Below are 111,472 nucleotides of genomic sequence, written 5' to 3'. Positions count from 1 at the left end.
CGCGCCGCGGCGAGGGCGGCGGGGATCAGCGCCTCGGGCCGGGTCACGCGGTCGAAGTACTTCGAGACGGGCCGCAGGCAGTCGTTGACCGACACGTCGCCCGCGTAGGGCACTTCGAGCTGCTGGAGCACGGGGTCGGCGGGCCGGGCGGCGAAGGTGTCGCCGGGCAGCAGGAGGACCGGCAGCCGGTTGACGGTGGCGAGCGCGGCGCCGGTGACGAGATTGGTGGCGCCGGGCCCGATGGACGTGGTGACCGCGTGGGTGGCCAGGCGGCCGCACTGGCGGGCGTACCCGACGGCCGCGTGCACCATGGCCTGTTCATTGCGCCCCTGGTGGAAGGGCATCTCGTCGGCGTATTCCACGAGCGCCTGCCCGATGCCCGCGACATTGCCGTGCCCGAAGATGCCCCAGGTCGCGCCGATCAGCCGCTGCCGGTGGCCGTCCCGTTCGGTGTACTGCCGGGACAGGAAGCGCACGAGCGCCTGCGCGGTGGTGAGCCGCACGGTGCCCGCGGGGGTCCGCGTCATCGGTATCCCTCCGTGTGGTCGGGGTGGAAGCAGATCCGCCACTCCCGCTCCTCGCCGGGCCCCGCCATCACGTTCAGGTAGTACATGGCGTGGCCCGGCTGGGCGACGGACGGGCCGTGCCAGCCGTCGGGCACGAGCACGGCGTCCCCGGTGCGGACCTCGGCCAGGACATCGGTACCGCCCTCGCGGGAGGGGAACACCCGCTGATAGCCGAATCCTTCGTGGCCCCCGGGAGCCGCGATCTCGAAGTAGTAGATCTCCTCCAGCTCGGCCTCGACACCCGGGCGGTGCTCGTCGTGCTTGTGCGGCGGATACGAGGACCAGTTGCCGCCGGGCGTGATGACCTCGACGGCGATGAGGCGGTCGCAGTCGAAGGCGTCCGCGGCGGCGAAGTTGCGGACCTCGCGGGAGCAGGTGCCGCTGCCGCGGCTCTCGACGGGAACCTCCGGCGCGGGGCCGTAGCGGGCGGGGAGTCGACGCTCGCACTTCGCTCCTGCCAGGGCGAAGCGGCCTCCCGCGCCGGAGGCGATCTGGACGTGGGCGTCACGGGGCACGTAAGCGAAGTCGGTGACTCCGCCGAACACGCTCTCCCGGCCCAGGAGTTCGATGGTTCCGCCCTCCGTGTGCACCGTACAGCCGCCGCTCAGCGGGAGCACGATCCATTCACTCCCGCCGGTGGCGAACACGTGGCTGCCCCCGGCCTCGATCTCGACCACGCGCAGCGAGCAGTAGGCCCAGCCCGCCCGTTCCGGATCGATGTCGAGGGCGTACGGCCCCGTGGCCGCACCGCCTTTCGGTACGTGTGTCATGTGCGCCTCCTTGAGCCCGTACCCACTAGAGCAGCCCCACGGCGGTGTCGACCGCCGCCGCCACGTCCCCGTCGGGCGGATAGAGCAGGGCCCTGCCGACGACCAGGCCCCGCACGGTGGGCAGCCGCAGGGCGCCGCGCCACTTCTCGTACGCGGCGTCCTGATCGTCCCCGATGTCACCGCCGAGCAGCACGGCCGGCAGGGTGGACGTCTCCATGACGCGGGCCATGTCGTCGGGGTCCTCGGTGACGGGGACCTTCAGCCAGGTGTACGCGGACGTCCCGCCGAGCCCCGAGGCGATGGCGATGGACGTGATGACGGCCGCGGCGCCCAGGTCGTTGCGGGGCGGGCCGGTGCCGTCGGGTCCGTGCCTGCGGGTCAGGAACGGCTCGACGAAGACGGGCAGTCCACGCGCGGCCATGGCGTCGACGGCGCGCGCGGCGGAGTGCAGCGTGTTCAGTGAGCCAGGGTCGTCGTAGTCGACGCGGAGCAGCAGCTTGCCCGCGTCGAAGCGGAGCCGCCCGAGGTCCTCGGGCCGGTACCCGGTGAACCGGTCGTCCAGCTCGAAGGCGGCCCCGGCGAGCCCCCCGCGGTTCATCGACCCCATCACCACCTTGCCGTCCAGGGCGCCGAGGAGCAGCAGGTCCTCCAGGATGTCGGCGGTCGCGAGCACCCCGTCGACGCCGGGCCGCGACAGCGCGAGGCACAGTCGCGCCAGCAGGTCCCCGCGCCGCGCCATGGCGAACGGCTCGCCCCCGACCCCGAGGGCCCCCCGGGCCGGGTGGTCGGCGGCGACGATCAACAACCGCCCCCGTTCCCCGAGAAGGGCCCGCCGCTCACGCCGTGCGGCGGCTTCCGCGATGGCTTCGGGGTGGTACGCGCGGATCCGGCTGAGGTCGGCCACGGTCAGCCCTTCCGACGCCGGAAAATCCAGCCCCTCCGGCGTTTGCGGAGCGGGGTTCGGGGCGGAGCCCCGTGGCAGGGGCTCCCGGGCGCTCACGAAACGACCCCGGCGTCGACCGCCGAGGCGACCTCGCCAGGAAACGGCATGGCGGAGGAACACTCCAGCCGCGAGGCGACGATCGCCCCCGCCGCGTTCGCGTACCGCATGATCCGCTCCAGGTCCCAGCCCGCGAGCAGGCCGTGGCACAACGCCCCGCCGAACGCGTCGCCGGCGCCGAGCCCGTTGAGGACCTCGACCGGCAGGGGCGGCACTTCGGCGCTCTCTCCCGCGCGGTTCATCGCGAGGACTCCCGCGGGTCCCTGCTTGACGACGGCCAGTTCGACCCCGGCGGCCAGCAACGCCCGCGCCGCCGCGCGGGGTTCGCGCTCCCCCGTGGCGATCTCGACCTCGTCGAGGTTGCCGACGGCGACGGTGGCGTGCGCCAGGGCGGCGGCGTAGTGGGGTCGTGCCGCCGCCGGATCGCTCCAGAACATCGGCCGCCAGTCCAGATCGAAAACCGTGGTCCCGGCCGACCGGCAGGCCAGCGCGGCCAGCGTCGCCGACCGGCTCGGCTCCTCGCACAGCCCCGTGCCCGTCATCCAGAAGATCCGCGCCGCCGCGATCGCGTCGAGGTCGAGTTCACTCTCGTACATCTGGAGGTCGGGGGCCTTGGGCTGCCGGTAGAAGTACAGCGGGAAGTCGTCCGGCGGGAAGACCTCGCAGAACGTCAACGGCGTGGGCAGCCCGGCGACCGCGCGCACGAAGCGGTCGTCGACCCCGAACTCCCGCAGCGCCCGGCGCAGGTACGTCCCGAAGGGGTCCTCGCCCGTGCGCGTGACGACGGCGACGCGGCGCCCGAGGCGGGCGGCGGCGACCGCGACGTTGCTGGGCGAACCGCCGAGGAACTTCCCGAACGCGGTGACGTCGGCGAGGGACACCCCGCTCTGCAGCGGGTAGAGGTCGACCCCGATCCGGCCCATGGTGATGACGTCGTACGGATCCGTCACCCTGCACTCCCTCTCGGCTCCCTCGCGGCGGCGCTGCCCCAGGTCTAATGCCGTTCCGGGAACCCTGTCAACATTTTGTCCTTACATTCGGACCACTCCTTGACACCTTTCCGGGGCGGACCGAGGCTGGCGGCCATGACGACGCTGTCTCGCATCCGGATCGGTTCGGCGCCCGACTCGTGGGGGGTGTGGTTCCCCGAGGACCCGGCCCAGGTGCCCTGGCGCCGCTTCCTCGACGAGGTCGCCGCCAGCGGGTACGAGTGGATCGAGCTGGGCCCGTACGGCTATCTGCCCACCGATCCGGTCGAACTGGCGGACGAGACGGCCCGGCGCGGCCTGCGGGTCTCCGCGGGCACGGTCTTCACCGGCCTGCACCACGGCCCCGCCGTCTGGGAGAAGACCTGGGCGCACGTCGCCGACATCGCCGCGCTCACCCGCGCCATGGGCGCCGAGCACCTCGTCGTCATCCCGTCGTTCTGGCGCGACGACAAGACGGGCGTGGTCCTCGAGGAGCGGGTCCTGACGCCCGCGCAATGGCGCGATCTGGCCGCCCAGACCGAGCGCCTGGCCCATGAGGTCCGCGAGCGGTACGGCCTCCGGGTCGTCGTGCACCCGCACGCCGACACGCACATCGACACCGAGGAGAACGTCACCCGCTTCCTCGACGCCACCGACCCGGACCTCATCGCGCTCTGTCTGGACACCGGGCACTACGCCTACTGCGGCGGCGACAGCCTCAAGCTCATCGAGACCTACGGCGAGCGCATCGGCTATCTGCACCTCAAGCAGGTCGACCCGGAGATCCTCGCCGGGGTGCGCGCGGACGAGGCGCCGTTCGGGCCCGCGGTGGCGCGCGGCGTGATGTGCGAGCCGCCCGCCGGGGTGCCGGCCCTGGAGCCGGTCCTCGCCGCGGCGCAGCGGCTCGGCGTCGACCTCTTCGCCATCGTGGAGCAGGACATGTACCCGTGCCCCCCGGACAAGCCGCTGCCGATCGCGCGGCGCACGCGCGCCTTCCTCCGGTCGTGCGGCGCGTAGCTCCCGACGAGGGAGTACCCCCGGCCGTCCGGCGGCCGGCGCGGCCCGTCAAGACGCCACCCCGGCCCGTCAAGACGCCACCCCGGCGCGGCGAGATCACATCCATGCGCCGCTTTCGTCACAAACACCCGCTTCCTGTCACACATGTCTCGTATACGCGGGACTCCTGTCACAGCGGAACCACAAACACTCTGCACTGGTCACTGTGCGTCGTTCACCGGGCACAGGCTGAGTGATCGCCGAGCGCGCCCAGCTCCCCCGTCGACCTCTCCGGCCGACCTGGGCACGCGCAGGGAGGTGCACCCATGACCGACCGCAGGCTCTGGTCGTACAAGGAGATCGCCGCGCACATCCGGGTCCAGCCCGACACCGTGCGCTCCTACCGCAAGCACGGGCTGCTGCCCGCGCCCGACCACGTGGAGGGGGGCAAGCCGTACTGGTACGCCGACACGGTGCGCGCCTGGGTGGCGGCCCGCCCGGGGAACCGCGGGCGCAGAAGCTAAGGGGTGGCGGCCATGCCGCGTTGCTGAATACCCCCTAGGGGTATAGTGTGAGGTGTGTCGAGGGGGTCCTGGGCATTCCGGGACCCTCACGCACGTTACGACGCATATCCGTACATCCGTGCCCCACGCCCCGAGGAGAACGACATGAGCGCCCAGACCGAGCTCCCGCAGGCCGCGTCCGAGACGACCGGCTCCTGCTGCACCCCCAGCGGTTCCTGCCACTCCGGTGGCGCCGCCGAGACCCCGCAGGGCGCCGTCACCACCGTGTACGAGGTGACGGGCATGACCTGCGGCCACTGCGAGGGCGCCGTCTCCGCCGAGATCTCCGGGCTCGCGGGCGTCCGCTCCGTCCAGGCGGTGGCCGCCACCGGCCAGGTCACCGTGGTCTCCGAGGCCCCGCTGGACGAGGCCGCGGTGCGCGCCGCGGTGGACGAGGCGGGCTACGAACTGGCCGGCGTCAAGGCCTGAGACCCCGGCGACCCCCGGGCCCCGTGATGCCGACACCGGCACCACGGGGCCCGCCGCCGTGCCACCGGCCCACAAGGAGTACGAAGGAGTCATGACCGAAGTCTCCGAAGTCGAACTCGCCGTCGGCGGAATGACCTGCGCCTCCTGCTCGTCCCGCATCGAGAAGAAGCTGAACCGCCTGGAGGGCGTGACCGCGACGGTCAACCTCGCCACGGAGAAGGCGAAGGTCTCCTACGCCGACGGGGTCGAGGTCGCCCAGCTGATCGCCCTGGTCGAGAAGCTGGGATACACGGCACGGGAGATCGTCCCGCCCCCGCCGGAGCCAGTCGCGGACCCCGCCCCCGACCCGGGCACCGCCGACGTCACCGCACCCGACACCCTGCGGCAGCGCCTGGTCGTCTGCGCCCTGCTGTCCCTGCCCGTCGTGCTCCTGGCGATGGTCCCCGCCCTCCAGTTCGACAACTGGCAGTGGCTCTCCCTCACCCTCGCCGCGCCCGTCGTCGTCTGGGGCGGCCTGCCCTTCCACCGGGCGGCGCTCACCAACCTGCGGCACGGCGCCGCGACCATGGACACCCTCGTCTCGGTCGGCACGCTCGCCGCCTTCGGCTGGTCGCTGTGGGCGCTGTTCCTCGGGGACGCCGGGATGCCCGGGATGCGGCACGGCTTCGACCTGACGGCCTCGCCCGGCGACGGGGCCGCGACGATCTACCTGGAGGTCGCCTCCGGGGTCGTCACCTTCATCCTGCTGGGCCGCTGGCTGGAGGCCCGCTCCAAGCGGCGGGCCGGCTCGGCCCTGCGCGCCTTGCTCGAACTGGGCGCCAAGGACGTCGCCGTGCTGCGCGACGACAGGACGGAGGAGCGGATCCCGGTCGGCCGGCTGACCGTCGGGGACCGTTTCGTCGTACGGCCCGGGGAGCGGGTCGCCACCGACGGCACCGTCGTCGAAGGGGCCTCCGCGGTGGACGCCTCGACGCTGACCGGCGAGTCCGTGCCCGTCGACGTGGGGGTGGGCGACGCCGTCACCGGGGCGACCGTGAACACCTCGGGGCGCCTGGTCGTACGGGCCACCCGCGTCGGCTCCGACACCCAGCTGGCCCGCATGGCGCGGCTGGTGGAGGACGCCCAGACCGGCAAGGCCCAGGTGCAGCGCCTCGCCGACCGCGTCGCCGCGGTCTTCGTACCCGTGGTGCTGCTCATCGCGGCGGCCACCCTCGGCGGCTGGCTCGGCGCCACGGGCGACGCGACCGCCGCGTTCACCGCCGCCGTCGCCGTGCTGATCATCGCCTGCCCGTGCGCGCTGGGCCTCGCCACGCCGACCGCCCTGATGGTGGGCACCGGACGGGGCGCCCAGCTCGGCATCCTCATCAAGGGCCCCGAGGTCCTGGAGTCCACGCGCCGCGTCGACACCGTCGTCCTGGACAAGACGGGCACGGTGACCACGGGCCGCATGGAGATGGTGGACGCGCACGCCGTCGGCGACACGGACGAGAAGCAGTTGCTGCGCCTGGCGGGCGCCCTGGAGCACGCCTCCGAGCACCCGGTCGCCCGGGCCGTGGCGGCGGGCGCCGCCGACCGGCTCGACGTGCGCGGCGGTGAACTGCCCACGCCGGAGCGCTTCGAGGGCGTCGCCGGGGCCGGAGTGCGCGGGACGGTGGACGGGCACGACGTCCTGGCCGGGCGCGAGCGGCTCCTCGCGGACGCGGGCGTCACCGGCCTGGACGCGCTGACCGCGCCGAGGCAGGAGGCGGAGGCGTCGGGCCGTACGGCCGTGCTGGTCGCCTGGGACGGTGTCGCACGCGGGGTGCTCACGGTCGCCGACGCCATCAAGGGGACCAGCGCCGAGGCGGTGCGCGAGCTGCGGGCGCTCGGCCTGACGCCGGTGCTGCTGACCGGCGACAACAAGGCCGTCGCCCACGCGGTCGCGGACGCGGTGGGCATCCCCGCCGACGCCGTGTACGCGGAGGTCATGCCGCAGGACAAGGCCGACGTCGTGGCGAGGCTGCGCGCCGAGGGCCGGGTCGTGGCGATGGTCGGGGACGGGGTGAACGACGCGGCGGCGCTCGCCACCGCCGATCTCGGCCTCGCGATGGGCACCGGCACGGACGCGGCGATCGAGGCGAGCGACCTGACGCTGACGCGCGGGGACCTGCGGGTCGCGGCCGACGCCATCAGGCTCTCCCGCAAGACGCTCGCCACCATCAAGGGCAACCTCTGCTGGGCCTTCGGCTACAACGTCGCCGCGCTGCCGCTCGCCGCGGCCGGGCTCCTGAACCCGATGATCGCCGGCGCCGCGATGGCGTTCTCGTCGGTCTTCGTGGTCACCAACAGCCTCCGGCTGCGGACGTTCTCATAACCCCTTCACAGGACCGTTTCAGCATCCTCACGGACCTCGCGAGATCCCCATATCGGGGCCCTTGCGCAGGTACGGGACATATGCAGGAGACGCAGATCACAGAGATGTGGACGTAACCATCTGGGGGGGTCGCGAGTCTAATGGGACGATGCCAGAAGACGTCTTGGGGGACGTCATCTGCCATCAGGGGACATCTTGGGGGATGCTCCCTGGAACTGCGTTGCCGGGGCACGTGCACCGGGGAGCTTGAGCGGCCCTCCCGTGCGTACGCGTCCCGGCACGGCGCAGGGCGACCACAGACCCCCGGCCGGATCCCGTGGGGGGAATCCGTACCGGGAAAAAGGGAAGCGCCCCGACCGTCGACCCGTGGGGGGATCGACGGCGGGGCGCTTTCCGCTGTGCGGGGAGGGTCAGCGACCCTCGACCGGGACGAAGTCCCGCAGCACCTCGCCGGTGTAGATCTGGCGCGGGCGGCCGATGCGCGAACCCGGCTCCTTGATCATCTCGTGCCACTGGGCGATCCAGCCCGGCAGGCGTCCGAGCGCGAACAGCACGGTGAACATCTCGGTCGGGAAGCCCATGGCCCGGTAGATCAGACCGGTGTAGAAGTCCACGTTGGGGTAGAGCTTGCGCTCGACGAAGTAGTCGTCGGCCAGCGCGTGCTCCTCCAGCTTCAGCGCGATGTCGAGCAGCTCGTCGGACTTGCCGAGCGCCGAGAGGACGTCGTGCGCCGCCGCCTTGATGATCTTCGCCCGGGGGTCGAAGTTCTTGTAGACGCGGTGCCCGAAGCCCATGAGCTTCACGCCGTCTTCCTTGTTCTTCACCTTGCGGATGAAGGTGTCGACGTCGCCGCCGGAGGCCTGGATGCCTTCCAGCATCTCCAGGACCGACTGGTTGGCGCCGCCGTGCAGCGGGCCCCACAGGGCCGAGATGCCGGCCGAGATCGAGGCGAACATGTTCGCCTGCGAGGAGCCGACCAGACGCACGGTGGAGGTCGAACAGTTCTGCTCGTGGTCCGCGTGCAGGATCAGGAGCTTGTCGAGCGCGGCGACCACGACCGGGTCCAGCTCGTACTCGGCGGCGGGCACCGAGAAGGTCATGCGCAGGAAGTTCTCGACGTAGCCGAGGTCGTTGCGCGGGTAGACCACCGGGTGGCCCTGCGACTTCTTGTAGGCGTACGCGGCGATCGTCGGCAGCTTGGCGAGCAGGCGGATCGTCGAGAGGTGACGCTGCTTCTCGTCGAAGGGGTTGTGGCTGTCCTGGTAGAACGTGGACAGCGCGCTCACCACGGACGACAGCATGGCCATCGGGTGGGCGTCGCGCGGGAAGCCGTCGTAGAACCGCTTGACGTCCTCGTGCAGCAGGGTGTGCTGCGTGATCTCGTTCTTGAAGCTCGCCAGCTCGTCGACCTTCGGCAGCTCGCCGTTGATCAGCAGGTACGCCACCTCGGTGAAGGTGGAGCGCTCGGCCAGCTGCTCGATCGGGTAGCCGCGGTACCGGAGGATGCCCTGCTCGCCGTCGAGATAGGTGATGGCGGATTTATAGGCGGCGGTATTGCCATAGCCGCTGTCCAGGGTCACCAGACCGGTCTGGGCGCGGAGCTTGCCGATGTCGAAGCCCTTGTCACCGACGGTCGAATCGATCACCGGGTAGGTGTACTCGCCATCGCCGTACCGCAGTACTACAGCGTTGTTACCGTTCTCGCTCACGTCATCCCTCACCGACGTTGTGCCTCTTCTTCGAGGTGCCCTGACTGTCTCTACCATCCCCCATTTGGCCCTGGAGAGTGCACTCGGGGTCGACCATTGGGCCTATTGGCGGCACTCAGTGCCGCCAACCTGCTCATCCTGCCCCCTTCGCCCGGGTTGTGGAAGTGCTGTGTGACGTTTCCGACTCGTTTGATCGATCAAAACGCCGATCGGGCCTCTCCACGGCGTCCCGCGAGCCGGAAATCCAGCGCTGTGCAGCGCCTGCCCGCGGAGACCGTGCGGACAGCCTGCCCCAGAGCCTTGCGCGATCCGACGAGGACCACCAGCTTCTTGGCGCGTGTCACCGCCGTGTAGAGGAGGTTGCGCTGCAGCATCATCCAGGCGCCGGTGGTGACCGGGATCACGACGGCCGGATACTCGCTGCCCTGGGAGCGGTGGATCGTCACGGCGTACGCGTGGGCCAGCTCGTCCAGTTCGTCGAAGTCGTACGGGATCTCCTCGTCCTCGTCGGTGAGGACCGTCAGCCGCTGCTCGTCGGCGTCCAGGGCGGTGACGACGCCGACCGTGCCGTTGAAGACGCCGTTCTTCCCCTTCTCGTAGTTGTTGCGGATCTGGGTGACCTTGTCGCCGACGCGGAAGACCCGCCCGCCGAACCGCTTCTCGGGCAGGTCGGGGCGGGCGGGCGTGATGGCCTGCTGGAGGAGGCCGTTGAGGTTGCCCGCGCCCGCGGGGCCGCGGTGCATGGGCGCGAGGACCTGCACGTCGCGGCGCGGGTCGAGGCCGAACTTGCGGGGGATGCGGTGGGCGGCGACGTCCACCGTGACGCGGCCCGCGTCCTCGGTCTCCTCCTCCACGAAGAGGAAGAAGTCCTTCATGCCCTGGGTGAGGGGCGGCACGCCGGAGTTGATGCGGTGGGCGTTGGTGACCACGCCCGACTCCTGGGCCTGCCGGAAGATGCGGGTGAGGCGGACGGCGGGGATCGGGCTGTCCTCGCTGAGCATGTCCCGCAGCACTTCGCCCGCGCCGACGCTCGGCAACTGGTCCACGTCGCCCACGAACAGCAGATGGGCGCCCGGGGGTACGGCCTTGACCAGTTTGTTGGCGAGCAGCAGGTCGAGCATGGAGGCCTCGTCCACCACGACCAGGTCGGCGTCGAGCGGCCGCTCCCTGTCGTACGCCGCGTCGCCCCCCGGCTTCAGTTCGAGCAGGCGGTGGACCGTTGAGGCCTCCGCGCCCGTGAGTTCGGCGAGGCGCTTGGCGGCGCGGCCGGTGGGGGCGGCGAGGACCACCTTGGCCTTCTTCGCGCGGGCCAGCTCGACGATGGAGCGGACCGTGAAGGACTTGCCGCAGCCGGGGCCGCCGGTCAGGACGGCGACCTTGCGGGTCAGCGCGAGCCGGACCGCCTCCTCCTGCTCGGGCGCGAGCCGGGCCCCCGTGCGGTCCACGAGCCAGGCGAGGGCCTTGTCCCAGGCGACGTCCCGGAAGGCGGGCATCCGGTCCTCGGGGGTGGTCAGGAGCCGGGACAGCTGGGCGGCCAGGGACAGTTCGGCCCGGTGGAAGGGGACGAGGTAGACGGCGGTGATGTCGTCGCCGCCGGCCGGGTCGGGCAGGGTCTCGCGGACGACGCCCTCCTCCTCCCCCGCCAGCTCGGCGAGGCAGTCGATGACCAGGCCCGTGTCGACCTGGAGCAGCTTCACCGCGTCGGCGATGAGCCGCTCCTGGGGCAGGTAGCAGTTGCCCTGGTCGGTGGATTGCGAAAGGGCGTACTGGAGTCCGGCCTTGACGCGCTCGGGACTGTCGTGCGGGATGCCGACGGCCTGGGCGATGCGGTCGGCGGTGAGGAAGCCGATGCCCCACACGTCGGCGGCGAGGCGGTACGGCTCGTTCTTCACCACGGAGATCGACGCGTCGGCGTACTTCTTGTAGATGCGCACGGCGATGGAGGTGGAGACGCCGACTCCCTGGAGGAAGACCATGACCTCCTTGATGGCCTTCTGCTCCTCCCAGGCGGCGGCGATCATCTTCGTCCGCTTGGGGCCGAGGCCGGGCACCTCCACGAGCCGCTTCGGCTCGGTCTCGATGACGTCGAGGGTGTCCACGCCGAAGTGGGTGGTGATCCGGTCGGCCATCACGGGGCCGATGCCCTTGATGAGGCCGGAGCCGAGATAGCGGCGGATGCCCTGGATGGTGGCGGGCAGCACCGTCGTGTAGTTCTCGACCGTGAACTGCTTGCCGTACTGCGGGTGGGAGCCCCAGCGGCCCTGCATGCGCAGGCTCTCGCCGACCTGCGCGCCGAGCAGGGAACCGACGACGGTGAGCAGGTCGCCGGCGCCGCGGCCGGTGTCGACGCGCGCGACCGTGTAACCGGTCTCCTCATTGGCGTACGTGATGCGTTCGAGGACGCCTTCTAGCACCGCCGTCGCCGCGGCTGGACTCGACATGCTCCGACGCTACCGTCCGCCACTGACACCGGGATGCCTCGAAGGGGCCCGATCCCATGGACCGGGCCCCTTCGGCTCTCCCCCCGCCAGAACTCCGTGATCCCCCCGAATCCCCCGGATCCCCCCAGATCCTGGTCCCCCTTCAGAGCCCTGACGCCATGTACGACACACGTCGTGGCCGAAGGGTTGCACGGCGTTGCCGAGGAATTTTTCGCCGGGGCCCCCGGGTGCCGACGGAGCGGGGCGGACGTAGCGTGTGGGTGACGCATGACCGATGATTTCCCGGCGTACGGCTCCTTGGAGGGATGATGTTCGGCGTCCTCGCGAAGATGAGCAGGCCGATGGCCAGGGCGGTCGCCAAGAAGACCGGCATTCCGGAGAAGACCGTCACCCGCGGCATCGAGGTGCTCGTCCCCGTGGTGCTGACGATGGTCTCCAAGCGGGCCCGCAAGAAGAAGTGACCGGGCCGGGGCGCGCGGCACGCGTGCGTGCGGAGGCCGTGTCGGCACGCGTGCATGGGTGCGTGCAGAAGCGAACCGGCACCGTCACGCGCGCGTGCGGACGCGTGACGGCACGGCTCACGCGTGCGTGCGGAAGCGCTCCGCCGTTTCCCGCAGCACCTCTCCCCCGTCCCGCGCCCACAGGGCCTCGTTGAAGATCTCGACCTCGACGGGGCCCTCGTACCCGGCGGCCTCCACGAGCGCGCGCAGGGCGCGGAAGTCGACGCTGCCCTCGCCCAGTTGGCCGCGCCCGAGCAGGACGCCCGCCGGCAACGGCGTGATCCAGTCAGCCAGTTGGAAGCAGTGCAGCCGGCCGCCCGCCCCGGCCCGGGCGATCTGTGCGGGCGCCTGGTCGTCCCACCAGACGTGGTACGTGTCCACGACCACGCCCACCTGGTGCGCGGGGAAGCGTTCCGCGAGGTCGAGGGCCTGCCCCAGGGTGGAGACCACGCAGCGGTCGGCGGCGAACATCGGGTGCAGCGGCTCGACGGCCAGTCGGACACCCCGCTCCTCGGCCCAGGGGCCGAGGACGGCGAGGGCGTCGGCGACGCGCTCCCGGGCGCCCGCGAGGTCGCGGCTGCCGGGTGGCAGGCCGCCCGAGACCAGGACCAGCGTGTCGGTGCCGAGCGTCGCCGCCTCTTCGATCGCCGCGCGGTTGTCGTCCAGGGCACGCGCGCGTGCCGTCCGGTCGGGGTCCGTGAGGAAGCCGCCCCGGCACAGGCTGGTGACCGTCAGGCCGGACTCGCGCAGGAGCCGGGCGGCGCGCTCCACCCCGTACTCCTGGACCGGGGCACGCCACAGGCCGACGGCCCCGATGCCCTCCTTGACGCAGCCCTCGGCGAGTTCGGGCAGGGAGAGCTGTCGGACGGTCTCCTGGTTGACGCTCAGCCGCGAGAGCGGCAGGGGCAACGGCAGGGGTGACACGGGCGGCGGGGTGCTCATTGCGGTACTCCATGGACGGTCAGCAGCGAGCGCATCCGGGACGCCGCAAGGGACGGGTCGGGGAACAGGCCGAGCCCGTCGGCCAGTTCGTACGCGCGTGCCAGGTGCGGGAGCGAACGGGCCGACTGGAGGCCGCCCACCATCGTGAAGTGTGTCTGGTGTCCGGCCAGCCAGGCGAGGAACACCACGCCGGTCTTGTAGTAGCGGGTGGGGGCCCGGAACAGGTGGCGGGACAGCTCGACGGTGGGGTCGAGGAGCGCGCGGAAGGCTTTCACGTCGCCGGTGTCCAGGGCGCGCACGGCCTCGGCGGCGAGCGGCCCGAGCGGGTCGAGGACGCCGAGCAGCGCGTGGCTGAAGCCGTGGTCGTCGCCCGCGATCAACTCGGGGTAGTGGAAGTCGTCACCGGTGTAGCAGCGCACGCCGCGCGGCAGGCGGCGGCGCAGGGCGACCTCGCGGTCCGCGTCAAGGAGCGAGACCTTGATGCCGTCCACCTTGTCGGGGTGGGCGGCGACGACCTCCAGGAAGGTGTCGGTCGCCGCGTCCAGGTCGGCCGAGCCCCAGTAGCCCTCCAGAGCGGGGTCGAACACGGGGCCGAGCCAGTGCAGGATCACCGGTTCGCCCGCCTGCCGCAGCAGGTGGCCGTACGTCTCCAGATAGTCGTCCGGCGAGGTGGCCGCGGCGGCCAGCGCGCGCGAGGCCATCAGGATCGCCTGGGCGCCCGCCTCCTCGACGACGGCGAGCTGCTCCTCGTAGGCCTCCCTGACCCGCGTGAGGTTCGCGGGGAGGGTCAGCTGGTCGGTGCCGACGCCGCACGCGACGCGGCCGCCGACGGCCTTCGCCTCCACGGCCGAGCGGCGGATGAGTTCGGCGGCGCCCGTCCAGTCCAGGCCCATGCCGCGCTGGGCGGTGTCCATGGCCTCGGCGACGCCCAGGCCGTGCGACCACAGGTGCCGGCGGAAGGCGAGCGTGGCGTCCCAGTCGACGGCGGCGGGGCCGTCCGGGGAGACGTCCGCGCGAGGGTCGGCGACGACGTGCGCGGCGGCGAAGACGGTGCGCGAGGTGAACGGGGGCCCGCCGGCCCGTGTCCGGAGGGGCTCGGCGCGCGGACGGTACCCGCGCGTGCCGCCGCCCTCGGCGGGGAGCAGGACGGTGCCCGCCGTGCGGGAGCCGCTCACAGCTCGATCTCCGGTACGTCGAGACGGCGGCCCTGCGCGCAGGACCTCAGGCCCAGTTCGGCGAGCTGGACGCCGCGCGCGCCGGCCAGCAGGTCCCAGCGGTAGGGCGCGTCGGCGTACACGTGCTTGAGGAACAGCTCCCACTGGGCCTTGAAGCCGTTGTCGAACTCGTCGTTGTCGGGCACTTCCTGCCACTGGTCGCGGAAGGAGTGCCCGGCGGGCAGGTCGGGGTTCCACACCGGCTTCGGCGTCGTGGCACGGTGCTGTGTGCGGCAGTCGCGCAGGCCCGCGACGGCCGAGCCCTCGGTGCCGTCCACCTGGAACTCCACCAGCTCGTCGCGGTTGACCCGCACCGCCCAGGAGGAGTTGATCTGCGCGACGACGCCGCCCTCCAGCTCGAAGACGCCGTACGCGGCGTCGTCGGCGGTGGCGTCGTAGGGCTTGCCGTGCTCGTCCCAGCGCTGCGGGAGGTGCGTGGCGGTCAGCGCCTGGACGGTGCGTACGCGGCCGAACAGCTCGTGCAGGACGTACTCCCAGTGCGGGAACATGTCGACGACGATGCCGCCGCCGTCCTCGGCGCGGTAGTTCCACGAGGGGCGCTGGGCCGCCTGCCAGTCGCCCTCGAAGACCCAGTAGCCGAACTCGCCGCGCACGGACAGGACGCGGCCGAAGAAGCCGCCGTCGACGAGCCGCTTCAGCTTGCGCAGCCCCGGCAGGAAGAGCTTGTCCTGGACGACGCCGTGCTTCACGCCGGCGTCCCTGGCCAGCCGCGCGAGCGCGAGGGCGGCGTCCAGGCCGGTGGCGGTCGGCTTCTCGGTGTAGATGTGCTTCTTGGCGGCGATGGCCTTCTTGAGGGCGTCCTCGCGGGCGGAGGTGACCTGCGCGTCGAAGTAGATGTCGACGGTGGGGTCGGCGAGGACCGCGTCGAGGTCGGCCGTGAAGTGCTCCAGGCCGTGCCGCTCGGCGAGTGCGCGCAGCGCGTGCTCCCTGCGGCCCACCAGGACGGGCTCGGGCCACAGCACGGTGCCGTCGCCGAGGTCGAGGCCGCCCTGTTCGCGCAGGGCCAGGATCGAGCGGACGAGGTGCTGGCGGTGGCCCATGCGTCCGGTGACGCCGTTCATGGCGATACGCACCGTCTTGCGTGTCACGAAAGTTCCTCCGTAAACGGGCGGCAAGCGCTCTCCGACCTCCGTAGCAAGCGCTTTCTATCGGATAAGAAGCTAGCCTGCCGCACAAGGTTCGGACAAGGGCGCCGGACCAGGGCAGTGACCGGAGGACGACGAGATGACCGTGACCCTGGCGGACGTGGCGGCACGCGCGCAGGTCTCCCCCGCCACCGTCTCCCGCGTACTGAACGGCAATTACCCCGTGGCGGCCGCCACTCGCGAGCGCGTCCTGCGCGCCGTGAACGACCTCGACTACGTCCTGAACGGCCCCGCCAGCTCCCTCGCGGCGGCCACCTCGGACCTGGTCGGCATCCTCGTCCACGACATCGCCGACCCCTTCTTCGGGATCATCGCGAGCGCCGTGCAGTCGGAGATCGGCGGGCCCGGCGGGCGGGCGGGCGGCGAGCGGATGGCCGTGGTCTGCAACACCGGCGGCTCCCCGGAGCGCGAACTGACCTATCTCACGCTGCTCCAGCGCCAGCGCGCCGCCGCGGTGGTGCTCACCGGCGGCGCGGTCGAGGACCCCGAGCACATGGCCGCGACGGCCGGGAAGCTGCGGCGGCTCACGGAGGCGGGCACGCGGGTCGTGCTCTGTGGGCGGCCGCCGGTGCCGGGGGCGGACGCGGTGGCGCTCACCTTCGACAACCGCGGGGGCGGCCGGCAGCTCACCGAGCACCTGCTCGGGCTCGGGCACCGGCGGGTCGGCTACATCGCGGGCCCGCCGGAGCGCACCACCACCCGGCACCGGCTGGAAGGGCACCGGGCGGCGCTCGCCGCGTACGGCGTCGCCGACGATCCCGCGCTGACCGTGCACGGCCCCTACGACCGCCGCTCCGGTTACGACGCCACCGCCGAACTTTTGCGGCGCGCCCCCGAGTTGACCGCCGTGGTGGCCGCCAACGACACCGTGGCGCTCGGCGCCTGCGCGGCGCTGCGGGACAAGGGGCTGCGCATTCCCGACGACGTCTCGGTGGCGGGCTTCGACGACCTGCCGTTCAGCGTCGACGCGGTGCCCGCCCTGACGACGGTGCGGCTGCCGCTGCACGAGGCGGGGGCGCGGGCGGGCCGCGTCGCGATGGGCAAGGAGGCGGCGCCGCCGGGAGGCGTGGCGACGGTGCACGGGGAGCTGATGGTGCGGGGGTCGACGGCGGCTCCCGCTCGGGGGTAGGGGCGGGGCCGCCCTACCGGTCCCTCGCTTCGACGTCCGTACGAGGGGGCTTCTGGGGTCCGGGTTCACGCCTGTGCCGGTGGGCCGTGCGCGCCTGGGCCGGTGGGCCGTGCGCGCCTGGGCCGGTGGGCCCGCGCGCGCCTGTGCCGGTGGGCCGTGTGTGCCTGGGCCGGTGGGCCGTGCGTGCCTGGGCCGGTGGGCCGTGCGTGCCTGGGCCGGTGGGCCGTGTGTGCCTGGGCCGGTGGGCCCGTGCGTGCCTGTGCCGTGCACGTGCCCGGTGCTCAGCCCGTACCCATGCCCGCGCTCATGCGCCCGCGCCCGCGCCCGTCAGTCTGCCCAGCGTCCGCACGCCCTCGGTGATGTGGGGCGGGGGGCTGGCCGCGTAGCCGAGGACCAGGCCCGGGGGGTGCGGGAGCTGGGTGTGCCAGGACAGGGGGTGGGTCTTGACGCCGTGGGCGAGGGCGGCGGCGGCCAGGGCGGTGTCGGGACCGGCGTACGTCTTCTCGTCCAGGGTGATCATCAGGTGCAGCCCCGCCGCGGCGCCGTGCACGACCGCTCCCGGCAGGTGCGCGCGGATCGCCGCGATCATGGCGTCCCTGCGCCTGCGGTGGTGCCTGCGGATGAGCCGCAGATGGCGTTCCAGGTCGCCGGACTCCATGAGGTGGGCGAGGACGAGCTGCGGCAGGGCCGCGTTGCCGAGGTCGGTCAGGCGCTTGGCGTCCACCAGTGCCGCCCGGTACGCGGGCGGGGCCAGCAGCCAGCCCAGGCGCAGGGCGGGGGCGAGGAGTTTGGAGACGCTGCCCGCGTAGCAGACGTGCTCGGGGAGCAGTGCGCGCAGGGCGGGGACGGCGGGGCGGTCGTAGCGGTGTTCGGCGTCGTAGTCGTCCTCGATGACGAGGCCGCCGTCGCGGGCCCAGTCCATCAGCTCGCGCCTGCGCCCACCGCCGAGGATGACCCCGGTGGGGAACTGGTGCGCGGGCGTGAGCAGCACGGCGGGGGCGCCGGTGGCGCGCAGCGCGTCGACGCGGACGCCGTGGGCGTCGACCGGGACGGGCGGGGTGGCGAGCGGGCGCAGGTGCTGGCGGACGCCGAGGGACCCGGGCTCCTCGACCGCGACCTCGCGGATGCCCGCGGCGCCCAGTACGTCGACGAGCAGCCGCAGTGCCTGGGCCGTGCCGTTGACGATCAGCACGTCGTCCGGGTCGGCCCTGATGCCGCGGTTGAGGGAGAGCCAGCGGGCGACGGCGGTGCGCAGCGCCGGGGTGCCGCGCGGGTCCCCGTACCCGAAGTCCGAGGGGGTCAGGCCCGCGAGCACGGAGCGCTCGGCGCGCAGCCAGGCCGCGCGCGGGAAGGCGGCGAGGTCGGGAAGGCCGGGTGACAGGTCGATGCGGGCGGGCGCGGTGCGGATGGCGTCGAAGACGCCGAGGTCGGGCGGCGCGGCGAAGAGGCCCTCGGGCCGCGCCGGCCGCCGCGTGCCATGTGCGGGCCGCGGGGCCGGGCGGGAGGGCGGGGGCACGGCGACGACGACGGTGCCGGCGCGGCCCCGCCCGGCGACGTGCCCGTCCTCGGTGAGCCGCCGGTAGGCGTCGGTGACGACGCCGCGGGAGACGCCGAGTTCGTCGGCGAGGGTGCGGGTGGCGGGGAGCCGGCTGCCGGTGGTGAGGCGACCGTCGGCGATGGCCGCCCGGATCTGCCGCGCCAGCCAGTCGCCGAGGCCGCCTCTGGGGGCGTCGCGGGGGTCCAGCTGGAGGAAGTCGGACGTGGGGCGGGCGATGGGGCCTTCGCCGGGGGCGGGGCGGGGCGGGTCTGAGGGGGTGGTGTCCTCGTCCGGCGTTGAGGTGCCGGCGTCCGGCTTTGAGGTGTCGGCACCCGGCGTTGAGGTGTCGGCGCCCGACCTGGAGGTGTCGGCGCCCGACCTGGAGGTGTCGGCGCCCGACCTGGAGGTGTCGGCGTCCGACCTTGACGTGCCGGCGTCCGGCCCTGCCGTGTCGTCATCCCGGTTTATGGACCGGTCGGGAGGCGATCCATTGGACCTGTTCATGAATCCATTGTGGCGACAGGGTCGAGGCATGGAATTTCTGCTGACCTCACTCGTCGTCTGTGTCACGCCCGGCACCGGCGCGCTGTTCACGATCGCGGCGGGCCTGTCCCGGGGCACGCGGGCCGCGGTGATCGCGGCCGTCGGCTGCACGCTGGGCGTCGTCCCGCACATGGTGGCGGCGATCACCGGCCTCGCGGCGCTCCTGAACGCCAGCGCGGTCGCCTTCCAGACGCTCAAGTACCTGGGCGTGGCCTACCTGCTGTACATGGCGTGGAGCACCCTGCGGGACAAGAGCGACCTCACCGCCGAGCGGGAGGCCGAGCCGCGCTCGGCGGGCCGCACGATCCTCACGGGCGTGCTGATCAACATCCTCAACCCCAAGCTGACCCTGTTTTTCTTCGCGTTCCTGCCGCAGTTCGTGGACCCCGACGAGCCGTACGCCTTCGTGCGCATGGCCGAGCTGAGCGCGTACTTCATGCTGATCACGTTCGTGGTCTTCGTGGCGTACGGGCGTTTCGCGGCGGCGATGCGCAGTCACGTCATCTCGCGTCCGCGCGTGGTGAGCTGGATGCGCCGCACCTTCGCGGTGACGTTCGCGGCGCTGGGGGCGCGGCTGGCGTTCCTCTGACCCCCGGAGCGCCCGACCCGGCCCGCCCCGCCGTGTCCGGGACGGCCCGATGCAGTTGGACCCTCCGGGAAAAGGAGGCTCATATGGCGGGCACTGTCATGGACGCACCCAGCGCCTGGGACGTCCTGGACGGCGTCACCCTCCCCCGCGGTTACCGCGTCGAGATCACCGACGGGAAGATCATCATGACGCCGCAGGGTGAGTACCGGTGGAAAGTCATCCTTGAGGCGGCCCCGCAGATCAAGCCGCAGCTCGCCGCCCACGGCGACATCCTGTCCGACGTCATGATCGACTTCCCGAGCAGCCAGTACGGCTACGCGCCGGACCTGGCGATCATCGCGCCGGGAGCCGAGCGCAATGGCCGCGGCCGCTTCGAGTGGCACAGCCTTGAGGCGGTCCTGGAGGTCGTCTCGAAGAGCAGCCGGGACAACGACTTCGCGAAGAAGTTCCGCCTGTACGCGGAGTGCGGCATCCCCGTGTATGCGGGGGTCCCGGGTCCGACGGCGAGGCCGGCGCCCGGGGCGCGGACGGCCCGGCTGGTCCGCCGGGACCGCAGGGCGAGCCGGGCCCAGTTGGCCCCGCCGGCGAGCGGGGTCCCGCCGGGGAGCGCCGCCCGGCCGGGCCGTCGTGCCCCGACGGCTGGAGCCTCCAGGTGCCAGCCGATGGCTCTGACGCGCTCGCGTGCCGCCGCGACGGCGCCCCGACCCAGAGCCCGAGGACACACCGACTCCGCAGGCCGCCCTCGATCCCGCACACCGCCAATACCCGGGACATGCCCTTCTCGCCCTCGGGCGAGAGGGGCCTTGCCGCGCCTGGAGCTACCCGAGGTATGGGGCTGACCGCCTCTCCAGGAAGTGCTGGATGCGCAGACGCTGTGTGTGGTGCATGGGCAGCGACTCCAGGTCGGCCGGATCGACGAACCGAAGCTCGGTGGACTCGTTCGAGATCTCCAGCTCACCCCCGACTCGGCGAGCCGTGAAGCACACGTTGAACTGCCGACGTACTTCACCGTCGGTATAGGCGATGACGTGACGTGGGTCGGTGTACGTGCCGACGAGGCCGGTGATCTCCACGTCCAGGCCAGTTTCTTCCTTGACCTCGCGGACCGCTGCGCCCGGCAGAGAGTCGGTCATGTCCATGCCGCCACCAGGCAGGGCCCATAGGTCGTTGTCACGGCGCCGCTGCATCAAGATCCGTCCATCCTCGTCGGTGACGACAGCCGAGGCGGCCACGACGAGGCTGTTCGGCTTGGGGGCGTTGGGATCGTCGAAGTACTCGGTACGCGCCATCTGCTACTCCTCCACCGGTTGAGCTGTGTCCCACACGGCGTCGAAGCTGGCCGTGTAGGTGTCGAACATCCCGCCGTCCTCATTGCGTCGGAGGTGCCAAACAGGAGCCGCGTAGGCGTTAACGCCCCACACATGGCCGTTGACGAGCATCTGATCATCTGTCCTGTAGAGGGAGTTGTAGAGCGTCGTGCCGTGTGTGCGCAGCTGCACGCCAGGCGTTCCCAGCAGAGGCCGGTAGTGCATGAGTGCCAGGTCGCACCGGGACTCGATGCCGTGGCCGTAGCGCTCCTCCTGGCCCCGCTGGTGCACGCTTGAGCCGCCGGCATCCCCGAGCAGAATGCGGATCTCGCAGCCTCCCGCAGCTTGTGCGGCCAGCACGTCGTTCAGCTTGGGATAGGCCTCGTGCAAGAACACGGCAGCGTAGACGAGGACGTCGATGTGCCGCTGCGCCTGCCGGAACAAGTCAATGTACGTAGCCACGGGGAGGTCGGCGCGCTGCGGGTACAGGGCGACGAGTTCAGGACTGACGCTGCGGACATTGCGCGGCTGGCGTAGGGCCGGCCAGAGCGCGTGTATGTCCTCGCCCAGCGCCTCGGCCGCACGCACGGCGGTTCCCCGTCGCGGCACGCGCCCCTGGTTCACCCACCGTTCCACCGACTTGGGGTCCACGCTCATCTTCTCGGCCAGGGAATCGTAGGTCCATCCCCCTGCCGTCATGACCGCTCTCAGCCGCTCGTTGCGCATGCCGTCCCCCGTCGGAGGTCGAAGTTCCAGGGACGTTTTACCCCTTCTAGGACGTCCCGAAGTGCCGAAGTGTGGCGGTTCCTACGTCCCGAGCGGCGCTGGACGATCGCAGAACACGAAAGACCCCGGCGACCGTGCGACCGGACCCGGGGCGAGGCCGACCAACGAGGAGTCGACATGAGCGAGAGTACGGACACAGAGCCCAGCACGGGAAGCGGCACATCCCCCACGCCCGCATGCGCCGCCGCTGACTTCTTGGCGCGCTCTCAGCAGACCCCCGAGCAGGCCCGACGTGAATGGGCTGACACCGGTGTCGCGCTGCTTCCGCTCGGCCCTCGCTTCGAGGCGGCAAGGCTCCCCGCGCGGCTCGTGCTCGCCACGGTGTGCACGACCGACCCACAGCAGACCGCCGTGCTCCTCGGTCGCGCCCTCAACGGTCCGGTCATCTTCGACGGCCGGCTCATGGGCGGCACGTACTACGCCCTCATGCGGCCCAGCGCCGGACAACCGTGGAAGAACCAGGACGTCGCCCCGCGCCTGGGAGGCGGTAACTATCTCGGCGTACCGAGGATCGGCCGCACCGAGCCGCCCGGCACGCACTGGGTAGTGCCCCCACGGTTCCCGGGCGACCTGTGTGAGCCCGCCACCGTCGAGGCCCTCATCGGCTTCGGACTCAGCATCACCCAGGAGGCCGAGCTGTGAGCGCGCCAACGAGTAGTCGGGTCACCTGGATCTACGGTCCGGAAGCGGCCGCGCACCTGCTGGAGGGGCGCATTCGCGCCCACGAGGCCGAATGTTCCGGCTGCGGCCCCGGGACGTGCGAGGAACGCGCCCGTCTTTGCCGCGCCCTCCGAGGCGTCCCGTCGGTGCTGAAGCGCTACGAACCCAGCGAAGAGGACTGCCGATGAGCGAGGGCGTCCGGTACTGCTGGCGCTGCGACACACCCATCACCAAGGAGCATCCCGGCACGTCCGCCGTGAAGGTGTCCATCTCGGCCGGCGGCGCCACCGTCTGGCTCCACACCAAGTGCCCGCGACTGCCCACCTTCATGCGGCGCGCGCCCCGGTAGGTCCCACCGTTCCCCGCCAGAAGAGCAGACGGCGGGAAAAGGGGCGGCGATTCGCTCCACGCACGCCAATCCATCGGCGAGCGCCCCGGAGACTCTTCGGCCAACTACCGCCTGAAGCCACTCTCTTCAGCATGAGAGAAGGTCCGCCCCCTGCCCACTCGCAAGCCCCTAACATCATTCCTGGGCAGCGCTCTGGGGCTCGCAGTAACAAGAGTTCCTCTCCTGGGCCGTAAAACCGGAAGGCAGGTGCCCGAAATGTCGCTTCATGCGCTAGTAAGCAAAGTTGCCTCCCCCAGCCCATGAACACGCAGGTCGCGCCCTGTGGTCCCCGCGCATGCGGGGGTGGTTCCACCACCGTCACCGACATCCAGTAGTGCCCCCGGTGGCCCCTGCGTACGTGGTGATCGACCCCGAGGCCGGGGGCTGTGTCGTTCACCGGCATCCCACCCGGGCGGGGACGTATGCCGACGCGGTGGAGGTGCCGTTCGGTGTGGATTTGTTGCTGACGGTCGCCGGGCGGGAGATCGTCGTCAGGACGGGTGGGTTTTCGGAGGCCGGCGAGTTGGGCTGAGAGGGGGGCGGGGTTGACCGGGCCTCTGTGGGGCAGGGTCGGAGTCATGAAATTCGCGTTTTCCACCCTCGGTGTCCCCGGTCTGCCCCTTCCCGACGTACTGCGGCTCGCCACCGCCAACGGCTATCACGGGGTCGAGTTGCGCGCGCACCCCGACGAGCCGGTCCATCCTGGGCTCGGGGCGCTCGAACGGGCCGACGTGGCCGCCGCGTTCAAGACCGCCGGGGTCGAGATCCTCGGTGTCGCCGGGTACGTGCGCGTGGCGGAGCCCGGCGAGGACGGGCCCGTCCTCGCCGAACTGGCCTCCCTCGTCGCCCTCGCCCGCGACCTGGGCGCGCCCTTCGTCCGCGTCTTCCCGGGCGGCGGCACCGAGCAGAGCGCGGACGACGCCGACGAGATCGCCGCGAGGCGCCTGGGCACCGCGGCGCGCGGCGCCGCCGACGCCGGCGTGCGCATCCTCGTGGAGACCCACGACTCCCACCCCACCGGCGCCGACGTCACCCGCGTCGTCGGCACGGTCGGCCACCGCCAGGTCGGCGCCCTGTGGGACGTGCTGCACACCTGGCTCGGCGGCGAGTCCCCCGCCGACACGTTCGCCGCGCTCTCCCCCTACCTCGGCTACGTCCAGGTGAAGGACGTCGCCTCGGCGGACGACACCACGCCCCTGGCCCTTGGCGCCGGTGCCCTGCCGCTCGCCGAGTGCCTGGAGGTGCTCAGCTCGGAGGGCTGGGAGGGGTGGCTGTGCTGGGAGTACGAGAAGCGGTGGTACGAGGACGCGGCGCCGCTGGCCCCGGCGCTCGAACCGGGCCGCGAGTATCTGACGCGGCTGTTGAGCCGGTCCGGCTGACGCGGGGGTCCTGGGCGACGGGGGTGGCATGGCTGACGGAGGTGGCCCGGCCGGCACCCCCGCCCCAGGCGGTACCGCCGTATGAGCGAGATCGACCCGCATCTGTCCATCGACCTGGTCGCCAAGGGCGCGGTCGACGTGGCCGTCGTCCACGACTGGGACATCGCGCATCCTCGGAGACCGTACGGGGGTTGCGGCGGCACTGGGTCTGATCGCTCGGTTCCTGTTTGCTCCGCAAGGAGCTTTCCCACCCACCCGTTACCCCGCGTCCAGCCCTGAACGCGGAGCCCGCCCGCCCCTTCGTCCTTGACCGGCGGGAGACCTCGGGATATCCGTGGCTCCTGGAAGTTTCCGCCGGCCCGCAGGAGCGCCCGTGTCCCACCCCCACGACGACCGACTCCGCGAGCTCATCGCCGGGATGACCCTGGAGGAGAAGGTCGGCCAGCTCTTCGTGATGCACGTCCACGGGCACACCGCCACCGACCCCGACCCGGACGACGTCGCCACCAACACCGAGGAACTCGGCGTGCGCGACGCCGCCGAGCTGGTCGCCCGTTACCACCTCGGCGGTGTCATCTACTTCGGCTGGGCCCACAACACCCGCGACCCGCACCAGATCGCCGCCCTCTCCGCCGGCATCCAGCGGGCGGCGGCCGCGGCCCTCCCGTCGGGCGTCCCCGTGCTGATCTCCGTGGACCAGGAGCACGGCATCGTCGCCCGCGTCGGCGCCCCCGCGACCCTGCTGCCCGGCGCGATGGCCCTCGGCGCCGCCGGTTCGCCCGGGCACGCCCGCGAGGCGGCCCGCATCGCCGGCACCGAGCTGCGCGCCCTCGGCATCCGCCAGGACCACGCCCCGGACGCCGACGTGAACAGCAACCCCGGCAACCCGGTCATCGGCGTACGCTCCTTCGGCGCCGACCCCGAGACGGTCGCGGGCCTCGTGGCCGCGCAGATCGAGGGCTACCGGAGCGCGGGTGTCGCCACCGCGGCCAAGCACTTCCCCGGCCACGGCGACACGACGGACGACAGCCACACCGAGCTGCCGCACATCCAGCACACCCGCGAGGAGTGGGAGCGCCACGACGCCCCGCCCTTCCGGGCGGCGATCGCCGCGGGCGTCGACTCCGTGATGACCGCCCACATCGTGGTGCCCGCCCTGGACCCGTCGGGCGACCCGGCGACCCTCTCCCGGCCGATCCTGACGGGCATCCTGCGCGAGGAACTCGGCTTCGACGGCGTGATCGTCACGGACTCGCTGGCGATGCGCGGGGTCCGCACGAAGTACGGGGACGACCGCGTGGCCGTGCTCGCGCTGAAGGCGGGCGTGGACCAGCTCCTCAACCCGCCGCGCCCCCGCGTCGCCTGGGAGGCGGTGCTTCAGGCCGTCCGGGACGGCGAGCTGACGGAGGCCCGCATAGAGGAGTCCGTCCTGCGCGTGCTGCGCATGAAGGCCGACGTGGGCCTCCTGGACGCCGAGGGGAACCCGCCCGCCGGCCTCGCGCCTTCCGCGGACACCGTGGCCGCCGCCGTCGGCACCGCCGCCCATCTCGCCGCCGCCGACCACATCGCGGAGGCCACGACGACCCTGCTGCGCGACGACGCCGGTCTCCTGCCGCTCTCCCCGGACACGCACCGCGACCTCCTGATCGTCGGCGCCGACCCGCGTTCGCCGTCCGGTACGACGGGCCCCCCGACGTCGGTCCTCGCCGACGCCCTGACCGGCCTCGGTTTCCGTGCCGCCGCGCTGTCGACGGGCACGGACCCCGACGCCACGGCCGTCGAGAAGGCGGTGGCGGCGGCGCGGGGCACGGCCGCGGTCCTCGTGACGACGTACAACGTCTCGACGCACGCGGCCACCGCGCGGGACCACACCCAGGCCGCCAACGCCGCCCTGGACGAGGCCGCCGCCCCCGACCCGGCGACGGTTGCGGCGACGGCCGAGGACGGCCAACGGGCCCTGGTGGCAGCCCTCAAGGCCACCGGCGTCCCCGTCGTCACCCTCGCGATCCGCAACCCGTACGACATCGCCCACCTGCCCTCGGTCGACGCCGCGCTCGCCACGTACTCCTGGACGGACGTCGAGCTGCGCGCCGCGGCACGGGTGATCGCGGGCCGCGCCGCGCCCCAAGGGCGCCTCCCGGTGCCGGTGCGGCGGGCCGACGATCCGGCCCGGGTGCTGTACCCGATCGGCCACGGACTGACGTGGTGACGCGGTGACGTACTGAGGCGTGCGCGCTCCTCGGGTGCCCGAGGAGCCGCCGTCACGGCCTCAGCGTCTGCTCCCCCCGCACGCCGCGCCGGTCCAGCTTCGCGTCGTACGCGGCCAGCGGCCTGCCCGACGCCGACGGGACCCCGGCCCAGCGCTGGATGCGCTCCGTGGCCTTCGCCTTCTCGTCCGGGACGAGCTGCGAGACGGTCGCCCCGTGGTTGGCGCGGGGCGCCGTGAAGACGTACGAGTCGTGCCCGGCGCCCCGCGCGGGGCGGAACTTCTCGGCACCGTACGGGTCGTACTCGCCGTACACGTACATCATCCGGTGGGCGTGGTGGCGTACCCAGGTGTCGATGTCCCGCATGACGTGCGGCCTGAATTTCATGGGGATCTCGCGCGGCACGAAGTTGCGGGGCGGCTGGTATCCGTAGCGGCTCAGGGTGCCGAGCCAGGGCTGGCGGATGGTGGGCGCGCCCAGTTCGGTGCCCGCCTGGTAGTAGTACGGCGTGTAGGGCGCGAGGCCCTGGTCGGTGTAGGACGACCAGCCGCCCACCGAGTCCACGAAGTCGAAGAGGGCCTGGTCGCTCATGGTGGCCGCGTCGGGGACCTCGGCGCAGGCGGTGCCGGCGGGCTGGTACTGCCAAAAGCCCCACACGAGGTCCATCACGACGGCCTCGAAGGCCTTGTCGAGCGTGCCGACGGTCCGGAAGGTCTCGCCTTGGTCCGCGGCGTACGCGGCGAGCATCTTCGACAGGGGCTCCCTGCGCACCAGCGCCTCGCGCTGCACGGCCTGGACGCGCTCGCGGCACTCCTTGGTGCCGACGGAGGCGAGGAACTCGTCGTACGCCGAGTCCTCCTTGTCCACGACGTCGTTGGGCGCCACGTAGGAGACGACGCCGGCCATGTCGCGCGGGTAGAAGCGCTCGTAGTACGTGGCGGTCATGCCGCCCTTGGAGACGCCGGTGGCCAGCCACTTCTCACCGTAGACCGCCTTGAGCGCGCGGTAGAGGCGGTGCTGGTCGGTGGCGGCCTGCCAGATGTCGAGCTTGGTCCAGTCGGCGGGGTCGGGGCGGGAGGGGGTGAAGAAGCGGTACTCCATGGAGATCTGGTTGCCGTCGACGATCTGCGTGGGCTCTCGTCGGCTGGGGTTCGTGGAGACGCTGTAGCCGCTGGTGTAGAAGACCGTGGGGCGGTCGGTGTCCTTGTGCAGCACCGTCAGGCGCTGCTTGAAGGTGCCCTTGGCGGGGTGCCGGTGGTCCACCGGCTGCGTGTAGGCGAGGACGAAGAAGCGGTAGCCGGGATAGGGCTTCTCCTCGACGAGGCTCATGCCGGGAATGGCGAGCAGCCTGTCCTTGATGTCGGTGCTGCCGGTCCTTTTCTCCGTCCCCGCGGCGGCGGCCGTCCCGGCCGTCGCCCCGGCCGTGCCCACCGCGCCCATGAGCACCACGAGCGCCAACAGCCATCTGAGCGCCTTGCGCATGCACCCTCCCCTGCCGAACAACAGTGCTCCGGAACCTAACGGAGCAACTGGGTCCGCACCAGAGGGTGTTACGAGACGCCCGCGGGTGTCAGCAGAGGATCCAGCCCGTGCTGACCCCGTGCCCGCCGACCTTCCCCGACACGCGCACGCAGCGGTGGCCGGCGTGCACCACGACCGGGCCGGCGCGGCGGGTGTAGCGCCCCTTGTCCCGCGCGGCGCGGCTGCCGCGCGCCTGGACGCTGACGGACATGGCCTTGCGGGCGCCGGGGCGCTTGGCGGTCGTGATCGCGCAGACGAAGCCGCGGGTCTTGAAGACGTCGACCCGGCCGGTGCCGAAGGACAGGGTGCGGACCTTGTGCCCGGCGCACGGTCCGGCGGCGGCGTGGGCGATGCCCGCGCCGGGGCCCGCGAGGGCGAGCAGCAGAGCGGCGACGAGTCCGGCGGCACCGAGCATCAGCCGCTGTCGTATGCGACCACGGCCGCCACCCCTGCTCACGCCTGTCTCTCCCGCCTCTGTGCCATCAGCGTACTGGTGTACGGACGCGGCTCACCGCCCGCACGGTTGCGTGCGGTCCCCGGCTTTTGCGTTCCGGGCGCTTTCGTACCCCGGGCCGGTGCGGGCGATCCCCCTCGGGCTCGGCGGGCTCGGGCGGGCTCAGGCGGTCTCCACCGGCTCCCCCACGAAGGTCCGCCACAGCCGCGCGTACCGCCCCTCCCGGGCCAGCAGCTCCTCGTGCGTGCCGTCCTCGGCGACGCGCCCGTGGTCCATCACGACGACGCGGTCCGCGCGGGCGGCCGTGGTGAGGCGGTGGGCGACCACCAGCGTGGTGCGCTTGCCCGCGATGCGGTCGGTGGCCTGGTTGACCTGTGCCTCCGTGGCGAGGTCGAGGGCGGCGGTGGCCTCGTCGAGGAGCAGGATGTCGGGGTCGACCAGCTCGGCGCGGGCCAGCGCGATCAGCTGGCGCTGCCCGGCGGAGAGGTTGCGGCCCCGCTCGGTGACCTCGTGGAGGTAGCCGCCGTCGAGGGTGGCGATCATGTCGTGCGCGCCGACCGCGCGGGCGGCGGCCTCGACCTGGGCGTCGGTGGCGTCGGGGCGGCCGTAGGCGATGGCGTCCCTGACCGTGCCCGCGAAGAGGTAGGCCTCCTGCGGGACGACGCCGAGGCGGTGGCGGTAGGCGGTGAGGTCCAGGGAGCGCAGGTCGGTGCCGTCCACCGTCACCCGGCCGCTCGTCGGGTCGTAGAAGCGGGCGACGAGCTTCACGAGCGTCGACTTGCCCGCGCCGGTCTCGCCGACGAAGGCGACGGTCTGCCCGGCGGGTATCCGCAGCCGCACGTCGGTGAGGGCCGCCTCCTCGCCGTTGTAGGCGAACCGCACGTCCTCGAAGGCGATCTCGCCGCGCAGCGAGAGGACGTCCAGCGGCTCGTCGGCGGCCTTGGTCGAGGTCGGCTCCTGGAGCAGCTCCTGGATGCGGCCGAGCGAGACGGTGGCCTGCTGGTAGCCGTCGAAGACCTGGGAGAGCTGCTGCACGGGCGCGAAGAACAGGTCGATGTAGAGCAGGTAGGCGACCAGCGCGCCGGTGGTCAGGGTGCCCGCCTGGACCCGGCCCGCGCCCACGATCAGCACGGCGACGACGGCGACGGAGGAGAGGAACTGCACGAACGGGAAGTACACGGAGATCAGCCACTGGCCGCGGATGCGGGCCTGGCGGTAGCTGTCGCTGTTGCGGGCGAACCGCTCGGCGCCCGAGCGCTCGCGCCCGAAGGCCTGCACGATGCGCAGCCCGGCGACGGACTCCTGGAGGTCGGCGTTGACGGCGGAGACGCGCTCGCGGGCCAGTTCGTAGGCCTTCACGCTGGACTTGCGGAAGAAGTACGTGCCGACGACCAGCAGCGGCAGCGTCGCGAAGACGACCAGGGCGAGCTGTACGTCGATGACGAGCAGGGCGGCCATGATGCCGAAGAAGGTGACGACGGAGACGAAGGCGGTGACCAGGCCCGTCTGGAGGAACGAGGACAGGGCGTCCACGTCCGTGGTCATCCGGGTCATGATCCGCCCGGTCAGCTCCCGCTCGTAGTAGTCGAGCCCGAGCCGCTGGAGCTGCGCGAAGATCTTCAGCCGCAGCGAGTACAGGACCCGCTCGCCGGTGCGGCCCGTCATCCGCAGCTCGCCGGTCTGCGCCACCCACTGCACGGCGACGGCGGCGAGGGCCAGCCCCGAGGCCGCCCAGACGGCGCCGAGCGCGAGCTGGTTGACGCCCTCGTCGATGCCGTGCCGGATCAGGACGGGCAGCAGCAGGCCCATGCCCGCGTCGACGGCGACGAGCAGCAGGCTCACCAGCAGCGGCAGCCCGAACCCGGCGAGCAGCCTGCGCAGGTTGTACGACTCCTCGGGGGTGACGGCCCGCGCCTCGTCGATGCCGGGCCGGTCGTCGGCCGGGGGCAGCGCGTCGACCTGGGCGAGCAGCTCGGGCGTGGACGGCATCCCGGACAGCGCGGTGTCCTTGGGCTCGCGGTCGCCGGTCCACAGGGCGGGCGTGATGCCGCGCTCCGCGTCGAACTCGGCGTCCAGCTCGGCGCGTACGGAGGTGTCCTCGGGCAGGTCGGCGGGGAGCGCGTGGCCGGGCGAGACGCCGCCCAGCTCGTCGGGGTCGGTGAGCAGGCGCCGGTAGAGGGGCGAGCGCTCCTCCAGCTCCTCGTGGGTACCGACGTCGGCGAGGCGGCCGCCGTCCAGGACCGCGATGCGGTCGGCGAGGTTCAGGGTGGAGCGGCGGTGGGCGATGAGCAGCGTCGTGCGGCCCGCCATGACGGCCCGCAGCGCCTCGTGGATCTCGTGCTCCACGCGCGCGTCCACCGCCGAGGTCGCGTCGTCCAGGACGAGCAGGCGGGGGTCGGTGAGGATGGCGCGGGCGAGCGCGATGCGCTGGCGCTGGCCGCCGGAGAGGGTGAGGCCGTGCTCGCCGACGGTGGTGTCGTAGCCGTCGGGCAGCTCGGATATGAACCCGTGGGCCTGGGCGGCGCGCGCGGCGGCCTCGATCTGCTCCTGGCCGGCCTCGGGATGGCCGTACGCGATGTTCGCGCGGACCGTGTCGGAGAAGAGGAAGGAGTCCTCGGGCACGAGGCCGATGGCGGAGCGCAGGGAGTCGAGCGTCAGCTCGCGCACGTCGTGCCCGCCGATCAGGACGGCGCCGTGCGTCACGTCGTAGAAGCGGGGCAGCAGCAGCGAGACGGTCGACTTGCCGCTGCCGGAGGAGCCGACGACGGCGAGGGTCTCGCCGGGGGCGATCTGGAAGGACAGTCCGTCCAGGACGGGGCGGTCGTCCTCGTAGGCGAAGGCGACGTCGTCGAACTCGACGGTGGCGGGGGCGTCGGCGGGCAGTTCCTTGGTGCCGTCGCTCATGCTCGGCTCGGTGTCGATCAATTCGAGCACACGTTCGACACCGGCGCGGGCCTGCTGTCCGACGGTGAGGACCATGGCGAGCATCCGCACCGGACCGACGAGCTGCGCGAGGTAGGTGGAGAAGGCGACGAACGTGCCCAGGGTGATCTCGCCGCGCACGGCCAGCCAGCCGCCGAGGGCCAGCATGGCGACCTGCCCCAGCATGGGGACGGCCTGGAGGGCGGGGGTGTAGCGGGAGTTGAGGCGGATGGTCCGCATCCGCCCGGCGAACAGCTTGCGCCCGACCTCGCGGAGCTTGCCGGTCTCCTGGTCCTCCTGCCCGAAGCCCTTCACCACGCGTACGCCGCTGACGGCGCCGTCCACCACACCGGCGACGGCGGCGGCCTGGGCCTGCGCGTACCAGGTCGCGGGGTGCAGCCGGGAGCGGGAGCGGCGGGCGATGAACCACAGGGCGGGGGCGACGGCGAGCGCGACGAGGGTCAGCGGCAGGGAGAGCCACGCCATGATCACCAGGGAGATCACGAAGAGCAGGATGTTGCCGATGGTCATCGGCAGCATGAAGAGCAGGCCCTGGATGAGCTGGAGGTCGCTGGTGGCGCGGCCGACGACCTGGCCGGTGGACAGCTCGTCCTGGCGCCGCCCGTCGAGCCGGGTGATCGTCCCGTACATCTCGGTGCGCAGGTCGTGCTGGACGTCCAGGGCGAGCCGGCCGCCGTAGTAGCGGCGGATGTAGGTGAAGACGTAGACGAGGACGGCCGCGCCGATCAGCGCACCCGCCCAGGGGCCCATGGACCGGCCGCCGCCCTGCCCGTCCTCCCCGATGACGTCGTCGATGATCACCTTGGTGATCAGCGGCACGAGGGCCATCACGGCCATGCCGGCGAGCGAGGAGCCGAGCGCGAGCACGACGTCCTTCGGGTACCGCCACGCGTATCCGGTGAGCCGCTTGGCCCAGCCGGACTCCTGCCGCCCGGACCCGCCCCGTTCGTCCGCCACCAGTTGCCTCCCGTCGACCTGACCTGCCGAGAGGCCCAACGCGGCGGGACGCGGATTTCATCCCGCCGCAACGAACCGCGCCCCCGAGGGGCGCCGGGACTCAGCTGCCGGGCACCGCCACGAACGCCTCGCGCGGGGTGTCCGTGGGGGTGTAGCGGCCGGCCGCCGAGGCGCGGGGCGCCAGGTCCTTGTGGATGGCCTTGGCCACGCCCTGGATGGTGGCGACCCCGTAGTTCATGCTGCTGTTGCCGTGGGTGAGCACGGAGATCGTGTAGTCGTGGCCGCCGCCCTTGAAGGCGCCGATGCTGTGCACCCGCCAGCCGTGCGTCGAACGCTGGAGCCAGCCGTTCTTGACGTGGATCTCGACGCCGGCGGGCGCGCCCGCCGGGGTGCCCCAGCGCTGCGAGGAGATGACCTTGCCCATCAGCTTGAGCATGTAGGCGCGCGCGTTGTCGCTCAGGACGTCGTTCTTGGCGGTGATCAGCGCGAGGAGCTTCTGCTCGTCGGCCGCGTTGATCCGGGTCAGGCCCCAGTAGCCGCCGGAGCCCGGCACGGTGTTCGTCATCTTGGCGGCCTTCAGGAAAGCGTTGATCTTTCCCGTGCCGAGTTGGCGCCAGAGGGTGCTGGTGGCCGCGTTGTCCGAGCTGGTGATCATGGCGTACGCGAGGTCCGACTCACGCTCCGTGAGCTTTCGCTCGGTCTTCTTCGCGTCCCACAGGAGCGTCGCGAGGACGGTCGCCTTGACGACGCTCGCCGAGTCGAAGGAGGTGCCCGCGCGCAGGGTGCAGGTGGTGTTCGTGGTGCGGTCGCGAAGGCCGACCGCGATGGTGCCCTTGCGGTCCTTCAGGGCTGCGGTGATGTCCTTGGTGAGCTTGGCGGCGAGGCCGGCCTGCGCGGAGGTGCAGCTGACCGTCGGCGCGGGCGCGGCGACGGCGGGCGTGGCGGTCGCGGACACGGCGAGCGGCGCGAGCACCCCGGCGGTGAGGCCCGCCGCGAGCGTGCGGGCGCGCCGGGACATCCCGGGTACCGGGTGAGTCATGGAGTCTTTCCCCCTTGGGTCCGTACAGAACCCCCCGTGGGCCCGTACAAGCGGGCACTCGGCCACGCTCACCCACATGACTCGCCGGCACCCGGGATGGTTGTACGAAAAATCCCGCTGATCAGCCAAGACGGTCAGCCCGACGGGCAGTTTTCCTCTCCCTCCCCCTCCCCTTCCTCGGGGCCGTCGTCGTACGCGCCTGCGGGGAGCCGGGCCCCGCGGCTGCGGGCGACCCGGATCACGTCCCGCAGGGACTCGACCATGCGGGCCGCGAGGAAACGGAGCTGCGGTGCCGTGGCCTTCGGGTCGCCGGTCAGATCGACGGCGTGCCGGAGAAGCTCGTCGGCCATGCCGAGCCGGACGGCCTCGATGTTGTCGGCGACACGGGACACGTGGCCGGTGCCGGAGTGGCTGAAGGCCCAGCGGGAAGCGGCCGGCCTCACCCAGCAGGAACTGGCGGACGCGGCGATCATGACGCGGTCGCACATCGCGCACATCGAGGCGGGGCGGCGGACCCCGCCCAAGGAGCATGTGTTGCCGCTGGCCCTGGGTTTTCATCCCCTGCTGGAGAGCATGCTGACGCTGATGTGGTTCGAGGACCAACCGCCCGTGGCGTACAGCGAGGGGGTGTGCATGGGCAGGGTGCACGACGCCCCCGCCATGGTCCACCAACTGCAATCTCGTTACGGTCACGCCCTGAGCGACGCGCTGCCGCTGAAGGAATCACTCGCCCTGTTGCAGGCAACAGCGAAGGACGACGAGCATCGTGACTAGCCACATCACCCCCGACGCTGCCGCGCCGAACGGCTGGCGCAAGTCGTCGTACAGCGGGAGCGAAGGAGGAAGCTGCGTCGAGGTATTGGACGGCTACCCCACCGGAATACCGGTCCGCGACTCCAAGGCCCCCCAGGGACCCGCCCTGCTCATCTCCCCGACCGGCTGGTCCACGTTCGTCTCCGCCGTCAAGGCCGGACAGTTCACCGGCTGAGTGTGACGGTCGTCCCGTCACACTCTGCGGGCCAGATCGGCCAGTCGTTCCGCGTCCGAGGTGCCGGGTTCGGCCGACCAGAGCACGAGTTGCTGTTCCGGCGCACCGGCGTAGCGGAAGGTGTCCCAGTCGAGGGAGAGTTCGCCGACGAGGGAGTGGGTGATGCGTTTGCTGCCGAAGTCCTGGTGCGCGACGCGGTGTTCGGCCCACCAGACCCGGAACTGCTGGTCGGCGACGGCCAGCTCGCCCACCAGAGCGGTGAGGGCGGGGTCGGTCGGATGCGTGCCGGCCTCCATCCGCAGGACTTCGACGCATGTGCGGGCCACGTCTTCCCACTCCGGGTAGATCTCGCGCATCACCGGGTCGGTGAAGACCATGCGGACGTAGTTGCGCTCGGACTCCGGCACGGCCGCGAAGTCGCACAGCAGCTGTGCCGCCAGTGGGTTCCACGCGAGGATGTCGAGGCGTGGGCCGAAGACGATGGCGGGTGTGCCGGTGAGCTGGCCGAGCAGCCGGGTCAGGTGCGGGTGCACTTTGGGGCGAAGGGACCGACGCGGCGTTCTGCGGTGTCCGGCCCGCGCGGCCTGGTCGACCAGCCCTTCCACGTACGCCCTCTGGTCGCCGTCCAGCCGCAGCTCCCGCGAGAGGGCATCGAGCACCGGCGGTGACGGTGCCAGCCGGCCCTGCTCGATGCGTACGTAGTAGTCGGTACTGATCGCGGCGAGCTCGGCCACTTCCTCGCGGCGCAGCCCCCGCACCCGGCGCCGGCTGTGCGTGCGCTCGGGAAGCCCCACCCGCGCCGGTGTGAGTTCGCCGCGGCGCTGCCTGAAGAACTCACCGAGCTCGCGAAGATGTGCGGAACCAGTCACTCCGCCAGCATGGCACCCGAGGAAAAGCCCTGCCTGGGAGAGATCGTTCCTAGGAAGCAGCGCGACCTTCCTGCGCCCGCGCGTCGGACGGACAGTGGACACGGGCCCGCACCTCGCCGGCCCCCCACGCAGCCCCCGCAGGAGCAGAAGATGAAGATTGACGTCCGCTTCCCGACCAACGGCCTGCAGCTCGCCGGCCACCTCTACCTTCCCGACGGCGTCAACGGCCCGCTCGCCGCAGTCGTCGTCGGCCACCCCACGACCGGCGTCAAGGAGCAGGCGCCGGTCGCGTACGCGACGCGCCTGGTCGAGGAAGGATTCGCGGTCCTGACCTTCGACGCCGCCTTCCAGGGCGAGTCCGAGGGCCTGCCCCGCGGTCTGGAGGACCCCTTCCAGCGCGCGGAGGACTTCCGTGCGGCGGTCTCCTACCTCACCACCCGCCCCGAGGTCGACCCCGACCGCATCGGCGTGATGGGCGTGTGCGGCTCGGGCGCCTACGTGCCCTACGCCGCCCAGACCGACCACCGCATGAAGGCCGTGGCAGGCGTCTCCGGGACCGACGTTCCCAGCTTCTTCCGCGACGCCGACCCCGAGGGCTGGCAGCAGATGGTGGCGAACTCCGGGAACCTGCGCAGCGCCGAGGCCGCCGGCGAGCCCGCGGCGACGTTCGCCGTGCTGCCGGAGCAGGCCGATGCCGACACCCCCGCCCCGACGGCCGAGTTCGTCGACTACTACAAGACGCCCCGCGGCAGGCACCCGCGCTCCACCGGGGACATGGTCGTGCGCAGCGCGGATCTCCTCGACCAGTTCGATTCCTTCGCCGACGTCGCCAAGATCGCGCCTCGCCCGCTGCTCATGATCGCCGGCACCGAGGCGGTGACCCGCGGGTTCTCCGAGAAGGCCGTCGCCGACAGCCCCGGCAACGCCGAGCTGTTCCTCATCGAGGGTGCCACCCACGTGGATCTGTACGACCGCGACGAGTACGTGGTTCCTGCCGTCGCCAAACTGGTCGAGTTCTTCGGCAAGCACCTCGCCTGAGGATGCCCCCGGCGACGGTCAGGCCAGATGCGTCGGCGCGAACATCCTCAGCACCGCCGGGAGCACCACCACCGAAGGCCCCGGCCGGCCCAGCGCCTTCGACAGGTCGGCGTGGAGGGTCTCCGGGGTGGTACGGACCCCGGGGACGCCGAAGGACTCCGCGAGGGCCACGAAGTCGGGGTGGGCCAGCTCCGTCGCGGTCGCCTCGCCGAAGGCGTCGGACATGTACTCGCGCAGGATGCCGTAGCCACCGTCGTCGACGATCAGCCAGGTCACCGGCAGGTCGTACTGCCGGGCCGTCGCCAGCTCGGCGATCGAGTACATCGCGCCGCCGTCGCCGGAGACAGCGAGGACCGGCTGGGACGGGTCGGCGACCGCCGCGCCCAGCGCCGCCGGGAAGCCGTAGCCGAGGCCGCCCGCGCCCTGCGCCGAGTGCATGGTGTTGGGGCGCCTGGCGTCGAACGCCGACCAGGCCCAGTACGCGAGGATCGTCATGTCCCAGAAGGACGGCGCCGCGTCCGGCAGCGCCTCGCGCACGGACGCCAGCACCCGCTGCTCCAGCGTGAGGTCCTGGGCCGCGATCCGCTCGCGGACCCTGCCCAGGAGAGCCGCCACCCGCTCGGGGGCCCCGGGGTCCTCGCGGGGCGCGTCGATCGTCTCCAGGAGGGCCGACAGCGCGAGCCGCGCGTCCGCGTGGATGCCGAGCCCGGGGTGGTTGGACTCCAGCTTCCCGGCGTCGGCCTCGATCTGGACGACCCGGCCGCGCGGCCGGAACGTGTGGTAATTCGAGGACAGTTCGCCGAGCCCCGAGCCGACCACGAGCAGGACGTCCGCGTCCTCCAGGAAGTCGGTGGTGTGGCGGTCCTCCAGCCACGACTGGAGGGAGAGCGGGTGCTCCCAGGGGAAGGCGCCCTTGCCGCCGAAGGTCGTGACCACGGGGGCGTTCACCAGCTCCGCCAGGGCAAGGAGCTTGCCCGAGGCGTCCGCACGTACGACACCGCCGCCCGCGATGATCGCCGGCCGCTCGGCCCGCGCGAGCAGATCGGCGGCGACGGCCGTCAGCTCGGGGCGCGGGACGACCTCGTCCGGGGTCGCGTCCATCGCCGTGACGACCGGCAGCGTCGTCTCGGCGAGGAGCACGTCCTGCGGGATCTCCACCCAGACCGGGCCGTGCGGCGCGGTCAGCGCGGACTGCCAGGCCGCGGTGATCGCCGAGGGGATCTGGGAGGCCGTACGCACCGTGTGGACGGACTTCACGAGGTCGCGGAAGGACGCCTGCTGGTCGCGCAGCTCGTGCAGATAGCCGTGGCGCCCGCCGCCGAGGCCCGCCACCGGCACCTGGCCGGCGATCGCGAGGACCGGCGAGGAGCCCGCCGCCGCCTCCTGGAGCGCGGCGAGCGAGGTCAGCGCGCCGGGCCCGGCGGACAGCAGCAGCGGGGCCACCTCACCGGTGATGCGGCCGTACGCGTCCGCCGCGAACCCGGTGTTGTTCTCGACGCGCAGACCCACGTACGTCAGGCAGGAGCGCCGCAGCGCGTCGAACACGCCCAGCACGTGCTGGCCCGGCAGCCCGAAGACGGTGGTCGCGCCGAGCCCGGCGAGGGTCTCGACGACCAGGTCGCCGCCGGTGCGCCCGGCGGGCGGGTTCAGCGCGGCCTCCGTCTGGCGCGGCGTGGGGCGCAGCACCAGGTCGTGGTCGTGGGTCATGCGGCGTCTTCTCCTTCTCGCCGGGGCGCGGACCCGGCGGGCGTCGGGCCGGGCACTCGGACCGCCGGGCCGCGCGCGGCCCGGCGTGTCCCGGTGATCGACGGCCTCGCGGCCATCGTCACTTCGCCTGCTGCTCCCCGCCGTCGGCGCGGGCGGCGGCGATCTGCCTGCTCATGATCGTCGTGAGTTCGTAGGCCGTGTGGGAGGCGGCGACGGCGGTGATCTCCGCGTGGTCGTAGGCCGGGGCGACCTCCACGACGTCCGCCGACACGAGGTTGCAGGAGGACAGGCCGCGCAGGATCTCGAGCAGCTCGCGGGAGGTCATGCCGCCCGCCTCGGGGGTGCCGGTGCCGGGGGCGTGGGCCGGGTCGAGGCAGTCGATGTCGATGGAGATGTACAGCGGGCGGTCGCCGATGCGCTGGCGCAGCTGGTCGGCGACCTCGTCGGCGCCGCGGCGGTAGACGTCCGCCGAGGTGACGATGCCGAAGCCCATCTTCTCGTCGTCGGTGAGGTCCTGCTTGCCGTAGAGCGGGCCGCGCGTGCCGACGTGGGAGAGCGCCTCGGTGTCGAGGATGCCCTCCTCGACGGCCCGGCGGAACGGCGTGCCGTGCGTGTACTCGGCGCCGAAGTAGGTGTCCCAGGTGTCCAGGTGGGCGTCGAAGTGCAGCAGGGCGACCGGGCCGTGCTTCTTGGCGACGGAGCGCAGCAGCGGCAGGGCGATGGTGTGGTCGCCGCCGAGGGTCATCATGCGGGCGCCGGTGCCGAGCAGGTCGTCGGCGGCGGCCTCGATGGTCTCCACCGCCTCGTTGATGTTGAACGGGTTCGCGGCGATGTCGCCGGCGTCCGCGACCTGGGCGAGCGCGAAGGGCGAGGCGTCCTGCGCCGGGTTGTAGGGGCGCAGGAGGCGGGAGGCCTCACGGATGGCGTTGCCGCCGAAGCGGGCGCCGGGGCGGTAGGAGACGCCCGAGTCGAAGGGCACGCCGACCACGGCGACGTCCGTCTTCCCGCCGACCTCGTCCAGGCGGGGCAGGCGCGCGTACGTCGCCGGGCCCGCGTACCGGGGGATGCGGGAGGAGTCGACGGGGCCACGGGGGGTCGTCGGGTTCTCGGCGCTGCTCATGGTCGGTGTGCCTCCTGCTGATGCGAGTACTGCGGTACAAGTGTCGCGCGCCCCACCGACAACGGGCCGCGCGCAAGCGGGACGGCCACCGGAGCGCCCGGTTCCGGCTCTCTGGCGCCGCGACCGGCGCGGCGTCCGACAGCCATGGGGAGCCTCCTGGGCGCACCTCGGTGGCGTGTCGTGCCGATGGAGGTGCTGACCGGCAGCCCCGGGGACATCCGCCCGTCCCCACGGCATGCGGTCGGCACGACCCTAAGTGGCCGATAAGCCGCGCTGAAGTGTACGTTTCCTCCACACCGCACGACCGATACGGATGGAACGTCCACCATGGCCGACCCCACCGGCCCGCCGGGCCCGACGGCACCCCCCACCGAGCCCGTCCCGCTCGCCGCGCTGCTGGCCCGCGCCGACCTCGGCCTGCGGCAGATCGCGGGCCCGGACACCGCGGACACGGCCGTCCAGTGGGTGCACACCTCGGAGATGGCCGACCCCTACCCGTACCTCCTGGGCGGCGAGCTGCTCCTGACGGCGGGCGTGCACATCACCGACCCCGCAGGCGCCGACAACCACCTCGACGCCTATGTGGCCCGCATCGTCGCGGCGGGCGGCGCGGCCCTCGGCTTCGGTGTCGCCCCCGTGCACGACACGGTGCCGCCCGCCCTGGTGGCGGCCTGCGACCGCCGCGGACTGCCCCTCCTGGAGGTACCGCCGCGCACCACCTTCAGCGGCGTCGCCCGCGCGGTGTGGCGGCTGATGGCCGAGGCCCGGCACCGGGAGCTGCGCCGGGTGGCCGAGGCGCAGCAGGCCCTCGCGACGGCCGCGGCACGGCCCGACCCCGTCCCCGCCGTCCTGCGCCGGCTGGCGGCGCGGCTCGGCGGGCTCGCGGCGCTCTACGGCCCCGACGGCACCGAACTGCAGGCCGAGGGGCAGGCGCGGGAGGCGGCGCGGGCGGGCCTGCGGGAGCTGACCGGCGTCGTTCGGCGTGCCGCGCCCGCCGCCCCGGCCTCCGCCACCGACACGGCCGGCACCACGCATCTGGCCGCGTACGCGCTCGGCGGGGGCCGCGGCTTCGCGCTCGGCGTCGCCACGGAACGCCGCGAGAGCGGCGACCACACCATCGCGGGAGCGGCGGTCGTCCTGCTCTCCCTGCTCACCGGCGAACATCAGGGCGCCTCCGAAGCGGCCCGCTCGGCGGCGCTCGTGCGCCTGCTCATCGGGGCGCCCCCGGAGGAGACCGGGCCCCTTCTGGGGAGCGGGACGTGGAGCGTGGTCCACGCGCGCGGGGAGCGCACCCCGCTGGCCGCCGCCGCGCTCGCCGCGGCGCTCGGCACCGCCCTGGTCGACCCGCGCGAGGACGTCGTACGCCTGCTCGTCCCCGCCGGCCGCGAGGTCGCCCCCGCGCACGGCTGGACCCTCGGCGTCGCCGCGGCCGCCGCCCCCGGCGACCTCGCGGCAGCGGACGCCCAGGCCGCCCGCGCCCTGCGCCGCGCGGAGGCCACCCGGCGGCCCCTCGTACGCCACCACGCCAACGGCCTCGCCGCGCTGGTCGACCCCGAGGAGGCCGACGCCCACGCGCGCGTGCTGCTCGCCCCGCTCGCCGGGAACGAGGCGCTGACGGTGACCCTGCGGACCTGGCTGTCCCTGCACGGCAGCTGGGACCGCACGGCGGTCGCGCTCACGGTCCACCGCAACACCGTGCACCAGCGGATCGCGCGCTGTGCCGCACTCCTGGGAACGGACGTGGACGACCCGGACGTACGGATGGAGCTGTGGTTCGCGCTGAACAGGGAGCGGCCCGGTGTCCGTGCTGCACAGAGCGCTCGTCCCGCACAATAGGAGCCATGCCGATACCCACCCGTGCCGCGCTCGTCGACCACCTCGTCCGCACCCGCATCGCGGGCGATGTCGCCACCCCCCGCGAGAACAACCTCAGCCACTACAGGAAGCTCGCGAACGGCGACCGTCACTACTGGCTCGGCCTGGAGCTCGGCGACCGCTGGAGCGACGAGCAGGACGTCCTCGCGGTGATGGCCGAGCGCTGTGGCGTCATCGACGACCCCGGGCACCGGCAGGGCCAGGACACCATCGACCCGGAGCTGACGGTCGACGCCCTGGAGCGCATGGCGGGCCGTCTGCGCAAGGCCGCCGCCGGCAAGGAGAGCGTCCTGTTCGCCACCGGGCACCCCGGAGGGCTGCTCGACGTGCACCGCGCGACGGCCGCCGCCCTGCGCGCGGCGGGCTGCGAGATCGTGGTCATCCCCGAAGGCCTGATGGCCGACGAGGGCATGGTCTTCCAGTTCGCGGACGTGGCGGTCCTGGAGCGCGGCGCGACGCTGTGGCACACGCACTCCCCCGAGCCGATGAACGCCGTCCTGGACGGCCTGGAGCGCGCCGGCCGCCCCCGGCCCGACCTGGTGGTCGCCGACCACGGCTGGGCCGGGCGCGCGGGCCAGCGCGGCCTGGACTCGGTGGGCTACGCGGACTGCAACGACCCGGCGCTGTTCATCGGCGAGGCGGAGGGCACGGTGCAGGTGACCGTCCCCCTGGACGACCACGTCACGAGCCCCCGCCACTACGACCCGATGACCGCCTACCTGCTGGACGCGGCGGGGCTGACCCCTCAGTCCTGACCCGGGCCCCCGGCCGGCTCCTGCCCCGTGCCCGGTGTCGGGTCCAGGTACACGCGCCTGATCGAGGGGAAGCGCTCCTGGAGGCGGCGCGCCATGCGGTCGCAGGCCCGCTCGATGTCCGCGGCGCTCGACATGTCCCGGAAGTCGACCTTCGCGGCGACCAGCGCCTCCTTGGGGCCCTGGAGCAGCGTGGTCAGTTCCAGTACGGCCACCACGTGCGGGTCGGCGAGCAGCTCGGCCCGCACCGTGTCCCGCATCTCGCGCGGCAGCGGGCGGCCGATCAGCAGCTCGGCGTTGGCGTGCCCGAGGACCCAGGCGACGTACACGAGCAGCACGCCGATGCACAGCGAGGCGACGCCGTCCCAGACGCCGGAGCCGGTGAGCTGCCCGCCCAGCAGTCCGGCCGCGGCGAGCAGCAGGCCCGCGAGCGCCGCCGAGTCCTCCATGACGACGGCCTTGACCGCCGTGTCGGGGGTGTGCCGCAGATAGCGCTTGAGGCGCACTCCGTAGCGGTCGGCCTCGCCACGTGCCTGTTTGAGGCCGGTCCGCAGGGAGTAGCCCTCCAGGAGGAAGGCGACGCCGAGCACGATGTACGAGATGAGCGGGTCGCCCGGCGCCTCGCCGTGGGTGAGGGTGTGGACGCCGTCGTAGATCGCGAAGATGCCGCCGCCGACGAAGGTGGCGACGGAGGCGAGCAGCGCCCAGATGTACCGGGCCCCTCCGTAGCCGAGCGGATGCTCCTCGTCGGCGGGTTTCTCGCCGGCCTTGAGGGAGACGAGCAGCATCAGCTCGGTGACGGTGTCCGCCACGGAGTGCGCCGCTTCGGAGAGCATCGCGCTGGAGCCGCTGATGACACCGGCGACGGCCTTGGCCAGGGCGATCCCGAGGTTGGCCACGGCGGCGACGACGACCGTGGCCGTGCTCTCGCCGCCGCCCTGCGATTTCTCTGACGGTTGCTCACTCATGTACCGGACGGTATGTCCGATCAGCGGGGAACGCGAACCCCGGCCCGGGCTCAGCGCGGGACGCGCACGACGCCTTCCTGGATGACGGTCACCGCGAGGCGCCCGTCGCGCGTCCAGATCCGGGCCTGGCCGAGACCGCGGCCGCCCGAGGCGGACGGCGACTCCTGGTCGTAGAGCAGCCACTCGTCCGCGCGGAAGGGCCGGTGGAACCACATGGCGTGGTCCAGGGAGGCCCCGACGACGTCGCCGACGGCCCAGCCGCCCCGGCCGTGTGCGAGCAGCACCGAGTCGAGCAGGGTCATGTCCGAGACGTACGTGGCGAGGCAGACGTGCAGCAGGGAGCCGCAGGCGTCGTCGGCGAGTTTGCCGTTGGTCCGGAACCACACCTGGGAGCGCGGCTCGCGGGGCTGCCCGACGGTGCCCCAGGGCGGCACGTCGACGTAGCGCAGGTCGACCGCCGCGCGCGCCTCGACGAGCCGCCGGGCGACCGGCGCGGGCAGCTGGCGGGGCAGCGTCTCGGCGGCCGTGGGCAGTGTCTCGGGGTCGGGCGCGGCCGGCATCGTCGCCTGGTGCTCCAGGCCCTCCTCGTACGTCTGGAAGGACGCGGAGAGGTGGAAGATCGGCTGCCCGTGCTGGACGGCGACGACGCGCCGCGTGGTGAAGGAGCGGCCGTCGCGGATGCGGTCGACGGTGTAGACGATCGGCGCGCCCGGGTCGCCCGGCCGCAGGAAGTACGCGTGCAGGGAGTGGGCGGGCCGGTCGCCGGGGACGGTGCGCCCGGCGGCGACGAGGGCCTGCGCGGCGACCTGGCCGCCGAAGACGCGGGGCACGAGCGCCGAACGGCTCACGCCCCGGAAGATGTCCTCCTCGATCTGCTCCAGGTCGAGCAGGTCGAGGAGGGCGTCAAGTGCCTGGTTCATGGGGGTAGTTCTACCGGGCGGTTCGGGCAGCGGCTCTCAGAGGCCCATGTTCTTCGCGATGATCATCTTCATGACCTCGCTGGTGCCGCCGTAGATGCGGTTGACGCGGTTGTCCGCGTACAGGCGCGCGATGGGGTACTCGTTCATGAAGCCGTAGCCGCCGTGCAGCTGGAGGCACCGGTCGATGACCCGGTGCGCGACCTCGGTGCAGAACAGCTTGGCGGAGGCGGCCTCGGCGGCGGTCAGCTCGCCCGCGTCCAGGGCCTCCAGGGCGCGGTCGGCGACGGCCTCGGCGGCGTCCACCTCGGCCTGGCAGGCGGCCAGTTCGAACTTGGTGTTCTGGAAGGACGCGACCGGCTTGCCGAAGACCGTGCGGTCCTGGACGTACTCCTTGGCGAACCGGACGGCGGCCTTGGCCTGCGCGTACGCCCCGAAGGCGATGCCCCAGCGCTCGGAGGGGAGGTTGCTGCCGAGGTAGGAGAAGCCCTTGTTCTCCTCGCCGAGGAGGTCCTCCACGGGGACCTTGACGTCGACGAACGCCAGCTCGGCGGTGTCGGAGGTCTTCAGGCCGAGCTTGTCCAGCTTGCGGCCGACGGAGTAGCCCTCGGACTTGGTGTCGACGGCGAACAGGGAGATGCCGAAGCGGCGGTCCTCGGCGGTGGGCGCGGAGGTGCGGGCGCAGACGATCACGCGGTCGGCGTGCACGCCGCCGGTGATGAAGGTCTTGGCGCCGTTGAGGACGTAGTGCGTGCCGTCCGCGGAGAGCTTGGCGGTGGTCTTCATGCCCGCGACGTCGGAGCCGGTGCCCGGCTCGGTCATCGCGAGGGCCCACATCTCCTCGGCGGAGACGAACTTCTCCAGGTAGCGCTTCTTCTGCTCGTCGGTGGCGAGCATCTTGATGTAGGGCAGGGCGAGCAGGACGTGCACGCCGGAGCCGCCGAAGGTGACGCCCGCGCGGGCCGTCTCCTCGTACTGGATGGCCTCGAACTTGTGCGTGTCCAGGCCGGCGCCGCCGAACTCCTCGGGGACGTTGATCCCGAACAGGCCCAGCTCGGCGAGCTTGGAGTAGAACTCGCGCGGCACCTGGCCGGCGGCGAACCACTCGTCGTACACCGGGACGACCTCGGCCTCGATGAAGGCGCGCAGGGTCTGCCGGAATGCCTCGTGGTCCTCATCGAAAACGGTACGGCGCACGGAGTACTCCCTCTGCCCACATCGACTAAGCGCTTGCTCAGAGGAAGGTTACCCGGCGGTCACCAGAGCGTCCAGAGACGCAGGTCACTCCGCGGCCGCCGCCGCGAACGCCCCCCGCGCCAGGCGGTGCAGCAGCCGCGCCATGGCCGCCCGGCTGGGCAGCGCGTCGCGGCGGCTCAGGTGCGGCGTGGAGTTCAGCAGCCCGAAGACGGCGTGCACCGACACCCGCGCCGCGTTCTCGGCGAGACCGGGGTAGACCTTGCGCACCACCTCGACCCAGATCTCCACGTACTGCCGCTGGAGCTGGCGGACCAGCTTGCGGTCGCTGTCGCGCAAGCGGTCCAGCTCGCGGTCGTGCAGGGTGATCAGGGAGCGGTCGTCGAGGGCGAAGTCGATGTGCCCCTCGATGAGCGAGTCGAGGACCCGCTCCGGCGAGCCGTCCGTCTCGCCCACGCGCCGCTTGCCGCCCGTCAGGAGCTGCCCGCTGATGCCGACGAGCAGCTCAGCGAGCATCGCGTCCTTGCCCGCGAAGTGCCGGTACAGACCGGGGCCGCTGATGCCGACGGCGGCACCTATCTCGTCCACGCCGACGCCGTGGAAGCCGCGCTCGGCGAAGAGCCGGGCGGCCTCCTTGAGGATCTGCTCGCGGCGGGTGGGGGCGTCGGTTCTGGTGGCCATGGAATCAATTCTAGACAGGCCGGTTAGCGGTCGTTAACCTAAGGGAAACACGTTAACGCTCATTAACCGATCCGGGCGTGACGGGTGGACCGAGCAAGGGGGCTCGACTGATGCGGCAGGCACCAGTGCTGACGAGCGCGGCAGATCCCGCGTCCGAGGCATGGCGGGAGAACGAGGCGGCGCACACCGCCCTCGTGGACGAGCTGCGGGCCAGGCTCGCCGCGGCCAGGCTGGGCGGCGGGGAGCGGGCGCGGGCCCGCCATGTGGCGCGCGGCAAGCTGCTGCCCCGGGACCGCGTGGACACGCTCCTGGACCCGGGCTCGCCCTTCCTGGAGCTGGCCCCCCTCGCGGCCGAGGGGCTGTACGGCGGGCAGGCGCCGGCGGCCGGCGTCATCGCCGGGATCGGCCGGGTCTCGGGACGCGAGTGCGTCGTCGTGGCCAATGACGCCACCGTCAAGGGCGGCACCTACTACCCCATGACGGTGAAGAAGCACCTGCGCGCCCAGGAGGTGGCCCTGGAGAACCGCCTCCCGTGCCTGTACCTGGTCGACTCGGGCGGCGCGTTCCTGCCGATGCAGGACGAGGTCTTCCCCGACCGCGAGCACTTCGGGCGGATCTTCTACAACCAGGCGCGGATGTCGGGCGCCGGCATCCCCCAGATCGCGGCGGTCCTCGGCTCCTGCACGGCCGGCGGGGCGTACGTCCCCGCGATGAGCGACGAGGCGGTGATCGTGCGGAACCAGGGCACGATCTTCCTCGGCGGCCCGCCCCTGGTGAAGGCGGCGACCGGCGAGGTCGTCACGGCCGAGGAACTGGGCGGCGGCGAGGTCCACTCGCGGATCTCCGGGGTGACCGACCACCTCGCCGAGGACGACGCGCACGCCCTGCGCATCGTGCGGACCATCGTCTCCACCCTCCCCGCGCGCACCGCCCCGCCCTGGCCCGTCCAGCCCGTGGCGGAGCCCAAGGTCGACCCCCTCGGGCTGTACGGCGCGGTGCCGACGGACTCCCGCACCCCCTATGACGTACGGGAAGTCATCGCGCGCGTGGTCGACGGCTCCCGCTTCGCCGAGTTCAAGGCGGAGTACGGCACCACGCTGGTGACGGGCTTCGCCCACCTCCACGGCCACCCGGTCGGGATCGTCGCGAACAACGGCATCCTGTTCGCCGAATCCGCCCAGAAGGGCGCCCACTTCATCGAGCTGTGCGACCAGCGCGGCATCCCCCTGGTCTTCCTGCAGAACATCTCCGGCTTCATGGTCGGGCGCACCTACGAGGCGGGCGGCATCGCCAAGCACGGCGCGAAGATGGTCACGGCCGTGGCGTGCACGCGCGTGCCCAAGCTGACGGTCGTGATCGGCGGTTCGTACGGCGCGGGCAACTACTCCATGTGCGGCCGGGCCTACAGCCCCCGCTTCCTGTGGATGTGGCCGAATGCCAAGATCTCCGTGATGGGCGGCGAGCAGGCCGCCTCCGTCCTCGCCACGGTCAAGCGCGACCAGGTAGAGGCGCGCGGCGAGCAGTGGGCCCCCGAGGACGAGGAGGCCTTCAAGGACCCCATCCGCGCGCAGTACGAACAGCAGGGCAACGCCTACTACGCCACGGCCCGCCTCTGGGACGACGGCGTCATCGACCCCTTGGAGACCCGGCAGGTCCTCGGCCTCGCCCTGACCGCGTGCGCCGGGGCACCGCTGGGCGAGCCCGGCTTCGGCGTCTTCCGGATGTGAGGAACGAATGACGATGTTCGACACGGTCCTGGTCGCCAACCGGGGCGAGATCGCGGTCCGCGTCATCCGCACGCTGCGCGCGCTGGGCATCCGCTCGGTCGCGGTGTTCAGCGACGCGGACGCGGACGCCCGCCATGTGCGCGAGGCCGACACCGCCGTACGGATCGGTCCGCCGCCGGCCGCCGAGAGCTATCTGTCCGTGGAGCGGATCCTCGGGGCGGCGGCCACCTCCGGCGCCCAAGCGGTCCACCCCGGCTATGGATTCCTCGCGGAGAACGCCGCGTTCGCGCAGGCCTGCGCCGACGCCGGCCTCACCTTCATCGGACCCCCCGCCCCCGCGATCGACCTGATGGGCGACAAGATCCGCGCCAAGGAGACCGTGCGGGCGGCCGGCGTCCCGGTCGTCCCCGGCTCCTCCGGAAGCGGCCTGAGCGACGCCGAACTGGCCGCCGCGGCAAGCGAGATCGGCACGCCGATCCTCCTCAAGCCGAGCGCGGGCGGCGGCGGCAAGGGCATGCGCCTGGTGCGGGACGAGGCCCTCCTCGCCGAGGAGATCGCGGCGGCCCGCCGCGAGGCCCGCGCCTCCTTCGGTGACGACACCCTCCTCGTCGAGCGGTGGGTCGACCGCCCCCGGCACATCGAGATCCAGGTCCTCGCGGACGGCCACGGGAACGTGGTCCACCTCGGCGAGCGCGAATGCTCTCTCCAGCGCCGCCACCAGAAGCTCATCGAGGAGGCGCCCAGCGTCCTGCTGGACGAGGCCACCCGCGCCGCGATGGGCGAGGCGGCGGTCCAGGCGGCCCGCTCCTGCGGATACACCGGCGCGGGCACCGTGGAGTTCATCGTCCCCGGCAAGGACCCCTCCTCGTACTACTTCATGGAGATGAACACCCGCCTCCAGGTGGAGCACCCCGTCACGGAGCTGGTCGTCTCCCTCGGGCAGGCCGGCACCGGGCGCGGTCTCGACCTGGTCGAGTGGCAGCTGCGGGTGGCCGCTGGGGAGCCCCTGCCCTTCACCCAGGACGACATCACCCTGACCGGGCACGCGGTGGAGGCCCGGATCTGCGCCGAGACCGTGTCCGTCAAGGCCGGCGCGCGCGGATTCCTGCCCTCTGGCGGCACGGTCCTCTCCCTGCGCGAGCCGCAGGGCGACGGCGTGCGCACCGACTCGGGCCTCAGCGAGGGCACGGAGGTCGGCAGCCTCTACGACCCGATGCTCTCCAAGGTCATCGCCTACGGCCCCGACCGGGCCACGGCCCTGCGCAGGCTGCGGGCCGCCCTCGCCGAGACGGTCACCCTGGGCGTGCCGACCAACGCGGGCTTCCTGCGCCGGCTCCTCGCCCACCCTGCGGTGATGGCGGGCGACCTCGACACCGGCCTCGTGGAGCGCGAGGTGGACACCCTGGTCCCGGACGGCGTGCCCGACGAGGTGTACGAGGCGGCGGCAGCGGTGCGCGAAGCCGCCCTCGCCCCCGCGCCGGACGGCTGGACGGACCCCTTCTCCGTGCCGAGCGGCTGGCGGCTCGGCGGCACCCCGGCGCCCGTGACGCACTGGCTCCAGGCCGCGGGACTTGAACCCGTCACGCACCGGCTGCGCGGCAGTGGCCACACCGTCACCCCGGACCGGGTGCACGTCACGGTGGACGGCGTCCGGCACACCTTCCACCGCGCGGGCGACTGGCTGGGCCGCGACGGCGACGCCTGGCACGTGCGGGACCACGACCCGGTGGAGGCGAGCCTGACGGGCGCCTCGCACGCCGGGGCCGACGCGCTCACCGCCCCCATGCCGGGCACCGTCACGGTCGTGAAGGTCTCCCCCGGGGACCAGGTGAGCGCCGGTCAGAGCCTGCTCGTGGTCGAGGCGATGAAGATGGAGCACGTCATCTCCGCCCCGCACGCCGGTACGGTCACCGAGCTGGACGTCACCCCGGGCTCGACGGTCGCCATGGACCAACTGCTCGCCGTGGTGACCCCGGCCGACGAAACGACCGAGGAGGACCGGGGATGACCACCGCGAGCGCACCCGGCGGGCTGCCCATGACGGTGCCGGGCGAGGGCCTGCCCGCCCGCGTCCGCATCCACGAGGTCGGCGCCCGCGACGGCCTCCAGAACGAGAAGTCGGTGGTGCCCACCGAGATCAAGGCGGAGTTCGTCCACCGCCTGGCCGACGCGGGCCTGACCACCATCGAGGCGACCAGCTTCGTACACCCCAAGTGGGTGCCCCAACTGGCTGACGCCGAGCGGCTCTTCCCGCTCCTCGGCGACCTGCGGGGCGTGCATCTGCCGGTCCTCGTGCCGAACGAACGCGGCCTGGACCGCGCCCTCGCGCTCGGCGCCCACCGCGTCGCCGTCTTCGCCAGCGCCACCGAGTCCTTCGCCAAGGCCAACCTCAACCGCACGGTGGACGAGGCCCTCGCCATGTTCGACCCGGTGGTCTCCCGCGCGCGGGAGCAGCGGATGCACGTGCGCGGCTACCTGTCGATGTGCTTCGGCGACCCCTGGGAGGGCCCGGTGCCCGTCGACCAGGTCGTGCGCGTCTGCCGCGCCCTGCTCGACATGGGGTGCGACGAGCTGAGCCTCGGCGACACCATCGGCGTGGCCACGCCCGGCCATGTGGGCGCCCTGCTCACCGCGTTGGGCGAGGCGGGCGTGCCGGTCGAGCGCGTCGGCGTGCACTTCCACGACACGTACGGCCAGGCGCTCGCCAACACCCTGGCCGCCCTCCAGCAGGGCGTGACGACGGTGGACGCCTCCGCGGGCGGCCTCGGCGGCTGCCCGTACGCCAAGAGCGCCACCGGGAACCTCGCCACCGAGGACCTCGTGTGGATGCTGCACGGCCTCGGCATCGACACCGGCGTCGACCTCGGCCGCCTCAGCGCCACCAGCGCCTGGATGGCCGGCCACCTCGGCCGGCCCAGCCCGTCCCGCACCGTCCGCGCCCTGACCCACCAGGAGCAGTGAGAATACGATGGACCACCGCCTGAGCCCCGAGCACGAGGAACTGCGCCGCACCGTCGAGGCGTTCGCGCACGACGTCGTCGCCCCGAAGATCGGCGACTTCTACGAACGCCACGAGTTCCCCTACGAGATCGTCCGCGAGATGGGCCGCATGGGCCTGTTCGGCCTGCCCTTCCCGGAGGAGTACGGCGGGATGGGCGGCGACTACTTCGCGCTCGGCATCGCCCTGGAGGAGCTGGCCCGCGTCGACTCCTCGGTGGCGATCACCCTGGAGGCGGGTGTCTCGCTCGGCGCGATGCCGCTGCACCTGTTCGGCACCGAGGAGCAGAAGCGGCAGTGGCTGCCCCGGCTGTGCGCCGGTGAGGTGCTCGGCGCGTTCGGGCTGACCGAGCCGGACGGCGGTTCGGACGCGGGCGGCACCCGCACCACGGCGGTGCGGGACGGCGACGAGTGGGTGATCAACGGCTCGAAGTGCTTCATCACCAACTCCGGTACGGACATCACCGGTCTGGTCACGGTCACCGCCGTCACCGGTCGCAAGCCGGACGGCCGGCCGCTGATCTCCTCGATCATCGTGCCCTCGGGCACCCCGGGCTTCACGGTCGCGGCGCCGTACTCGAAGGTCGGCTGGAACGCCTCGGACACCCGCGAGCTGTCCTTCTCCGACGTCCGCGTGCCGCTCGCCAACCTCCTGGGCGAGGAGGGCCGCGGGTACGCGCAGTTCCTGCGCATCCTGGACGAGGGCCGGGTGGCGATCTCCGCGCTGGCCACCGGGCTCGCCCAGGGCTGCGTGGACGAGTCGGTGAAGTACGCCAAGGAGCGGCACGCGTTCGGCAGGCCGATCGGGGCGAACCAGGCCATCCAGTTCAAGCTCGCCGACATGGAGACGCGGGCGCACATGGCCCGGGTCGGCTGGCGGGACGCGGCCTCGCGCCTGGTGGCCGGGGAGCCGTTCAAGAAGGAGGCGGCCATCGCCAAGCTGTACTCCTCCACGGTCGCCGTGGACAACGCCCGCGAGGCCACCCAGATCCACGGCGGGTACGGCTTCATGAACGAGTACCCGGTGGCCCGCATGTGGCGGGACTCCAAGATCCTGGAGATCGGCGAGGGCACCAGCGAGGTACAGCGCATGCTCATCGCGCGGGAGCTGGGTTTCGCGGGCTGACCACCGGCGCCCTCGGGGCGGTGCGGCGCGGAGGGGACCCCTGGACTCGAAGTCAGCTTAGGCTAGCCTAAGCTCTACTTCCGGCCAGTGGCCCCGAGCCGCCGCACCGTCACGAAAGCAGAGAACCCACATGTCCCAGCCCCGTCCGACCCAGCTCTCCCGCCGCGGCATCCTCGCCGCCGGCGGCGCCCTCGGCCTCACCGCCGTCCTGGCGGCCTGCGGCAACGACAAAAAGGACGGGGACACCAAGGCCGACGGCGGCGCGGCCAAGTCCGGCCCCTGGAGCTTCAAGGACGACCGCGGCAAGACCGCCGAGCGCGACAAGACGCCGAAGAACATCGTCGCCTTCACCGGCGTCGCCGCCGCCCTCTTCGACTACGGCATCGAGTGCAAGGGCGTCTTCGGCCCGACGAAGACCGGGGACGGCAAGCCCGATGTCCAGGCCGGCGACATGGACATCAGCAAGCTGACGATCATCGGCAACGAATGGGGCCAGTTCAGCGTCGAGAAGTACGCCTCCCTCGCACCCGACGTGCTGATCTCCACCATGTTCGACGCCAAGGGCACCCTCTGGTACGTGCCGGAGGAGAACGCGGGCAAGGTGGACAAGCTCGCCCCCAGCGTCGGCATCAGCGTCTACGACCGCCAGATGACCCAGCCCCTCCAGCGCATTCTCGCGCTCGCGGAGTCGCTCGGTGCGGACGTGAAGGCGGACAAGGTCGCCAAGGCGAAGAAGCGTTTCGAGGACGCCTCCGAGCGGCTGCGCAAGGTGGCCAAGGCCCACAAGGACATCAAGGTGCTCGTGGGCTCCGCGAGCCAGGAGCTGTTCTACGTCTCCGGTTCGGACCTCTCGGCGGACCTGGAGTACTTCAAGGCGCTCGGCGTGAACCTCGTCGAGCCGCCGGAGAAGGCCAAGAAGGCCTCCGGTGGTTGGTTCGAGAACCTGAGCTGGGAGAACGTCGACCAGTACCACGCGGACATCATCATGATGGACAACCGCACCTCCGCCATCCAGCCGGACGTCCTGGACAAGTCCAAGCCGACCTGGAAGAAGCTGCCCGCCGTCAAGGCCGGACAGGTCATCCCGCGCGTCACGGAGCCGATCTTCTCGTACGACAAGTGCGCCCCGATCCTGGAGGACCTCGCGGACGCGATCGAGAAGGCGAAGAAGCTCAAGAAGACCGCCTGAGCCGGCCGGGCGCCTGCCCCGACCCCCGCGTCACCAGCCGCCCTTTCCGACTTCGGAGGGGGCGGCTCCGCTTTTGTGACGCATGGGGACCCCCGGGGTTCAAGGGGTAACCAACTTAGGTTAGGCTACCCTTAGTTCCACGCCGCGTCCTCGCTCCCCACGCTCCTGTCCCCGAGGGCCCGGCCAAGTCCCCTCACCTGGAGGACAGTTCATGCGCTCGCACCTGCTCAATGACACCACCGCGGAGCGGTACCGCAGCTCCGTGACCGAAGGGGTCGAGCGGGTGGCGGCCCGACTCGCCACCACCTCCCGTCCGTTCAGCGGCATCTCCGTCGACGAACTCGCCCCCCGCGTGGCGGCCGTCGACCTGGACGAGCCCCTGCACGACACCATCGCCGCGCTCGACGAACTCGAAGAGCTGTACCTGCGCGACGCGGTCTACTTCCACCACCCCCGCTACCTCGCCCACCTCAACTGCCCGGTCGTCATCCCCGCCCTCCTGGGCGAGGCGGTGCTCTCCGCCGTCAACTCCTCGCTCGACACCTGGGACCAGTCCGCGGGCGGCACCCTCATCGAGCGCCGCCTGATCGACTGGACCTGCGAGCGCATCGGCCTCGGCCCGGCCGCCGACGGGGTGTTCACCAGCGGCGGCACCCAGTCCAACCTCCACGCGCTGCTGCTCGCCCGCGAGGAGACCAAGGAGCGGGACCCCGCCCGCATCCGCATCCTCGCCTCCGAGGTCGGCCACTTCAGCGTCCAGAAGGCGGCCCGGCTGCTCGGCCTCGGCGAGGACGCCGTCGTGGTGATCCCCACCGACCGGACCAAGCGCATGCGGACCGTGGCGCTCGCCCGCGAGCTGGAGCGCTGCCGGCGCGACGGCCTCTCCCCCATGGCCGTCGTCGCCACCGCGGGCACCACCGACTTCGGCTCCATCGACCCGCTGCCCGAGATCGCCGAGCTGTGCGCCCAGTACGGCACCTGGCTGCACGTGGACGCGGCGTACGGCTGCGGGCTGCTCGCCTCCCGCAAGAACCGGCACCTCCTCGACGGCATCGAGCACGCCGACTCCGTCACCGTGGACTACCACAAGTCCTTCTTCCAGCCGGTGAGTTCCTCGGCGGTGCTGGTGCGCGACCGGGCGACGCTGTCCCACGCGACGTACCACGCGGAGTACCTCAACCCGCGCCGCATGGTGCAGGAGCGCATCCCCAACCAGGTCGACAAATCCCTCCAGACGACCCGCCGCTTCGACGCCCTGAAGCTGTGGATGACGCTGCGCGTGATGGGCGCCGACGGCATCGGCGACCTCTTCGACGAAGTCTGCGACCTGGCCACCGAGGGCTGGAAGCTGCTCGCCGCCGACCCCCGCTTCGACGTCGTGGTCGAGCCGCAGCTCTCCACCCTCGTCTTCCGCTACATCCCCGCCGCGATCTGCGACCCCGCCGCGATCGACCGCGCCAACCTCTACGCCCGCAAGGCGCTGTTCGCCTCCGGTGACGCGGTCGTCGCGGGCACCAAGGTGGGCGACCGCCAGTACCTGAAGTTCACCCTGCTCAACCCCGAGACCACCACCACCGACATCACGGCTGTCCTCGATCTCATCGCCGGCCACGCCGAGCAGTACCTGGGAGAGAACCTTGACCGCGCCTGCTGACCCCCACCAGCCGCCCGCGACGCACGACTTCATCGGCATCGGCCTCGGCCCCTTCAACCTCGGCCTCGCCTGCCTGACCGAACCGCTGGACGAGCTGAACGGCCTGTTCCTGGAGTCCAAGCCGGACTTCGAGTGGCACTCCGGGATGTTCCTGGAGGGCGCCCACCTCCAGACGCCGTTCATGTCGGACCTGGTCACCCTGGCCGACCCGACATCGCCGTACTCCTTCCTGAACTACCTGAAGGAATCGGGGCGGCTGTACTCCTTCTACATCCGCGAGAACTTCTACCCGCTGCGCACCGAGTACAACGACTACTGCCGCTGGGCCGCGGCCCGGCTCTCCTCGATCCGCTTCAGCACGACGGTCGAGGAGGTCACCCACGAGGACGGGCTGTACGTCGTACGGACCACCGCCGGTGACCTGTTCCGTGCCCGTCGCCTCGTCCTCGGCACCGGCACGCCGCCGCACCTGCCCGAGGCCTGCGACGGCCTGGGCGGCGACGCCATCCACAACTCGCGCTACCTCCAGAGCAAGGCGGAGCTGCAGAAGAAGGAGTCGATCACGCTCGTCGGCAGCGGCCAGTCCGCCGCCGAGATCTACCACGACCTGCTGAGCGAGATCGACGTCCACGGCTACCGGCTGAACTGGGTCACCCGCTCGCCCCGCTTCTTCCCCCTCGAATACACCAAGCTGACGCTGGAGATGACCTCTCCGGAGTACATCGACTACTTCCACGCGCTGCCCGAGGCGACCCGCTACCGCCTGGAGACCCAGCACAAGGGCCTGTTCAAGGGCATCGACGGCGAGCTGATCGACGCCATCTTCGACCTGCTCTACCAGAAGAGCCTCACCGGGCCCGTCCCGACCCGACTGCTGACCAACACCGCGCTGACCGAGGCTAGTTACGACAGCACGGACCGCACGTACACGCTGGGGCTGCGCCAGGAGGAGCAGGACAAGGAGTTCCGGCTGCGCACCCAGGGCCTGATCCTCGCCACCGGCTACCGCTACCAGGTGCCCGACTTCCTCGCGCCGGTCCACGACCGCATCCGCTGGGACGGCCGAGGCCGCTACGACGTGGCGCGCAACTACAGCATCGACACCACCGGGCACGGCATCTTCCTGCAGAACGCCGCCGTCCACACCCACTCGATCACCAGCCCCGACCTCGGCATGGGCGCCTACCGCAACGCGTCCATCATCCGCGAGCTGACCGGCCGCGAGGTGTACCCGGTCGAGAAGTCCATCGCGTTCCAGGAGTTCGCGGCACCCGAGGGAGTCCTGATATGACCGCCGAGCGCCACGCGAGCGGCGACTTCACGTTCCGCCCGCTCGACCCCCTGTCCGACGCCGAGCTGCTGCACGGCTGGGTCACGCACCCCAAGGCCTCGTTCTGGATGATGCAGGACGCGTCCCTGCCCGACGTCGAGCGCGAGTACATGGCCATTGCCGCCGCCGAGCACCACGACGCCTTCCTCGGCCTGCACAAGGGGGTGCCGTCGTTCCTGATGGAGCGCTACGACCCCCGGTACGTCGAACTCGTCGGCCTCTACGAGCCGTTGCCCGGCGACGTGGGCATGCACTTCCTCACCGCGCCCTCCGACGTCCGCATCCCCGGCTTCACCCGCGGCGTGATCACCGCCGTGCTGCGGGAGCTGTTCGCCGACCCGGCGACGCGGCGGATCGTGGTCGAACCGGACGTACGCAACACGGCCGTGCACGCCCTCAACGAAACCGTCGGGTTCCGGCCCGAGGCGGTCATCCAGAAGCCGGAGAAGGAAGCCCTGCTGAGCTTCTGCACCCGCGAGCAGTTCGAAGCAGCAGTACGTGAAAGGGAACTGGCGATATGACCCTGTCCGACGCCGTGGCGCACCTGACCCCGGAGCGCTGGGCCACAGCCAACCGCCTGCTCGTGCGCAAGGCGCTCGCCGAGTTCGCCCACGAACGCCTGCTCACCCCCGAGCCGCTGGGCGCGGGCGCGTACGTGGTCCGCTCCGACGACGGCCTGACCCACTACCGCTTCACCGCCCGGGTGTTGCGCCTGGACCACTGGCAGATCGACGCCGAGTCGATCACCCGTCACCGCGACGGCACCGAACTCCCGCTGGACATGCTGGAGTTCTGCACCGAACTGCGAGGCGCGCTCGGCCTGAGCGACGCCATCCTGCCGGTCTACCTGGAGGAGATCTCCTCCACCCTCTCCGGCACCTGCTACAAGCTCACCAAGCCCGCCCTCCCCGCCGCCGAGCTGTCCCGCGCCGGCTTCCAGGAGATCGAGACGGGCATGACCGAGGGCCACCCCTGCTTCGTCGCGAACAACGGACGGCTCGGCTTCGGTGTGCACGAGTACCTCTCGTACGCTCCCGAGACCGCGAGCCCCGTACGCCTGATCTGGCTGGCGGCGCGCAAGGACCGGGCGGCGTTCACGGCGGGCGCCGGCCTCGACCACGAGTCGTTCTTCCGCGCCGAGCTGGGCGAGGAGACCCTGGCCCGCTTCGGACGTGTCCTCACCGACCAGGGGCTCGCCCCCGAGGAGTACCTGCTCATCCCCGTCCACCCCTGGCAGTGGTGGAACAAGCTGTCGGTGACCTTCGCCGCCGAGGTGGCCCAGCAGCGCCTCGTCTGCCTCGGCGAGGGCGACGACGAGTACCTCGCGCAGCAGTCGATCCGCACCTTCTTCAACCGGACCTCCCCCGAGAAGCACTACGTGAAGACGGCCCTGTCCGTCATCAACATGGGCTTCATGCGCGGCCTCTCGGCGGCGTACATGGAGGCGACCCCGGCGATCAACGACTGGCTCGCGCAGCTCGTCGAGACCGACGAGACGCTGCGCGGGACGGGCCTGACGATCATCCGCGAGCGCGCCGCCGTCGGCTACCGCCACCTGGAGTACGAGGCCGCCACCGACCGCTACTCCCCCTACCGCAAGATGCTCGCCGCGCTGTGGCGCGAGAGCCCGGTGGCGTCCCTCGGCGAGGGCGAGCAGCTGGCCACGATGGCCTCCCTGCTGCACGTCGACCGCGACGGCGCGAGCTTCGCCGGGGCGCTCGTCGCACGCTCGGGCCTCGCCCCGACCGAGTGGCTGCGCCGCTACCTGCACGCCTACCTCACACCGCTGCTGCACAGCTTCTACGCCTACGACCTGGTCTTCATGCCGCACGGCGAGAACGTGATCCTGGTCCTGAAGGACGGCGTCGTCCAGCGCGCGATCTTCAAGGACATCGCCGAGGAGATCGCGGTGATGGACCCGGACGCGGTCCTTCCGCCGGTCGTGGAGCGCATCCGCGTGGAGGTCCCCGAGGACAAGAAGCTCCTGTCGATCTTCACGGACGTCTTCGACTGCTTCTTCCGCTTCCTGTCGGCGAACCTCGTCACCGAGGGCCTCGTCGACGAGGACACGTTCTGGGCAACCGTCGCGGAGTGCGTCACCGCCTACCAGGAGGCGACGCCGCACCTGGCGGACAAGTTCCGGCGGTACGACCTGTTCGCCCCGGAGTTCGCGCTGTCCTGCCTGAACCGCCTCCAGCTGCGCAACAACGAGCAGATGGTGGACCTCGCGGACCCCTCGGGCGCCCTCCAGCTGATCGGGACGCTGAAGAACCCGATCGCCTGACCCGGGCGGGGTCGCCGGGACGGTCCCCGGCGACCCCGCCCGCTCTCCTAGCGGGCGGGCCAGGGCACCTGCGGCGACTTGTAGTAGCCGATGCCGAGCGCGTCCCAGCGCGGGGCCTGTGCGGCGAGCCGCGTCCGGTACGTGTCCCAGTCGTGCGTGGCCGCGGGCGACCAGCCGAGTTCGGCGATCCCGGGCAGGCGCGGGAAGGCCATGTGCTCCAGGTGCGCGGAGGTCGAGAGGGTCTCCGTCCACAGCGGCGCCTCGACGCCCATGACCGCGTCGGCGGGCACGCCCGGCAGGTAGGTCGCCGGGTCCCAGTCGTAGGACCGCCGCACTTCCACGAACCCCGCCCAGTCCAGGCCGAGCGGGGTGTCCTTGGTGTACTTCATGTCGAGGTAGGAGCGGTCGGCGGGCGAGAGGACCAGCCGGGTGCCGTTCTTCGCGGCGTGCACGACCCGCTCGCGCTCGGCGGCGCCCGTCCTGTCGTAGCCCCAGTACTGCGCGACGGCCCCCTCGGCGGGTTTGGCGCCCGTGAGCTGGTGCCAGCCCAGCACCGTCTTGCCGTACTCGGCGACCACCGGCTGCACCTTGGCCATGAAGGCCGTGAAGTCCTCGTGGCTGGTGGAGTGCGCCTCGTCGCCGCCGATGTGGAGGTACTCGCCGGGCGTCATCGCGGCCAGTTCGCGGATCACGTCGTCCACGAAGTCGTACGTGACGTCCTTCTTCACGCACAGCGAGCTGAAGCCGACGGCGGTGCCCGTGTAGAGCGGCGGGGCGACGCCGTCGCAGTTCAGTTCGGCGTACGAGGCGAGGGCCGCGTTGGTGTGCCCCGGCATGTCGATCTCGGGGACGACCTCCATGTGCCGCGCGGCGGCGTACGCGACGATCTCCTTGTACTGCGCCTTCGTGTAGTGGCCGCCCGCGCCGCCGCCCACCTGCGTGGAGCCGCCGTACGTGGCCAGCCGCGGCCAGGAGTCGACGGCGATGCGCCAGCCCTGGTCGTCGCTCAGATGCAGGTGCAGCTTGTTCATCTTGTACAGCGCGGCCTGGTCGATGTAGCGCTTGACCTGGTCGACGGGGAAGAAGTGCCGGGCGACGTCGAGCATCGTGGAGCGGTAGCCGTAGCGCGGCATGTCGGTGATGGTGCCGCCCGCGATCCGCCACGGGCCGCGCTGCCCCGTCCTCTTCTCGACGGCGGCGGGCAGCTGCTGGCGCAGCGTCTGCACGCCGTGGAAGAGCCCGGCGCCCGTCCAGGAGGTGATCGTGAGGGAGCCGCGCGTGGACAGGACCCGGTAGCCCTCGGCGCCCAGGGCCTTGTTCTGCGGTGCGGCGCTGATGCGCAGCCGGATGCCGTCGCCGCCCGCCCGGCCGGTGAGCGGGAGCCGGTAGCCGGTGGAGGGGCGCAGCACCTTCGCCAGGTACTCGCCGGCGCGCCGCTCCTCGGGGGTGCCGGCGCGGATGCGGGTCCGGGCGGTGATCTCGTACCCCTCGCCGCCCGCCTCGACCCGCATCGGCGCGGGGACGATCCGGCCGAGCGGGGTGACGGGCGGCTCCGCCCGGCCCGAGGGGGCGGGGGCCGCGGCGAAGGAGGAGACGCCGGCGGCCGCCACCAGCAGCAGCGAGCCGAGCAGGCGCGAGGTCCGGTTCGTTCCGGGGTGCGTTCTCACGAGCGGGTCCCTTCGACGGGGGCGCAGCTGTGGTCCATACCGTTCGAACGGTTCCCATTGGTAACCCCGCCCCCACAAGGGGTCAAGGGGAGGGGAGGAGCTGTTCCGGGAGTCCGCGTCCGCCGGGATAGTCCACCCGAACCCCATTCCGGCGCACCTCTGCCCGATTCCGGGCAGGATTCTTGCGAAAGGGGCGAAGATCCCCCAGGATCATCGAATGCACGACGACCTGGTGGACCACCTCACCCGCAGCACCCCGCTCCAGCGGGGCGAAGCGCTGCGGGTCGTCCAGGACGTGCTCGCCTACTTCGACGAGACGACCGAGGAGTTCGTCCGTCGCCGCCACCGCGAGCTGCAGGGTCAGGGCCTGCTGAACGCGGCGATCTTCGAACAGATCTCGGCGGATCTCGCATACCGCGCGGTCGCGCCGCCGGAGCTGAGCCTCCGGCAGCTGCGCCGCATCATCTACGGCTAGGACACCCTCTATGTGCGGAATCGTCGGTTACATCGGCAAGCGTGACGTCGCCCCCCTGCTCCTCGAAGGCCTCCAGCGCCTGGAGTACCGCGGCTACGACTCGGCGGGCATCGCCGTCACCGGCCCCAAGGCCACCGGCCTGAAGACGGTCAAGGCCAAGGGGCGCGTACGCGACCTGGAGGCCAAGGTGCCCGCCCGCTTCAAGGGCACCACCGGCATCGCCCACACCCGCTGGGCCACCCACGGCGCCCCGTCCGACGAGAACGCCCACCCGCACCTCTCGCAGGACGAGAAGGTCGCCGTCGTCCACAACGGCATCATTGACAACGCCTCGGAGCTGCGCGCCAAGCTCACCGCCGACGGCGTAGAGTTCCTCTCCGAGACGGACACCGAGGTCCTGACCCACCTCATCGCCCGCTCCCAGGCGGACACCCTGGAGGAGAAGGTCCGCGAGGCCCTGCGCCACATCGAGGGCACGTACGGCATCGCCGTCCTGCACGCCGACTTCAACGACCGCATCGTCGTCGCCCGCAACGGCTCCCCGGTGGTCCTCGGCATCGGCGAGAAGGAGATGTTCGTCGCCTCGGACGTCGCCGCGCTCGTCTCGCACACCCGCCAGGTCGTCACCCTCGACGACGGCGAGATGGCCACCATCAAGGCCGACGACTACCGCACCTACACCACCGAGGGCTCCCGCACGACCGCCTCGCCGACCACCGTGGAGTGGGAGGCCGAGTCGTACGACATGGGCGGCCACGACACGTACATGCACAAGGAGATCTTCGAGCAGCCCGACGCGGTGGACCGCGTCCTGCGCGGCCGCATCGACGACCGCTTCTCCACCGTGCACCTCGGCGGCCTCAACCTCGACGCGCACGACGCCCGCAAGGTGCGCCGCGTCAAGATCCTCGGCTGCGGCACCTCGTACCACGCGGGCATGATCGGCGCCCAGATGATCGAGGAGCTGGCCCGCATCCCCGCCGACGCGGAGCCGGCGTCCGAGTTCCGCTACCGCAACCCGGTCGTGGACCCCGACACCCTCTACATCGCGGTCTCCCAGTCCGGCGAGACGTACGACGTGCTCGCCGCCGTCCAGGAGCTGAAGCGCAAGGGCGCCCGCGTCCTCGGCGTGGTCAACGTCGTCGGCTCGGCGATCGCCCGGGAGGCCGACGCGGGCGTGTACGTCCACGCGGGTCCCGAGGTCTGCGTCGTCTCCACCAAGTGCTTCACGAACACCACGGTGGCCTTCGGCCTGCTCGCCCTGCACCTGGGCCGCATCCGCGACCTGTCGGTCTCCGACGGCAAGCGGATCATCGAGGGCCTGCGCAAGCTGCCCGGCCAGATCTCGGAGATCCTCAAGCAGGAGGACGAGATCAAGAAGATCGCCAAGAGCTACGCGGACGCCCGCTCGATGCTCTTCATCGGCCGGGTCCGGGGCTACCCCGTCGCCCGTGAGGCCTCCCTCAAGCTCAAGGAGGTCTCCTACATCCACGCCGAGGCCTACCCCGCCTCCGAGCTGAAGCACGGCCCGCTCGCCCTCATCGAGCCCGCGCTCCCCACGGTCGCGATCGTCCCGAACGACGACCTCCTGGAGAAGAACCGCGCCGCCCTGGAGGAGATCAAGGCCCGCAGCGGCAAGATCCTCGCGGTCGCGCACCAGGAGCAGGAGAAGGCCGACCAGACGATCATCGTCCCGAAGAACGAGAACGAGCTGGACCCGATCCTGATGGGCATCCCGCTCCAACTCCTCGCCTACCACACGGCGTTGGCGCTCGGCCGGGACATCGACAAGCCGCGCAACCTGGCGAAGTCCGTGACCGTCGAATAGCCGGACCCGGCGGGTCGAACAGTCCGACCCGGCAGGAGAAGTGAAACGGCTCCCCGTGCGTGCCACCAGCACACACGGGGAGCCGCTCCCTCAAGAGCCGGGGCCGACCGGTTGACGATGCGTCACGGAATGACGATGACGGGCCGCTGCGCCCGGCGCGCCAACCGCCCGGCGACGGAGCCGAAGATGCGCCCGACGATGCCGTGCGTGGAGCCGACGACGATCGCGTCCGCGCTGTACTCGCGGCCGACCTCCTCCAGCTCGTGGCAGATGTCGCCGCCGCGCTCGACGAGGATCCAGGGCACCTCGGCGAGATAGTCCGCACAGGCCAGTTCGAGGCCGAGCACCTCGGTGCGGTGGTCCGGGACGTCGACGAAGACCGGCGGCTCGCACCCCGCCCACACCGTGGTGGGCAGCCGGTTGGCGACATGCACGATGATCAGGCCCGAGCCGGAGCGGTGGGCCATGCCGATGGCATAGGCGAGGGCGCGCTCACTGGAGGTCGAGCCGTCGAAGCCGACGACGACACCGTGCCGGAAGGCCGGATCGCAGGCATGACGTGGTTCTTCCGCCGCTCGGGGGGTCGCTGTCGGATCGGCGACCTGCCGCTTGCGGTCCGCGGGTTCGAAGAATTCGTGACCGGCCATGGGTGTCTCGGCGAAGGAGTCCTCTGTGGGAGGGTCTGCTGTTCGGATGCTGCGGCAGTTCAAGGACCTGGAGGTAGTCCGGGAATCATCTTCCCAACCCCATACCCCCAAGGGTACGGCGACACTCCTCTCCTGCCCAGAGCCTGCGAAGAGCCCGCACGGGCCCGCGCCGGACCGCGCACAGGGCCTCCCGGCGTTCACCGGAGCATGCATGAGCCTCGCCCGGATGGCAATGGTTGCTGCCACGTACAGGCGGTTTGCGCACCCGTCCGGAGCCCGGTGGTCGCCGCACCAGTGACCGCCCGCGCGGCCGTGCGTTGAACCCCGTACGCCACCGCCGAGGGAGCACGCCGTGCCTGGAACCTCTACCGCGCCCCCGACCGCCCCCAAGGACCGCCCCGACCCCGCCCCGCGCCCCGGGGCGCCGCGGCGCGGCCCCGGACAGGACCCGGCGGGCGACGTCGTCCGCTGGGCGGCGTTCAGCTGCGTACTGGTCCCCGTCGTCCTGGTGGGGTACGGGATCTCGCTGGCCGGAGCCGGCGGCGCGGCCCTCGGTCTGGCGGCCGTCACCGGGGTCTGCCGGGTGCTGCTGCGACAGGCCGAGCGGGGCGCCGCGCGCCAGCTCGCGGAGCAGCGCTGCGGGCACCGCGGACGGCACGGCAGAACGGGTACGGGAGGACACCGGGGAACCCGGCACAGCCCGGGCGGTGCGCCGGTCGACTGACCGATTCGCACACACGCTCCCGTAGCTTTTCAGCCAAGTTCCCCGGGTGCCGATCTCCCCGGCCGAACGGGCCCTCCAGCCTCGTCCGGCCTGGGCTGAAAGGGGCCCAGAAGGCAGGCGCACCCTACGGGGACCGGCCACGGAGCGAAGGCGCACTTCCCTGTGCGGCCCACGAGTGCAACGCTTCGTGATCGAATGCTTCACGCCAAGTTGCCATGTCGACAATCTGCCGGGTGCTGAACTGGTCACCCCGGCAGCACGGGACACAGTAGATTCGATCTTGACTGTATTACGGCGGGGGACTGGTGGAGGACCGAGGGGAAACGTGCAGGAGCGACAAGCCAGGCAAGCGCGTCAAGCACGTCGAGCACGTCAAGAACAGGGAGCCGCTACGACCGAGGGGGGTTTAGCGCCATGACTCACGACTCCATCGCAGCGCCGGAGACCACGGCTCGGAAGCTCTCCGGGCGCCGACGCCGGGAGATCGTATCGGTGCTGCTCTTCAGTGGTGGTCCCATCTTCGAGAGTTCCATACCGCTCTCCGTGTTCGGCATCGACCGGCAGGACGCGGGAGTGCCCCGATACCGGCTGCTCGTGTGCGCCGGCGAAGAGGGCCCGCTGCGGACCACCGGCGGACTGGAACTCACCGCACCACACGGCCTGGAGGCCATCGGCAGGGCGGGCACGGTCGTCGTACCGGCCTGGCGGTCGATCACCTCTCCGCCGCCGCCGGAGGCACTCGACGCGCTGCGCCGCGCGCACGAGGAGGGTGCCCGCATCGTCGGGCTCTGCACCGGCGCGTTCGTGCTCGCCGCCGCCGGACTGCTCGACGGCCGGCCCGCGACCACCCACTGGATGTACGCGCCGACGCTCGCGAAGCGCTACCCGTCCGTGCACGTGGACCCGCGCGAGCTGTTCGTCGACGACGGGGACGTCCTGACGAGCGCCGGCACCGCGGCCGGAATCGATCTCTGTCTGCACATCGTGCGCACGGACCACGGCAACGAGGCGGCGGGCGCGCTCGCCCGCAGGCTCGTGGTGCCGCCGCGCCGGGCCGGCGGCCAGGAGCGCTACCTCGACAGGTCTTTACCCGAGGAGATCGGCGCCGACCCGCTCGCCGAGGTCGTCGCCTGGGCCCTGGAGCACCTCCACGAGCAGTTCGACGTGGAGACGCTGGCCGCGCGCGCGTACATGAGCAGGCGGACCTTCGACCGCAGGTTCCGCTCGCTCACCGGGAGCGCTCCCCTGCAGTGGCTGATCACCCAGCGGGTGCTCCAGGCGCAGCGGCTCCTGGAGACCTCCGACTACTCCGTCGACGAGGTCGCGGGCCGCTGCGGCTTCCGCTCGCCGGTCGCCCTGCGGGGCCACTTCCGGCGCCAGCTGGGCTCCTCGCCCGCCGCCTACCGGGCCGCCTACCGCGCCCGCAGGCCGCAGGGCGAGCGCGTGCTGGAGTCCGTTCCGACGGCCTCGCAGGCCATGCCCGCGCTGGTGGAAGCGGGTCCGGTGCCGACCCAGACCCGGCGCACCGCGGCCGCGAGCGCGCTCGGGGCGACGGCCTCCATGCCCGCCGAGCCCGGCAAGCCGCACTCGGACGCGTACGCGTCGGGCCGCACTCCCCTGCCCGGCCAGAGGAGTGCGCCGTAGGGTAAGACGCATGAACGATCGCATGGTGTGGATCGACTGCGAGATGACCGGGCTCTCGTTGACGGATGACGCACTTATCGAGGTGGCCGCACTGGTCACCGACTCGGAACTGAACGTGCTCGGCGAAGGTGTGGACATCGTGATCCGCCCGCCGGACGCGGCGCTGGAGACCATGCCCGAGGTGGTGCGCGCGATGCACACCGCCTCGGGGCTCCTCGACGAGCTGGCCGGCGGCACCACGCTGGCGGACGCCGAGGAGCAGGTCCTGGCGTACGTACGTGAGCACGTCAAGGAGCCGCGGAAGGCTCCGCTGTGCGGAAACTCGGTCGGCACCGACCGCGGCTTCCTGCTGCGGGACATGGCGACGCTGGAGGAGTACCTCCACTACCGGATCGTCGACGTGTCCTCCATCAAGGAGCTGGCCCGGCGCTGGTACCCCCGGGCGTACTTCAACAGCCCGGACAAGAGCGGCAACCACCGGGCGCTCGCCGACATTCGCGAGTCCATCGCCGAGCTGCGCTACTACCGCGAGGCGATCTTCGTCCCGCAGCCCGGCCCGGACTCGGACACCGCGAAGACGATCGCGGCCAAGCACGTCCTGCCCTCGCGCTGACCCCGCGAGGCCCCCGTGTACGGGGTCCGGAAAAAGGCGTGCGCGAGCACCCCTTCGGACCCTGTACACTTTTTCTCGGCCGGTCGGAAGGAAACGAAGACCGGACATGGTGGGTGTAGCTCAGTTGGTAGAGCACCTGGTTGTGGTCCAGGTGGCCGCGGGTTCAAGTCCCGTCACTCACCCTGAAGGATCAAGGGCTGACCCGTGAAAACGGGTCAGCCCTTTTTCGTGCGTCCATCCGTGGGAACGCCATGGGAACAATCCGGGGCGGCACAACGGCCCCCAGGCCTCGCTCGGTCCGGCTGGGGGCCTTCGTCATGTGGCGGGGTCAGCCCTTCTCGCCCATGGCGGCACGCAGCCACTCCAGGGGAGACTGCTTGAGCAGTTCATCGGCCAACCGCTGCCCGGACTCCGTGACGATGCGTGCTCGGCTGTTGTCGATCCACCGTTGGGCTTCGGCGTACCCCTGGGACCTGTACTCCAGGCCCTGAAGCATGCACTCCAGCTTGTCGGCGTCCCGTGCGCAGATGGCCTCGGGAGATTCCTTGGCCTCGTATTCGGCGACCAGGGCGCGTACGGCGGTGCGCAGGACCTCGGGCATGCCGGCCGTCTGGTCGGCGGTCACCGCCTCGGGGTCACCGGGCGCGGCGTACTTCTTGCCCAGGTGGTTGACGTCGCCCGTGCGGATCTCCTGGGAGTCGTGCCACACCGCCAGGTGCGCGGCGCGAGCGGCGTCGGCGCCCTCCAGCGTGGCGATGACCGAGGCGATCACGGAGGTGCGCCATGCGTGTTCCGCCACGCTCTCCGGGTCCGGACTCCCGCCAGCCACCAGCCGGTTCGGCGCGCGGCCTTCAGTGTGCCCGCCTCCCACAGGAAGTGGGCCACCTCTGTGAGTTCCTGATCAGCCACGGTGTCCCCTTTCACGCCTCGGCGAGGCGGATTGCGTACCGAATGCCCTCCAGCTCCCGTCTGGCCTGCGCGGAGAGCTCCACGTCATCCAACATCACGGACCGAATGGATCGACCCGCGATACGCCCAGCTGGTGTCGGCGTGGAAGCGCACACAGCAGCCCGCGTCATGTGAGTCGACGGTGGGGCTCTGCCGGCCCTGCCCGATGCGTTCGGGCGCCGACCGCCCGGCGGTGGGTGAGGACACAGGCGGGCGGAGCTGACAGCACCCGGGGCACGTTCGCCAGGACCTGGAGTTTGAGGGCATTTTGGCCGGCCCGCAAGCTAGGGTCGCCGGATGATTCCCACCATCGCATTCGACGTGGGCGAGACCCTCATCCGTGATGACCGCTATTGGGCGTCGTGGGCCGACTGGCTCCGCGTGCCACGCCACACCGTGTCAGCTCTTGTCGGTGCCGTGGTCGCCCAGGGCAGGGACAACGCCGACGCGCTCCGCCTTCTCCAGCCCGGCCTCGACGTCGCGTCGGCGTATCGAGCACGTGAGAAAGCGGGACGAGGCGAGCACCTGGATGAAAGCGATGTGTACGAGGACGTGCGCCCCGCGCTCAACGCACTGCGCGAGCAGGGAGTCCACGTCATCGTCGCGGGCAACCAGACCGTAAGGGCAGGTGAGTTGCTGCGTACTCTGGAACTGCCCGCCGACCTGATCGCCACGTCCGGGGACTGGGGCGTCGCGAAGCCCTCATCCGCCTTCTTCGAGCGCCTGATCGCGGAGGCCGGCGTCCCGGCCGGGGAGATCCTGTACGTGGGTGACCACCCGCAGAACGATGTCTTCCCCGCGCATTCAGCCGGGCTGAGGACAGCACACCTGCGACGTGGTCCCTGGGGTCACCTGTGGGCGGACGACCCGGACGTGGCGGCGGTGGCGGACTACCAGGTCGATTCGCTCATGGACCTCGTGGCCATCGCCGCGGGCTGAGCGTCGCCGAAGGGAACCCGCCCGCACGCCCAAGTGGGCCCGTTCGCGCACCAGCGTGTCACCGCGTGGATACGGTTCGGAGTGGACGCCTCGAACCGGAGTGAACATGACCCCACTTGACGAGGGCGGCGTGGGCAGACGCATCGCCGCTGCCCGCAAGGCCAAACGCCGACGACAGGCCGACCTCGCCCGTGACGCCTTCGTATCACTCGCCATGATCAAAGCGATCGAGCGCGGTGCCCGTCGGCCGAGTGACGCCACCCTCGAAGCGATCGCCGGCGCACTCAGTGTCGATCCCACCCGGCTCCTGTCCTCCTTCACCGGAACCGAGCGCCGCGTACATGCTGCGCTGCCCGGCATCTCCGCGAGCATCGCCGCCTACGACGTGCCCGCAGGGCCACCGCGCCGCAGCCTCGCCGAGCTGAGACAAGCCGTCAACCAGTCCGTCGACTGGCGGCTCGCCGCGCAGTACGGACTCATCGCCCAACATGCGGCGGCGCTCCTGGAGGAGACACTCGCCGCCCTCCACACCGAGACGGACCGACGGGCCACGGCCCGGCTCATCGTGAGTGCCGCGCGCTCCGCAGACGCGGTTGCGTACAAGTACGGCGCCCGCGATCTGTCCGCCCGCCTCATCGACCTCATGCGGTGGGCGGCTCAACAGGTCGAAGACCCGCTCCTGGCCGCGTCGGTGTCATACGTACGCGCAGAGACCTTCTTCATTGCCCGAGCCCACGAGACGGGCACCCGCGCCCTGGAAGCGGCCATCGATGCGGCGCCTACCGTGGCCGACCAGCAGACCGCCGCCGCACGGGGCGCACTCCACATGCGGACCGCCGTCATCGCGGGTCGGGCGAACAAGGCGGACATCGCCGAGCAGCACCTGCGTCTGGCCCGCGAGCTGAGCGAACGCGTGCGCGAGGGGACGTATCTGGGCACCGCGTTCGGCCCGGAATCGGTCCGGATCCATGAGGTGTCCGTGGCCGTCAGCCTGGGCAGCGATCACATTGCCCGCGCCTTCGACATCGCCCGGCAGTGGGCCCCCTCCGCCGATCTGCCGGCGGAAAGACGCAGTGGGTTTTGGATCGAGCTGGCCCGAGCCCAGATGTGGGGACACCGATTTGACGCGGCGTTCGAGTCCCTGAAGGTGGCGCGCCTGATCGCCCCGCAACACACGCGCGAGCACCCTTGGGCCCGCGACATCGCAGCGACCCTGCTGCGCCTGAAACGCGCGGATGAGGAGTCTCTGCGTCACTTCGCGGGATGGCTCGGCGCGGTCTGAGGCAACCCCTTCCGCTGATCTGAGGGGATACACGGTGTATCCCCGACCGGCTCAACCACCGCCCATGATCTGTGCATCGACAACCACAGGTCAGGGGGACACGTGAACCGAGAGCCCAGCGAGGAGACACGTCTCGCCTTCAACGACTCGGCAAGCATCGTCGGCCTCCGCGTGCCGTCCCGGATCCAGTGGCCCGCAGCACACCCCGGAGGCCAACAGGTGATCACTTCAAGGCCTCTCCCAGCGGTCGAGGACTGGCTCGCTCACACTCAGCCCAGCGCGCGACAGGCCCGGCATGAGTGGATGGACAGAGGCATCGCGCTGCTCCCGCTCGGCCGGCGCTTCGAGGCGGTCCGCCTCCCCGAGCGCCTCGTGCTCGCGGCACTGTGCACGACCGACCCGCAGCAGATCGCCGTCCTGCTCGGCCGTGCCCTCAACGGCCCCGTCATCCACGACAACCGAGCCATGGGCGGCACGTACTACGCCCTCACACGGCCCCGCGCCGGGCGCGCGTGGACACACGAGGCCATCGCCCCGTGCCTGGGGACGGGCACCTACCTCGGCGTACCACGGCTCGACCGCAGGGAGCCGCCCGGCACGCACTGGACGGTCCCGCCGAGGTTCGCGGGCGATCTGTGCGAACCCTGCACGGTAGCGGCACTCATCACCTACGCCGTGAGGGTCAGCCGGGAAGCAGAGCAATGACCTCCCAGCCCAGACCCCCGGAGCCGAGCCCGGTGGAGATCCGCCATGCGATCGTCCGGCACACCTACGACTGCCCCACGTGCAAGTCCATGGGCCGCATCTGCGCGAAGGGCCGCCGCCTGCGCCGAACCCTGGAAACCGCGCGTGAACAGACCTCCGTACCCCAAGGAAAACGGGGCCCAGAATGAGCGAGGGCACCCGGTATTACTGGCGTTGCGACGCCGGGTCGGCCGCCATGAGAGGAACGACCACCATGCGCCCCGCCGCGTTCCAGGACTTCGCCGCCGCCCTGTTGAAGGGCGCCCCCAACGTCCAGCGCGTACGGCCGCTCCCCGAGGCCGGAGACACCACGCACCCGTATGGTCTGGCCGTCACCGTCGACGGACGTGAGACCCGGTGGCAGGTGATCGGCCGGCTCGCCGAGGACTCCAAGCACGACACCCCTACAGCAGCCATCCACGGCGCGCCGGCGCCTTTCGCGGCGGCCCCGGTCACGGGAGCCCCGGACGCGTGGCTCGCCGCCGTCATCGGCGGGGCCGAGTCGTCCGGGATCGCATCCCTGGAGGTCTGGTCGGCCCGCGAAGGCCGTGGCGGTGAGCAGCAGGGCCTGACGGTCGTCTGGCACAACGGCGAGAAGACATTCGTCCGCAGGGTCTGACCTCAGGCCACCGGTCGAGCCGCCGAGTGGCGAAGCGCACCACGCCCGCCGTCCGCTCCCGCCCCCGGTCCGCGAGGCAGGCCCGCCCCTCAGGACGACGCCCGCTCCACCAGTTCCGTCGGCAGGACCAGCTGGCGGCGCTCCAGGCGGCGGGCCGCGGCGGGGCGGGTGTCCGCGATCTCCGCGAGCAGCAGGTCGATCATCGCCCGGCCCATCTCCTCTATCGGCTGGCGCACGCTCGTCAGCGGGGGATCCATGTGCCGCGCGATCGCCGAGTCGTCGAAACCGACCAGCGCCACGTCGTCCGGTATGCGGCGCCCCGCCTCCCGCAGCGCCTGCCGGGCGCCCGCCGCCATCACGTCGGAGCCCGCGAACACCGCGTCCACCCCGGGGCAGGCCGCCAGCAGCTCCCGCATCGCCCGGTGCCCGCCCTCCTCCGTGAAGTCGCCCTGCGCGATCAGCCGCTCCTCGACCGGCCGGCCCGCGTCCCGCAGCGCGGCGCGGTAGCCGTCCAGGCGGCGCTGGGCCCCGTACACGTCGAGGCGGCCCGTGATGGTGGCTATGGCCGTGCGGCCGCGCGCCAGGAGGTGGTCGACGGCCGAGCAGGCCCCGGCGAAGTTGTCGGAGTCGACCGAGGGCAGCGCCTCGTCGGCGGAGCGGCGGCCGCTGATCACCGCGGGGATCTCCAGCTGCGTCAGCAGGTCGGGCAGCGGGTCGTCGGCGTGCACCGAGACCAGCAGGACGCCGTCGACGCGGTGGGCCGCGAGGTACTGGGCCAGGCGCTGGCGCCGCTGGTCGCTGCCCGCGAAGATCAGCAGCAGTTGCAGCTCGGTCTCGCTCAGCTCGGCGCCCACGCCGCGCAGCACGTCGGAGAAGTACGGCTCGGCGAAGAAGCGCGTCTCGGGCTCGGGCACGACGAGGGCGATCGCGTCCGTGCGGTTGGCGGCCAGGGCGCGGGCCGCCGTGTTGGGGACGTAGCCCAGTTCCGCCACGGCGGCCTCGACGGCGGAGCGGGTCGCCGCGCTCACCCGCGGCGAGCCGTTGATCACGCGGGAGACCGTGCCCCGCCCCACGCCCGCGCGTGCGGCGACCTCCTCCAGGGTGGGTCGTCCGCCGCCGCGGCCGCGTGCCCCGTGAGCTGCCATTGTCCGCCTCCCGTCACACTGCCCCGGCGAGGAATGTAACAGCCGGATCTTCGGCGGGCCGATGGGTCGAGGAGCGGGTGGCCCGTAACAGCCCGATAACCGAAGCCGTAACTCCCTGTCCGGTCCCTTGACACCCCCGCCGTCAGCAACCAGTCTTCAAGCAATCACCTGTGGGAGCGCTCCCACGCTACCTGAACCGTACACATCCCGCACGTTCCCCGCCCGAGCCGCAGAGTGAACCAACGGGCCCAGCAGTGCAGTTGGCCGGGGGGTCGGCACGTCAGGCAACAGGAGGACGTCATGCACACGAGTTCCCGCCGCACCCGCCGGTTGGTGACCTACGCGGCCGTGACCGCGTTGGCCACGAGCCTGCTGGCCGCTTGTTCGAGCGACGACGACAGCGACTCGGGGGGCGACGGCAAGATCACGCTCAATGTGGGCACCTTCGGTGTGCTGGGGCTGAAGCAGGCAGGCCTTTACGACGAGTACGAGAAGGCCCACCCGAACATCAGGATCAAAGAGAACGTCATCGAGCGCAACGACGCCTATTACCCGAAGCTGCTCACCCAGCTGCAGTCCGGCGCCGGGGTCAACGACGTGGCGGCCATCGAGGTCAGCAACATCACGGAGATCGTGCAGACCCAGGGCGCCAAGTTCGAGGACCTGGGCAAGGCCGAGGGCGTGGACAAGTCGGCCTACCTCGACTGGAAGTGGAAGCAGGCGACCACGGAGGACGGCAAGACGGTCGGCCTCGGCCTCGACATCGGCCCGACCGCCCTGTGCTACCGCAAGGACCTCTTCGAGAAGGCCGGGCTGCCCACCGACCGCGAGGAGCTGGCCGAGGCATGGGCGGGCGACTGGGACAAGTACGTCGCGCTCGGCGAGAAGTACATGAAGAAGGCGCCCAAGGACACCAAGTTCGTCGACTCCGCCTCCAGCGTGTACAACGCCGTCTTCGCCGGTGCCACCGAGCGGTACTACGACAAGAGCGGCAAGGAGATCTACGACGAGAGCCAGGGCCGCAAGGACGCCTGGGACACGGCGATGAAGGTCGCGCGGGGCGACATGTCCGCCAAGCTCAAGCAGTTCGACCCGACCTGGGACCAGGGCTTCGCCAACGGCAAGTTCGCCACCGTGGCCTGCCCCGCCTGGATGGCCGGCTACATCCAGGAGAAGACGGGCCCGGACGGCAAGGGCAAGTGGGACATGGCCAAGGCGCCCACGGACGGCAACTGGGGCGGCGCGTTCCTCGGCGTGCCGAGCGCCGGCAAGCACAAGAAGGAGGCCACCGAGCTGGCCGTCTGGCTCTCGAAGCCCGAGCAGCTCGCGAAGATCTTCGCCAAGCAGGCCAGCTTCCCCTCCACCCCGGCGGTCTACGGCAAGCTGAAGCCCTCGGCGGCGACCAAGGCCTACTTCAGCGACGCGCCCATCACGCGGATCTACGCCGACATCGCGAAGAACATCCCCACGGCCGTCTACGGCCTCAAGGACGCCCAGATCGGCCAGTCCATCACCGACATCGGGGTGCTCCAGGTGGAGCAGCAGGGCAAGTCTCCCGAGGAGGGCTGGGAGGCGGCCCAGAAGGAGATCAAGGATGTTCTGGGACAGTGACGGACATGTCCGAGACCGCTGAGTACGCCGAGACCGCGTCCCCCGGCAAGGGGGACGCGGCCCCGGCCGCGTCGGAGGGCCGCGCCCCCTCCCCCGTGGCGCCCGCCTGGCGGCGCCGCCTGTACCGCTGGGACACCAAGGCGTCGCCGTACGTCTTCGTCGCGCCGTTCTTCCTCTTCTTCGGCGCCTTCGGCCTCTTCCCGCTGCTCTACACCGGCTGGGCGTCGCTCCACCGGCTGGAGCTGACCAACCTCGACGACAGCACCTGGCTCGGCCTGGAGAACTACACCAACCTGCTCGGGAGCGACTACTTCTGGAACGCCCTCGGCAACACGTTCAGCATCGGGGTCATCTCCACCGTCCCCCAGCTCGCCATCGCGCTCGGCATCGCCCATCTGCTCAACTACAAACTGCGCGGGTCCACGCTGTGGCGGGTCGCGATGCTCGCCCCGTACGCCACCTCGGTGGCCAGTGCCTCGCTGGTGTTCACGCTGCTGTTCGCGTGGGACGGCGGCATGGTCAACTGGCTGATCGGGTCGGTCGGCTTCGACCCGGTCAACTGGCGTGAGTCCTCCTGGGGTTCGCAGTTCGCGGTGTCATCGATCGTCATCTGGCGGTGGACCGGCTACAACGCGCTGATCTATCTGGCCGCCATGCAGGCCGTGCCGCACGACCTGTACGAGTCGGCCTCGCTGGACGGCGCCTCGCGCTGGCAGCAGTTCCGGCACGTGACCATCCCGATGCTGCGGCCGACGATCCTGTTCACGGTGGTCGTCTCCACCATCGGGGCGACCCAGCTCTTCGGCGAGCCGCTGCTGTTCGGCGGCACGGCCGGGTCCAAGGGCGGCGCCGACCACCAGTTCCAGACGCTCGGCCTGTACCTGTACGACCAGGGGTGGATCAACGGTCACCTGGGCCGGGCCTCGGCCGTCGCCTGGCTGATGCTGCTGCTCCTGCTGCTGATCGCCGCGGTCAACCTGCTGATCGCCCGACGCCTGAGGAGGGACCGATGAAGTCCCCCACCCCGGTCCGGACGTCCCCGGCCCCGGTCCCGACGTCCGGCCCCACCGGCCGGTCGCGGACCCTGGGCCAGAAGGCCGGCCGCACGATGCACGCGGGACCGCTCACCTATGCCGTACTCGCCCTGTTCACGGCGATCTCGCTGGCGCCGCTGATCTGGACGGCGATCGCGGCCTCGCGCACGAGCGGGCGGCTGGCCCAGACGCCGCCGCCGCTGTGGTTCGGCGGGAACCTCTTCAAGAACCTCGAACGGGCCTGGACCGAGGCGAGCCTCGGCGACGCGATGCTCAACACCACCATCGTCGCGGGCAGCATCACCATCGGCACCGTCCTGTTCTCCACCATCGCCGGATTCGCCTTCGCCAAGCTGAGGTTCAGGTTCAGCGGGGCGCTGCTGATGCTGACCATCGGCACGATGATGGTGCCGCCGCAGCTGAGCGTCGTACCGCTGTACCTGTGGATCGCCGACCTGCAGTGGACCAATCAGCTCCAGGCGGTGATCCTGCCGACGTTCGTGAGCGCCTTCGGGGTGTTCTTCATGCGGCAGTACCTGCTCCAGGCGCTGCCGAGCGAGCTGATCGAGGCGGCGCGGATGGACGGGGCGAGCAGTCTGCGCATCATCTGGCACGTGGTGTTCCCGGCGGCGCGGCCCGCGATGGCCGTCCTCGGCCTGCTGACGTTCGTCATGGCCTGGAACGACTTCCTGTGGCCGATCATCGCCCTCAACCAGTCGAACCCCACCGTGCAGGTGGCGCTCAACTCGCTGGGCACGGGATACATCCCGGACCGAGCGGTGATCATGGCGGGCGCACTGCTCGGCACGTTGCCGCTGCTGCTCGCGTTCGTGCTGTTCGGCAAGCAGATCGTGAGCGGCATCATGCAGGGAGCGGTCAAGGGCTGAGCCTCCGGGGGCCGAGCGCCCCCGGACCTCCCCGCACCCCCCGTTCTCCCGTTTCCCCTCTCCTCTTCCGTACCCTTCCCCCTTCCATGGGAGCGCTTCCATGCCTGAATCCCTGACCTTTCCGGCCGGTTTCCTCTGGGGCGCCGCCACCTCCGCGTACCAGATCGAAGGTGCCGTACGCGAGGACGGCCGCACCCCCTCCATCTGGGACACGTTCAGTCACACGCCGGGCCGCACGGTCGGCGGCGACACCGGTGATGTCGCCGTCGAGCACTACCACCGCTACCGCGACGACGTGGCGCTCATGGCGGACCTCGGCCTGAACGCCTACCGGTTCTCCGTCTCCTGGTCGCGGGTGCAGCCCACGGGGCGCGGTCCCGCCGTCCAGCGCGGCCTGGACTTCTACCGACGGCTGGTCGACGAGCTGCTCGCACAGGGCATCGAGCCCGCCCTGACCCTCTACCACTGGGACCTGCCACAGGAGTTGGAGGACGCGGGCGGCTGGCCGGCGCGCGAGACCGCGTACCGGTTCGCCGAGTACGCGGGGTTCGTCGCCGAGGCGCTGGGCGACCGCGTCCACTCCTGGATCACGCTCAACGAGCCGTGGTGCAGCGCCTTCCTGGGTTACGGCTCCGGCGTGCACGCCCCCGGCCGCACCGATCCGGCGGCCGCCCTGCAGGCCGCGCACCACCTCAACCTCGCGCACGGCCTCGGCACCCAGGCGCTGCGCGCCGCGCTGCCGGCCCGCGCCCGCGTCGCGGTGAGCCTCAACTCCGCGGTGGTGCGCCCGCTCTCGTCCTCCCCCCGGGACATGGACGCCCGGCGGCGCATCGACAACCTCGCCAACGGGATCTTCCACGGGCCGATGCTGCACGGCGCCTACCCGGCGGACCTGCTGACGGACACCGCCGCCATCACCGACTGGTCGTTCGTCCACGAGGGCGACCCGGCCGCCATCCACCAGCCACTGGACGCGCTCGGCCTCAACTACTACACGCCCACGCTGGTCTCGGCCGCCCCGCGGGGCACCGAGGCGGCGCGCGCGGACGGGCACGGCGCCAGCGAGCACTCCCCCTGGCCCGGCTCCGAGGACGTCGCCTTCCACCAGACGCCGGGCGAGCGCACGGAGATGGGCTGGACCATCGACCCGACGGGGCTGCACGAGCTGATCATGCGGTACTCCCGACAGGCCCCGGGGCTGGCGCTGTACGTCACGGAGAACGGCGCGGCCTGCGACGACAAGCCCGACGCGGAGGGCCGCGTCCACGACCCGCAGCGCATCGCCTACCTCCAGGGCCATCTGGCCGCCGTCCGCCGCGCCCTCGCCGAGGGTGCCGACGTCCGCGGCTACTACCTCTGGTCGCTCCTGGACAACTTCGAATGGGCGTACGGCTACAGCAAGCGCTTCGGCGCGGTGTACGTGGACTACGAGACGCAGGCCCGCCTCCCGAAGTCCAGTGCGCACTGGTACGCGGCCGTCGCCAGGACGGGGGAGCTGGTCGTCGACTGACCCCGCGGGCGGCGGGGGCCGGGGGCGCGCGAGGTCAGCGGAACACCGAGGGCGGTGGCGGCGGCGAGGCGACCGCCCGGGCGTCCGTGACGGCACTCGCGCCACCGCTGAAGTCCCGCAGTCCGCGCCCGTGTTCGACGCGGGCGGGGTGGGGGTCGCTCGCGCTGCGCCGGGTCAGCTCGGCGACGGGCAGGGCGTGGTCGCCGGCGAGCAGGACGGCGTTGCCGAAGCGCTTGCCGCGCAGTACGGCGGGGTCGGCGACGAGCGCCAGTTCGGGGAAGAGGACGGCGGCGGTGGCGAGCTGGCCACGCAGATGTGCGAGCGGCGGCCCGTCGGCGAGGTTGGCGGCGTAGTACCCGCCGGGCGCCAGGACCCTGGCCACGTCGGTCAGGAATTCCGTGCTGGTGAGGTGGGCGGGCGTGCGGGCCCCGCTGAAGACATCGGCGATGACGAGGTCCGCCCAGCCGTCGGCGATCTTCGCGAGGCCCTCGCGGGCGTCGGCGGCGCGCACCCGGACGCGGGCCTGCGGGTCCAGTGGCAGCGCGCGGCGGACGAGTTGGATGAGCGCGGTGTCGCGCTCCACTATCTGCTGGGTGGAGCGGGGGCGGGTCGCCGCTATGTAGCGGGCGAGGGTGAAGGCGCCGCCGCCGAGGTGCACGGCTCGTATCGGCTTCCCGGCGGGCGCGACGAGGTCGGCGATGTGCCCGAGCCTGCGCTGGTACTCGAATTCGAGGTACGTGGGGTCGTCCAGGTCCACATGGGACTGCGGGGCGCCGTCCAGGAGCAGCGTCCAGGCGCGCGGCCGATCCCGGTCCGGCAGCAGCTCGGCGAGCCCGCCGTCCACCTTCTCGACGACGGCCTCGGACGCCGCTTCCCGGGATCGCCTGTTCCTTGCCATCGGACCATTATCGGCGTCCGGGGCGGGGGCGGCCCGCCGGCGGTGCCCGGAGCGGTCAGCGGCAGTTGTCGGCGGCCTCGATGGTGCGGGCCGCCTGGCCGAGCGCGGCCCGCAGCACGGCGGGGTCCGTGACGGGGTCGGTCTCGTGGCCGGGCGGCAGCAGCCAGCCGGTGCCCTCGACCGGCGGCTCGGGGACGCGGGGGCCCGGGGCCGGCTCCGCGGACAGCCGCAGGCCGCGCCCGGAGGTCTGCGTACAGGCGCTGCCCGGCAGGTCCCAGCCGTCGGCGGTGCCCGGCGGCACGAGGAAGCCGAGGGTGTCGCAGCTCCCGTCGTGCAGGACGGGACCGATGGTGTCGCCCGCGCCGCGGCGCAGGATGTCGACCGCCTCGAAACCCTGCCGCGCCGGGACGGTGACCAGATCGCAGGACGCGTCGTCGCAAGGTGCCGCGCCGCCGGGTGGAGCGCTGCCGTTCGGACCGGAGTCGCTGTTCTGCATGCCGAGCTCCAACAAGGGGACCCTCCTCGCGAGTGCGGGAGCTGTTTCCGGGCTCCCGCTCCGCACGGTTCAACGCGAACCGGCGTCAACAGGCACTGCGGCACGCCGCCGCAAAGGATGGCAGTTCATGGCAGATCGTGGGCGAGATATCCGGTTTGTGGGCAAACCCCGTGTGTCGGACCCGTCACAGCGGGTACGTTCGTGCTCCGCCGGAACAGGGGCCGCCCCGCGAGATCCCGTGCGCGGGCGCGGCGTCCAGTGCGCCAGCGTGTGCGCGGTCCGGCACGCTCCGCACGAGAGGGTCCGGCCATGGCGTCCTCACCGATGGCATCGTCAACTCAGTCCCCGCGACCGAACCTCGCCTTCCGGCAGTTGCGCGGACAGCGCTCGCCGGGCGAGTTCGCCGCCGCCGTCCGCCGGGCCGCCCGCGAGATCGGCGAGCGGGTCAGCTGCGACGCGCGCTACGTCGGGCGCGTGGAGGCCGGGGAGATCCGCTGCCCCAACTACGCCTACGAGCGGGTGTTCCTGCACATGTTCCCGGGCCGGACGCTGACCGACCTGGGGTTCGCACCGCGCGCACAGGTGCGGGGCAGGGCGGCCCGCCCGGACTCCGAGGCACCGCCCGCCCCCGCCGTGGTCCACCCCCGCGGACCCCGGCGGGCCGGCACCACGGACCACCCGCACACCACGATCCCGTCGTACGAGTCCCATCCGTCCGGGTCCGACCCCCGCGCCTGCGATCCGTACGCGATCCAGACTCCCGAGGAGAGCGACGTGCAACGTCGCGCATTCATGACCCGCTCCACCGCCACCGTGGTCACCGCGTCCCTGGCGCCCATCGGGCTCGCTCCGGCCGCCCGCGCCGAGGCGCCGGCCCGGCACGGCCGCAGGGCGGGCGAGGCCGAGGCCTGCGCGGTCGAGGAGGCCGTGCGCAGGATCAGGCTGCTCGACGACCGGCACGGCGCCGACGGCCTCTACCGGCGCGCGGCCGCTCCCCTGCGCACCGCCTACGCCCTGCTCGACGCGGGCACCACCCGGCAGTCCGTCTCGGACCGGCTGTACGCGGGCGCCGGGGAGCTCGCCATCTCGGTCGGCTGGCTCGCGCACGACTCGGGCCGCTTCGACGACGCCCGCTCGTACTACGCCGAGGCCCTCGCGACGGCCCGGGTCGCCGACGACCCGGACCTTGAGGCGCACGCCTTCTGCAACACCGCCTTCCTCGCGCGCGACGCCGGGCGCCCCCGGGAAGCCGTGCGGGCGGCGCAGGCGGCCGGCCGGGCGGCCCGGCACCGCGGCTCCCACCGGCTGCTCTCCCTCATCGCGCTGCGCGAGGCCGGGGGCTGGGCGGGGCTCGGCGACCGCGCGGGCTGCGAGCAGTCCCTGATCCGGGCGCACGCCCTCTTCGAGCGCGGCGCATCGGACGCCGACCCGGAGTGGATGAGCTTCTACGGCCGGGCCGAACTGGAGGGCCTGGAGGCGCAGTGCTGGTCCGCCCTCGGCGACTGGGCGCGGGCGGCCCGGCACGCGCGGCACGCGGCGGCCACCGCCGCCGCGCAGACCCCGCAGTTCACCCGGAACATCGCGCTCTACACCGCCGAGCTGGCCGACGACCTGGCCCGCGCCGGACGCCCCGACGAGGCGGCGACGGCGGGCCTGCGCGTGCTCGACCTCCTGGACGAGGTGCAGTCCTCCCGCATCCAGTCGATGCTCGCCACGACGGCCCGGGTGCTGCTGCCGCACCGCGGGGCCCACGGGGTGGGCGGCTTCCTGGAGCGGCACGCCGCGCTGCCGCGGGCCGTGTAGACGTACGTACGGGCGAGGGGGCCGGCCGGTCAGGCCAGGTGGCCCGTCTCGTTCCACGACTCGATGGCGGGCTCTCCGTAGGCCCAGCCGAGGACCGAGAGGGACGTCGGGTTGAGGCGGATGCGGGACGCGAAGGCGATGTCCAGGCCCAGCCAGCGGGCGCCGATGACCCGCAGGATGTGGCCGTGCGCGAAGATCAGCACATCGCGCTCGGCGCCGCGCGCCCAGGCCACGACCTCGTCCGCGCGGGCTGAGACCTCCGCGAGCGTCTCACCGCCCGGTACGCCGTCCCGCCAGATGAGCCAGCCCGGGCGGGCCGCCCGGATGTCGGCCGGGGTCAGACCGTCGTAGTCGCCGTAGTCGAACTCCATGAGCGCGTCCCACGGACGGGCGCGCTCCCCGAAGCCGGCGATCTCACAGGTCTCCCTCGCACGGGAGAGCGGGCTGGTGCGCACCTCGACGTCCGGCAGACCGTCGTAGGGCGGGCGGTGCAGCCGTTCCCCCAGGAGCTTCGCGCCGCGGCGGCCCTCGTCCAGGAGCGGGATGTCCGTCCTGCCGGTGTGCTTCCCGGACAGTGACCATGCGGTCTGTCCATGCCGGGCCAGCAGGATGCGGGGTGCCATGCGGGGACCTCTCCACGTGCTTTTCGCTGCTCGTTCACTGCTTTTCACGGACAGCTCGTGCCCGCCCCTCCATCATCACCCACCCCGGATCGGACGCTCACCCGGCATCGCAACCCCTCGGCCGATCTCTGCGTCCCCTACCACCGGGGGCACCACGGCGGTGTGCGCGCAAGCCGTAAAGTGACCCGGCGGCCTACACCGCGGAAACACAGATGATGGGGGAACGACCGGATGCCGAAGACCTACGCACCGGGCACCGGCCGCATACCCGAGCACCGGCTCCGCTGGTGGACGGAGCTGCCGTTGCTCGTGCTCGTGTACGCCGCGTACTCGGCGGGACGGCTGCTCGCCCGGGGCGATGTCGCCGGCGCCGTCGACCACGGCGTCGGCATCCTCAAGGCGGAGCAGTTCCTGCGGCTCGACGCGGAGAGCCCCCTGAACCGGCTGTTCACCGCCCACGCCTGGATCGGCGTGCCCGCGGACTTCTGGTACGCCTCGCTGCACTACCTGGTGACGCCCGCCGTCCTGATCTGGCTCTTCCGCAGCCACGCCGTGCGCTACCGCGCGGCACGCGCGTGGCTGATGCTCTCCACCATGATCGGCCTGATCGGCTTCACGCTCCTGCCGACCTGCCCGCCGCGGCTGCTCAGCGCGGGACACGGCTTCGTCGACACCATGGCGCAGTACAGCGACTACGGCTGGTGGGGCGCCCAGGCGAGCGCGCCGCGCGGGCTCGGCGGCATGACCAACCAGTACGCGGCGATGCCCAGCCTGCACGTGGGGTGGGCGCTGTGGTGCGGCGTGATGCTGTGGCGGCACGGGCGCTCCCCGCTGACGCGGGTCGCCGCGGTCGCCTACCCGCTCGTCACCACCCTCGTCGTGATGGGCACCGCCAACCACTACTTCTTCGACGCGCTCGCGGGCGCCGGCGTGATGGGCGTCGGGCTGCTGCTCGTACGCCCCTTCCAGCGGCTCACGGACCCCGTGACGGCCCGGCTGCGGGAGCGTTTCACGCGGGGCCCGGGCGCCCCGTCCGCCACAGAGTCCTCGATTGTCGGTGGCGAGTGCCAGACTTCGACGCGTGAGCGACTTCCCCGACAGCGCACGCACAGTGCCCGCCCAGGCGTCGAGCCGAGCGTCCAGCCCGCCGAAGCGGGGGACGGCGCTGCGGCAGCGGCTCGCTGAGCTGCGCGGCACCGACGTCCCCGCACAGCCGCTGGACGCCCGGGCGCTGGCCGCCCTCGCCGCCAACCCCGGTTGCAGACGGCGTGCGCTGCTCGACGGCGCGGGCGTCGACAAGACGGCGCTCGCCCACTCCCTCGGCTCGCCGTCCGGCTTCGGGCAGTCGCAGTTCGCGTTCATGCGGGGCAACGCGTTCGAGGCGCGGGTCAAGGCCGACGGCGGCGCGGAACTGCTGCGGCTGACCCACGGGCGGCTGGGCGGCGGGCCCGAGCCCGTCCCCGGTGAGGCCGCGGTGCCCGACCTGGCGGCGGCCGGCCCCGAGGGCCGCGCCGCCCGCACCGCGCTGGCGCTGCGCGAGGCCACGGCCTGCGGCGGCTGGACGCTCCTCGACCACCCCATGCTGGCGCTGGAGGTCGCGGGGACGCTCGCCTTCCTGGAGCCGGACGCGGTGGTCGTCCATCCGGACGGCGGCTGGACGGTCGTGGAGATCAAGTCCTTCCCGATGATCGACGGTTCGGCGGACGCCGCCAAGGTGGGTGCGGCCGCGCGGCAGGCCGCGGTGTACGCGCTGGCGCTGGAGCGGGTGGCCGGGCGCCTGGACCCCGTCCCGCCGGTCCGGCACCACGTCGTGCTGGTCTGCCCCAAGGACTTCTCGAACCTCCCGACGGCCTCGGCGATCGACGTCCGCAAGCAGCTGTCGGTGACCCGGCGGCAGCTGGCCCGCCTCACCCGCGTCGAGGACATCGCGGCGGAGTTGCCCGAGGGCACGACCTTCGACGTACACCGCCCCGCCGCCGAGCTGACGGCCGCCGTCGAGGCGGTCCCCGCGACCTACGCCCCCGAGTGCCTGTCCGCCTGCGAACTGGCCTTCCACTGCCGCACCCGGGCCCGCGCCCAGGGCGAGGTGACGACCCTGGGCCGCGCCGTCCGGGGCGAACTGGGCGGCCTGACGACCATCGCCGAGGTCCTCGCGGCGGCGAGGGGCACGTCGGGCGACGCGGACGACCCCGCGGTGGCGACGTTGCGCCGGGCGGCGGAGCTGCGGGCGGCCGGCGTGGGCGCCTCGGGGGATTCGTGAGGGTGACCGGTGTTCCCCACCCGCCTGCCCGTGCCTGCCCCCGGGCAGGGGGTCCTTCGGTACGCGGTGGACGCGGGGCAAACGGGTGGGTGGGTGGGAAGCATCCGCCGCGGAGCGGCGGGACAGGGCAGCCCAGGCCACAGACCCCGCGCCGGGCAATCACACAGTCCCCCTGGCCGCTCGACGCGGGGCAAGGGCGCATCCGCCGCGAAGCGGCGGACAGGGCACCGCGAGCCGTACCGGAAGAAGGAGCGTCCGTGTCACTGATCGACAGTCTCGCCCGGCTGGAGGCCGCCGAGACCGGCCGCGCCCGGCCGAGGGCGACGGCCCGGCACCGGCACATCTCCGAGCGCCCGCTGGTCCTCGTGCCGCTCACCACCGCCGGTGAGGCAGGCGCCCCCCTCGGCGCCCTCGTGGGGACGGAGCGCACCTCGCCCCGCCTCCTCGTCGTGCCCCAGCCCCGCGACCGCGACCTCCGCTTCGCGTTCCTCGCGCAGCTCGCCGAGATCGTCCTGCCGTACATCGAGGCGTACGGAGACGACGTCGAGGCGGCCGAGCGCAGCGAGACCGACCCGGAGACCGGCAAGCGCGTCAAGGTCGAGGTCGAACTGTGCGCGGACGCACCGCAGTTGATCGTCCCCAGCCGCGCCGGCATCGAGTTCGTACGGCTCCTCGGCCGCTCCATGCGGTTTCGCCGTACCGCCGAGCAGGACCCCGACACGCCCTACCCCGCCCCGCCCCGCGTCCCCCTCCTCGGCCGGTGGCTGACGCACTTCGGGGAGCGCGCCCGCGTCCCCGGCTCGTCCCTGCTCGTCGCCATGACGGAGCTGCTCTCCCGGCACTGGGCCACCGGCCAGTCCAGCCTGGAGGACCAGCACCTGGGCGCCCTGCTCGCCTGGATCGAGGCCCCGGAGGGCACCTCGGGCGCCGAGGCCGCGCTCCGTGCCGAGCTGGCGCGCGACAAGGACGGACAGTTGCTGTGCCCGCCCGCGGGCCCCGCCACGGACCCGGCGTTCGACAACGACCTGCTCGCCCCGGCCATCGAGCGCCACGACCGCGCGCGCACCGCCCTGGCCGCCGCCGAGGACGGCGTCGAGGCGGACCGGCGGCTGGCCGCGCTGACGGCCGCCGAGCGGGAGATCCGCGCCCTGATCGAGAGCCGGACCCGCCCCACCTGGGACGCGGTCTGGCGCGGCCTGGACACCCTGTGCACCCTGCCCGCGGCCGCGCACGACGCCGACCGGTGGACCCGCGACCGCTGGTCGTTCACCGCCCACCGCGACCGGGTGGCGGCGGGCGAGCCCCCGCAGCCCCGGGTCGACGACGCGATCACCGCGGCGAACAAACTGGCCACGCGCGAGCGCGAGCAGGCCCGCCTGGACGCCCAGGAGGCCCTCGACGACCCCCTGGTGATGGCGGGCCGGCGCCTCGCGGGCGAGGCCTTCGCCGGTGAGGTGACGGAGGTCGTGATGGCGTACAGCGAGGCCAAGAGCCCCCGGCCGCGCCCCCTGGTCACCGTCCGTACGGACGACCGCCCGCACCTCGGCGAGCGCGCGAAGGTGTACCGCTCCCTCCAGGGCAGGCCGCAGACGGCCGAGTTCGTGGCGTACGAGGGCGCGGGCGTCGTCGTGCTGCGCCTGACCGACAAGATGGGCCGGGGCAAGGAGCCGGAGCCCGGGTCGGTCCCGGAGAAGGGCGACCGGGTCTGCTGGACGCTCTTCGAGCACGAGCAGCGCGGCGGCCCGAAGCTGCCGGACCCGGAGGCCACCCCCTGGACCCATGGCGGTCCGCCCTCCGACACCCCGGAGAGCCCTGATCCCGTGACCGTGGAGGACATCCTGTGATGCAGCTCGCCCCGCCCGCGGGCGGCACCTTCGACCCCGGCGCGGAGGCCGCGCGCGCCACGGACGCGATCCTGCACGACACGCTGCACGGCGCCCACCGCGGTGTCGTCGTCGACTCCCCGCCCGGCGCCGGCAAGTCGACGCTGGTGGTCCGCGCGGCCCGGGAACTGGCCGCGGCCGGCCGCAGGCTGATGGTGATCGCGCAGACGAACGCGCAGGTGGACGATCTCGTCCTCCGCCTCGCCGAGAAGGACCCGGAACTCCCGGTGGGCCGGCTGCACAGCAGCGACCCCGATCCGTACGACAAGGCGCTCGACGACCTGCCGAACGTGCGCAAGTCGACCAAGGCGGGGGACCTCGCCGGCCTGGACGTCGTCATCTCGACGGCCGCGAAGTGGGCGCACGTCGACGTCGACAAGTTGGACGCGCCGTGGGGACACGCCATCGTCGACGAGGCGTACCAGATGCGCTCGGACGCGCTGCTCGCCGTCGCGGGGCTCTTCGAACGGGCGCTGTTCGTGGGCGACCCGGGCCAGCTCGATCCGTTCTCCATCGTCGGCGCCGAGCAGTGGGCGGGCCTGTCCTACGACCCCTCGGCGTCCGCCGTCATGACGCTGCTCGCCCACAACCCCGAGCTGCCGCAGCACCGGCTGCCGGTGTCCTGGCGGCTGCCGGCGTCGGCGGCGCCGCTGGTCTCCGGCGCCTTCTACCCGTACACGCCCTTCCGCAGCGGGACGGACCACGGGGACCGCGCGCTGAACTTCGCGGTGCCGTCGGACGGTTCGGCGCCGGACCGGGTGATCGACGAGGCGGCGCGGGCGGGTTGGGGACTCCTTGAGCTGCCCGCGCGGAACACGCCGCGCACGGATCCGGAGGCGGTGCGGGCGCTGGCGCGGGTGGTGCGGCGGCTGCTGGACCGGGGCGGCGCCGCCACCTCGGAGCGCGGCCCGCACCCGGTGCCGCTCACGGCCGACCGCGTCGCCGTCGGCACGGCCCACCGCGACCAGGCGGCGGCGGTGCGGGCGGCCCTCGCGGAGCTGGGCGTCCCGGACGTCACGGTGGACACGGCGAACCGGCTGCAGGGCCGCGAGTTCGACGTGACGGTCGTCCTGCACCCGCTGTCCGGGCGCCCCGACGCCACGGCCTTCCACCTGGAGACGGGCCGCCTCTGCGTGCTGACGTCCCGGCACCGGCACGCCTGCATCGTGGTCTGCCGCGCCGGCGTCGACACCCTGCTGGACGACCACCCCTCCACCGAGCCGGTGCAGCTGGGCGTCACGGTGAAGTTCCCGGACGGCTGGGAGGCGAACCACGCGGTCCTTTCGCGGCTCGCGGAACACCGGGTGCCGTGGCAGACCCCGTAGGGGCTGTGTCCCGGCAGGATCGCGCCCCTTACGGGGCCCACTTGTGCCACCGGGGAGAATGGAAGACGGCCGAACGCCGCATGGGCGGCACCGCGTCGTACGAGGAGGAACCATGGCGGAGCCCGAGCGGCCCCGGACCGAACAGCGCATGCGCCCCGCGCCCCTGCTCTTCGAGCCCGCCGAGGCGGCGGCCGACCCCGAGCACTTCTTCGACCTGGAGTCGATCGAGGACCCCCGCGAGCTGCTGGACCGGGCGACGGAGCTGACCCACGCGTTCCGTGCCGCGACGGACCGGTCCGTCGAGTTCCAGGCCATCGCGGCCGCCCAGCTCGCGGACCCCCGCCGCTTCGACCGGCTGACGCCCGCGCTGATCGCGGAGCGCGCGGAGTGGACCGAGGACTACGCGAAGAAGATGGTCGAGTTCGGCCGGAACCTGCTGCGCGGGGGCGGCGAAACGCGGGGCTGAGGGCGGAACAGCGTCGCACCGGCAATGATCTTGTGCGCTCTTGCGGCATATGCCCGAGGGCACGGTACTCCTCCTCGCCCCCGGCCGTCCCGGCTTCCGGCAACTCTCCGAAAGGGTGCGTTCACCCAGGGTAGATCTACCTGTCATGGATACAGGCACCCGACTCCGCGCCCGGAAAGCCCCCGCGACCCCGCCCCCCACGGCGTCCGGCGCCTCCACCGCTCCCGGCGGCCCCAGCACTTCCGGCACCCCCAGCGCTTCCGTCCGCGACGCCCGCGAGATCACCGCCGAGGGAGCCGCCTGGCTCGCCTCGGCCGAAACGTATCCGCGCAGCGCCCTCGCCCACTGGCGGGCCCGGCCCACCGCGCCCGTCGTCCTCCCCTGCGGCACCGCCTTCGACGTGGTCAGCGTCCCCACGGTCTTCGGACGGCGCATGCTCGACCGGTTATGGGCGGAGGGGCCCGGCTCGGGCCCCGTCGCCGACCACCGCGGCCGCATGCTGCTCTTCGCCACCCCCGGCACCGCCTCGCGCCTGCCCTCGCTCCTGGAGTGGGAGGAGTGGGGCCCGGCCGTCCCCTCCGTGCTCTGCCACGGGACGGGCGACGCCATCACCGTGCCGCCGCTCAGGGCCGGCGCCGACGGGACCCCGGACGCCCCGGAGCCCGCATCCGAGGCCGCGCCCCGCCCCGCGCCCCGCTGGCTGGTGGCGCCGGACAGCCGCCACCCCTGGCTGCCGGGGCCCGAGGTGATGCTCTGGGCCTGCGTCCGGGCGGCCCGCGCGGCGGCCTCCTCCGCGGTCCGTATATCGATTTTTCCTGGCGGCGATCAGGGTGCTAAGGTCTACGACGTCAGCAGGCGCCGCTAGCTCAGTTGGTTAGAGCAGCTGACTCTTAATCAGCGGGTCCGGGGTTCGAGTCCCTGGCGGCGCACAGACAGCAAGAAGCCCCTCGCGCGAGCGAGGGGCTTCTTGCGTATCCGACCTCCCCGGCGCCTGGTCTTCCCTGCCCCTCAGCCGACCGCGACCTTCACCGTCCAAGCACCCGACGCCGTCCGCGCCTCCACGTCGATCTCGACGCGCAGGTCCTCGCCGGGCACCCTGAAGCTCTCCCCCACCCGCACCGGGGCGTCCGCCAGCTGCGGGTAGACCGAGTCGCCCCAGCAGGACTCCGTCTCCGGGTGGGCGTCGACGACCTCGATGGGGCCGCCGCCCGACGCCGTGCCGTTGCGGACCTCGTAGACGAGCACACCCTCCGTGCACGCCGCGTGGTCGTTGCCCACGGCGCCCCGCCCCTCCAGGGCGATCGCCGTGTCCGGGCCCGTACGGACCACCGCGAGCCGGGTGCCGCCGACCGCGCCGCCCGTGGCCGGCGCCGACAGCGGCTCCAGGGTCAGCCGCTGGGCGCCCGCCGCCACACAGCGCACCTGACGGGACTCCAGCCAGCTCAGCTTCCACTTGTGCCAGCCGAAGAGGTCGGGCGCGAGGCCGAACTGGCTGCCCATGACGTCCCAGTCACCCACATGGGTGTCCCAGTCGCCCTTGCCGTCGGTCGGCCGGTGATAGAGGTCCGGCAGGTCGAAGACGTGGCCCGTCTCGTGCGCCAGGACGTTGCGGTCCGGCGGATGCCGCTCGAAGACGGTCACGACGCGCCGGATGTCGGTGCCGTCGGCCCGCATCGGCCGGTCGAGGTTCACCACCTTCGTGGCGTCCGAGTCGACGCCGGGCGCGTCCGGGTCGGCGACGAAGTAGACGATGTCGTACCGCGAGAAGTCCACGTGCGGATCGGCCGCGGCCAGCGCGTCGCGCAGATAGGCGGCGCGGCGCTTGGCGTTCCAGTCACGCTGTATCGCGTACGCCATGGAGGCCCGCGGCATCTCGACCCACTCGCGCCGCGGATGCGGGCTGAGCCGGAACTTCCCGTAGGAGGCCTGCTCGAAGAAGCGGCTGGTGGCGGGGAAGTGGTCGGCGGCCAGCTCCTCGGGTGTGGTCAGCGGCGGGGAGTCCGGAAAGGACAGGAAGACCATGACCGCGTCCAGGGTCCTGGCCGGGCGCGGATAGGCGGTGTTCCAGGTGTCCAGGCCCTCCGAGTGGTGTGCGGCGGTACGGCGCAGCTCGCACGGGCCCGCGGCGGCCTCGGCGGTGGCCGGACCCGCGACGAGCGAGGTGGCGGCCAGGGCAGTCAGCGACGTGAGCAGCGCCCCGGTGCTGCGCAACCGGGGGTCCCTCCATGGCCTGGGGTTCCTCCCTCCACGGGTGAGTCCCCTGGGGGGGAGCTGACGCGGCACGTCGACCTCCGGGTGCGGAATGCGGGACACCCCACCCACCTTGTGGCGACTTGCGGCACTTTGCCCTGTTTGCCTGGCCCTTCCGGGTGAGGAGTGGGCGCAGGCGCGACACCCCGAACGCTCACGGAACGTCACAAGCGGTCGAGTCCCGAAGAAACCAGTTCAGCGCCGAGCAGAAACGATCTGCCGGTGGCGGTGGCCCCTGGCCGGTACGGCCACACGGCTGGATAGGGCATCTGGCGGGCCTCTATGATCGGCACACTTTCCTGCGCGGGCCCGGTCCCCACACCGCCGCCCGCCACCTGCCCGCCGCCCGACGAGACCTGTTCGAGAACAACTGCACTGCGGGAGCAAGCGGTGAACGGAACGTCCCAAGGGCCCACCCCCACGGCGGCCACGCAGTCCGGCCGAGCCCGCCCTGTCGTCACGGACCGTCGCGACCGGGAGCGTGAGCCGGTGTGCGAGCCGATGCGTGACCCGATGTGTGACCCCGGGCGCGGTCCTGCGTGCGGCCCGGAATGCGGTCACGCCGGCGGTCCGGAGCGTGCGCCGGTGCGCGGTCCGGTGCGTGCTCCGGAGCGGAGCCCTCAGCGCGAGGCCGAGCGGAGTCCCGCGTGCGAGGCGGACCGGTGCCGCGAGAGGGAGGTCGGCCCCCATCCCGAGCGCGGCGCGTCGGAGCGGGGCCCCGGGCGCGCGTTGGAGGAGCGGGGCCCTCGGCATGAGTCGGAGCGGGGCCCTGGGCGTGAGTCGGAGCGGGGTTCCGGGCGTGAGTCGGAGCGGGGTTCCGAGCGTGCCCCGCGGCGGGATCCGGCGGGTGAGGCGCGGCAGGCCGACTACCACGGTGCCTTCACCCACGCCCCGCTCGCCCTCGCCGTCGTCGACGGCGAGGGCCAGGTGGTCAGCGCCAACGACGCCTTCGCCACCCTCCTCGGCACCACTCCCGGAGCGCTGTGCGGAGGCATCGCCGCCGACCTGGTCGACCTGGCCTCCGACGCCCGCACCTGGCACGCCTACCGCGAGGTGCTCCGCGGCCGGCAGGCCAGGCTGCGCTGCACCCGACGCCTGAAACACCCCGACGGGCACTCGCTGTGGGTACAGGTCACGGTCTCGCCGATGCCGGAGTCCGCCGAGCGGGGCGGGGGCCGGACCGTCCTGCTCTCCGCCGCCGACATCAGCGCGCGCCGCGAGCTCCAGGCCCGACTGCGCCACGTACAGATGCACGATCCGGTGACCCGGCTGCCCAACCGCAACCTCTTCTTCGAACGCCTCGCCGCCGCGCTCGAAGCGGGCGCCTACGACGACACGAGCACCGGCCGGGTGGGCCTGTGCTACCTGGACCTGGACGGGTTCAAGGCGGTCAACGACACACTCGGCCACCGGATCGGCGACCGGCTGCTCGCCGCCGTCGCCGAGCGGCTCACGCGCTGCGCCGACCAGGCCGGGTACGGCACGGTGTCGGCGCCGCTCGTGGCGCGGCTCGGCGGGGACGAGTTCGCGCTGCTGGTGGAGGACTCGACCGGGACGCAACAGCTGACCGACCTCGCCGACGCGGCGCTCAAGGCCCTCCAAGAACCGTTCGACCTGGCCGGGCAGCGGCTGTCCGTGTCCGCGTCGATCGGCGTCGTGGAGCGGCGCGCGGCGGGCACCACCACGACGGGGCTCATGCAGGCCGCCGACACCACGTTGTACTGGGCGAAGACGGACGGCAAGGCGCGCTGGACGCTCTTCGACCCCGAGCGCAACGCCCACCGCATGACCCGGCAGACCCTCTCCAGCTCCCTGCGGCCCGCCGTGGAGCGCGGCGAGTTCGTCCTGGACTACCAGCCGCTGGTGGGCCTCGACCACGAGGACGTGCAGGGCGTCGAGGCGCTGGTGCGCTGGCGGCACCCCCAGTTCGGGCTGTTGACGCCGAATCGGTTCATCGGACTGGCCGAGGAGGACGGGTCGATCGTCCAGCTCGGCCGCTGGGTGCTGCGCACCGCCTGCCGGCAGGCGCGCCGCTGGCAGCTGGCGCATCCCGAGCGGGAGCCGGTGTTCGTCAGCGTGAACGTGGCGGTGCGGCAGGTGTGGGACTCCGACCTGGTCGTGGACGTGGCGGAGATCCTCGCCGAGACCGGCCTGCCGGCCCGGCTGCTCCAGCTGGAGCTGACCGAGTCCGCCGTCATGGGCTCGGCAGGGCGGCCGCTTCAGGCCTTGCAGGCGCTCAGCGACATGGGGGTGCGGATCGCCATCGACGACTTCGGTACGGGGTATTCGAACCTCGCGTACCTGAGCCGGCTGCCGGTGTCCGTCCTGAAGCTGGACGGGTCCTTCGTGCGGGGTTTCCAGTACGGGGAGGGGGAGGAGCACATCAATCCCGCCGACGAGGTCATCGTCGAGGCGCTGGTGCGGCTGGCCCATCGGCTGGGCATCACGGTCACCGCGGAGTGCGTGGAGACGGTGGAGCAGGCTGTGCGGTTGCGGCGCATCGGGTGCGACACCGGTCAGGGCTGGCTCTACTCCCGCCCTGTCCCGGCGGATCGCATCTCCGCGCTGCTGCGGGCCGCCGCGTAGGCCCCGAAGGGGCACGAGAAACGGTGCGGCCGGTCGTCGGCGACCCACGCAGGTACATCCGACCGCAGCAGCCCGTCCACACCCGCGGGCCGCAGGTGGGTTGCTCGCGCCGTTCCCCGCGCCCCTGGGCGGGTCTCACATCCCGGCACAGAACACACCCCCTCAGGGGCGCGGGGAACTGCGCGGCCAGCCACCGGCGACCCCCACAGACACATCCGACCGCAGCAGCTTGTCCACACCCGCGGGCCGCAGGTGGGTTGCTCGCGCCGTTCCCCGCGCCCCTGGGCGGGTCTCACATCCCGGCACAGAACACACCCCCTCAGGGGCGCGGGGAACTGCGCGGCCAGCCACCGGCGACCCGCACATGCTCACCCGTCCGCACGCGCGGGTCGCACCGGGTTGCTCGCGCCGTTCCCCGCGCCCCTGGGGGGGGTTCACGTGCCGGCGCGGGAGGCGTTCCCCCCTATGCCCCCGGCAAGCGATACGCGTTGGCGATGAGTTCGTACGAGCGCAGGCGGACGTCGCCGCTGTGGGCGTTGCCCGTGAGCATCAGTTCGTCGGCGCCGGTGCGCTTGGCGAGGTCGTCCAGGCCGGTGCGGACCTGGTCGGCGGTGCCGTGGATGACGTTGGCGTTCCAGCCGGTGACGAACTCGCGCTCCATCTCGTTGAATTCGTACGCCTCCGCCTCCTCCGGCGTGGGGACCAGGCCGGGGCGGCCGGTGCGCAGGCGGACCATGTTCAGGGCCGCGGCCAGGACCTGGCGGCGGGCCTCGTTCTCGTCGTCGGTGGCGAGCGCCGAGACGCCGATCAGGGCGTAGGGGGCATCCAGGACGGCGGACGGCTTGAACGACTCGCGGTAGAGGTCGAGCGCCGGAACCGTGTTCTGCGCGGAGAAGTGGTGCGCGAAGGCGAACGGCAGGCCGAGGACCCCGGCGAGGCGGGCGCTGAAGCCGGAGGAGCCGAGCAGCCAGATCGGCGGGCGGTGCGGGGACTGGACGCCGCCGGGCGAGGTCGCCTGGACGGGCCCGGGGACCGCGTGGATACGCCCGTAGGGGTGACCGTCGGGGAAGTCGTCGTCCAGGAAGCGGGTCAGCTCGGCGAGCTGCTGCGGGAAGTCGTCGGCGCCTTCGTTCAGCCGGTCGGTGCGGCGCAGGGCGGCGGCGGTGGCCCCGTCGGTGCCGGGGGCACGGCCGAGGCCCAGGTCGACGCGGCCGGGGGCCATCGCCTCCAGCGTGCCGAACTGTTCGGCGATGACGAGCGGGGCGTGGTTGGGCAGCATGACGCCGCCGGAGCCGAGCCGGATGCGGCCGGTGTGGGCGGCCAGGTGGGCGAGGATCACGGCTGGCGAGGACGAGGCGACACCCGGCATGGAGTGGTGCTCGGCCACCCAGTAGCGGTGGTAGCCGCGGGCCTCGGCGAGCTGCGCGATCTGGACGCTGGTGCGCAGCGCGTCGGTGGCGGTGCGCCCGGCGCCGACCGTGACGAGGTCGAGCACGGACAGCGGCACGGGCGCGTCGCCGTGCCGCTCCCCGCGGATGCCGTCGTCGCGGTTGCCGTCACCGGTCGGGTCCACTGTCACTGGGGTGCCTCCTGCACTGCGTACGTACGTCACGTGGGTACGGGAGAGCCAACAGGAGGCACACTCCGTTTATTCCCCCCGGGCAGGCCGCCGCCCTGGTGGGCCGGCCGTGCCAGTACCGTGCCGGCATGGCTGATCCCCTGAAGACCCTCGTCGACGGAGTCGAGGTCGAGGTGCCCAACACCCTCCCGGACATCCGCGCCGCCCTGCCCGAGGAGCGGCGGGCGGACTTCGACCGGGCCATCAACGCCGCCGGGGTCGACGAGATCCACGCCGTGATGCGCCACTGGATGCTGGAGGCCGTGCCCGATCCGGACGCCGAGGCCCGGCTCGCCCGGCTCGCCTCCGACGAGGCGGAGAGGCGGGGTACGTCGTGAGCCCCCGCCACCGCCGCGGCCACCGCGTCACCTACGCGCCGCCCGCCGACGACACCCTCGCCAAGATGGGCGACGCCGACGCCTTCCGCGCCGCCCTCGCCCGCACCATCGGCCGGGACCCCTACGGCCACGGCTCGACACCCGTACGGGAGGACCCCGACCGCAGGGAGGCCACGGTCGACGGCGCCATCGTCCTGTACTACGTGTCCGGGTCGGTCCAGACGTTAACGGTGGTGCGACTGATCCTCAGCCCCTGACCTGGACCACCGGCTCCTTCGTGAACAGCGAGCCCAGCTCCGGGGCGTTCAGCCGGCGCCCGGCCAGCCGCAGGGCCTCCCAGACCGTGACCTGGTTGGCCGTCAGGACCGGCTTGCCCAGCTCGGCCTCCAGATCGCGGAGGTACGCCGCCGTGTGCAGCGCCGTGTCCGGCAGGAGCACCGCCTGCGCGTCCGGATGGTCCCCCGCGCGGGCCAGCGCGAGAACCTCCGCGCGGCCCCAGGTGCCCACCTCCGCCGCCGTGCCGATGCCGCTGCCCCGCTCCGCGACGACCTCCAGGCCGGCCGCCCGCAAGAACGCCGCGAAGTGCGAGGTCACGTCCTGCGGATAGGTCGCGGCGAGGGCGACCCGGACCGCGCCCACCTCCCGTACGGCGTGGGCGAAGGCGAACGACGTCGAGGAGGAGGGCAGCCCCGCCGCCCGGGCCAGCTCGCGGACCTGCTCGTGCGCGCCCTCCCAGCCGAGGACGAAACTGCCGCTGGTGCACGCCCACACCACCGCCTCCGCGCCGGAGAGCCGCAGCTCCTCGACGCCGGCGGCGAGCCGCGCGGCCGAACCCAGCTCCACGAGCGCGTCGAGGCGGTGCGCGTCCTCGCCGATCTCCGTGTGGACGACCTGCAGCCGGACGCCGCCGGCGAGCATCTGCTCCATGCGGGGGTAGTCGTCCTCGGCCGAGTGCCCCGGGTAGAGAAATCCGAGTGCCGTCACGTCCAGCCTCCTCCTTCAGCGGGTGGCCCCGCGGGTGGTCCTTCGGGCAGTCCCCTCGGGGGCGGCGGGTCCAGCGGGCTCGCGCCCGGCCGCGCCCCGGGATCGATCAGCGCCTGGTAAGGCCCTACCGCACGCGTACCCAGCCGACGCAGGGCCGACCACATCGTCACCTGGTTCGCCGAGATCACCGGCAGGCGCAGCTCCGCCTCCAGTTGCGGGATCACGTCGTACGTGGGGAGGTTCGTGCAGCTGATGAAGAGGGCGTCCACCCCGGCCCGCACCGCGCGCCGCGCCATGTCGGCCACGTCGCGGCAGGGCACCTTCCAGATGTGCCGGGTCAGGCCGAGGCAGGCGCGGGCGGTGACCGCCACGCCGGCCTCGGCCAGATACTCCTCCAGGGCCCGCGTCACCGACCACGTGTAGGGCGTGACGAGCGCGACGCGCCGGGCGCCCAGCGTGTCCAGGGCCTCCAGGAGCGCGCCCGAGGTCGTCACCGCGGCGACCGCGCCCTCGCGGGTCATGGCCGCGCACATCGCCCGCTCCCCCGCGACGCCCCTGACGAAACTGCCCGACGTACACGCGTACGCGAGGACCTCGGGCTCGACGACGGACAGCGCGCGGACCGCGTGGGCGAGCGTCTCGTGCTCGCCGACCAGCCGCGCGAGGTCCAGGCTGACCTCGACGGGCACATAGGGCGTGCGGGTCAGATGGAGCGAGACCTCGTCCGGGACCCACCGCCACAGTTCGCGGTCGAGGGCGAAGTCGAAGGGGGCGACGACACCGACACCCCGCTGCGGACAGGGGTAGCGCCCGCCTCCCTCGGGCCGTGGGGGAGGTCCGCCGAGGAAGGAGACGTCCATGCGCGGCCCCCACGTTCACGCGTACCGGGTTGTCGCCATGCCGGTGCGGGAGTTGCTCTGTTGACGAAGGTAGGTTCGGGTGCGAGCGTGGTCAATCCGCCCATCTCAGACGGGACGGTTTCCCCCAGATGTCCGAACCGACGCGCGGCCGGCCTCCCGGAACCACCGTTCTCGTCCTGGACGCCGGACCCCCGGCGCCACCGCCGCGCCTCGGCGCTCTGACCGGCCGCGCCCGGGTCCTGCACACCGACGAGGCCGCGCTCGCCGCCCGACTCCCGCTCGCCGACGTGCTGTTGGTGTGGGACTTCGCCTCGGACGCGGTGCGCCGCGCCTGGCCGGGCGAGGGGCGAAGGCCGCGCTGGGTGCACACCGCGAGCGCGGGCGTCGACCAGCTGATGTGTCCCGAACTCGCCGCCTGCGACACGGTGGTGACCAACGCCCGCGGCGTCTTCGACCAGCCGATCGCGGAGTACGTCGCCGCACTCGTCCTGGCCCTGGCCAAGGATCTGCCCCGCACCCTGGAGCTGCAGCGCGAGCGTTCCTGGCGGCACCGCGAGACCCGGCGGGTCGCCGGCACGCGCGCGTGCGTGGTGGGTTCGGGGCCCATCGGCCGGGCCGTCGCGCGGACCCTGGAGGGGCTCGGCGTCACGTCCGCCCTGGTGGGCCGCGCCCGCCGGCCGGGCGTGCACGGCGCGCAGGACCTCGAACGGCTGCTGGCCCGCGCCGACTGGGTGGTGTGCGCGGCGCCGCTCACCGCCGCCACCCGCGGCATGTTCGACGCGCGGCGCTTCGGCGTGATGCAGCCCGGCGCGCACTTCATCAACGTGGGGCGCGGGGCCCTGGTGGCCGAGGACGACCTGGTGGCCGCCCTGACGAAGCGGTGGATCGCGGGCGCCGCGCTCGATGTCTTCGCGCACGAGCCGCTGCCCGCGGACAGCCCGCTGTGGTCGGCGCCGGGGCTGCTCGTCTCCCCGCACATGAGCGGCGACACGGTCGGCCGGCGCGACGAACTGGGCGCGCAGTTCGTGGAGTTGTACGAGGCGTGGGCGGCGGGTCGGCCGCTGCGGAACGTGGTCGACAAGGAACGTGGATACGTCCCGGGGCACTGATCACCACCAGGAGGCCGCATGTCCGAGCTGACGGAGCTGACCGCCGTACGACTCCTCGACGGCTACCGCAGGGGCGAGTTCAGCCCGGTCGACGCGGTGCGTGCTGTGCTGCGCCGGGCCGAACAGACGCAGCCCGCCGTGAACGCCTTCGTGCGGATCGAGGCGCGCGGCGCCCTGGAGCAGGCCGAGGCCAGCGCCGGGCGCTGGCGGCGGGGCGAGCCCCGGGGCCTGCTGGACGGCGTGCCGGTGGCGGTCAAGGACCTGCTGCTGCTGCGCGGCGGGCCGACCCTGCGCGGCTCCCGGACCATCCGCCCGGAGGGGACCTGGGACGAGGACGCCCCTTCGGTGGCGCGGCTGCGGGAGCACGGGGCGGTGTTCACCGGCCGCACGACGACCCCGGAGTTCGGCTGGAAAGGCGTCACGGACAGCCCGCTGAGCGGCATCACCCGCAATCCGTACGACGTCTCGCGCACCGCGGGCGGCTCCAGCGGCGGCAGCGCGGTGGCCGTGGCGACCGGCGCGGGCCCGCTGGCGCTGGGCACGGACGGCGGCGGCTCGGTGCGCATCCCGGCGGCGTTCTGCGGGATCTTCGGGCTGAAGCCGACGTACGGCCGGGTGCCGCTGTATCCGGCGAGCCCCTTCGGCACGCTGTCCCATGTGGGGCCGATGGCGCGGGACGCGGCGGACGCGGCGCTCATGATGGACGTCATCAGCGGCCCCGACCCGCGGGACTGGTCCCAGCTCGGCCCGGTGACGGGCGGCTTCCGCGCGGCACTGGACGAGGGTGTGCGCGGGCTGCGCGTCGCCTACTCCCCCTCGCTGGGCGGGCAGGTCGCGGTGCGGCCCGCCGTCGCGGCGGCGGTGCGGCGCGCGGTGGAGTGCCTGGCCGCGCGGGGGGCGTACGTCGAGGAGAGCGACCCCGACTTCTCGGAGCCGTTGGACGCCTTCCACACCCTGTGGTTCTGCGGGGCGGCGCGGGTCGTGCAGCAGATGACGCCCGCGCAACGGCAGTCGCTCGACCCGGGGCTGCGGGAGATCTGCGGGCAGGGCGCCCGCCACAGCGCGCTGGACTACCTCGCGGCGGTCGACGTGCGCACGGACCTCGGGCGTCGCATGGGCCGCTTCCACACGACGTACGACCTGCTGGTCACGCCGACGCTGCCGATCACCGCGTTCGAGGCGGGCGCCGAGGTGCCGAAGGGGTCCGGCCACCGGCGGTGGACGGGCTGGACGCCGTTCACCTACCCCTTCAACCTCACGCAGCAGCCCGCCGCGACGGTGCCGTGCGGGGTGGACGAGGACGGGCTGCCCATCGGGGTGCAGATCGTGGGCGCGCGCCACGCCGACACGGTGGTGCTGCGCGCGGCGCACGCGCTGTACGAGGCCGGGGCGGGTGGTGTCGCGCCGCCCCGCCTGGGCTGAGGCCCGACGCGGAGGGGTTCAGGCGCGCCTGAAGCCCAGCGTCTCGCCCTGCGCGCCCGCGCGCCACAGGTCGTTGCAGGCCTCGGCCATCTCGTCGAGGCCTGCAACGACCTGCCCCCAGACGATGCCGGGCACCCAGCCGACGTCCCCGTTCAGGAGGAGGTTGTTGCGTTCGTAGAAGAGGGCGAGGTCGACGACGGTGGGGCTCGCCCGCACCCCGGCCCCCGGTTCGTAGCCGTACGCCCGCGTCCCCAATTCCGTACCGGAAAAGGAGAAATAGCAGAGATCTCCTGGAAGAGGGGTGACCGTCGGGTTCTCCAGGGGCGGTTCGCGGTCCGCGAAGGGCGGGAAAAGGGCGTATATCTCATTGCGCGCGTATTTCGCGTGATAGACGTCCGAACCGAGCGGAAGCGCCTCCCACACCGCCGCGCAGGTCACCGGGGCCCGGTCGTCGAGCAGCCGCGCCGTGCACTGAACTCCCCGCCGGGCGAGGGAGACTTCAATGAATCGGTCTGCCATGCCTCCCATGCTCCTCCGGGAGTCAAGACCACAACGATTGGATCAGGGGCCGGAATTCACCGGCATATCCCGCGTCCGGTCGGGTAGCCGCGCGCCCATGGCTCCACCACTGAGGAAAGACCCAGAGAGCAACGGAACGAATACGTCCGAAAGAGCCCCCGCCGACGGCGGGCCGGCCGGCATACGCCGGCGATCCCTGCTGTTCGGCGCCGCGTTCGGGGCCGTCGGCACGCTCGGCGCGGCGGGGTGCAGCAAGGTGCCGACGGGCGACACCCTGGCGCGGCTGAAGTCGCAGGGCACGGTGCGGCTCGGCATCGCGGGCGAGGCACCGTACGGATACATCGACGAGGACGGGCAGTTCACGGGCGAGGCGGTGGAACTGGCCAAGGTGATCTTCAAGCGCCTCGGCGTCGACGGCGTACAGCCGGTCGCCACCGACTTCAGCTCGCTCATCCCGGGCCTGACGACCCAGCAGTTCGACGTCGTCTCGGCCGGGATGTACATCAACAAGGAGCGATGCCGGAAGGTCATCTTCTCCGACCCCGAGTACCAGATGCTGGACTCCTTCATCGTCCGCAAGGGCAACCCGAAGAACCTCCACACCTACGAGGACGCCTTCCGGGCGAAGGCGAAAATAGCCACCGGCCCGGCCTACGCGGAGATCGACTACGCCATCGCGGCGGGCTACGAGCGCGACGACATCGCGATCCTCCAGGACCCGGTCGCGGGCATGAACGCCGTCGAGTCCGGCCGGGTCGACCTCTTCGCGGGCACGGCGCTGACCAGCCGCTCGGTGGTCCGCAAGAGCAGCAGGGCGGAGGCCACCAAGGCGTTCGCGCCCGTCGTCGACGGCGAGAAGCAGGTCGACGGCGGCGGCTTCACCTTCCGGCCCACCGACACCGGACTGCGCGACGCCTTCAACGTGGAGATCCACAAGATGAAGAAGAGCGGCGAGCTGTTCCGGATCCTGAAGCCGTTCGGCTTCACCGAGGCCGAGATGACCACGCTGACCGCCAAGGAGCTGTGCGCATGACAGCGGGACTGTGGCAACACTGGGTCCTTCCCGGCATCTGGATCACCGTCCAGCTGACCCTCTACAGCGCGGCCCTCGCGACCGCCGTCGCCTTCGGCGTCGGCATGGCCCGCACGCACGGCTCGCGCCTCGTGCGCTTCCTGGCCGGCTTCTACACCGAGGTCTTCCGCGGCACCTCTTCCCTGGTGCTGATGTTCTGGATCTTCTTCGTCCTGCCGCAGCTCGCCGGCTGGGCGCTCGTCCCGATGTGGGCGGCCGTGCTCGCCCTCGGGCTCTCCTACGGCGCGTACGGCGCCGAGATCGTGCGGGGCGCCCTCAACTCGGTGGCGCCGGCGCAGCGCGAGGCGGGGGTCGCGCTGAGCTTCACCCCCTGGCAGCGGATGCGGCTGATCCTGTTGCCGCAGGCCGTGCCCGAGATGATCCCGCCGTTCTCGAACCTGCTGGTCGAGCTGCTCAAGGGCACCGCCCTGGTGTCGCTGCTCGGCATCGGCGACGTGTCCTTCGCCGCCTATCTGGTGCGGCTCGCGACCACCGAGAGCGCGCAGATCTACTCGATCACCCTGGTCGTCTACTTCGTGCTCGCCTTCCTGCTCACCCGGGGCATGCGCGCGCTCGAACGCAGGGCGAAGGCGGGCATCGGGCAGCGGCCCGAGCCGCGTACGGGCCTGACGGCCCGATCCGGTCTCCGCCGGCGGGCGGCGACGGCACCGGTCACGAAGAGCGCGGGAGGCGGCGCATGAACAACGGCACCGACAAGTGGGACTGGGGCGCCGTCGCGGACTTCATGCCGCACTTCTGGGACGGGGTGCTCGTCACCCTCCAGGTCCTGGCCCTCGGCTCGCTGATCTCCTTCTCCCTCGGCCTGGTGTGGGCGCTCGCCCTGCGCGCGCCGACCCGGTTCGTGCGGTGGCCCGTGGGGATCGTCACCGAGTTCATCCGCAACACCCCGCTCGTGGTCCAGCTGTTCTTCCTCTTCTTCGTGCTGCCGGATTGGGGCGTGCAGTTCTCCGCGCTGACCACCGGCACCGTCGCGATCGGCCTGCACTACTCCACGTACACCGCGCAGGTCTACCGCGCGGGCATCGAGGCGGTGCCCGCCGGCCAGTGGGAGGCGGCCACCGCGCTGAACCTGCCCCGCCGGCACACCTGGACCGCGGTGATCCTGCCGCAGGCGATCCGCCGCGTGGTCCCGGCGCTCGGCAACTACGTCATCGCGATGCTGAAGGACACCCCGCTGCTCTCGGCCATCAGCGTCCTCGAACTGCTCCAGCGCGCCCGCCTCCAGGCCGGTGAGACCTTCCAGTACACGGAGGCACTGACCGTCGTCGGCGTCGCCTTCATCGTCATCGCCTATCCGTCCTCCCTTATCCTGCGATCCCTGGAGCGCCGCCTTGTCCACTGACACCTCCCTCTCCAAGGACCGGCCGAACCCCGCGGTGGACGGCAGCGAGCTGATCCGCTTCGACAAGGTCGTCAAGCGCTTCGGTTCGAACACGGTCCTCGACCGGCTCGACTTCTCCGTGGCCTCGGGCAAGCACGTCACCCTGATCGGCCCCTCGGGCTCGGGCAAGACGACGATCCTGCGTCTGCTGATGACCCTGCTCAAGCCGGACGAGGGCACGATCAAGGTGGGTGGCGAGTACCTCACCCACCAGGAGAAGAACGGCCGCCTGGTCCCGGCGGGCGAGAAGCACGTCCGCGAGGTCCGCAAGAACATCGGGATGGTCTTCCAGCAGTTCAACCTCTTCCCGAACATGAAGGTCCTGCGCAACGTCATGGAGGCGCCGGTCACCGTCCTCGGTCTGCCCAAGGACGAGGCCGAGCAGCGCGCCCGCGAACTGCTCGACCTGGTCGGCCTCGGCGACCGCCGTGACGCCTACCCCTCCCAGCTCTCCGGCGGCCAGCAGCAGCGGGTCGCCATCGCGCGGGCCCTCGCGATGCGCCCGCAGGTCCTGCTCCTGGACGAGGTGACGTCCGCGCTCGACCCGGAGCTGGTGGCGGGCGTCCTGGACGTGCTCCGCGACATCGCGCACACCACGGACATCACGATGCTGTGCGTGACCCACGAGATGAGCTTCGCCCGGGACATCTCCGACCAGGTGCTCATGTTCGACGCGGGCCGGGTCATCGAGTCCGGCACCCCGGAGAAGATCTTCACCGCACCGGAGCACGAGCGGACCCGCGCATTCCTGGGCGCGGTGCTGTAGCGGGGCCGCATGACCGGCAGGGCCGCATGACCAGCCGGGTCGCATGACTGCGGCATATGCCACATGGCGCGTTCCTGTCGATCGGGCCGGAGCGCGCCATGAATGCGCCCAACATCCGTACGCTATGGGCGACTTGGCGGCTATCGTGGGACCAGCCCGACTGTCCGGAACCTTTCCACGCAGGGGGAAGCCGTGGCGTTGCAGCACCAGGCGACCGCGCCGCACGACTCCGTCCAGAGCGCCCTGCGGGTGCTGGAGATCGTCGCCCGGCACGAGTCCGGCGTCACCACCGTCGAGCTGGCCCGCGAGACCCGCCTGCCCGCCACCCGCCTGGCACCCCTGCTGCGCATGCTGCGCCGCGAGGAGTACGTGACACGGGCGGCCGACGGGGCCTACGTCACCGGGGAGGCCCTCCACCGCCTCGGCTCGGCCCGCCACCACGACCGGGCGCTGCGCGAGAAGCTCCGGCGCACCCTGGACGGCCTGCGGGACTCCATCGGCGCCGCCGTCTACCTCAGCCGCTACGTCGACGGCGAGGTCCGCGTCACCGACTTCGCCGCCGGCCCCGGCACCCCGGCGGTCAACGAGTGGGTGGACTTCCGCTCCTCCGCCCACGCCAGCGCCGTCGGCAAGAGCCTGCTCACCCAGCTCGACGTCGACGGCCGCCGCGACCACCTCTCCCGGCACAAGATGGCCCGGCTCACCGCCCGGACGATCACCGACGAACGGGTGCTGCTCAACCGCCTCGCCGCGCAGCCCGCGACGGTCCCCGTGCTCGACCTCCAGGAGTACGCCGTGGGCACGGTGTGCGCGGCCGTGCCGATCACCGCGGGCTCCTCGGTGGGCTGCCTCGCGCTGTCCCTGCCGGTGGCGCACGCCCACCGCCTGCGCGAGGCGGCGGACACCCTGAGCCGGCGGGCGGCGCCCGTACTGCTCTCGCTGGCGATCTGACCCCGGCCCGGCCGGGAGCGCCCTCTCTGGTCAGGAGCACCCTCGCGGACCAGGTACTATTTATGAGTCAGCAGGCGCCGCTAGCTCAGTTGGTTAGAGCAGCTGACTCTTAATCAGCGGGTCCGGGGTTCGAGTCCCTGGCGGCGCACTTGCGAATGCCGAAAGGGCGTTCCCGGTCTCCGGGGACGCCCTTTCGCGTAGGTCCGCCCGGATGGGGGTGCGGTTTTCCGCACCCCCATCCGACGGCAACCCCCATACCCCCGCTGACCTGCGCTTCCTAGCGTTGAGCCATGGACCTGACTCTTGCGCTCCCCCAGGAGCCCGCGGGCGGCGTCGCGGGCTGGGCCGCCGATCTCGTCGATGTGCTGGGCGGCCCCGGCGCGGGACTCGCCATCGCCCTGGAGAACCTCTTCCCGCCGCTGCCCAGCGAGGTGATCCTGCCGCTCACCGGCTTCGCCGCCGGGCAGGGCGTCATCAGCCTGTTCTCCGCGTTGTTCTGGACCACCCTCGGCTCGGTGGTCGGCGCGAGCGCCCTGTACGGCATCGGCGTCCTGTTCGGGCGCGAGCGCATGCACGCCCTGTGGGCCAGGCTGCCGCTGGTCAAGGCGTCCGACCTGGAACGTACCGAGGTCTGGTTCGCCCGGCACGGCACCAAGGCCGTCCTCCTGGGCCGGATGGTGCCGATCTTCCGCAGCCTGATCTCCGTACCGGCCGGGGTGGAACGCATGCGGCTGCCCGTCTTCCTCGCCCTGACCACCCTGGGCAGCCTGGTCTGGAACTCCGTGCTCGTCCTGGCCGGCTACTGGCTGGGCGACCGGTGGGACACCGTGGAGACGTACGTCGGCCTCCTCTCCAAGGTCGTCCTGGTGCTGGTCGTCGGTGCTCTGGCGGTGTACGTGGCGGTGCGGGTGCGCTCCCGCCGCGCGCCCGGGGCCGGCGCCGAGGCCCGCCACCGCCGCGCCCGATGAGGGTCGGCTAGTGTCGGCCGACGTGAAGGAGCCCGTGGCCGCCCCGTTCTTGCTCAGGGTGCTCGGCGTGCTCATCGGCTGCCTCACCGCCCTGCTCGGCCTCGGCTACTTCGTCGTCGCCGGCCTCGCGCTCGGCCCCTTCCTCGTGGCGCCGCCCACCCGCGCCCGGGCCCACGCCCTGCTCGCCTCGGGCGCGCGCCGGCTCACCGCCGTGGAGCGGCGGCGCCGGTCCGTCTTCTTCCGCGACACGTTCCCCGACCACCGCGCCGGCGACCGGCAGATCCTGCGCTACCTCGCGGCCCGCACCTGTTCCGGGCTGCTGTGTGCCGTCGTGGTCGGCCTGGTCGACTTCGGCGCGGTCCTCGCCGGGATCTTCGCGGTGTCGCTCCCGCACTCCTCGATGACCTGGGCCGACATCGCCGGCCAGATCGTCCTCGGCGGCACCCTGCTCTTCCTCGCCGTGCACGGGCTGCGCGCGCTCGCCGAACAGGACGCCCGCCTCGCCCGCGAGTGCTTCGGCCCCGGTGAGCGGGAGCTGATGCAGCGCCGCATCGACGAACTGGCCACCAGCCGCGCCGCCGTGGTCCACGCGGTCGACGCCGAGCGGCGCCGGGTCGAACGCGACCTGCACGACGGCGTCCAGCAGCGGCTCGTCGCACTCGCCATGCTGCTCGGCCGGGCCCGCCGCGGCCGCACCCCCGAGCGGGCCGACGCACTTTTGGAGCAGGCCCACCAAGAGGCCCGGGAAGTCCTCACCGAACTGCGCGAAGTGGCCTGGCGGGTCTACCCCAGCGCCCTCGACAGCCTGGGTCTGCGCGAGGCGCTCGACGGGGTGTCGCAGCGGTGCGCCCTTCCCGTGCGCATGGAGTACGACGTCCCCGACACGCTGCCGTCCGCCGTCGAGACCGCCGCCTACTTCGTCGTCTCCGAGGCCGTGACCAACGCCGCCAAGCACTCCCGCGCCGAGGAGATCACCGTGCGCGTGCGCGGCGGCGGCGACCGCCTCACCGTGCTCGTCCGGGACAGCGGGACCGGCGGCGCCGATCCCGCGGGCAGCGGCCTGACCGGGCTGCGCAGCCGGGTCGCCGCGCTCGACGGCACCCTGCGTGTCGACAGCCCCCCAGGGGGCCCCACCACCATCACCGCGGAGCTGCCGTGCGCGTAATCCTGGCCGAGGACTCGACCCTGCTGCGGGAGGGCCTGGTCCGGCTGCTCGCCGAGGAGGGCCATGACGTCCTCGCCGCCGTGGGCGACGCCGAGGCGCTCCTCGCGGCGGTCGGGGCGAGCACGCCGGACGTCGTCGTCACCGACATCCGCATGCCGCCGGACCACACCGACGAGGGGCTGCGCGCCGCCGTGCGCATCCGCGAGCGGCGCCCGGAGATCGGCGTCCTCGTGCTGTCGCAGTACGTGGAGCGCACCTACGCCACCCAGCTGCTCACGTCGAGCGCCGAACGGGTCGGTTATCTCCTCAAGGACCGGGTCGCCCAGGTGGAGGAGTTCCTCGACGCCCTGGAGCGGGTGCACGCGGGCGGCGCCGCCATCGACCCCGAAGTCGTACGGCAGTTGCTGATCCGCACCACGCACAGCGACCCGCTGACCCGGCTCACCCCCCGGGAGCGGACCGTCCTGGAGGCGCTCGCCGAGGGGCACACCAACGCGGCCATCGGGCGGAAGCTGCACATCTCGCTGAGCGCGGTCGAGAAGAACCTGAACGCGATCTTCGACAAGCTGGGCCTGTCCCGCGCGGACGGCTACAGCCGCCGGGTGCTCGCTGTGCTGCGCTACCTGGAGTCCTGAGCGGCGGCGGCCCGCGCCCACCGGCCGTACGGGGCTGTGGAGTTCACCCCGCGTTCCCGGTCACGACAGCACGACCCCGTCCATCACCAGCGCCGCCACGAGACCCGCCGCGAGGAGCCAGGTGCCGAGCCTGGTCCGGCCGCGGCGGCTCAGCTCGATCACTCCTCCGCAGAGGATGAGCAGCAGCCCGTACACCCCGACGACCAGCACCGACGAGCGGCTCGCCAGCCTCAGGGCCAGCACCACCGCCGCCGCGGCCATCAGCACGGACGCCGCGGCGACGCGGGCGCGGCGGGCGCGGGCGGCCGGGGTCGGGCCGACGGGCCGGGCGTCCGGCTCGGTTCCGGACGGAGTGGGGGGCTGGTCCGACTGCTCGGACCGATCGGACTGGTCGGGCGCGCTCATGGTGGTGGATCGTAATCGCTCACGCGAGCGGACCGGCGAGGTGTGGCCGCTTCCCTGGCACCGGCCCCACGCGGCGCGGGGCCCCGCGTGCGCCGTGCGGTCGTGCACGGCGTACGCGGGACCCGTCGGCGGGGCGGGGAAGCCGCTCGGGCAGGGCTCAGTACTTGACGTCCGAGCAGGCGTAGAACGCGTTCCCCGTGTCCGCGATCGTCCAGACCGCGACGATCACGTGGTGCCCGCTGCGGCCACCGGGAACGGTGCCGCTGTGCGAGAGGGTCGCGGGCGGCTGCTGGCTGTTGTACGGCACGGTGAGGAACGGCGTGGTGTCCAGGGCCGCCCTGGTCACCGGCTTGCTGTCGTCCCAGCCCTGCTTGGTGATGTAGTACTTGAAGTCCGTGGTGCGGTGGCGTGCGGTGAACTGCCAGCGGAACGTGTAGCTCTGTCCGCCGCTCACCGCCGTCGTGGGCCAGGCCCCGCCCCCGGGCGTCCGCGGCGAGTTGAGCTGGTTGAAGCCGGCTATGCCCGCCGAACAGATCTTGCCGTCGGCCGGTCCGCCGGCCGGGAAGCCCTTGGGACCCTCGACGCTCTGCGGCTCGTACTGGATGGAACCGCAGTTCGTCACCACGCCCTTGGCGCAGTTGATCTGCCTGCTGGCGGGCAGATCGGTGTAGCCGTGGCCGCTGGCGCCACCGGTGGACAGCGCGACGGCGCCGACCGTGGTGAGGCCGACCATGGCCGCGTACATCTTCTTCTTTCGCATGTGCCGCTCCTGACCGAACGTGGGGAGTTCCGGGGACGTGCGCGCACTGCGGTCTAGACCAAGTCTCAGATTATTGGCGTTAGTTGAACATGTCCATACCAATGCCGGAGAGGATCCGTCCGGATCACGGCACGGTCACCGGTGCTCGCCGTGGCCCGTGTAGAACGCCACCGTCAGGTCCTTCACCAAGGCCTTGCGCTCGTAGTCGTCCAGCTCCACCAGGCCCCGCGTGGTCAGCCGCGTCACGGTGTCCTCGACCGAGTCGACCACCGAGGTCAGGACGGTGTCCCGGTGCCGCGCGTCCAGGGCCGCGACCCGGCGGCGCTGCATCGCGGCGGCCACCTCGGGGGCGTACTCGATCCGGGTGGGCCCGGCCGAGAAGACCTCCACGCCGACCGCCTCGACGTCCGCCGCGAGCGCCCGGGTCAGCGCCGCCCCCACGGCATCGGCGTCGCGCAGCGTGGGGGCGTCCCGCAGCGCGGGCGCGTCGTCGTGGAACGCGTCGGCGGGCAGCCGCGAGAGCACGCGGGCCGTCGCCGCCTCCACGCACTCGCGCAGATACTCCTGATGGTCCTCCACCGCGAGCGTCGCCCGTGCGGGATCCTTCACCCGCCATACGACGAGGACGACCACCCGCAGCGCGACCCCGCCCCGGTCCACGGCGGGCATCGGCTCGCTCCGCCAGTGCCGCAGGCGTACGTCGACGCGGCGGCGCAGCAGGAGGGGGTTCACCCACAGCAGGCCCGTGCGGCGGACGGTGCCCCGGTAGCGGCCGAAGAGGCTGAGCACCCACGCCCGGCCGACCCGGCCCCGGGCCAGCCCGCCGAACCCGAACAGGCCGAGCGTGCCCGACGCGGCGAGCGAGGCCCACTGCGCCGGCCCGGGCCCGGTGCCCCCGCCGTCGAGTCCGGCCACCCGCAGCGCCGGCTCGGGCAGCATCCCCGCCCACCACAGCGACAGCGCGCATCCGGCGACGCCCGCGCATCCGCCGAGGACGCCGGCGAGACCGGGCAGGACCCTGGCCCGCCGCTCGGCCAGGGAGGGGTCGAGGTCGGGCACGGGGCGCGCCGCGGACTCGGCGGGCCCCACCTCCAACGCGGGCGCGGGCGTGGGCGCGGGCGCGGGGCGGCGCGCCGTCCGGGGCTGCTCCCCCGTTCCCCGCCTGCGCCGCACCACGGCGGGCGGCAGCGGGACGGCCACCGGGTCGTCCGGGTCGTCGCGGAAGAGGAGGTGGACGGGGATCTCGGTGGTGGCCTCGCTCTGGATCACCCTCGGCGGCCGCGCGGCGGCCTGCTCGGGCGCCCCGCCGGGCCGCGGGGACTGGGGCTGTGAAGCCGCCGTCGCACTCATCCGTGCCTCCGCCTCATCCGTGCCTCCGCCTCATCAGTACTTCCGCCTGGTCCGTCCCCACCTCACGCACGCCCCTGCCTCATCCCTGCCACCGCCTCACCGACACCTCCGCCGTAGCTCCCAGGCCCGAGGCCCGAGGCCATGCCCCTCACCGGAACAACCTCCGCCACGTCTCCGGGCCCGGATAGCCGTCGGCCGCCGCGCCCCGCCAGCCCTGGGCGCGCTGGAACGCCTCCACGTTGCGTCGGTCGCTCTCGCTCCAGGCGGGGCCGGGGCCCCGGGCGTAGTGGCGGCCGAAACCCTTCCGCACGAGCTGGACGCCGAGCTGCTCGATCGCCGGGTGGGAGCGCCCGGGCCGGAAGACGCCCGGGCCGGGGTAGGCCGGCGCCGTCCGCGCGCCGGTGTCCTCCGGGGTCGCGCCCGCCGCGGGGATGTCCCGTCCCTTCCCCCGCATCAGGTACGACCACGTGGCCGGGCCGGGCAGGCCGTCCGCGCCCCCGCCCCGCCACCCTTGCGCCAGCTGGAAGGCCCGCGTCGCCCTGCGGTCCGCCTCGGTCCAGCGCGGTCCGGGGCCCGACCGGTAGAAGCGCTTGCCGCCCCGCGCGACCAGCGCCTCGCCGAGCCGGGTGACGTACGCGTTGTTCGCCCCGGGCCCGAAGGAGACCGTCCCGGGGAACCGCGTCAGGGCGGGCCCGGAGCCGTTCCCCGCGCCCTTGCCCTCCGTGGTGGTCCCGGCCTCCTCGACGCCCTTGAAGCGATAGGCCAGATAGCGGTCGGAGTTCTCCCAGTAGGCATAGGGAGTCGCCTGTTTACGGGTGTGCGGGCGGGTCTGCTCATAGGCGACGTAATGCGTTTGAGTGGCGTCCGTCCAGCCACCGAAAATCGTCACGTGCGACCCCTTGGTCGGGTTCGCCGGATTGTGGAAGAGAAGAATGTCGCCGGGCTGGAGCTGTTCCTTCGTAATGCGCACCGCGTACTTGCCGAGGCTGCCCGTCCATTCGTTGCCGCTCAGGTTCCAGGCCATCGAGACGAAGCCGGAGCAGTCCTGGCGGTAACCATCGCTCCAGTACGCCTCCATGCTGTAGGGCACCTTCGCGTCGACCCACGTCATGGCCCGATCGATGATCGTCGTCCGGGAGATCGAGTGGTACACCGACGACGCCGGCACGCCCGAACCGCCGTGCAGGGGGCTCGCGGGGCCCTGCGGCGTGTCCGGTCCCTCGTCCGCCGGACGGGCGTCCCGCCGGGCCGCCGCATGGCCTGCCGCCCCGGCACCCCCCATCTCGGTGCCGGCCGCCGCCGGCAGCGTCTGGCCGCCGAGCACCGTGCCCGCCGCCGCCGCGAGGACGAGGGCGCGCCGCGCGCCGTGCGCCGCCGGATGGCCGCCGAGCCGCACGGGAAGCGCGTGGACCATGGCGCGCCGCCAGTGGAGACAACCGGGACAGCCGCAGTCGCTCTCGGGGTCGAATTCCTCGAATACCGGAGCGGCCTCCATGCGATTCCCCTCACACCCCAGAATAGAAAGTCCGCGCATCTGCACATCCGTCAGTTTCTCAACTGTCCCGGGATACCGCATGTTGACGGTCCGAATGATGTAGTGGCCCGCCCCGGCCGTCCCCCGGGCCCCCACGAGTTCCCTCTCCGGACACCGCCCGGAGAGGCCGGGTGGTCAGGAGCACCCCCGGACATCCGGTAGAGTTCTCCAGGTCAGCAGGCGCCGCTAGCTCAGTTGGTTAGAGCAGCTGACTCTTAATCAGCGGGTCCGGGGTTCGAGTCCCTGGCGGCGCACAGACACCGAAGGCCCTCCGTTCACGCGGGGGGCCTTCGTCGTGCGCCCTACCGCTACGGTTGCGCCATGGCGCGCGACATCCAGGAGCGGATCAAGAAGCTCATCATCGATTCCCGGCTGCCCTCCGGGGCCTCGCTCCCCACCGAGCCCGAACTGATGGAGCGCCTCGGCGTCAGCAGGAACTCCGTGCGGGAGGCCCTCAAGGCGCTCCAGGCCGTCGGGATCGTGGAGATCCGGCACGGTTTCGGCACGTATGTCGGCCCGATGTCCGTCGCGCCGATGATCGAGGGCCTCGCCTTCCGCACGGTGGCGGGCCACTACCGCGGCGAGGACAGCCTGCTCCAGCTCCTGGAGCTGCGCGAGGCCGTGGAGACGGGGCTGATCGCCCGCCTGGCGGGCCGGGTCCCGGAGGCCGACCTCGCCGAACTGGACGCCTTGGTGGACCGGATGGACGCCGAGGCCGCCGCACCTGACGGCGCCGTGCGCGCCGAGACCGACCGCGCCTTCCACGCCGCGCTGTACCGCGGCCTCGGCAACCTCCTCCTCGGCGAGGTCCTGGAGGCGTTCTGGGACGCCTTCCACAAGGTCCGCACCGATCTGGTGGACGTACCGCAGGACCCCAAGGTCACCTGCCGCCAGCACCGCGAGATCGTGGAGGCGGTGCGCTCGGGGGACGCCGTCCGGGCCGAGCAGGCCATACGGGAGCACTTCGGCAACATTCGTACGCGTCTGAGCTCACCCGCCCCCACAGGGGCCCCAAATCGCACGTATGACCGGTAAATCACCTGTCTGCCTCTTGCGGTCAAGCGGTACGGCTCAGAGCCCTGGCCTGGAGCCTTTGGCTCTCACGAGGCGGACGGCACAGGGCAGTTGGGGTCCGAGGAAGGCCCGCTGGGCCCCCGTGCCGTAGGGGCGACCCCGTCAGGAGCGCGGCCCCCTCAGGAGCGCGGGGAGTTCTTCGCGAGGCCCAGGGCGTAATCCGGCCACCACTCGCCCGCCTTCGGGCCGCCCCGGCACGTCCCGTCGGACTCGCCGGGCCGCTTGACCCACAGATACGCGTCGACCAGCGGATCACCGGTCCTCGTGGTGGGCGCCTCGCCGAGCGCACGGCCCGGCGGGTTGCACCACGGGTCCTCACCCTTGCCGTAGGGCCCGTTGCCGTTGCGCCCGGTGTCGATGACGAACGGCTTACCGCCGACCTTCGCCGAGAGCCGCTTGCCGAAGTCCTTGCCGGCCGCCGTGGTCTGGAAGTTGGAGACGTTCACCGCGAAACCGTCGGCCCGCTCCACGCCGGAACGCCGCAGGGGCTCCCGGAGCGCGTCGGGGCCCTGCCAGCCCGCGTTGCCCGCGTCCAGGTACACCCTGGTGTCCTTCAGGGACGTGAGCTTCCCGACGGCGCCCCGCAGGAGGTCGTAGCGCTCCTCGTGGAACCGCTCCGGAATGCACCCATCGACCAGGTGGAGCACGGCGTCCGGCTCCAGGATCACCGTGGCACGGCGGTCGCCGATGCCCTCGGCGACCTCGTCGACGAAGGCGCGGTAGGCGTCAGCGTCGGCCGCGCCGCCTCCGGAGTACCGGCCGCAGTCGCGGTGCGGGATGTCGTAGACGACGAGGAGCGCGTCGCGGTCCGCCTTCTCGGCCGCCTCGGTGAAGCCGCGCGCCTGCTCCCGCGCGTTCTCCGGGACGAGCCACTCGGCGACCGGCTGCTCGGCGATCCGCCGGATCAGCCCGGCGTCGTCCTCCCTGCCGTCCTCGGCGTACGTGGCGACCTGCCGGGCGGCGGTCCCCCGCGGGTTGACCCAGTACGGGTCCCGGTCCTTCGGCTGCTGCCCCACCGGCGCGCCCACCGTGTCGCCCTCCCCGCCACCGCCGGCGGGGGAGCACCCGGCGAGGAGCAGCGCGGCCCCCGCGAGCACGAGCCCTGCCTTCCACCCCCCGGCCGCGAGAACGCGTCCGCGACAGGTCCCTTTTCAGTACATCCACTCCCCTTTGAGTGCACTGTCCGTAGCGCAATCCTGACATAAGACCCCCTTGCCCACGGGGTCGCCGGGCCCGCCGGAAGAGCTGGGCGAGAGCTGCCGCCGAGCGCGTTACGCGACGCCCCGGTCTGGGTACGCGCCGCCTGCGGGGAGTGGAGGAGACAGGGTCATGGGGTACCACCCGGGCGCGCTGCGGCTCGCCGAGATGCTGGTGGAGGCCGCGGACACGCTGACCGACGCCTTCGACCCCGAGGCCCATCTGCGACGCCTCTCGGACCACTGCGTGGAGCTGCTCCCGGCACAGGGCGCCGGGGTGCTGTACGCCGACGGGGACGAGGTCCGCCTCGTCGCCGGGGGCCGGCGACGGGACGTGGTGCACGCCCTGTTGGCGGCCCAGCGCGAGGGCGGGCCCTGCCTCGATGTCCTGGGCAGCGGCCGGGCGGTGGCGCCGGTGCGGATCGGCTCCGAGGAGTCGGTGGCCCGCTGGCCCGCGTTCACCGGGCTGGCCGCCGCGTACGGCGTCACGCGGACCTTCGCCGTACCGCTGCGGCACGGCGGCGCGACGCTCGGGGCGCTGAACGTCTTCGTGACGCGGCCCCCGCGGGACGAGCACATCGCGCCCCGGGAGGCCGAGTCGCTCCTCGCCCAGGTCCTCGCGGACGCCACGGCCCTGGGGCTGTCCCATCACCGCACGCTCACGGGCTGCCGGACGCTCGCCGCGCAGCTCCAGAACGCCCTGGACAGCCGGGTCCGCGTGGAACAGGCCAAAGGCGTGCTCGCCGAGCGCTGGCACACCGGGGTGGACGAGGCGTTCGAGGCGCTGCGGCGTTACGCGCGCTCGGAACGCCGGGCCATCGACCTGGTCGCCACCCAGGTGATCGAGGGGACACTCGACTGCGCGGCGCTTCGACGGGACCGGCCCGCCCCGTCCTGACAACCGGCTCGACACCCACTCCCCCAGGGCGCCGATTCGTCCTAGAGTTCGTCACACGGCCCGAGCC

Annotated in this window: 102 protein-coding genes, 4 tRNA genes and 3 pseudogenes (1 of these 109 cut by a window edge); 67 read left to right on the top strand and 42 right to left on the bottom strand. The window is 72.3% G+C overall.

Translation table 11 applies throughout. The annotated features are described in order from the left end of the window. From iolD to iolC, 4 genes are all read right to left on the bottom strand, one after another. Nucleotides 1-527, bottom strand: the 5' end (the start) of a protein-coding gene (gene iolD, locus ACZ5GP_RS19260) for a 3D-(3,5/4)-trihydroxycyclohexane-1,2-dione acylhydrolase (decyclizing) (RefSeq protein WP_468751979.1). Its footprint begins 1,363 nt before the window's first position; 527 of the gene's 1,890 nt are visible here — the first part of the coding sequence; the start codon lies at nt 525-527; the stop codon falls past the left edge of the window. Continuing rightward, nucleotides 524-1,336: a 5-deoxy-glucuronate isomerase gene (gene iolB / locus ACZ5GP_RS19255; protein WP_468751978.1), complete on the bottom strand. Its 813-nt coding sequence runs from the start codon at nt 1,334-1,336 to the stop codon at nt 524-526. The genes iolD and iolB overlap by 4 nt, the downstream gene beginning before the upstream one ends. Before the next feature lie 25 nt (nt 1,337-1,361). After that, nucleotides 1,362-2,246: a Cgl0159 family (beta/alpha)8-fold protein gene (locus tag ACZ5GP_RS19250; protein ID WP_468752160.1), complete on the bottom strand. Its 885-nt coding sequence runs from the start codon at nt 2,244-2,246 to the stop codon at nt 1,362-1,364. 86 nt (nt 2,247-2,332) lie between these two features. After that, complete coding sequence (iolC, locus tag ACZ5GP_RS19245) at nt 2,333-3,286, bottom strand: 5-dehydro-2-deoxygluconokinase (protein ID WP_468751977.1); 954 nt, start codon at nt 3,284-3,286, stop codon at nt 2,333-2,335. A gap of 135 nt (nt 3,287-3,421) precedes the next feature. Here iolC and ACZ5GP_RS19240 point away from each other — a divergent pair, with 135 nt between their 5' ends. The 4 genes from ACZ5GP_RS19240 (at nt 3,422) to ACZ5GP_RS19225 (ending at nt 7,645) form a co-directional block, all read left to right on the top strand. Continuing rightward, nucleotides 3,422-4,321: a sugar phosphate isomerase/epimerase family protein gene (locus ACZ5GP_RS19240; protein ID WP_468751976.1), complete on the top strand. Its 900-nt coding sequence runs from the start codon at nt 3,422-3,424 to the stop codon at nt 4,319-4,321. A 305-nt stretch (nt 4,322-4,626) separates the two neighbouring features. Then, nucleotides 4,627-4,824: a helix-turn-helix transcriptional regulator gene (locus ACZ5GP_RS19235; RefSeq protein ID WP_358580507.1), complete on the top strand. Its 198-nt coding sequence runs from the start codon at nt 4,627-4,629 to the stop codon at nt 4,822-4,824. 144 nt (nt 4,825-4,968) lie between these two features. Further along, complete coding sequence (locus tag ACZ5GP_RS19230) at nt 4,969-5,292, top strand: heavy-metal-associated domain-containing protein (RefSeq protein WP_468751975.1); 324 nt, start codon at nt 4,969-4,971, stop codon at nt 5,290-5,292. A gap of 91 nt (nt 5,293-5,383) precedes the next feature. Further along, on the top strand, nt 5,384-7,645 hold the full coding sequence (locus tag ACZ5GP_RS19225; RefSeq protein ID WP_468751974.1) for a heavy metal translocating P-type ATPase: 2,262 nt from the start codon (nt 5,384-5,386) through the stop codon (nt 7,643-7,645). A gap of 410 nt (nt 7,646-8,055) precedes the next feature. Here the strand turns inward: ACZ5GP_RS19225 and ACZ5GP_RS19220 are convergent, their stop codons facing one another. Together ACZ5GP_RS19220 and recD2 are read right to left on the bottom strand one after the other, a co-directional pair. After that, complete coding sequence (locus ACZ5GP_RS19220; protein ID WP_167516009.1) at nt 8,056-9,354, bottom strand: citrate synthase; 1,299 nt, start codon at nt 9,352-9,354, stop codon at nt 8,056-8,058. Nucleotides 9,355-9,551: 197 nt separating this feature from the next. Beyond that, nucleotides 9,552-11,795 (bottom strand): SF1B family DNA helicase RecD2, encoded by a 2,244-nt coding sequence (gene recD2 / locus ACZ5GP_RS19215; RefSeq protein ID WP_468751973.1) that lies wholly within the window; start codon nt 11,793-11,795, stop codon nt 9,552-9,554. Nucleotides 11,796-12,103: 308 nt separating this feature from the next. Here recD2 and ACZ5GP_RS19210 point away from each other — a divergent pair, with 308 nt between their 5' ends. Beyond that, nucleotides 12,104-12,256 (top strand): hypothetical protein, encoded by a 153-nt coding sequence (locus ACZ5GP_RS19210; RefSeq protein WP_358698940.1) that lies wholly within the window; start codon nt 12,104-12,106, stop codon nt 12,254-12,256. 117 nt (nt 12,257-12,373) lie between these two features. On the opposite strand, the gene ACZ5GP_RS19205 is transcribed toward ACZ5GP_RS19210, so the two are convergent. From ACZ5GP_RS19205 to ACZ5GP_RS19195, 3 genes are read right to left on the bottom strand one after another with little or no spacing between them, the layout of a single operon-like run. Then, nucleotides 12,374-13,237 (bottom strand): sugar phosphate isomerase/epimerase family protein, encoded by an 864-nt coding sequence (locus tag ACZ5GP_RS19205; protein ID WP_468751972.1) that lies wholly within the window; start codon nt 13,235-13,237, stop codon nt 12,374-12,376. Beyond that, entirely contained in the window at nt 13,234-14,412 is a 1,179-nt protein-coding gene (locus tag ACZ5GP_RS19200; protein ID WP_468751971.1) for a dihydrodipicolinate synthase family protein, read from the bottom strand. The genes ACZ5GP_RS19205 and ACZ5GP_RS19200 overlap by 4 nt, the downstream gene beginning before the upstream one ends. Then, nucleotides 14,409-15,560 (bottom strand): Gfo/Idh/MocA family protein, encoded by a 1,152-nt coding sequence (locus tag ACZ5GP_RS19195; protein ID WP_468751970.1) that lies wholly within the window; start codon nt 15,558-15,560, stop codon nt 14,409-14,411. The genes ACZ5GP_RS19200 and ACZ5GP_RS19195 overlap by 4 nt, the downstream gene beginning before the upstream one ends. A gap of 136 nt (nt 15,561-15,696) precedes the next feature. Here ACZ5GP_RS19195 and ACZ5GP_RS19190 point away from each other — a divergent pair, with 136 nt between their 5' ends. Continuing rightward, nucleotides 15,697-16,746: a LacI family DNA-binding transcriptional regulator gene (locus ACZ5GP_RS19190; protein WP_468751969.1), complete on the top strand. Its 1,050-nt coding sequence runs from the start codon at nt 15,697-15,699 to the stop codon at nt 16,744-16,746. 304 nt (nt 16,747-17,050) lie between these two features. Here the strand turns inward: ACZ5GP_RS19190 and pdxR are convergent, their stop codons facing one another. Beyond that, entirely contained in the window at nt 17,051-18,787 is a 1,737-nt protein-coding gene (pdxR, locus tag ACZ5GP_RS19185) for a MocR-like pyridoxine biosynthesis transcription factor PdxR (protein WP_468751968.1), read from the bottom strand. Between the two features lie 28 nt (nt 18,788-18,815). On the opposite strand from pdxR, the gene ACZ5GP_RS19180 reads away from it, so the two are divergent. Both ACZ5GP_RS19180 and ACZ5GP_RS19175 read left to right on the top strand, forming a co-directional pair. Next, on the top strand, nt 18,816-19,415 hold the full coding sequence (locus tag ACZ5GP_RS19180; protein WP_468751967.1) for a LysE family translocator: 600 nt from the start codon (nt 18,816-18,818) through the stop codon (nt 19,413-19,415). An 83-nt stretch (nt 19,416-19,498) separates the two neighbouring features. Then, nucleotides 19,499-20,254, top strand: a complete 756-nt coding sequence (locus ACZ5GP_RS19175) for a Uma2 family endonuclease (RefSeq protein ID WP_468751966.1) — start codon at nt 19,499-19,501, stop codon at nt 20,252-20,254. Here ACZ5GP_RS19175 and ACZ5GP_RS19170 read toward each other — a convergent pair. Further along, nucleotides 20,234-20,704: an NUDIX hydrolase gene (locus tag ACZ5GP_RS19170; protein ID WP_468751965.1), complete on the bottom strand. Its 471-nt coding sequence runs from the start codon at nt 20,702-20,704 to the stop codon at nt 20,234-20,236. The two genes, ACZ5GP_RS19175 and ACZ5GP_RS19170, sit on opposite strands and share 21 nt — an antisense overlap. Before the next feature lie 3 nt (nt 20,705-20,707). Next, on the bottom strand, nt 20,708-21,448 hold the full coding sequence (locus ACZ5GP_RS19165; RefSeq protein ID WP_468751964.1) for an XRE family transcriptional regulator: 741 nt from the start codon (nt 21,446-21,448) through the stop codon (nt 20,708-20,710). 177 nt (nt 21,449-21,625) lie between these two features. Here ACZ5GP_RS19165 and ACZ5GP_RS19160 point away from each other — a divergent pair, with 177 nt between their 5' ends. The 6 genes and pseudogenes from ACZ5GP_RS19160 to ACZ5GP_RS19135 all read left to right on the top strand — a co-directional run bounded on the left by ACZ5GP_RS19160 (nt 21,626) and on the right by ACZ5GP_RS19135 (nt 26,144). Further along, nucleotides 21,626-22,150, top strand: a complete 525-nt coding sequence (locus tag ACZ5GP_RS19160) for a hypothetical protein (RefSeq protein ID WP_468751963.1) — start codon at nt 21,626-21,628, stop codon at nt 22,148-22,150. A gap of 202 nt (nt 22,151-22,352) precedes the next feature. After that, nucleotides 22,353-22,517, top strand: a complete 165-nt coding sequence (locus tag ACZ5GP_RS19155; protein WP_468751962.1) for a hypothetical protein — start codon at nt 22,353-22,355, stop codon at nt 22,515-22,517. Nucleotides 22,518-22,914: 397 nt separating this feature from the next. Next, the gene (locus tag ACZ5GP_RS19150; protein ID WP_468751961.1) at nt 22,915-23,088 is read left to right on the top strand and encodes a hypothetical protein; all 174 of its coding nucleotides are present in this window, start codon (nt 22,915-22,917) and stop codon (nt 23,086-23,088) included. A 46-nt stretch (nt 23,089-23,134) separates the two neighbouring features. Further along, on the top strand, nt 23,135-23,935 hold the full coding sequence (locus ACZ5GP_RS19145; RefSeq protein ID WP_468751960.1) for a sugar phosphate isomerase/epimerase family protein: 801 nt from the start codon (nt 23,135-23,137) through the stop codon (nt 23,933-23,935). A 78-nt stretch (nt 23,936-24,013) separates the two neighbouring features. Continuing rightward, nucleotides 24,014-24,124: pseudogene (locus tag ACZ5GP_RS19140) on the top strand (LysR family transcriptional regulator); the annotation flags it as partial. A gap of 229 nt (nt 24,125-24,353) precedes the next feature. Continuing rightward, complete coding sequence (locus tag ACZ5GP_RS19135; RefSeq protein WP_468752159.1) at nt 24,354-26,144, top strand: glycoside hydrolase family 3 protein; 1,791 nt, start codon at nt 24,354-24,356, stop codon at nt 26,142-26,144. Between the two features lie 52 nt (nt 26,145-26,196). Here ACZ5GP_RS19135 and ACZ5GP_RS19130 read toward each other — a convergent pair whose 3' ends face one another. From ACZ5GP_RS19130 to ACZ5GP_RS19110, 5 genes are all read right to left on the bottom strand, one after another. After that, entirely contained in the window at nt 26,197-27,624 is a 1,428-nt protein-coding gene (locus ACZ5GP_RS19130; protein WP_468751959.1) for an aminopeptidase, read from the bottom strand. A gap of 88 nt (nt 27,625-27,712) precedes the next feature. Continuing rightward, nucleotides 27,713-28,078 (bottom strand): hypothetical protein, encoded by a 366-nt coding sequence (locus ACZ5GP_RS19125; RefSeq protein WP_468752158.1) that lies wholly within the window; start codon nt 28,076-28,078, stop codon nt 27,713-27,715. Nucleotides 28,079-28,279: 201 nt separating this feature from the next. Beyond that, nucleotides 28,280-32,017 (bottom strand): ABC transporter ATP-binding protein, encoded by a 3,738-nt coding sequence (locus tag ACZ5GP_RS19120; protein ID WP_468751958.1) that lies wholly within the window; start codon nt 32,015-32,017, stop codon nt 28,280-28,282. Between the two features lie 100 nt (nt 32,018-32,117). After that, entirely contained in the window at nt 32,118-33,056 is a 939-nt protein-coding gene (locus tag ACZ5GP_RS19115; protein ID WP_468751957.1) for a serine hydrolase, read from the bottom strand. Nucleotides 33,057-33,190: 134 nt separating this feature from the next. Continuing rightward, a complete protein-coding gene (locus ACZ5GP_RS19110) occupies nt 33,191-33,448 on the bottom strand; it encodes a hypothetical protein (protein WP_468752167.1) in 258 nt (85 codons plus the stop codon). Between ACZ5GP_RS19110 and ACZ5GP_RS19105 the strand changes: the two genes are divergently transcribed. Both ACZ5GP_RS19105 and ACZ5GP_RS19100 read left to right on the top strand, forming a co-directional pair. Then, nucleotides 33,426-33,830 carry a Scr1 family TA system antitoxin-like transcriptional regulator gene (locus ACZ5GP_RS19105; RefSeq protein ID WP_468752157.1) on the top strand — a complete coding sequence of 135 codons (405 nt, stop codon included), beginning with the start codon at nt 33,426-33,428 and terminating at the stop codon, nt 33,828-33,830. The genes ACZ5GP_RS19110 and ACZ5GP_RS19105 overlap by 23 nt on opposite strands. Then, nucleotides 33,823-34,044 carry a DUF397 domain-containing protein gene (locus ACZ5GP_RS19100; protein WP_468751956.1) on the top strand — a complete coding sequence of 74 codons (222 nt, stop codon included), beginning with the start codon at nt 33,823-33,825 and terminating at the stop codon, nt 34,042-34,044. Before ACZ5GP_RS19105 ends, ACZ5GP_RS19100 begins: the two co-directional genes overlap by 8 nt. A 17-nt stretch (nt 34,045-34,061) precedes the next feature. On the opposite strand, the gene ACZ5GP_RS19095 is transcribed toward ACZ5GP_RS19100, so the two are convergent. Continuing rightward, on the bottom strand, nt 34,062-34,913 hold the full coding sequence (locus tag ACZ5GP_RS19095; protein WP_468751955.1) for an MmyB family transcriptional regulator: 852 nt from the start codon (nt 34,911-34,913) through the stop codon (nt 34,062-34,064). 150 nt (nt 34,914-35,063) lie between these two features. Here ACZ5GP_RS19095 and ACZ5GP_RS19090 point away from each other — a divergent pair, with 150 nt between their 5' ends. Then, nucleotides 35,064-35,951 carry an alpha/beta hydrolase gene (locus ACZ5GP_RS19090; protein WP_468751954.1) on the top strand — a complete coding sequence of 296 codons (888 nt, stop codon included), beginning with the start codon at nt 35,064-35,066 and terminating at the stop codon, nt 35,949-35,951. Nucleotides 35,952-35,969: 18 nt separating this feature from the next. Here the strand turns inward: ACZ5GP_RS19090 and ACZ5GP_RS19085 are convergent, their stop codons facing one another. Next, a complete protein-coding gene (locus ACZ5GP_RS19085; protein WP_468751953.1) occupies nt 35,970-37,658 on the bottom strand; it encodes a thiamine pyrophosphate-binding protein in 1,689 nt (562 codons plus the stop codon). A 118-nt stretch (nt 37,659-37,776) separates the two neighbouring features. Continuing rightward, entirely contained in the window at nt 37,777-38,778 is a 1,002-nt protein-coding gene (speB, locus tag ACZ5GP_RS19080) for an agmatinase (RefSeq protein ID WP_358585284.1), read from the bottom strand. 327 nt (nt 38,779-39,105) lie between these two features. Between speB and ACZ5GP_RS19075 the strand changes: the two genes are divergently transcribed. Continuing rightward, complete coding sequence (locus ACZ5GP_RS19075) at nt 39,106-40,614, top strand: PucR family transcriptional regulator (RefSeq protein ID WP_468751952.1); 1,509 nt, start codon at nt 39,106-39,108, stop codon at nt 40,612-40,614. Nucleotides 40,615-40,619: 5 nt separating this feature from the next. Further along, a complete protein-coding gene (locus tag ACZ5GP_RS19070; RefSeq protein WP_358587810.1) occupies nt 40,620-41,408 on the top strand; it encodes a phosphatase in 789 nt (262 codons plus the stop codon). Here ACZ5GP_RS19070 and ACZ5GP_RS19065 read toward each other — a convergent pair. From ACZ5GP_RS19065 to ACZ5GP_RS19050, 4 genes are all read right to left on the bottom strand, one after another. Then, nucleotides 41,399-42,373: a cation diffusion facilitator family transporter gene (locus ACZ5GP_RS19065; protein WP_468751951.1), complete on the bottom strand. Its 975-nt coding sequence runs from the start codon at nt 42,371-42,373 to the stop codon at nt 41,399-41,401. The two genes, ACZ5GP_RS19070 and ACZ5GP_RS19065, sit on opposite strands and share 10 nt — an antisense overlap. Before the next feature lie 50 nt (nt 42,374-42,423). Beyond that, nucleotides 42,424-43,293 carry an acyl-CoA thioesterase gene (locus tag ACZ5GP_RS19060; protein WP_468751950.1) on the bottom strand — a complete coding sequence of 290 codons (870 nt, stop codon included), beginning with the start codon at nt 43,291-43,293 and terminating at the stop codon, nt 42,424-42,426. Between the two features lie 36 nt (nt 43,294-43,329). Then, nucleotides 43,330-44,487, bottom strand: a complete 1,158-nt coding sequence (locus ACZ5GP_RS19055) for an acyl-CoA dehydrogenase family protein (protein WP_468751949.1) — start codon at nt 44,485-44,487, stop codon at nt 43,330-43,332. A gap of 84 nt (nt 44,488-44,571) precedes the next feature. Next, nucleotides 44,572-45,165 (bottom strand): SACE_7040 family transcriptional regulator, encoded by a 594-nt coding sequence (locus ACZ5GP_RS19050; protein ID WP_468751948.1) that lies wholly within the window; start codon nt 45,163-45,165, stop codon nt 44,572-44,574. Nucleotides 45,166-45,275: 110 nt separating this feature from the next. Here ACZ5GP_RS19050 and ACZ5GP_RS19045 point away from each other — a divergent pair, with 110 nt between their 5' ends. The 9 genes from ACZ5GP_RS19045 to ACZ5GP_RS19005 all read left to right on the top strand — a co-directional run bounded on the left by ACZ5GP_RS19045 (nt 45,276) and on the right by ACZ5GP_RS19005 (nt 57,472). Beyond that, nucleotides 45,276-46,892: a carboxyl transferase domain-containing protein gene (locus ACZ5GP_RS19045; RefSeq protein ID WP_468751947.1), complete on the top strand. Its 1,617-nt coding sequence runs from the start codon at nt 45,276-45,278 to the stop codon at nt 46,890-46,892. Nucleotides 46,893-46,905: 13 nt separating this feature from the next. After that, complete coding sequence (locus ACZ5GP_RS19040) at nt 46,906-48,900, top strand: acetyl/propionyl/methylcrotonyl-CoA carboxylase subunit alpha (RefSeq protein ID WP_468752156.1); 1,995 nt, start codon at nt 46,906-46,908, stop codon at nt 48,898-48,900. Beyond that, on the top strand, nt 48,897-49,853 hold the full coding sequence (locus ACZ5GP_RS19035; protein ID WP_468751946.1) for a hydroxymethylglutaryl-CoA lyase: 957 nt from the start codon (nt 48,897-48,899) through the stop codon (nt 49,851-49,853). Before ACZ5GP_RS19040 ends, ACZ5GP_RS19035 begins: the two co-directional genes overlap by 4 nt. Nucleotides 49,854-49,860: 7 nt before the next feature. Then, the gene (locus ACZ5GP_RS19030; protein ID WP_358587827.1) at nt 49,861-51,015 is read left to right on the top strand and encodes an acyl-CoA dehydrogenase family protein; all 1,155 of its coding nucleotides are present in this window, start codon (nt 49,861-49,863) and stop codon (nt 51,013-51,015) included. Between the two features lie 130 nt (nt 51,016-51,145). Continuing rightward, nucleotides 51,146-52,204, top strand: coding sequence for an ABC transporter substrate-binding protein (locus tag ACZ5GP_RS19025; protein ID WP_361075973.1), 1,059 nt, complete (start codon nt 51,146-51,148; stop codon nt 52,202-52,204). Nucleotides 52,205-52,415: 211 nt separating this feature from the next. Continuing rightward, nucleotides 52,416-53,858 (top strand): pyridoxal phosphate-dependent decarboxylase family protein, encoded by a 1,443-nt coding sequence (locus ACZ5GP_RS19020; protein WP_468751945.1) that lies wholly within the window; start codon nt 52,416-52,418, stop codon nt 53,856-53,858. Continuing rightward, nucleotides 53,842-55,149, top strand: coding sequence for a lysine N(6)-hydroxylase/L-ornithine N(5)-oxygenase family protein (locus ACZ5GP_RS19015; protein WP_468751944.1), 1,308 nt, complete (start codon nt 53,842-53,844; stop codon nt 55,147-55,149). Before ACZ5GP_RS19020 ends, ACZ5GP_RS19015 begins: the two co-directional genes overlap by 17 nt. Beyond that, nucleotides 55,146-55,709: a GNAT family N-acetyltransferase gene (locus ACZ5GP_RS19010; RefSeq protein WP_468751943.1), complete on the top strand. Its 564-nt coding sequence runs from the start codon at nt 55,146-55,148 to the stop codon at nt 55,707-55,709. Before ACZ5GP_RS19015 ends, ACZ5GP_RS19010 begins: the two co-directional genes overlap by 4 nt. Then, nucleotides 55,706-57,472 carry an IucA/IucC family protein gene (locus ACZ5GP_RS19005; RefSeq protein ID WP_468751942.1) on the top strand — a complete coding sequence of 589 codons (1,767 nt, stop codon included), beginning with the start codon at nt 55,706-55,708 and terminating at the stop codon, nt 57,470-57,472. Before ACZ5GP_RS19010 ends, ACZ5GP_RS19005 begins: the two co-directional genes overlap by 4 nt. Nucleotides 57,473-57,519: 47 nt before the next feature. On the opposite strand, the gene ACZ5GP_RS19000 is transcribed toward ACZ5GP_RS19005, so the two are convergent. Further along, nucleotides 57,520-59,139, bottom strand: a complete 1,620-nt coding sequence (locus ACZ5GP_RS19000) for a beta-N-acetylhexosaminidase (protein ID WP_468751941.1) — start codon at nt 59,137-59,139, stop codon at nt 57,520-57,522. A gap of 217 nt (nt 59,140-59,356) precedes the next feature. Between ACZ5GP_RS19000 and ACZ5GP_RS18995 the strand changes: the two genes are divergently transcribed. Both ACZ5GP_RS18995 and glmS read left to right on the top strand, forming a co-directional pair. Further along, nucleotides 59,357-59,614, top strand: a complete 258-nt coding sequence (locus ACZ5GP_RS18995; protein ID WP_468751940.1) for a hypothetical protein — start codon at nt 59,357-59,359, stop codon at nt 59,612-59,614. Between the two features lie 10 nt (nt 59,615-59,624). Beyond that, on the top strand, nt 59,625-61,442 hold the full coding sequence (glmS, locus tag ACZ5GP_RS18990) for a glutamine--fructose-6-phosphate transaminase (isomerizing) (protein WP_468751939.1): 1,818 nt from the start codon (nt 59,625-59,627) through the stop codon (nt 61,440-61,442). 122 nt (nt 61,443-61,564) lie between these two features. Here the strand turns inward: glmS and ACZ5GP_RS18985 are convergent, their stop codons facing one another. After that, complete coding sequence (locus ACZ5GP_RS18985; RefSeq protein WP_358586801.1) at nt 61,565-62,089, bottom strand: universal stress protein; 525 nt, start codon at nt 62,087-62,089, stop codon at nt 61,565-61,567. Nucleotides 62,090-62,441: 352 nt separating this feature from the next. Here ACZ5GP_RS18985 and ACZ5GP_RS18980 point away from each other — a divergent pair, with 352 nt between their 5' ends. The 4 genes from ACZ5GP_RS18980 (at nt 62,442) to ACZ5GP_RS18965 (ending at nt 65,252) form a co-directional block, all read left to right on the top strand. Next, nucleotides 62,442-62,813, top strand: a complete 372-nt coding sequence (locus tag ACZ5GP_RS18980) for a hypothetical protein (protein WP_468751938.1) — start codon at nt 62,442-62,444, stop codon at nt 62,811-62,813. 414 nt (nt 62,814-63,227) lie between these two features. Then, nucleotides 63,228-64,457: a GlxA family transcriptional regulator gene (locus tag ACZ5GP_RS18975; protein WP_468751937.1), complete on the top strand. Its 1,230-nt coding sequence runs from the start codon at nt 63,228-63,230 to the stop codon at nt 64,455-64,457. A gap of 10 nt (nt 64,458-64,467) precedes the next feature. Beyond that, a complete protein-coding gene (gene orn, locus ACZ5GP_RS18970; protein WP_468751936.1) occupies nt 64,468-65,070 on the top strand; it encodes an oligoribonuclease in 603 nt (200 codons plus the stop codon). 109 nt (nt 65,071-65,179) lie between these two features. Beyond that, nucleotides 65,180-65,252 (top strand) — tRNA-His (locus ACZ5GP_RS18965). A gap of 146 nt (nt 65,253-65,398) precedes the next feature. Here the strand turns inward: ACZ5GP_RS18965 and ACZ5GP_RS18960 are convergent. Together ACZ5GP_RS18960 and ACZ5GP_RS18955 are read right to left on the bottom strand one after the other, a co-directional pair. Beyond that, nucleotides 65,399-65,979: pseudogene (locus ACZ5GP_RS18960) on the bottom strand (HD domain-containing protein). 11 nt (nt 65,980-65,990) lie between these two features. After that, a pseudogene (locus ACZ5GP_RS18955) lies at nt 65,991-66,077 on the bottom strand (transcriptional regulator); the annotation flags it as partial. Nucleotides 66,078-66,315: 238 nt separating this feature from the next. Between ACZ5GP_RS18955 and ACZ5GP_RS18950 the strand changes: the two are divergent. From ACZ5GP_RS18950 to ACZ5GP_RS18935, 4 genes are all read left to right on the top strand, one after another. Continuing rightward, a complete protein-coding gene (locus ACZ5GP_RS18950) occupies nt 66,316-66,957 on the top strand; it encodes an HAD family hydrolase (protein WP_468751935.1) in 642 nt (213 codons plus the stop codon). 106 nt (nt 66,958-67,063) lie between these two features. Further along, complete coding sequence (locus tag ACZ5GP_RS18945; RefSeq protein ID WP_468751934.1) at nt 67,064-68,239, top strand: helix-turn-helix domain-containing protein; 1,176 nt, start codon at nt 67,064-67,066, stop codon at nt 68,237-68,239. Nucleotides 68,240-68,542: 303 nt separating this feature from the next. Beyond that, complete coding sequence (locus tag ACZ5GP_RS18940; RefSeq protein WP_468751933.1) at nt 68,543-68,944, top strand: hypothetical protein; 402 nt, start codon at nt 68,543-68,545, stop codon at nt 68,942-68,944. Nucleotides 68,945-69,197: 253 nt separating this feature from the next. Then, nucleotides 69,198-69,602 carry a hypothetical protein gene (locus tag ACZ5GP_RS18935; protein WP_468751932.1) on the top strand — a complete coding sequence of 135 codons (405 nt, stop codon included), beginning with the start codon at nt 69,198-69,200 and terminating at the stop codon, nt 69,600-69,602. An 89-nt stretch (nt 69,603-69,691) separates the two neighbouring features. On the opposite strand, the gene ACZ5GP_RS18930 is transcribed toward ACZ5GP_RS18935, so the two are convergent. Beyond that, a complete protein-coding gene (locus tag ACZ5GP_RS18930; RefSeq protein WP_468751931.1) occupies nt 69,692-70,747 on the bottom strand; it encodes a LacI family DNA-binding transcriptional regulator in 1,056 nt (351 codons plus the stop codon). Nucleotides 70,748-71,047: 300 nt separating this feature from the next. Between ACZ5GP_RS18930 and ACZ5GP_RS18925 the strand changes: the two genes are divergently transcribed. From ACZ5GP_RS18925 to ACZ5GP_RS18910, 4 genes are all read left to right on the top strand, one after another. After that, a complete protein-coding gene (locus ACZ5GP_RS18925) occupies nt 71,048-72,358 on the top strand; it encodes an ABC transporter substrate-binding protein (RefSeq protein ID WP_468751930.1) in 1,311 nt (436 codons plus the stop codon). 5 nt (nt 72,359-72,363) lie between these two features. Continuing rightward, nucleotides 72,364-73,371 (top strand): carbohydrate ABC transporter permease, encoded by a 1,008-nt coding sequence (locus ACZ5GP_RS18920; protein WP_468751929.1) that lies wholly within the window; start codon nt 72,364-72,366, stop codon nt 73,369-73,371. Continuing rightward, nucleotides 73,368-74,279: a carbohydrate ABC transporter permease gene (locus tag ACZ5GP_RS18915; RefSeq protein WP_468751928.1), complete on the top strand. Its 912-nt coding sequence runs from the start codon at nt 73,368-73,370 to the stop codon at nt 74,277-74,279. Before ACZ5GP_RS18920 ends, ACZ5GP_RS18915 begins: the two co-directional genes overlap by 4 nt. A 100-nt stretch (nt 74,280-74,379) precedes the next feature. Beyond that, the gene (locus ACZ5GP_RS18910; RefSeq protein ID WP_468751927.1) at nt 74,380-75,789 is read left to right on the top strand and encodes a GH1 family beta-glucosidase; all 1,410 of its coding nucleotides are present in this window, start codon (nt 74,380-74,382) and stop codon (nt 75,787-75,789) included. Between the two features lie 34 nt (nt 75,790-75,823). Here ACZ5GP_RS18910 and ACZ5GP_RS18905 read toward each other — a convergent pair whose 3' ends face one another. After that, a complete protein-coding gene (locus tag ACZ5GP_RS18905) occupies nt 75,824-76,687 on the bottom strand; it encodes a spermidine synthase (protein WP_468751926.1) in 864 nt (287 codons plus the stop codon). 55 nt (nt 76,688-76,742) lie between these two features. Next, entirely contained in the window at nt 76,743-77,198 is a 456-nt protein-coding gene (locus tag ACZ5GP_RS18900; RefSeq protein WP_468751925.1) for a hypothetical protein, read from the bottom strand. A 294-nt stretch (nt 77,199-77,492) separates the two neighbouring features. On the opposite strand from ACZ5GP_RS18900, the gene ACZ5GP_RS18895 reads away from it, so the two are divergent. Then, on the top strand, nt 77,493-78,986 hold the full coding sequence (locus ACZ5GP_RS18895; protein ID WP_468751924.1) for a tetratricopeptide repeat protein: 1,494 nt from the start codon (nt 77,493-77,495) through the stop codon (nt 78,984-78,986). A 29-nt stretch (nt 78,987-79,015) separates the two neighbouring features. On the opposite strand, the gene ACZ5GP_RS18890 is transcribed toward ACZ5GP_RS18895, so the two are convergent. Next, nucleotides 79,016-79,609 carry a histidine phosphatase family protein gene (locus ACZ5GP_RS18890; protein ID WP_468751923.1) on the bottom strand — a complete coding sequence of 198 codons (594 nt, stop codon included), beginning with the start codon at nt 79,607-79,609 and terminating at the stop codon, nt 79,016-79,018. A gap of 231 nt (nt 79,610-79,840) precedes the next feature. On the opposite strand from ACZ5GP_RS18890, the gene ACZ5GP_RS18885 reads away from it, so the two are divergent. From ACZ5GP_RS18885 to ACZ5GP_RS18855, 7 genes are all read left to right on the top strand, one after another. Then, nucleotides 79,841-80,794, top strand: a complete 954-nt coding sequence (locus tag ACZ5GP_RS18885; RefSeq protein WP_468751922.1) for a phosphatase PAP2 family protein — start codon at nt 79,841-79,843, stop codon at nt 80,792-80,794. Beyond that, nucleotides 80,721-81,869: a hypothetical protein gene (locus ACZ5GP_RS18880; protein ID WP_468752155.1), complete on the top strand. Its 1,149-nt coding sequence runs from the start codon at nt 80,721-80,723 to the stop codon at nt 81,867-81,869. The genes ACZ5GP_RS18885 and ACZ5GP_RS18880 overlap by 74 nt, the downstream gene beginning before the upstream one ends. 257 nt (nt 81,870-82,126) lie before the next feature. After that, on the top strand, nt 82,127-83,713 hold the full coding sequence (locus ACZ5GP_RS18875; RefSeq protein WP_468751921.1) for a hypothetical protein: 1,587 nt from the start codon (nt 82,127-82,129) through the stop codon (nt 83,711-83,713). Beyond that, nucleotides 83,713-85,077 carry an AAA domain-containing protein gene (locus tag ACZ5GP_RS18870; RefSeq protein ID WP_468751920.1) on the top strand — a complete coding sequence of 455 codons (1,365 nt, stop codon included), beginning with the start codon at nt 83,713-83,715 and terminating at the stop codon, nt 85,075-85,077. Before ACZ5GP_RS18875 ends, ACZ5GP_RS18870 begins: the two co-directional genes overlap by 1 nt. Before the next feature lie 112 nt (nt 85,078-85,189). After that, complete coding sequence (locus tag ACZ5GP_RS18865) at nt 85,190-85,543, top strand: hypothetical protein (protein WP_468751919.1); 354 nt, start codon at nt 85,190-85,192, stop codon at nt 85,541-85,543. Between the two features lie 145 nt (nt 85,544-85,688). Then, entirely contained in the window at nt 85,689-86,408 is a 720-nt protein-coding gene (locus tag ACZ5GP_RS18860) for a bifunctional DNA primase/polymerase (protein WP_468751918.1), read from the top strand. Beyond that, nucleotides 86,399-86,472 (top strand) — tRNA-Lys (locus ACZ5GP_RS18855). The genes ACZ5GP_RS18860 and ACZ5GP_RS18855 overlap by 10 nt, the downstream gene beginning before the upstream one ends. A 79-nt stretch (nt 86,473-86,551) precedes the next feature. Here ACZ5GP_RS18855 and ACZ5GP_RS18850 read toward each other — a convergent pair. Beyond that, entirely contained in the window at nt 86,552-87,856 is a 1,305-nt protein-coding gene (locus tag ACZ5GP_RS18850; protein WP_468751917.1) for a M6 family metalloprotease domain-containing protein, read from the bottom strand. A gap of 438 nt (nt 87,857-88,294) precedes the next feature. On the opposite strand from ACZ5GP_RS18850, the gene ACZ5GP_RS18845 reads away from it, so the two are divergent. Next, entirely contained in the window at nt 88,295-90,379 is a 2,085-nt protein-coding gene (locus ACZ5GP_RS18845; protein ID WP_468752154.1) for a putative bifunctional diguanylate cyclase/phosphodiesterase, read from the top strand. 463 nt (nt 90,380-90,842) lie between these two features. Here ACZ5GP_RS18845 and ACZ5GP_RS18840 read toward each other — a convergent pair whose 3' ends face one another. Beyond that, on the bottom strand, nt 90,843-91,958 hold the full coding sequence (locus ACZ5GP_RS18840; RefSeq protein ID WP_468751916.1) for an LLM class flavin-dependent oxidoreductase: 1,116 nt from the start codon (nt 91,956-91,958) through the stop codon (nt 90,843-90,845). A 128-nt stretch (nt 91,959-92,086) separates the two neighbouring features. Here ACZ5GP_RS18840 and ACZ5GP_RS18835 point away from each other — a divergent pair, with 128 nt between their 5' ends. Together ACZ5GP_RS18835 and ACZ5GP_RS18830 are read left to right on the top strand one after the other, a co-directional pair. Further along, nucleotides 92,087-92,335, top strand: coding sequence for a hypothetical protein (locus ACZ5GP_RS18835; protein ID WP_468751915.1), 249 nt, complete (start codon nt 92,087-92,089; stop codon nt 92,333-92,335). A 65-nt stretch (nt 92,336-92,400) separates the two neighbouring features. Next, on the top strand, nt 92,401-92,592 hold the full coding sequence (locus tag ACZ5GP_RS18830) for a hypothetical protein (RefSeq protein WP_358584998.1): 192 nt from the start codon (nt 92,401-92,403) through the stop codon (nt 92,590-92,592). Here ACZ5GP_RS18830 and ACZ5GP_RS18825 read toward each other — a convergent pair. After that, on the bottom strand, nt 92,582-93,319 hold the full coding sequence (locus ACZ5GP_RS18825; protein WP_468751914.1) for a maleate cis-trans isomerase family protein: 738 nt from the start codon (nt 93,317-93,319) through the stop codon (nt 92,582-92,584). The genes ACZ5GP_RS18830 and ACZ5GP_RS18825 overlap by 11 nt on opposite strands. After that, entirely contained in the window at nt 93,316-94,179 is an 864-nt protein-coding gene (locus ACZ5GP_RS18820) for a maleate cis-trans isomerase family protein (RefSeq protein WP_468751913.1), read from the bottom strand. Before ACZ5GP_RS18820 ends, ACZ5GP_RS18825 begins: the two co-directional genes overlap by 4 nt. Before the next feature lie 128 nt (nt 94,180-94,307). On the opposite strand from ACZ5GP_RS18820, the gene ACZ5GP_RS18815 reads away from it, so the two are divergent. After that, nucleotides 94,308-95,288 (top strand): D-2-hydroxyacid dehydrogenase, encoded by a 981-nt coding sequence (locus ACZ5GP_RS18815; RefSeq protein ID WP_468751912.1) that lies wholly within the window; start codon nt 94,308-94,310, stop codon nt 95,286-95,288. 18 nt (nt 95,289-95,306) lie between these two features. Then, a complete protein-coding gene (locus ACZ5GP_RS18810) occupies nt 95,307-96,710 on the top strand; it encodes an amidase (protein WP_468751911.1) in 1,404 nt (467 codons plus the stop codon). 18 nt (nt 96,711-96,728) lie between these two features. On the opposite strand, the gene ACZ5GP_RS18805 is transcribed toward ACZ5GP_RS18810, so the two are convergent. Next, entirely contained in the window at nt 96,729-97,229 is a 501-nt protein-coding gene (locus ACZ5GP_RS18805; protein WP_468751910.1) for a DUF3830 family protein, read from the bottom strand. 97 nt (nt 97,230-97,326) lie between these two features. Here ACZ5GP_RS18805 and ehuB point away from each other — a divergent pair, with 97 nt between their 5' ends. The 9 genes from ehuB (at nt 97,327) to ACZ5GP_RS18760 (ending at nt 104,188) form a co-directional block, all read left to right on the top strand. Beyond that, a complete protein-coding gene (gene ehuB, locus ACZ5GP_RS18800; RefSeq protein WP_468751909.1) occupies nt 97,327-98,262 on the top strand; it encodes an ectoine/hydroxyectoine ABC transporter substrate-binding protein EhuB in 936 nt (311 codons plus the stop codon). Continuing rightward, nucleotides 98,259-99,002, top strand: coding sequence for an ectoine/hydroxyectoine ABC transporter permease subunit EhuC (ehuC, locus tag ACZ5GP_RS18795; RefSeq protein WP_468751908.1), 744 nt, complete (start codon nt 98,259-98,261; stop codon nt 99,000-99,002). Before ehuB ends, ehuC begins: the two co-directional genes overlap by 4 nt. Beyond that, complete coding sequence (ehuD, locus tag ACZ5GP_RS18790) at nt 98,999-99,664, top strand: ectoine/hydroxyectoine ABC transporter permease subunit EhuD (protein WP_468751907.1); 666 nt, start codon at nt 98,999-99,001, stop codon at nt 99,662-99,664. Before ehuC ends, ehuD begins: the two co-directional genes overlap by 4 nt. Nucleotides 99,665-99,698: 34 nt before the next feature. Next, the gene (ehuA, locus tag ACZ5GP_RS18785) at nt 99,699-100,469 is read left to right on the top strand and encodes an ectoine/hydroxyectoine ABC transporter ATP-binding protein EhuA (protein ID WP_468752153.1); all 771 of its coding nucleotides are present in this window, start codon (nt 99,699-99,701) and stop codon (nt 100,467-100,469) included. Between the two features lie 192 nt (nt 100,470-100,661). Continuing rightward, a complete protein-coding gene (locus tag ACZ5GP_RS18780) occupies nt 100,662-101,420 on the top strand; it encodes an IclR family transcriptional regulator (protein ID WP_468751906.1) in 759 nt (252 codons plus the stop codon). A gap of 74 nt (nt 101,421-101,494) precedes the next feature. Beyond that, nucleotides 101,495-101,568: transfer RNA gene (locus ACZ5GP_RS18775), tRNA-Lys, on the top strand. Between the two features lie 142 nt (nt 101,569-101,710). Beyond that, nucleotides 101,711-102,388: a DedA family protein gene (locus ACZ5GP_RS18770; RefSeq protein WP_468751905.1), complete on the top strand. Its 678-nt coding sequence runs from the start codon at nt 101,711-101,713 to the stop codon at nt 102,386-102,388. A 22-nt stretch (nt 102,389-102,410) separates the two neighbouring features. Continuing rightward, entirely contained in the window at nt 102,411-103,553 is a 1,143-nt protein-coding gene (locus ACZ5GP_RS18765) for a sensor histidine kinase (RefSeq protein ID WP_468751904.1), read from the top strand. Continuing rightward, a complete protein-coding gene (locus ACZ5GP_RS18760) occupies nt 103,544-104,188 on the top strand; it encodes a response regulator transcription factor (RefSeq protein ID WP_468751903.1) in 645 nt (214 codons plus the stop codon). The genes ACZ5GP_RS18765 and ACZ5GP_RS18760 overlap by 10 nt, the downstream gene beginning before the upstream one ends. Nucleotides 104,189-104,248: 60 nt before the next feature. Here ACZ5GP_RS18760 and ACZ5GP_RS18755 read toward each other — a convergent pair whose 3' ends face one another. From ACZ5GP_RS18755 to ACZ5GP_RS18740, 4 genes are all read right to left on the bottom strand, one after another. After that, nucleotides 104,249-104,593, bottom strand: coding sequence for a hypothetical protein (locus ACZ5GP_RS18755; RefSeq protein WP_468751902.1), 345 nt, complete (start codon nt 104,591-104,593; stop codon nt 104,249-104,251). Between the two features lie 157 nt (nt 104,594-104,750). Further along, nucleotides 104,751-105,353: a lytic polysaccharide monooxygenase auxiliary activity family 9 protein gene (locus ACZ5GP_RS18750; protein ID WP_468751901.1), complete on the bottom strand. Its 603-nt coding sequence runs from the start codon at nt 105,351-105,353 to the stop codon at nt 104,751-104,753. Between the two features lie 135 nt (nt 105,354-105,488). Continuing rightward, complete coding sequence (locus ACZ5GP_RS18745) at nt 105,489-106,703, bottom strand: SPFH domain-containing protein (RefSeq protein ID WP_468751900.1); 1,215 nt, start codon at nt 106,701-106,703, stop codon at nt 105,489-105,491. Nucleotides 106,704-106,851: 148 nt separating this feature from the next. Continuing rightward, on the bottom strand, nt 106,852-108,198 hold the full coding sequence (locus ACZ5GP_RS18740) for a peptidoglycan-binding protein (protein ID WP_468751899.1): 1,347 nt from the start codon (nt 108,196-108,198) through the stop codon (nt 106,852-106,854). 219 nt (nt 108,199-108,417) lie between these two features. Between ACZ5GP_RS18740 and ACZ5GP_RS18735 the strand changes: the two genes are divergently transcribed. Both ACZ5GP_RS18735 and ACZ5GP_RS18730 read left to right on the top strand, forming a co-directional pair. Next, nucleotides 108,418-108,491, top strand: a tRNA-Lys gene (locus ACZ5GP_RS18735). Between the two features lie 67 nt (nt 108,492-108,558). After that, entirely contained in the window at nt 108,559-109,272 is a 714-nt protein-coding gene (locus tag ACZ5GP_RS18730) for a FadR/GntR family transcriptional regulator (protein WP_468751898.1), read from the top strand. A 158-nt stretch (nt 109,273-109,430) separates the two neighbouring features. Here the strand turns inward: ACZ5GP_RS18730 and ACZ5GP_RS18725 are convergent, their stop codons facing one another. Beyond that, on the bottom strand, nt 109,431-110,408 hold the full coding sequence (locus ACZ5GP_RS18725; RefSeq protein ID WP_468751897.1) for a glycoside hydrolase family 6 protein: 978 nt from the start codon (nt 110,406-110,408) through the stop codon (nt 109,431-109,433). A gap of 232 nt (nt 110,409-110,640) precedes the next feature. Between ACZ5GP_RS18725 and ACZ5GP_RS18720 the strand changes: the two genes are divergently transcribed. Next, on the top strand, nt 110,641-111,405 hold the full coding sequence (locus ACZ5GP_RS18720; RefSeq protein ID WP_468751896.1) for a GAF and ANTAR domain-containing protein: 765 nt from the start codon (nt 110,641-110,643) through the stop codon (nt 111,403-111,405). Nucleotides 111,406-111,472: the final 67 nt, after the last annotated feature.

The organism is Streptomyces sp. NPDC031466 (genome assembly GCF_055581265.1).
This window is presented reverse-complemented; position numbering and strand designations above follow the sequence as displayed.

Excerpts from the sequence above, each read along its gene's own strand:
- iolB (WP_468751978.1), bottom strand. The coding sequence starts at position 1,336 with ATGACACACGTACCGAAAGGCGGTGCGGCCACGGGGCCGTACGCCCTC.
- ACZ5GP_RS19240 (WP_468751976.1), top strand. The coding sequence starts at position 3,422 with ATGACGACGCTGTCTCGCATCCGGATCGGTTCGGCGCCCGACTCGTGG.
- ACZ5GP_RS19235 (WP_358580507.1), top strand. The coding sequence starts at position 4,627 with ATGACCGACCGCAGGCTCTGGTCGTACAAGGAGATCGCCGCGCACATC.
- ACZ5GP_RS19230 (WP_468751975.1), top strand. The coding sequence starts at position 4,969 with ATGAGCGCCCAGACCGAGCTCCCGCAGGCCGCGTCCGAGACGACCGGC.
- ACZ5GP_RS19225 (WP_468751974.1), top strand. The coding sequence starts at position 5,384 with ATGACCGAAGTCTCCGAAGTCGAACTCGCCGTCGGCGGAATGACCTGC.
- recD2 (WP_468751973.1), bottom strand. The coding sequence starts at position 11,795 with ATGTCGAGTCCAGCCGCGGCGACGGCGGTGCTAGAAGGCGTCCTCGAA.
- ACZ5GP_RS19210 (WP_358698940.1), top strand. The coding sequence starts at position 12,104 with ATGTTCGGCGTCCTCGCGAAGATGAGCAGGCCGATGGCCAGGGCGGTC.
- ACZ5GP_RS19205 (WP_468751972.1), bottom strand. The coding sequence starts at position 13,237 with ATGAGCACCCCGCCGCCCGTGTCACCCCTGCCGTTGCCCCTGCCGCTC.
- ACZ5GP_RS19190 (WP_468751969.1), top strand. The coding sequence starts at position 15,697 with ATGACCGTGACCCTGGCGGACGTGGCGGCACGCGCGCAGGTCTCCCCC.
- pdxR (WP_468751968.1), bottom strand. The coding sequence starts at position 18,787 with ATGAACAGGTCCAATGGATCGCCTCCCGACCGGTCCATAAACCGGGAT.
- ACZ5GP_RS19180 (WP_468751967.1), top strand. The coding sequence starts at position 18,816 with ATGGAATTTCTGCTGACCTCACTCGTCGTCTGTGTCACGCCCGGCACC.
- ACZ5GP_RS19175 (WP_468751966.1), top strand. The coding sequence starts at position 19,499 with ATGGCGGGCACTGTCATGGACGCACCCAGCGCCTGGGACGTCCTGGAC.
- ACZ5GP_RS19170 (WP_468751965.1), bottom strand. The coding sequence starts at position 20,704 with ATGGCGCGTACCGAGTACTTCGACGATCCCAACGCCCCCAAGCCGAAC.
- ACZ5GP_RS19165 (WP_468751964.1), bottom strand. The coding sequence starts at position 21,448 with ATGCGCAACGAGCGGCTGAGAGCGGTCATGACGGCAGGGGGATGGACC.
- ACZ5GP_RS19160 (WP_468751963.1), top strand. The coding sequence starts at position 21,626 with ATGAGCGAGAGTACGGACACAGAGCCCAGCACGGGAAGCGGCACATCC.
- ACZ5GP_RS19155 (WP_468751962.1), top strand. The coding sequence starts at position 22,353 with ATGAGCGAGGGCGTCCGGTACTGCTGGCGCTGCGACACACCCATCACC.
- ACZ5GP_RS19145 (WP_468751960.1), top strand. The coding sequence starts at position 23,135 with ATGAAATTCGCGTTTTCCACCCTCGGTGTCCCCGGTCTGCCCCTTCCC.
- ACZ5GP_RS19135 (WP_468752159.1), top strand. The coding sequence starts at position 24,354 with ATGACCCTGGAGGAGAAGGTCGGCCAGCTCTTCGTGATGCACGTCCAC.
- ACZ5GP_RS19130 (WP_468751959.1), bottom strand. The coding sequence starts at position 27,624 with ATGCGCAAGGCGCTCAGATGGCTGTTGGCGCTCGTGGTGCTCATGGGC.
- ACZ5GP_RS19125 (WP_468752158.1), bottom strand. The coding sequence starts at position 28,078 with ATGCTCGGTGCCGCCGGACTCGTCGCCGCTCTGCTGCTCGCCCTCGCG.
- ACZ5GP_RS19115 (WP_468751957.1), bottom strand. The coding sequence starts at position 33,056 with ATGACTCACCCGGTACCCGGGATGTCCCGGCGCGCCCGCACGCTCGCG.
- ACZ5GP_RS19105 (WP_468752157.1), top strand. The coding sequence starts at position 33,426 with ATGTTGTCGGCGACACGGGACACGTGGCCGGTGCCGGAGTGGCTGAAG.
- ACZ5GP_RS19090 (WP_468751954.1), top strand. The coding sequence starts at position 35,064 with ATGAAGATTGACGTCCGCTTCCCGACCAACGGCCTGCAGCTCGCCGGC.
- ACZ5GP_RS19085 (WP_468751953.1), bottom strand. The coding sequence starts at position 37,658 with ATGACCCACGACCACGACCTGGTGCTGCGCCCCACGCCGCGCCAGACG.
- speB (WP_358585284.1), bottom strand. The coding sequence starts at position 38,778 with ATGAGCAGCGCCGAGAACCCGACGACCCCCCGTGGCCCCGTCGACTCC.
- ACZ5GP_RS19075 (WP_468751952.1), top strand. The coding sequence starts at position 39,106 with ATGGCCGACCCCACCGGCCCGCCGGGCCCGACGGCACCCCCCACCGAG.
- ACZ5GP_RS19070 (WP_358587810.1), top strand. The coding sequence starts at position 40,620 with ATGCCGATACCCACCCGTGCCGCGCTCGTCGACCACCTCGTCCGCACC.
- ACZ5GP_RS19065 (WP_468751951.1), bottom strand. The coding sequence starts at position 42,373 with ATGAGTGAGCAACCGTCAGAGAAATCGCAGGGCGGCGGCGAGAGCACG.
- ACZ5GP_RS19060 (WP_468751950.1), bottom strand. The coding sequence starts at position 43,293 with ATGAACCAGGCACTTGACGCCCTCCTCGACCTGCTCGACCTGGAGCAG.
- ACZ5GP_RS19050 (WP_468751948.1), bottom strand. The coding sequence starts at position 45,165 with ATGGCCACCAGAACCGACGCCCCCACCCGCCGCGAGCAGATCCTCAAG.
- ACZ5GP_RS19045 (WP_468751947.1), top strand. The coding sequence starts at position 45,276 with ATGCGGCAGGCACCAGTGCTGACGAGCGCGGCAGATCCCGCGTCCGAG.
- ACZ5GP_RS19040 (WP_468752156.1), top strand. The coding sequence starts at position 46,906 with ATGTTCGACACGGTCCTGGTCGCCAACCGGGGCGAGATCGCGGTCCGC.
- ACZ5GP_RS19035 (WP_468751946.1), top strand. The coding sequence starts at position 48,897 with ATGACCACCGCGAGCGCACCCGGCGGGCTGCCCATGACGGTGCCGGGC.
- ACZ5GP_RS19030 (WP_358587827.1), top strand. The coding sequence starts at position 49,861 with ATGGACCACCGCCTGAGCCCCGAGCACGAGGAACTGCGCCGCACCGTC.
- ACZ5GP_RS19025 (WP_361075973.1), top strand. The coding sequence starts at position 51,146 with ATGTCCCAGCCCCGTCCGACCCAGCTCTCCCGCCGCGGCATCCTCGCC.
- ACZ5GP_RS19020 (WP_468751945.1), top strand. The coding sequence starts at position 52,416 with ATGCGCTCGCACCTGCTCAATGACACCACCGCGGAGCGGTACCGCAGC.
- ACZ5GP_RS19010 (WP_468751943.1), top strand. The coding sequence starts at position 55,146 with ATGACCGCCGAGCGCCACGCGAGCGGCGACTTCACGTTCCGCCCGCTC.
- ACZ5GP_RS19005 (WP_468751942.1), top strand. The coding sequence starts at position 55,706 with ATGACCCTGTCCGACGCCGTGGCGCACCTGACCCCGGAGCGCTGGGCC.
- ACZ5GP_RS18995 (WP_468751940.1), top strand. The coding sequence starts at position 59,357 with ATGCACGACGACCTGGTGGACCACCTCACCCGCAGCACCCCGCTCCAG.
- glmS (WP_468751939.1), top strand. The coding sequence starts at position 59,625 with ATGTGCGGAATCGTCGGTTACATCGGCAAGCGTGACGTCGCCCCCCTG.
- ACZ5GP_RS18985 (WP_358586801.1), bottom strand. The coding sequence starts at position 62,089 with ATGGCCGGTCACGAATTCTTCGAACCCGCGGACCGCAAGCGGCAGGTC.
- ACZ5GP_RS18975 (WP_468751937.1), top strand. The coding sequence starts at position 63,228 with ATGACTCACGACTCCATCGCAGCGCCGGAGACCACGGCTCGGAAGCTC.
- orn (WP_468751936.1), top strand. The coding sequence starts at position 64,468 with ATGAACGATCGCATGGTGTGGATCGACTGCGAGATGACCGGGCTCTCG.
- ACZ5GP_RS18950 (WP_468751935.1), top strand. The coding sequence starts at position 66,316 with ATGATTCCCACCATCGCATTCGACGTGGGCGAGACCCTCATCCGTGAT.
- ACZ5GP_RS18945 (WP_468751934.1), top strand. The coding sequence starts at position 67,064 with ATGACCCCACTTGACGAGGGCGGCGTGGGCAGACGCATCGCCGCTGCC.
- ACZ5GP_RS18940 (WP_468751933.1), top strand. The coding sequence starts at position 68,543 with ATGGACAGAGGCATCGCGCTGCTCCCGCTCGGCCGGCGCTTCGAGGCG.
- ACZ5GP_RS18935 (WP_468751932.1), top strand. The coding sequence starts at position 69,198 with ATGCGCCCCGCCGCGTTCCAGGACTTCGCCGCCGCCCTGTTGAAGGGC.
- ACZ5GP_RS18930 (WP_468751931.1), bottom strand. The coding sequence starts at position 70,747 with ATGGCAGCTCACGGGGCACGCGGCCGCGGCGGCGGACGACCCACCCTG.
- ACZ5GP_RS18925 (WP_468751930.1), top strand. The coding sequence starts at position 71,048 with ATGCACACGAGTTCCCGCCGCACCCGCCGGTTGGTGACCTACGCGGCC.
- ACZ5GP_RS18920 (WP_468751929.1), top strand. The coding sequence starts at position 72,364 with ATGTCCGAGACCGCTGAGTACGCCGAGACCGCGTCCCCCGGCAAGGGG.
- ACZ5GP_RS18915 (WP_468751928.1), top strand. The coding sequence starts at position 73,368 with ATGAAGTCCCCCACCCCGGTCCGGACGTCCCCGGCCCCGGTCCCGACG.
- ACZ5GP_RS18910 (WP_468751927.1), top strand. The coding sequence starts at position 74,380 with ATGCCTGAATCCCTGACCTTTCCGGCCGGTTTCCTCTGGGGCGCCGCC.
- ACZ5GP_RS18905 (WP_468751926.1), bottom strand. The coding sequence starts at position 76,687 with ATGGCAAGGAACAGGCGATCCCGGGAAGCGGCGTCCGAGGCCGTCGTC.
- ACZ5GP_RS18895 (WP_468751924.1), top strand. The coding sequence starts at position 77,493 with ATGGCGTCCTCACCGATGGCATCGTCAACTCAGTCCCCGCGACCGAAC.
- ACZ5GP_RS18890 (WP_468751923.1), bottom strand. The coding sequence starts at position 79,609 with ATGGCACCCCGCATCCTGCTGGCCCGGCATGGACAGACCGCATGGTCA.
- ACZ5GP_RS18885 (WP_468751922.1), top strand. The coding sequence starts at position 79,841 with ATGCCGAAGACCTACGCACCGGGCACCGGCCGCATACCCGAGCACCGG.
- ACZ5GP_RS18870 (WP_468751920.1), top strand. The coding sequence starts at position 83,713 with ATGCAGCTCGCCCCGCCCGCGGGCGGCACCTTCGACCCCGGCGCGGAG.
- ACZ5GP_RS18865 (WP_468751919.1), top strand. The coding sequence starts at position 85,190 with ATGGCGGAGCCCGAGCGGCCCCGGACCGAACAGCGCATGCGCCCCGCG.
- ACZ5GP_RS18860 (WP_468751918.1), top strand. The coding sequence starts at position 85,689 with ATGGATACAGGCACCCGACTCCGCGCCCGGAAAGCCCCCGCGACCCCG.
- ACZ5GP_RS18845 (WP_468752154.1), top strand. The coding sequence starts at position 88,295 with ATGCGTGACCCGATGTGTGACCCCGGGCGCGGTCCTGCGTGCGGCCCG.
- ACZ5GP_RS18835 (WP_468751915.1), top strand. The coding sequence starts at position 92,087 with ATGGCTGATCCCCTGAAGACCCTCGTCGACGGAGTCGAGGTCGAGGTG.
- ACZ5GP_RS18830 (WP_358584998.1), top strand. The coding sequence starts at position 92,401 with ATGGGCGACGCCGACGCCTTCCGCGCCGCCCTCGCCCGCACCATCGGC.
- ACZ5GP_RS18820 (WP_468751913.1), bottom strand. The coding sequence starts at position 94,179 with ATGGACGTCTCCTTCCTCGGCGGACCTCCCCCACGGCCCGAGGGAGGC.
- ACZ5GP_RS18815 (WP_468751912.1), top strand. The coding sequence starts at position 94,308 with ATGTCCGAACCGACGCGCGGCCGGCCTCCCGGAACCACCGTTCTCGTC.
- ACZ5GP_RS18810 (WP_468751911.1), top strand. The coding sequence starts at position 95,307 with ATGTCCGAGCTGACGGAGCTGACCGCCGTACGACTCCTCGACGGCTAC.
- ACZ5GP_RS18805 (WP_468751910.1), bottom strand. The coding sequence starts at position 97,229 with ATGGCAGACCGATTCATTGAAGTCTCCCTCGCCCGGCGGGGAGTTCAG.
- ehuB (WP_468751909.1), top strand. The coding sequence starts at position 97,327 with ATGGCTCCACCACTGAGGAAAGACCCAGAGAGCAACGGAACGAATACG.
- ehuC (WP_468751908.1), top strand. The coding sequence starts at position 98,259 with ATGACAGCGGGACTGTGGCAACACTGGGTCCTTCCCGGCATCTGGATC.
- ehuD (WP_468751907.1), top strand. The coding sequence starts at position 98,999 with ATGAACAACGGCACCGACAAGTGGGACTGGGGCGCCGTCGCGGACTTC.
- ACZ5GP_RS18770 (WP_468751905.1), top strand. The coding sequence starts at position 101,711 with ATGGACCTGACTCTTGCGCTCCCCCAGGAGCCCGCGGGCGGCGTCGCG.
- ACZ5GP_RS18755 (WP_468751902.1), bottom strand. The coding sequence starts at position 104,593 with ATGAGCGCGCCCGACCAGTCCGATCGGTCCGAGCAGTCGGACCAGCCC.
- ACZ5GP_RS18750 (WP_468751901.1), bottom strand. The coding sequence starts at position 105,353 with ATGCGAAAGAAGAAGATGTACGCGGCCATGGTCGGCCTCACCACGGTC.
- ACZ5GP_RS18745 (WP_468751900.1), bottom strand. The coding sequence starts at position 106,703 with ATGAGTGCGACGGCGGCTTCACAGCCCCAGTCCCCGCGGCCCGGCGGG.
- ACZ5GP_RS18740 (WP_468751899.1), bottom strand. The coding sequence starts at position 108,198 with ATGGAGGCCGCTCCGGTATTCGAGGAATTCGACCCCGAGAGCGACTGC.
- ACZ5GP_RS18730 (WP_468751898.1), top strand. The coding sequence starts at position 108,559 with ATGGCGCGCGACATCCAGGAGCGGATCAAGAAGCTCATCATCGATTCC.
- ACZ5GP_RS18720 (WP_468751896.1), top strand. The coding sequence starts at position 110,641 with ATGGGGTACCACCCGGGCGCGCTGCGGCTCGCCGAGATGCTGGTGGAG.